The organism is Novosphingobium sp. NDB2Meth1 (assembly GCF_900117425.1).
Taxonomy (GTDB): domain Bacteria; phylum Pseudomonadota; class Alphaproteobacteria; order Sphingomonadales; family Sphingomonadaceae; genus Novosphingobium.
The window spans coordinates 112427-216832 of sequence record NZ_FPEH01000011.1 but is presented as its reverse complement, the minus strand read 5'-3'; the positions used below and the strand labels follow the sequence as shown (position 1 = coordinate 216832).

The 104406-nt window shown below is 65.0% G+C and carries 138 protein-coding genes and 1 tRNA gene (2 of these 139 only partly in view); 61 read left to right on the top strand and 78 right to left on the bottom strand.

Going from position 1 to position 104406, the window contains the following annotated elements:
* The 3 genes from hemN to NDB2M1_RS01360 form a co-directional block, all read left to right on the top strand.
* Positions 1-1332, top strand: partial view of an oxygen-independent coproporphyrinogen III oxidase gene (gene hemN / locus NDB2M1_RS01370; RefSeq protein WP_072378921.1) — the 3' portion only. Its footprint begins 12 nt before the window's first position; the window shows 1332 of its 1344 coding nt (coding positions 13-1344); the start codon falls outside the window, past its left edge; its stop codon occupies positions 1330-1332.
* A 244-nt stretch (positions 1333-1576) separates the two neighbouring features.
* Positions 1577-2203: a bifunctional 4-hydroxy-2-oxoglutarate aldolase/2-dehydro-3-deoxy-phosphogluconate aldolase gene (eda, locus tag NDB2M1_RS01365; RefSeq protein WP_072378919.1), complete on the top strand. Its 627-nt coding sequence runs from the start codon at positions 1577-1579 to the stop codon at positions 2201-2203.
* A gap of 66 nt (positions 2204-2269) precedes the next feature.
* Positions 2270-5062: a phosphoenolpyruvate carboxylase gene (locus tag NDB2M1_RS01360; RefSeq protein ID WP_072378917.1), complete on the top strand. Its 2793-nt coding sequence runs from the start codon at positions 2270-2272 to the stop codon at positions 5060-5062.
* A gap of 9 nt (positions 5063-5071) precedes the next feature.
* On the opposite strand, the gene NDB2M1_RS01355 is transcribed toward NDB2M1_RS01360, so the two are convergent.
* The 7 genes from NDB2M1_RS01355 to pdeM all read right to left on the bottom strand — a co-directional run bounded on the left by NDB2M1_RS01355 (position 5072) and on the right by pdeM (position 10383).
* Positions 5072-5407, bottom strand: coding sequence for a hypothetical protein (locus NDB2M1_RS01355; protein WP_054122100.1), 336 nt, complete (start codon positions 5405-5407; stop codon positions 5072-5074).
* 35 nt (positions 5408-5442) lie between these two features.
* On the bottom strand, positions 5443-5736 hold the full coding sequence (locus tag NDB2M1_RS01350; protein ID WP_072379993.1) for a helix-turn-helix domain-containing protein: 294 nt from the start codon (positions 5734-5736) through the stop codon (positions 5443-5445).
* An 11-nt stretch (positions 5737-5747) separates the two neighbouring features.
* A complete protein-coding gene (locus tag NDB2M1_RS01345) occupies positions 5748-6092 on the bottom strand; it encodes a type II toxin-antitoxin system RelE/ParE family toxin (protein ID WP_072378915.1) in 345 nt (114 codons plus the stop codon).
* Positions 6093-6153: 61 nt separating this feature from the next.
* On the bottom strand, positions 6154-7254 hold the full coding sequence (locus NDB2M1_RS01340; protein ID WP_072378913.1) for a potassium channel family protein: 1101 nt from the start codon (positions 7252-7254) through the stop codon (positions 6154-6156).
* 7 nt (positions 7255-7261) lie between these two features.
* Positions 7262-8680, bottom strand: a complete 1419-nt coding sequence (locus NDB2M1_RS01335) for an SLC13 family permease (protein WP_072378911.1) — start codon at positions 8678-8680, stop codon at positions 7262-7264.
* 357 nt (positions 8681-9037) lie between these two features.
* Entirely contained in the window at positions 9038-9559 is a 522-nt protein-coding gene (gene infC, locus NDB2M1_RS01330; protein ID WP_054122104.1) for a translation initiation factor IF-3, read from the bottom strand.
* A gap of 128 nt (positions 9560-9687) precedes the next feature.
* Positions 9688-10383 carry a ligase-associated DNA damage response endonuclease PdeM gene (pdeM, locus tag NDB2M1_RS01325; RefSeq protein ID WP_072378909.1) on the bottom strand — a complete coding sequence of 232 codons (696 nt, stop codon included), beginning with the start codon at positions 10381-10383 and terminating at the stop codon, positions 9688-9690.
* A 60-nt stretch (positions 10384-10443) separates the two neighbouring features.
* Here pdeM and hemF point away from each other — a divergent pair, with 60 nt between their 5' ends.
* Complete coding sequence (hemF, locus tag NDB2M1_RS01320) at positions 10444-11328, top strand: oxygen-dependent coproporphyrinogen oxidase (protein ID WP_072378907.1); 885 nt, start codon at positions 10444-10446, stop codon at positions 11326-11328.
* Positions 11329-11336: 8 nt separating this feature from the next.
* Here the strand turns inward: hemF and NDB2M1_RS01315 are convergent, their stop codons facing one another.
* Positions 11337-12533 carry a glycosyltransferase family 87 protein gene (locus NDB2M1_RS01315; protein ID WP_072378905.1) on the bottom strand — a complete coding sequence of 399 codons (1197 nt, stop codon included), beginning with the start codon at positions 12531-12533 and terminating at the stop codon, positions 11337-11339.
* A 114-nt stretch (positions 12534-12647) separates the two neighbouring features.
* On the opposite strand from NDB2M1_RS01315, the gene NDB2M1_RS01310 reads away from it, so the two are divergent.
* Together NDB2M1_RS01310 and NDB2M1_RS01305 are read left to right on the top strand one after the other, a co-directional pair.
* On the top strand, positions 12648-14738 hold the full coding sequence (locus NDB2M1_RS01310; protein WP_072378903.1) for a RelA/SpoT family protein: 2091 nt from the start codon (positions 12648-12650) through the stop codon (positions 14736-14738).
* Positions 14735-15142 carry an ester cyclase gene (locus tag NDB2M1_RS01305; RefSeq protein ID WP_072378901.1) on the top strand — a complete coding sequence of 136 codons (408 nt, stop codon included), beginning with the start codon at positions 14735-14737 and terminating at the stop codon, positions 15140-15142. The genes NDB2M1_RS01310 and NDB2M1_RS01305 overlap by 4 nt, the downstream gene beginning before the upstream one ends.
* 31 nt (positions 15143-15173) lie before the next feature.
* On the opposite strand, the gene NDB2M1_RS01300 is transcribed toward NDB2M1_RS01305, so the two are convergent.
* The 3 genes from NDB2M1_RS01300 to NDB2M1_RS01290 all read right to left on the bottom strand — a co-directional run bounded on the left by NDB2M1_RS01300 (position 15174) and on the right by NDB2M1_RS01290 (position 19684).
* Positions 15174-16922, bottom strand: coding sequence for an amidohydrolase (locus NDB2M1_RS01300; protein WP_083554584.1), 1749 nt, complete (start codon positions 16920-16922; stop codon positions 15174-15176).
* A 140-nt stretch (positions 16923-17062) separates the two neighbouring features.
* On the bottom strand, positions 17063-18421 hold the full coding sequence (locus NDB2M1_RS01295; RefSeq protein WP_072378899.1) for an aromatic ring-hydroxylating oxygenase subunit alpha: 1359 nt from the start codon (positions 18419-18421) through the stop codon (positions 17063-17065).
* 132 nt (positions 18422-18553) lie between these two features.
* Positions 18554-19684 carry an RcnB family protein gene (locus NDB2M1_RS01290; RefSeq protein ID WP_143146585.1) on the bottom strand — a complete coding sequence of 377 codons (1131 nt, stop codon included), beginning with the start codon at positions 19682-19684 and terminating at the stop codon, positions 18554-18556.
* Between the two features lie 137 nt (positions 19685-19821).
* Here NDB2M1_RS01290 and NDB2M1_RS01285 point away from each other — a divergent pair, with 137 nt between their 5' ends.
* Entirely contained in the window at positions 19822-20412 is a 591-nt protein-coding gene (locus NDB2M1_RS01285; protein WP_072378897.1) for a PNPOx family protein, read from the top strand.
* 9 nt (positions 20413-20421) lie between these two features.
* Here NDB2M1_RS01285 and ettA read toward each other — a convergent pair whose 3' ends face one another.
* Entirely contained in the window at positions 20422-22095 is a 1674-nt protein-coding gene (gene ettA, locus NDB2M1_RS01280; RefSeq protein ID WP_072378895.1) for an energy-dependent translational throttle protein EttA, read from the bottom strand.
* A 171-nt stretch (positions 22096-22266) separates the two neighbouring features.
* On the opposite strand from ettA, the gene NDB2M1_RS01275 reads away from it, so the two are divergent.
* Positions 22267-23598 carry a M28 family peptidase gene (locus NDB2M1_RS01275; RefSeq protein WP_072379987.1) on the top strand — a complete coding sequence of 444 codons (1332 nt, stop codon included), beginning with the start codon at positions 22267-22269 and terminating at the stop codon, positions 23596-23598.
* Between the two features lie 3 nt (positions 23599-23601).
* Here NDB2M1_RS01275 and NDB2M1_RS01270 read toward each other — a convergent pair whose 3' ends face one another.
* Positions 23602-24393: a dienelactone hydrolase family protein gene (locus tag NDB2M1_RS01270; RefSeq protein WP_072378893.1), complete on the bottom strand. Its 792-nt coding sequence runs from the start codon at positions 24391-24393 to the stop codon at positions 23602-23604.
* A gap of 79 nt (positions 24394-24472) precedes the next feature.
* Positions 24473-25723, bottom strand: coding sequence for an acetyl-CoA C-acetyltransferase (locus tag NDB2M1_RS01265; protein ID WP_072378891.1), 1251 nt, complete (start codon positions 25721-25723; stop codon positions 24473-24475).
* A gap of 141 nt (positions 25724-25864) precedes the next feature.
* On the opposite strand from NDB2M1_RS01265, the gene NDB2M1_RS01260 reads away from it, so the two are divergent.
* The 3 genes from NDB2M1_RS01260 (at position 25865) to NDB2M1_RS01250 (ending at position 28965) form a co-directional block, all read left to right on the top strand.
* Positions 25865-26887 (top strand): hypothetical protein, encoded by a 1023-nt coding sequence (locus tag NDB2M1_RS01260; protein WP_072378889.1) that lies wholly within the window; start codon positions 25865-25867, stop codon positions 26885-26887.
* A gap of 32 nt (positions 26888-26919) precedes the next feature.
* Positions 26920-28119 carry a M20 metallopeptidase family protein gene (locus NDB2M1_RS01255; protein ID WP_072378887.1) on the top strand — a complete coding sequence of 400 codons (1200 nt, stop codon included), beginning with the start codon at positions 26920-26922 and terminating at the stop codon, positions 28117-28119.
* A 63-nt stretch (positions 28120-28182) separates the two neighbouring features.
* Positions 28183-28965: a tyrosine-protein phosphatase gene (locus NDB2M1_RS01250; RefSeq protein ID WP_072378885.1), complete on the top strand. Its 783-nt coding sequence runs from the start codon at positions 28183-28185 to the stop codon at positions 28963-28965.
* A gap of 512 nt (positions 28966-29477) precedes the next feature.
* Here the strand turns inward: NDB2M1_RS01250 and NDB2M1_RS01240 are convergent.
* Together NDB2M1_RS01240 and NDB2M1_RS01235 are read right to left on the bottom strand one after the other, a co-directional pair.
* A complete protein-coding gene (locus tag NDB2M1_RS01240) occupies positions 29478-30989 on the bottom strand; it encodes a DUF1963 domain-containing protein (protein ID WP_072378881.1) in 1512 nt (503 codons plus the stop codon).
* Positions 30990-31105: 116 nt separating this feature from the next.
* Positions 31106-32329 carry an NADP-dependent isocitrate dehydrogenase gene (locus NDB2M1_RS01235; RefSeq protein WP_072378879.1) on the bottom strand — a complete coding sequence of 408 codons (1224 nt, stop codon included), beginning with the start codon at positions 32327-32329 and terminating at the stop codon, positions 31106-31108.
* A gap of 194 nt (positions 32330-32523) precedes the next feature.
* Here NDB2M1_RS01235 and NDB2M1_RS01230 point away from each other — a divergent pair, with 194 nt between their 5' ends.
* A complete protein-coding gene (locus NDB2M1_RS01230; RefSeq protein ID WP_054122122.1) occupies positions 32524-33291 on the top strand; it encodes a crotonase/enoyl-CoA hydratase family protein in 768 nt (255 codons plus the stop codon).
* 458 nt (positions 33292-33749) lie between these two features.
* Here the strand turns inward: NDB2M1_RS01230 and NDB2M1_RS21905 are convergent, their stop codons facing one another.
* Genes NDB2M1_RS21905 through NDB2M1_RS01215 form a run of 3 tightly spaced genes read right to left on the bottom strand, consistent with a single transcriptional unit; the run spans position 33750 to position 35457 of the window.
* Positions 33750-34226: a hypothetical protein gene (locus NDB2M1_RS21905; protein WP_143146584.1), complete on the bottom strand. Its 477-nt coding sequence runs from the start codon at positions 34224-34226 to the stop codon at positions 33750-33752.
* Positions 34226-34720, bottom strand: a complete 495-nt coding sequence (locus tag NDB2M1_RS01220) for a hypothetical protein (RefSeq protein WP_072378875.1) — start codon at positions 34718-34720, stop codon at positions 34226-34228. Before NDB2M1_RS01220 ends, NDB2M1_RS21905 begins: the two co-directional genes overlap by 1 nt.
* The gene (locus NDB2M1_RS01215; protein ID WP_253185736.1) at positions 34711-35457 is read right to left on the bottom strand and encodes a TIGR04255 family protein; all 747 of its coding nucleotides are present in this window, start codon (positions 35455-35457) and stop codon (positions 34711-34713) included. Before NDB2M1_RS01215 ends, NDB2M1_RS01220 begins: the two co-directional genes overlap by 10 nt.
* Before the next feature lie 134 nt (positions 35458-35591).
* Between NDB2M1_RS01215 and NDB2M1_RS01210 the strand changes: the two genes are divergently transcribed.
* A complete protein-coding gene (locus tag NDB2M1_RS01210; RefSeq protein ID WP_072378871.1) occupies positions 35592-35792 on the top strand; it encodes a hypothetical protein in 201 nt (66 codons plus the stop codon).
* Positions 35793-36161: 369 nt separating this feature from the next.
* Here the strand turns inward: NDB2M1_RS01210 and NDB2M1_RS01200 are convergent, their stop codons facing one another.
* The 18 genes from NDB2M1_RS01200 to NDB2M1_RS01115 form a co-directional block, all read right to left on the bottom strand.
* Positions 36162-36359: a hypothetical protein gene (locus tag NDB2M1_RS01200; protein ID WP_072378867.1), complete on the bottom strand. Its 198-nt coding sequence runs from the start codon at positions 36357-36359 to the stop codon at positions 36162-36164.
* A 146-nt stretch (positions 36360-36505) separates the two neighbouring features.
* A complete protein-coding gene (locus NDB2M1_RS01195; protein WP_072378865.1) occupies positions 36506-37039 on the bottom strand; it encodes a hypothetical protein in 534 nt (177 codons plus the stop codon).
* On the bottom strand, positions 37036-37638 hold the full coding sequence (locus tag NDB2M1_RS01190; protein WP_216233920.1) for a lysozyme: 603 nt from the start codon (positions 37636-37638) through the stop codon (positions 37036-37038). The genes NDB2M1_RS01195 and NDB2M1_RS01190 overlap by 4 nt, the downstream gene beginning before the upstream one ends.
* Positions 37632-37988, bottom strand: coding sequence for a ubiquitination-like system serine protease family protein (locus NDB2M1_RS01185; protein ID WP_072378863.1), 357 nt, complete (start codon positions 37986-37988; stop codon positions 37632-37634). The genes NDB2M1_RS01190 and NDB2M1_RS01185 overlap by 7 nt, the downstream gene beginning before the upstream one ends.
* A complete protein-coding gene (locus NDB2M1_RS01180) occupies positions 37985-38251 on the bottom strand; it encodes a DUF7940 domain-containing protein (RefSeq protein ID WP_072378861.1) in 267 nt (88 codons plus the stop codon). The genes NDB2M1_RS01185 and NDB2M1_RS01180 overlap by 4 nt, the downstream gene beginning before the upstream one ends.
* A gap of 11 nt (positions 38252-38262) precedes the next feature.
* Positions 38263-38586 carry a hypothetical protein gene (locus tag NDB2M1_RS01175; RefSeq protein ID WP_143146583.1) on the bottom strand — a complete coding sequence of 108 codons (324 nt, stop codon included), beginning with the start codon at positions 38584-38586 and terminating at the stop codon, positions 38263-38265.
* A 23-nt stretch (positions 38587-38609) separates the two neighbouring features.
* Positions 38610-39371: a LamG domain-containing protein gene (locus NDB2M1_RS01170; protein WP_143146582.1), complete on the bottom strand. Its 762-nt coding sequence runs from the start codon at positions 39369-39371 to the stop codon at positions 38610-38612.
* A gap of 4 nt (positions 39372-39375) precedes the next feature.
* Positions 39376-41724 carry a hypothetical protein gene (locus tag NDB2M1_RS01165; RefSeq protein ID WP_072378855.1) on the bottom strand — a complete coding sequence of 783 codons (2349 nt, stop codon included), beginning with the start codon at positions 41722-41724 and terminating at the stop codon, positions 39376-39378.
* A gap of 75 nt (positions 41725-41799) precedes the next feature.
* The gene (locus NDB2M1_RS01160; protein WP_143146581.1) at positions 41800-42189 is read right to left on the bottom strand and encodes a hypothetical protein; all 390 of its coding nucleotides are present in this window, start codon (positions 42187-42189) and stop codon (positions 41800-41802) included.
* A 10-nt stretch (positions 42190-42199) separates the two neighbouring features.
* Entirely contained in the window at positions 42200-43414 is a 1215-nt protein-coding gene (locus NDB2M1_RS01155) for a hypothetical protein (RefSeq protein ID WP_072378850.1), read from the bottom strand.
* 14 nt (positions 43415-43428) lie between these two features.
* The gene (locus NDB2M1_RS01150; RefSeq protein ID WP_072378848.1) at positions 43429-44094 is read right to left on the bottom strand and encodes a DUF2612 domain-containing protein; all 666 of its coding nucleotides are present in this window, start codon (positions 44092-44094) and stop codon (positions 43429-43431) included.
* The gene (locus NDB2M1_RS01145; protein WP_072378846.1) at positions 44094-45275 is read right to left on the bottom strand and encodes a baseplate J/gp47 family protein; all 1182 of its coding nucleotides are present in this window, start codon (positions 45273-45275) and stop codon (positions 44094-44096) included. Before NDB2M1_RS01145 ends, NDB2M1_RS01150 begins: the two co-directional genes overlap by 1 nt.
* Positions 45276-45289: 14 nt before the next feature.
* Positions 45290-45751, bottom strand: a complete 462-nt coding sequence (locus NDB2M1_RS01140; RefSeq protein WP_072378844.1) for a contractile injection system sheath initiator — start codon at positions 45749-45751, stop codon at positions 45290-45292.
* Complete coding sequence (locus tag NDB2M1_RS01135) at positions 45748-46353, bottom strand: Gp138 family membrane-puncturing spike protein (protein ID WP_072378842.1); 606 nt, start codon at positions 46351-46353, stop codon at positions 45748-45750. The genes NDB2M1_RS01140 and NDB2M1_RS01135 overlap by 4 nt, the downstream gene beginning before the upstream one ends.
* Positions 46353-47267, bottom strand: coding sequence for a phage protein (locus NDB2M1_RS01130; RefSeq protein ID WP_072378840.1), 915 nt, complete (start codon positions 47265-47267; stop codon positions 46353-46355). The genes NDB2M1_RS01135 and NDB2M1_RS01130 overlap by 1 nt, the downstream gene beginning before the upstream one ends.
* A gap of 2 nt (positions 47268-47269) precedes the next feature.
* Positions 47270-47581, bottom strand: coding sequence for a phage baseplate plug family protein (locus tag NDB2M1_RS01125; protein WP_072378838.1), 312 nt, complete (start codon positions 47579-47581; stop codon positions 47270-47272).
* Between the two features lie 7 nt (positions 47582-47588).
* The gene (locus tag NDB2M1_RS01120) at positions 47589-48410 is read right to left on the bottom strand and encodes a phage baseplate protein (RefSeq protein WP_072378834.1); all 822 of its coding nucleotides are present in this window, start codon (positions 48408-48410) and stop codon (positions 47589-47591) included.
* Positions 48407-50032 carry a hypothetical protein gene (locus NDB2M1_RS01115; RefSeq protein WP_072378832.1) on the bottom strand — a complete coding sequence of 542 codons (1626 nt, stop codon included), beginning with the start codon at positions 50030-50032 and terminating at the stop codon, positions 48407-48409. Before NDB2M1_RS01115 ends, NDB2M1_RS01120 begins: the two co-directional genes overlap by 4 nt.
* A 134-nt stretch (positions 50033-50166) precedes the next feature.
* Between NDB2M1_RS01115 and NDB2M1_RS01110 the strand changes: the two genes are divergently transcribed.
* Both NDB2M1_RS01110 and NDB2M1_RS21900 read left to right on the top strand, forming a co-directional pair.
* The gene (locus tag NDB2M1_RS01110; RefSeq protein ID WP_143146580.1) at positions 50167-50721 is read left to right on the top strand and encodes a hypothetical protein; all 555 of its coding nucleotides are present in this window, start codon (positions 50167-50169) and stop codon (positions 50719-50721) included.
* On the top strand, positions 50715-51224 hold the full coding sequence (locus tag NDB2M1_RS21900) for a hypothetical protein (protein WP_171955293.1): 510 nt from the start codon (positions 50715-50717) through the stop codon (positions 51222-51224). Before NDB2M1_RS01110 ends, NDB2M1_RS21900 begins: the two co-directional genes overlap by 7 nt.
* 1 nt (position 51225) lies before the next feature.
* Here the strand turns inward: NDB2M1_RS21900 and NDB2M1_RS22510 are convergent, their stop codons facing one another.
* The 12 genes from NDB2M1_RS22510 to NDB2M1_RS01055 form a co-directional block, all read right to left on the bottom strand.
* Positions 51226-51372 (bottom strand): DUF6889 family protein, encoded by a 147-nt coding sequence (locus NDB2M1_RS22510; RefSeq protein WP_171955285.1) that lies wholly within the window; start codon positions 51370-51372, stop codon positions 51226-51228.
* 41 nt (positions 51373-51413) lie between these two features.
* A complete protein-coding gene (locus NDB2M1_RS01105; protein ID WP_072378828.1) occupies positions 51414-51809 on the bottom strand; it encodes a phage tail assembly chaperone in 396 nt (131 codons plus the stop codon).
* Positions 51809-52276, bottom strand: a complete 468-nt coding sequence (locus NDB2M1_RS01100) for a phage structural protein (RefSeq protein WP_072378826.1) — start codon at positions 52274-52276, stop codon at positions 51809-51811. Before NDB2M1_RS01100 ends, NDB2M1_RS01105 begins: the two co-directional genes overlap by 1 nt.
* A 12-nt stretch (positions 52277-52288) precedes the next feature.
* Positions 52289-53773: a DUF3383 domain-containing protein gene (locus NDB2M1_RS01095; RefSeq protein ID WP_072378824.1), complete on the bottom strand. Its 1485-nt coding sequence runs from the start codon at positions 53771-53773 to the stop codon at positions 52289-52291.
* An 18-nt stretch (positions 53774-53791) separates the two neighbouring features.
* A complete protein-coding gene (locus tag NDB2M1_RS01090; protein WP_072378822.1) occupies positions 53792-54379 on the bottom strand; it encodes a phage neck terminator protein in 588 nt (195 codons plus the stop codon).
* The gene (locus tag NDB2M1_RS01085) at positions 54376-54837 is read right to left on the bottom strand and encodes a hypothetical protein (protein WP_072378820.1); all 462 of its coding nucleotides are present in this window, start codon (positions 54835-54837) and stop codon (positions 54376-54378) included. Before NDB2M1_RS01085 ends, NDB2M1_RS01090 begins: the two co-directional genes overlap by 4 nt.
* Positions 54834-55352 (bottom strand): hypothetical protein, encoded by a 519-nt coding sequence (locus NDB2M1_RS01080; protein WP_072378818.1) that lies wholly within the window; start codon positions 55350-55352, stop codon positions 54834-54836. The genes NDB2M1_RS01085 and NDB2M1_RS01080 overlap by 4 nt, the downstream gene beginning before the upstream one ends.
* Positions 55349-55738 carry a DUF4054 domain-containing protein gene (locus NDB2M1_RS01075; protein WP_072378816.1) on the bottom strand — a complete coding sequence of 130 codons (390 nt, stop codon included), beginning with the start codon at positions 55736-55738 and terminating at the stop codon, positions 55349-55351. Before NDB2M1_RS01075 ends, NDB2M1_RS01080 begins: the two co-directional genes overlap by 4 nt.
* A 72-nt stretch (positions 55739-55810) precedes the next feature.
* Positions 55811-56938, bottom strand: a complete 1128-nt coding sequence (locus tag NDB2M1_RS01070) for a DUF2184 domain-containing protein (protein WP_216233919.1) — start codon at positions 56936-56938, stop codon at positions 55811-55813.
* A 61-nt stretch (positions 56939-56999) separates the two neighbouring features.
* Positions 57000-57500, bottom strand: coding sequence for a gp53 minor capsid family protein (locus tag NDB2M1_RS01065; RefSeq protein WP_072378814.1), 501 nt, complete (start codon positions 57498-57500; stop codon positions 57000-57002).
* A 40-nt stretch (positions 57501-57540) separates the two neighbouring features.
* Entirely contained in the window at positions 57541-58839 is a 1299-nt protein-coding gene (locus tag NDB2M1_RS01060) for a DUF2213 domain-containing protein (RefSeq protein WP_072378812.1), read from the bottom strand.
* Positions 58840-58841: 2 nt separating this feature from the next.
* The gene (locus NDB2M1_RS01055; RefSeq protein ID WP_072378810.1) at positions 58842-59426 is read right to left on the bottom strand and encodes a hypothetical protein; all 585 of its coding nucleotides are present in this window, start codon (positions 59424-59426) and stop codon (positions 58842-58844) included.
* A 17-nt stretch (positions 59427-59443) separates the two neighbouring features.
* Between NDB2M1_RS01055 and NDB2M1_RS01050 the strand changes: the two genes are divergently transcribed.
* On the top strand, positions 59444-59668 hold the full coding sequence (locus NDB2M1_RS01050) for a hypothetical protein (protein WP_072378808.1): 225 nt from the start codon (positions 59444-59446) through the stop codon (positions 59666-59668).
* Here the strand turns inward: NDB2M1_RS01050 and NDB2M1_RS01045 are convergent.
* The 21 genes from NDB2M1_RS01045 to NDB2M1_RS21895 form a co-directional block, all read right to left on the bottom strand.
* Positions 59665-59892: a hypothetical protein gene (locus tag NDB2M1_RS01045; RefSeq protein ID WP_072378806.1), complete on the bottom strand. Its 228-nt coding sequence runs from the start codon at positions 59890-59892 to the stop codon at positions 59665-59667. The genes NDB2M1_RS01050 and NDB2M1_RS01045 overlap by 4 nt on opposite strands.
* A gap of 11 nt (positions 59893-59903) precedes the next feature.
* Entirely contained in the window at positions 59904-60311 is a 408-nt protein-coding gene (locus NDB2M1_RS01040) for an NUDIX hydrolase (RefSeq protein WP_072378804.1), read from the bottom strand.
* A gap of 7 nt (positions 60312-60318) precedes the next feature.
* Positions 60319-61047, bottom strand: a complete 729-nt coding sequence (locus NDB2M1_RS01035) for a phage head morphogenesis protein (protein ID WP_072378802.1) — start codon at positions 61045-61047, stop codon at positions 60319-60321.
* Complete coding sequence (locus NDB2M1_RS01030) at positions 60971-62461, bottom strand: DUF1073 domain-containing protein (RefSeq protein ID WP_143146578.1); 1491 nt, start codon at positions 62459-62461, stop codon at positions 60971-60973. Before NDB2M1_RS01030 ends, NDB2M1_RS01035 begins: the two co-directional genes overlap by 77 nt.
* Positions 62458-63942: a hypothetical protein gene (locus tag NDB2M1_RS01025; RefSeq protein WP_072378798.1), complete on the bottom strand. Its 1485-nt coding sequence runs from the start codon at positions 63940-63942 to the stop codon at positions 62458-62460. Before NDB2M1_RS01025 ends, NDB2M1_RS01030 begins: the two co-directional genes overlap by 4 nt.
* Positions 63920-64648 carry a terminase small subunit gene (locus tag NDB2M1_RS01020; protein WP_072379981.1) on the bottom strand — a complete coding sequence of 243 codons (729 nt, stop codon included), beginning with the start codon at positions 64646-64648 and terminating at the stop codon, positions 63920-63922. Before NDB2M1_RS01020 ends, NDB2M1_RS01025 begins: the two co-directional genes overlap by 23 nt.
* A gap of 233 nt (positions 64649-64881) precedes the next feature.
* Entirely contained in the window at positions 64882-65544 is a 663-nt protein-coding gene (locus NDB2M1_RS01015) for a hypothetical protein (protein WP_143146577.1), read from the bottom strand.
* Between the two features lie 78 nt (positions 65545-65622).
* Entirely contained in the window at positions 65623-65817 is a 195-nt protein-coding gene (locus tag NDB2M1_RS01010; protein WP_072378794.1) for a hypothetical protein, read from the bottom strand.
* Complete coding sequence (locus NDB2M1_RS01005) at positions 65814-66830, bottom strand: DUF1376 domain-containing protein (protein ID WP_072378792.1); 1017 nt, start codon at positions 66828-66830, stop codon at positions 65814-65816. The genes NDB2M1_RS01010 and NDB2M1_RS01005 overlap by 4 nt, the downstream gene beginning before the upstream one ends.
* On the bottom strand, positions 66827-68209 hold the full coding sequence (locus NDB2M1_RS01000; protein ID WP_072378790.1) for a replicative DNA helicase: 1383 nt from the start codon (positions 68207-68209) through the stop codon (positions 66827-66829). The genes NDB2M1_RS01005 and NDB2M1_RS01000 overlap by 4 nt, the downstream gene beginning before the upstream one ends.
* Before the next feature lie 26 nt (positions 68210-68235).
* Positions 68236-68412 carry a hypothetical protein gene (locus NDB2M1_RS22505; protein ID WP_171955292.1) on the bottom strand — a complete coding sequence of 59 codons (177 nt, stop codon included), beginning with the start codon at positions 68410-68412 and terminating at the stop codon, positions 68236-68238.
* Positions 68409-68636, bottom strand: coding sequence for a hypothetical protein (locus NDB2M1_RS00995; RefSeq protein ID WP_072378788.1), 228 nt, complete (start codon positions 68634-68636; stop codon positions 68409-68411). Before NDB2M1_RS00995 ends, NDB2M1_RS22505 begins: the two co-directional genes overlap by 4 nt.
* Entirely contained in the window at positions 68633-69217 is a 585-nt protein-coding gene (locus NDB2M1_RS00990) for a hypothetical protein (protein WP_072378786.1), read from the bottom strand. The genes NDB2M1_RS00995 and NDB2M1_RS00990 overlap by 4 nt, the downstream gene beginning before the upstream one ends.
* A gap of 67 nt (positions 69218-69284) precedes the next feature.
* Positions 69285-69947 (bottom strand): hypothetical protein, encoded by a 663-nt coding sequence (locus tag NDB2M1_RS00985; RefSeq protein ID WP_072378784.1) that lies wholly within the window; start codon positions 69945-69947, stop codon positions 69285-69287.
* On the bottom strand, positions 69944-70102 hold the full coding sequence (locus NDB2M1_RS22500) for a hypothetical protein (protein WP_171955291.1): 159 nt from the start codon (positions 70100-70102) through the stop codon (positions 69944-69946). Before NDB2M1_RS22500 ends, NDB2M1_RS00985 begins: the two co-directional genes overlap by 4 nt.
* Positions 70099-70803, bottom strand: a complete 705-nt coding sequence (locus tag NDB2M1_RS00980) for a hypothetical protein (RefSeq protein WP_072378782.1) — start codon at positions 70801-70803, stop codon at positions 70099-70101. Before NDB2M1_RS00980 ends, NDB2M1_RS22500 begins: the two co-directional genes overlap by 4 nt.
* Complete coding sequence (locus NDB2M1_RS00975) at positions 70800-71087, bottom strand: hypothetical protein (RefSeq protein ID WP_072378780.1); 288 nt, start codon at positions 71085-71087, stop codon at positions 70800-70802. Before NDB2M1_RS00975 ends, NDB2M1_RS00980 begins: the two co-directional genes overlap by 4 nt.
* Positions 71084-71734 (bottom strand): hypothetical protein, encoded by a 651-nt coding sequence (locus NDB2M1_RS00970; protein WP_171955290.1) that lies wholly within the window; start codon positions 71732-71734, stop codon positions 71084-71086. Before NDB2M1_RS00970 ends, NDB2M1_RS00975 begins: the two co-directional genes overlap by 4 nt.
* Positions 71734-72078 carry a helix-turn-helix domain-containing protein gene (locus tag NDB2M1_RS00965; protein WP_072378776.1) on the bottom strand — a complete coding sequence of 115 codons (345 nt, stop codon included), beginning with the start codon at positions 72076-72078 and terminating at the stop codon, positions 71734-71736. Before NDB2M1_RS00965 ends, NDB2M1_RS00970 begins: the two co-directional genes overlap by 1 nt.
* A complete protein-coding gene (locus NDB2M1_RS00960; RefSeq protein ID WP_072378774.1) occupies positions 72075-72461 on the bottom strand; it encodes a hypothetical protein in 387 nt (128 codons plus the stop codon). The genes NDB2M1_RS00965 and NDB2M1_RS00960 overlap by 4 nt, the downstream gene beginning before the upstream one ends.
* A 52-nt stretch (positions 72462-72513) precedes the next feature.
* Positions 72514-72717, bottom strand: coding sequence for a hypothetical protein (locus tag NDB2M1_RS21895; RefSeq protein ID WP_143146576.1), 204 nt, complete (start codon positions 72715-72717; stop codon positions 72514-72516).
* An 82-nt stretch (positions 72718-72799) separates the two neighbouring features.
* Here NDB2M1_RS21895 and NDB2M1_RS21890 point away from each other — a divergent pair, with 82 nt between their 5' ends.
* Positions 72800-73348 carry a hypothetical protein gene (locus NDB2M1_RS21890; RefSeq protein ID WP_143146575.1) on the top strand — a complete coding sequence of 183 codons (549 nt, stop codon included), beginning with the start codon at positions 72800-72802 and terminating at the stop codon, positions 73346-73348.
* Positions 73349-73427: 79 nt separating this feature from the next.
* Here the strand turns inward: NDB2M1_RS21890 and NDB2M1_RS00945 are convergent, their stop codons facing one another.
* Positions 73428-73631 carry a hypothetical protein gene (locus tag NDB2M1_RS00945; protein ID WP_072378768.1) on the bottom strand — a complete coding sequence of 68 codons (204 nt, stop codon included), beginning with the start codon at positions 73629-73631 and terminating at the stop codon, positions 73428-73430.
* A gap of 100 nt (positions 73632-73731) precedes the next feature.
* Between NDB2M1_RS00945 and NDB2M1_RS00940 the strand changes: the two genes are divergently transcribed.
* Positions 73732-74325 carry an XRE family transcriptional regulator gene (locus NDB2M1_RS00940; RefSeq protein WP_072379979.1) on the top strand — a complete coding sequence of 198 codons (594 nt, stop codon included), beginning with the start codon at positions 73732-73734 and terminating at the stop codon, positions 74323-74325.
* On the opposite strand, the gene NDB2M1_RS00935 is transcribed toward NDB2M1_RS00940, so the two are convergent.
* Positions 74322-74795 carry a hypothetical protein gene (locus tag NDB2M1_RS00935; protein ID WP_072378766.1) on the bottom strand — a complete coding sequence of 158 codons (474 nt, stop codon included), beginning with the start codon at positions 74793-74795 and terminating at the stop codon, positions 74322-74324. The two genes, NDB2M1_RS00940 and NDB2M1_RS00935, sit on opposite strands and share 4 nt — an antisense overlap.
* A gap of 91 nt (positions 74796-74886) precedes the next feature.
* On the opposite strand from NDB2M1_RS00935, the gene NDB2M1_RS00930 reads away from it, so the two are divergent.
* From NDB2M1_RS00930 to NDB2M1_RS00740, 40 genes are all read left to right on the top strand, one after another.
* Complete coding sequence (locus NDB2M1_RS00930) at positions 74887-75264, top strand: hypothetical protein (protein ID WP_072378764.1); 378 nt, start codon at positions 74887-74889, stop codon at positions 75262-75264.
* Entirely contained in the window at positions 75264-75464 is a 201-nt protein-coding gene (locus tag NDB2M1_RS00925) for a hypothetical protein (protein WP_072378762.1), read from the top strand. The genes NDB2M1_RS00930 and NDB2M1_RS00925 overlap by 1 nt, the downstream gene beginning before the upstream one ends.
* Positions 75464-75901, top strand: a complete 438-nt coding sequence (locus tag NDB2M1_RS00920; protein ID WP_143146574.1) for a hypothetical protein — start codon at positions 75464-75466, stop codon at positions 75899-75901. The genes NDB2M1_RS00925 and NDB2M1_RS00920 overlap by 1 nt, the downstream gene beginning before the upstream one ends.
* Complete coding sequence (locus NDB2M1_RS22495; protein WP_171955289.1) at positions 75898-76074, top strand: hypothetical protein; 177 nt, start codon at positions 75898-75900, stop codon at positions 76072-76074. Before NDB2M1_RS00920 ends, NDB2M1_RS22495 begins: the two co-directional genes overlap by 4 nt.
* The gene (locus NDB2M1_RS00915; RefSeq protein WP_072378758.1) at positions 76071-76316 is read left to right on the top strand and encodes a hypothetical protein; all 246 of its coding nucleotides are present in this window, start codon (positions 76071-76073) and stop codon (positions 76314-76316) included. The genes NDB2M1_RS22495 and NDB2M1_RS00915 overlap by 4 nt, the downstream gene beginning before the upstream one ends.
* Positions 76306-76704 carry a hypothetical protein gene (locus NDB2M1_RS00910; protein ID WP_072378756.1) on the top strand — a complete coding sequence of 133 codons (399 nt, stop codon included), beginning with the start codon at positions 76306-76308 and terminating at the stop codon, positions 76702-76704. The genes NDB2M1_RS00915 and NDB2M1_RS00910 overlap by 11 nt, the downstream gene beginning before the upstream one ends.
* 17 nt (positions 76705-76721) lie before the next feature.
* A complete protein-coding gene (locus tag NDB2M1_RS00905) occupies positions 76722-77531 on the top strand; it encodes a hypothetical protein (protein ID WP_072378753.1) in 810 nt (269 codons plus the stop codon).
* A gap of 42 nt (positions 77532-77573) precedes the next feature.
* A complete protein-coding gene (locus tag NDB2M1_RS00900; protein WP_072378751.1) occupies positions 77574-77849 on the top strand; it encodes a hypothetical protein in 276 nt (91 codons plus the stop codon).
* Between the two features lie 30 nt (positions 77850-77879).
* On the top strand, positions 77880-78887 hold the full coding sequence (locus NDB2M1_RS00895) for a RecT family recombinase (RefSeq protein ID WP_171955288.1): 1008 nt from the start codon (positions 77880-77882) through the stop codon (positions 78885-78887).
* A gap of 3 nt (positions 78888-78890) precedes the next feature.
* The gene (locus tag NDB2M1_RS00890; protein WP_072378746.1) at positions 78891-79184 is read left to right on the top strand and encodes an acyl carrier protein; all 294 of its coding nucleotides are present in this window, start codon (positions 78891-78893) and stop codon (positions 79182-79184) included.
* The gene (locus NDB2M1_RS22840) at positions 79181-79390 is read left to right on the top strand and encodes a hypothetical protein (protein WP_072378745.1); all 210 of its coding nucleotides are present in this window, start codon (positions 79181-79183) and stop codon (positions 79388-79390) included. The genes NDB2M1_RS00890 and NDB2M1_RS22840 overlap by 4 nt, the downstream gene beginning before the upstream one ends.
* Entirely contained in the window at positions 79387-79920 is a 534-nt protein-coding gene (locus NDB2M1_RS00875) for a zinc-finger-containing protein (RefSeq protein ID WP_216233918.1), read from the top strand. Before NDB2M1_RS22840 ends, NDB2M1_RS00875 begins: the two co-directional genes overlap by 4 nt.
* A 60-nt stretch (positions 79921-79980) precedes the next feature.
* Complete coding sequence (locus NDB2M1_RS00870; protein WP_072378741.1) at positions 79981-80211, top strand: hypothetical protein; 231 nt, start codon at positions 79981-79983, stop codon at positions 80209-80211.
* A complete protein-coding gene (locus tag NDB2M1_RS00865; protein ID WP_072378739.1) occupies positions 80208-80708 on the top strand; it encodes a hypothetical protein in 501 nt (166 codons plus the stop codon). The genes NDB2M1_RS00870 and NDB2M1_RS00865 overlap by 4 nt, the downstream gene beginning before the upstream one ends.
* Positions 80709-80710: 2 nt before the next feature.
* Entirely contained in the window at positions 80711-81076 is a 366-nt protein-coding gene (locus tag NDB2M1_RS00860; protein ID WP_072378738.1) for a hypothetical protein, read from the top strand.
* Positions 81076-82431 carry a DUF4942 domain-containing protein gene (locus tag NDB2M1_RS00855; RefSeq protein WP_072378737.1) on the top strand — a complete coding sequence of 452 codons (1356 nt, stop codon included), beginning with the start codon at positions 81076-81078 and terminating at the stop codon, positions 82429-82431. The genes NDB2M1_RS00860 and NDB2M1_RS00855 overlap by 1 nt, the downstream gene beginning before the upstream one ends.
* Complete coding sequence (locus NDB2M1_RS00850) at positions 82428-83852, top strand: PRTRC system ParB family protein (RefSeq protein WP_072378736.1); 1425 nt, start codon at positions 82428-82430, stop codon at positions 83850-83852. The genes NDB2M1_RS00855 and NDB2M1_RS00850 overlap by 4 nt, the downstream gene beginning before the upstream one ends.
* Entirely contained in the window at positions 83849-84307 is a 459-nt protein-coding gene (locus tag NDB2M1_RS00845) for a hypothetical protein (protein ID WP_072378735.1), read from the top strand. The genes NDB2M1_RS00850 and NDB2M1_RS00845 overlap by 4 nt, the downstream gene beginning before the upstream one ends.
* A complete protein-coding gene (locus NDB2M1_RS00840) occupies positions 84304-84516 on the top strand; it encodes a hypothetical protein (protein ID WP_072378734.1) in 213 nt (70 codons plus the stop codon). The genes NDB2M1_RS00845 and NDB2M1_RS00840 overlap by 4 nt, the downstream gene beginning before the upstream one ends.
* Complete coding sequence (locus NDB2M1_RS00835; protein WP_072378724.1) at positions 84516-84935, top strand: PRTRC system protein E; 420 nt, start codon at positions 84516-84518, stop codon at positions 84933-84935. The genes NDB2M1_RS00840 and NDB2M1_RS00835 overlap by 1 nt, the downstream gene beginning before the upstream one ends.
* Before the next feature lie 16 nt (positions 84936-84951).
* Positions 84952-85161 (top strand): PRTRC system protein C, encoded by a 210-nt coding sequence (locus tag NDB2M1_RS00830; protein ID WP_072378722.1) that lies wholly within the window; start codon positions 84952-84954, stop codon positions 85159-85161.
* On the top strand, positions 85158-85358 hold the full coding sequence (locus tag NDB2M1_RS21665) for a hypothetical protein (RefSeq protein WP_083554578.1): 201 nt from the start codon (positions 85158-85160) through the stop codon (positions 85356-85358). The genes NDB2M1_RS00830 and NDB2M1_RS21665 overlap by 4 nt, the downstream gene beginning before the upstream one ends.
* A gap of 34 nt (positions 85359-85392) precedes the next feature.
* On the top strand, positions 85393-86325 hold the full coding sequence (locus NDB2M1_RS00825; protein ID WP_143146573.1) for a hypothetical protein: 933 nt from the start codon (positions 85393-85395) through the stop codon (positions 86323-86325).
* The gene (locus tag NDB2M1_RS00820) at positions 86322-87131 is read left to right on the top strand and encodes a PRTRC system protein B (RefSeq protein ID WP_072378720.1); all 810 of its coding nucleotides are present in this window, start codon (positions 86322-86324) and stop codon (positions 87129-87131) included. The genes NDB2M1_RS00825 and NDB2M1_RS00820 overlap by 4 nt, the downstream gene beginning before the upstream one ends.
* A complete protein-coding gene (locus NDB2M1_RS00815) occupies positions 87131-87715 on the top strand; it encodes a hypothetical protein (RefSeq protein WP_143146572.1) in 585 nt (194 codons plus the stop codon). The genes NDB2M1_RS00820 and NDB2M1_RS00815 overlap by 1 nt, the downstream gene beginning before the upstream one ends.
* Positions 87712-88368, top strand: a complete 657-nt coding sequence (locus tag NDB2M1_RS00810) for a PRTRC system protein A (protein ID WP_371328177.1) — start codon at positions 87712-87714, stop codon at positions 88366-88368. Before NDB2M1_RS00815 ends, NDB2M1_RS00810 begins: the two co-directional genes overlap by 4 nt.
* Positions 88358-89158, top strand: a complete 801-nt coding sequence (locus NDB2M1_RS00805; RefSeq protein WP_072378717.1) for a PRTRC system ThiF family protein — start codon at positions 88358-88360, stop codon at positions 89156-89158. The genes NDB2M1_RS00810 and NDB2M1_RS00805 overlap by 11 nt, the downstream gene beginning before the upstream one ends.
* On the top strand, positions 89155-89376 hold the full coding sequence (locus tag NDB2M1_RS00800; protein ID WP_072378715.1) for a DUF3310 domain-containing protein: 222 nt from the start codon (positions 89155-89157) through the stop codon (positions 89374-89376). Before NDB2M1_RS00805 ends, NDB2M1_RS00800 begins: the two co-directional genes overlap by 4 nt.
* Positions 89363-90049 (top strand): FAD-dependent thymidylate synthase, encoded by a 687-nt coding sequence (gene thyX / locus NDB2M1_RS00795; RefSeq protein ID WP_072378712.1) that lies wholly within the window; start codon positions 89363-89365, stop codon positions 90047-90049. The genes NDB2M1_RS00800 and thyX overlap by 14 nt, the downstream gene beginning before the upstream one ends.
* A complete protein-coding gene (locus NDB2M1_RS00790; RefSeq protein WP_143146571.1) occupies positions 90042-90494 on the top strand; it encodes a hypothetical protein in 453 nt (150 codons plus the stop codon). Before thyX ends, NDB2M1_RS00790 begins: the two co-directional genes overlap by 8 nt.
* 2 nt (positions 90495-90496) lie before the next feature.
* A complete protein-coding gene (locus NDB2M1_RS00785; protein WP_072378708.1) occupies positions 90497-91648 on the top strand; it encodes a DUF5131 family protein in 1152 nt (383 codons plus the stop codon).
* Complete coding sequence (locus tag NDB2M1_RS00780) at positions 91645-91893, top strand: hypothetical protein (RefSeq protein ID WP_072378706.1); 249 nt, start codon at positions 91645-91647, stop codon at positions 91891-91893. The genes NDB2M1_RS00785 and NDB2M1_RS00780 overlap by 4 nt, the downstream gene beginning before the upstream one ends.
* Complete coding sequence (locus NDB2M1_RS00775; RefSeq protein WP_072378704.1) at positions 91886-92245, top strand: hypothetical protein; 360 nt, start codon at positions 91886-91888, stop codon at positions 92243-92245. The genes NDB2M1_RS00780 and NDB2M1_RS00775 overlap by 8 nt, the downstream gene beginning before the upstream one ends.
* On the top strand, positions 92242-92880 hold the full coding sequence (locus NDB2M1_RS00770) for a hypothetical protein (RefSeq protein WP_072378702.1): 639 nt from the start codon (positions 92242-92244) through the stop codon (positions 92878-92880). Before NDB2M1_RS00775 ends, NDB2M1_RS00770 begins: the two co-directional genes overlap by 4 nt.
* The gene (locus NDB2M1_RS00765; RefSeq protein WP_216233917.1) at positions 92877-93272 is read left to right on the top strand and encodes a DUF4326 domain-containing protein; all 396 of its coding nucleotides are present in this window, start codon (positions 92877-92879) and stop codon (positions 93270-93272) included. Before NDB2M1_RS00770 ends, NDB2M1_RS00765 begins: the two co-directional genes overlap by 4 nt.
* Positions 93269-93763, top strand: coding sequence for a hypothetical protein (locus NDB2M1_RS00760; RefSeq protein WP_072378700.1), 495 nt, complete (start codon positions 93269-93271; stop codon positions 93761-93763). The genes NDB2M1_RS00765 and NDB2M1_RS00760 overlap by 4 nt, the downstream gene beginning before the upstream one ends.
* Positions 93756-94007 (top strand): hypothetical protein, encoded by a 252-nt coding sequence (locus NDB2M1_RS00755; RefSeq protein ID WP_072378698.1) that lies wholly within the window; start codon positions 93756-93758, stop codon positions 94005-94007. Before NDB2M1_RS00760 ends, NDB2M1_RS00755 begins: the two co-directional genes overlap by 8 nt.
* On the top strand, positions 94004-94183 hold the full coding sequence (locus tag NDB2M1_RS00750) for a hypothetical protein (protein WP_072378696.1): 180 nt from the start codon (positions 94004-94006) through the stop codon (positions 94181-94183). Before NDB2M1_RS00755 ends, NDB2M1_RS00750 begins: the two co-directional genes overlap by 4 nt.
* Positions 94180-94644, top strand: coding sequence for a hypothetical protein (locus tag NDB2M1_RS00745; RefSeq protein WP_083554576.1), 465 nt, complete (start codon positions 94180-94182; stop codon positions 94642-94644). Before NDB2M1_RS00750 ends, NDB2M1_RS00745 begins: the two co-directional genes overlap by 4 nt.
* Before the next feature lie 163 nt (positions 94645-94807).
* A complete protein-coding gene (locus NDB2M1_RS00740; protein WP_072378692.1) occupies positions 94808-96127 on the top strand; it encodes a site-specific integrase in 1320 nt (439 codons plus the stop codon).
* A gap of 38 nt (positions 96128-96165) precedes the next feature.
* On the opposite strand, the gene NDB2M1_RS00735 is transcribed toward NDB2M1_RS00740, so the two are convergent.
* Together NDB2M1_RS00735 and cpdR are read right to left on the bottom strand one after the other, a co-directional pair.
* A tRNA-Val gene (locus NDB2M1_RS00735) sits at positions 96166-96240 on the bottom strand.
* Positions 96241-96342: 102 nt separating this feature from the next.
* Positions 96343-96723, bottom strand: coding sequence for a cell cycle two-component system response regulator CpdR (gene cpdR, locus NDB2M1_RS00730; protein ID WP_054122123.1), 381 nt, complete (start codon positions 96721-96723; stop codon positions 96343-96345).
* Between the two features lie 241 nt (positions 96724-96964).
* Here cpdR and NDB2M1_RS00725 point away from each other — a divergent pair, with 241 nt between their 5' ends.
* The gene (locus NDB2M1_RS00725; RefSeq protein WP_371328176.1) at positions 96965-97960 is read left to right on the top strand and encodes an N-formylglutamate amidohydrolase; all 996 of its coding nucleotides are present in this window, start codon (positions 96965-96967) and stop codon (positions 97958-97960) included.
* Between the two features lie 216 nt (positions 97961-98176).
* Here NDB2M1_RS00725 and NDB2M1_RS00720 read toward each other — a convergent pair whose 3' ends face one another.
* Together NDB2M1_RS00720 and NDB2M1_RS00715 are read right to left on the bottom strand one after the other, a co-directional pair.
* Positions 98177-98947: a SapC family protein gene (locus NDB2M1_RS00720; protein ID WP_072378690.1), complete on the bottom strand. Its 771-nt coding sequence runs from the start codon at positions 98945-98947 to the stop codon at positions 98177-98179.
* Positions 98948-99086: 139 nt separating this feature from the next.
* Positions 99087-100520: an FAD-binding oxidoreductase gene (locus NDB2M1_RS00715; RefSeq protein WP_072378688.1), complete on the bottom strand. Its 1434-nt coding sequence runs from the start codon at positions 100518-100520 to the stop codon at positions 99087-99089.
* A gap of 181 nt (positions 100521-100701) precedes the next feature.
* Here NDB2M1_RS00715 and NDB2M1_RS00710 point away from each other — a divergent pair, with 181 nt between their 5' ends.
* Together NDB2M1_RS00710 and NDB2M1_RS00705 are read left to right on the top strand one after the other, a co-directional pair.
* A complete protein-coding gene (locus tag NDB2M1_RS00710) occupies positions 100702-101346 on the top strand; it encodes a hypothetical protein (RefSeq protein ID WP_072378686.1) in 645 nt (214 codons plus the stop codon).
* 145 nt (positions 101347-101491) lie between these two features.
* Positions 101492-102910: a DEAD/DEAH box helicase gene (locus NDB2M1_RS00705; protein ID WP_072378684.1), complete on the top strand. Its 1419-nt coding sequence runs from the start codon at positions 101492-101494 to the stop codon at positions 102908-102910.
* 273 nt (positions 102911-103183) lie between these two features.
* Here the strand turns inward: NDB2M1_RS00705 and NDB2M1_RS00700 are convergent, their stop codons facing one another.
* Both NDB2M1_RS00700 and NDB2M1_RS00695 read right to left on the bottom strand, forming a co-directional pair.
* Entirely contained in the window at positions 103184-103519 is a 336-nt protein-coding gene (locus NDB2M1_RS00700) for a hypothetical protein (RefSeq protein ID WP_072378682.1), read from the bottom strand.
* An 11-nt stretch (positions 103520-103530) separates the two neighbouring features.
* Positions 103531-104406: the 3' end of an ATP-dependent helicase gene (locus tag NDB2M1_RS00695; protein ID WP_072378680.1), read on the bottom strand. 1413 nt of this gene lie beyond the right edge of the window; 876 of the gene's 2289 nt are visible here — the last part of the coding sequence; the start codon falls outside the window, past its right edge — the gene reads right to left on this strand; its stop codon occupies positions 103531-103533.

The window sequence follows — 104406 nt, the reverse complement described above, 5'->3', positions numbered from 1 at the left end:
TCCACACCTGAGCAATTTGCCGACTGGACCTACTACCCGGAGCTGCTCGCCCGGCCGGTGCCGCGCTATACCAGCTATCCGACCGCGGCAGAGTTCGTCGAGGAAAGCTTCGAGCTGCGCCAGCGCATTTCGCTGACGAGCCTGACCGGCCCGGTCTCGATCTATCTGCACATTCCCTATTGCGAGGAAATCTGCTGGTACTGCGGCTGCAACACCGGCGCCGCCAACAAGCGCCACCGCCTGACCGCCTACCTCGAAGCCCTCCACCGCGAGATCGCGCTGGTGGCGGACATGCTCGACCCGTCCGTCCATATCGAGCACATCGCCTTCGGCGGCGGCAGCCCCAATGCCGTTCCGCCCACCGAGTTCGTCCGCCTGATCGACGCGCTCGTGCTCGCATTCCGCTTCGTGCGTCCGGCGCTTTCGGTCGAGCTCGATCCGCGTACCCTCACGCGCGATTGGCTCACCGCGATCCGCGGCATCGGCGTCACCCGCGTCAGCCTCGGCGTGCAGACGCTGAACCCCGCAGTGCAGGCCGCCATCGGCCGTGTGCAGCCGATCGAGATGATCGAAACGGCCGTTTCCGGGCTGCGCGCCGCGGGTGTCGGCTCGATCAACTTCGACCTCATGTACGGCTTGCCGCACCAGAACGATGCGGTGCTCGCCGAAACTCTCGCGCAGAGCGTCGCGATGGGCCCCAATCGCATCGCGCTGTTCGGCTATGCCCACGTGCCGCACATGATCCCGCGCCAGCGCCGGATCGATGGCTCGGACCTGCCCGACCAGCGCGGGCGTTTCCGGATGGCGGCGATGGGCGCGCGGCAGCTGATCGATGCGGGCTATCACGCGGTGGGCTTCGATCACTTCGCACTGCCCGGCGATCCGCTGGCCCGCGCGGCGCTCAGCGGCACGCTGCGGCGCAATTTCCAGGGCTTTACCGAAGACCCGGCCTCCACCCTGATCGGCCTCGGCGCCTCTGCCATCAGCGAGCTGCCCGGCCTGATGGTGCAGAACGAGAAGAACCCGGGCCGCTACCGCATGCTGATCGGCGCGGACCAGCTTGCCGGGCGTCGCGGCATCGAGACCGGCCCCGAGAACGAACGCCGCGCCGCGTTGATCGAGGCGCTGCTCTGCAAAGGCGCCGCGAAGATCGACAGCGACTTGCTGAACGCCGCACGGCCCCGCCTTGAGCCCTTCGCCGCCGTCGGCCTTGTTTCGCTCGAACGCGGCTGGCTACGGCTGGAAGCAGGCGCCGCGCCCTATGCGCGGGCGATTGCATCGGTGTTCGATGCCTATCGTACCGAGGAGCGCAGCTTCAGTTCGGCAATTTGAGGCGGCGTCCTGCGCCTTAACCATTTGCCGCTCCCGCTCACCCTGAGCTTGTCGAAGGGTGCTGGCGCAACCGCTGTGCGGGATGCTTCGACAAGCTCAGCATGAGCGGGGCAGAGGCAGGGCCGTGGACATCCCGGACCAGCGCAAACCCAAGAATAGCTATGCACCCAACCATTTGCAGGCTGCATGCCGCGCCCCTGCGCGTTAGGTCAGGGCGCGTATCAAACAGCCCCAGCGAGTTCCCATGAAGCCTATCGAAACCATCATGCGCACGGCCCCGGTCATTCCGGTGCTGGTGATCGAGGACGTGGCGCATGCCGTGCCTGTGGCACGCGCGCTGGTGGCGGGCGGCCTGCGTGTGCTCGAAGTCACGCTGCGCACTCCGGTCGCGCTCGACGTGATCCGCGCGATGCGTTCGGTCGAAGGCGCGATTGTCGGCGCGGGGACGGTGACTGATCCCGCCACGCTCAAGGCCTCGATCGATGCGGGCGCCGAATTCATCGTCTCGCCCGGCCTCACCGAACGGCTCGGCGCGGCGGCAGTCTCATCCGGCATTCCCTACCTTCCCGGTGTCGCCAATGCGGGCGACATCATGCGTGGGCTCGATCTCGGCCTCACGCATTTCAAGTTCTTCCCGGCGGTTACCTCGGGCGGTCTCCCCGCGCTCAAGGCGCTTGCCGCACCGTTCCATCAGTGCCAGTTTTGCCCGACGGGGGGGATCACGCTGGAATCTGCGCCGGAATGGCTGGGCTTCGGCCCGGTGCTTTGCGTCGGCGGCTCCTGGGTGGTGGGCAAAGGTGCGCCCGATGTCACCGCAATCGAGGCGGCAGCGCGCGCGGCGGCAGCGCTGTCAGACACGCCGGGACTGTAACCGGCACGCGGCTCGCGGGCGAACCTGCCTGCGGGACCAACCACTTTGGCTGGAGGAGCGGCGCGCATGGATACGGTCGATACGCTGAGGAATCGTCTGCAGGAACTCCACGCGCGGACGGCGGAAACCCCGCTGTTCAACCCGGTGTTCCAGTTGAGCCATGATCTTTCCCGGCGGCTTGAAAGCGGTGCGCTTGATCTTGCGGCGATGGAAAGCCTCGTCGCGGCGCTCGAATGCGAAGGTCTGCAGGCACGCGCCGCCAAGCTGCGGGGGCTGATCGCGCCGACCGATCCGGCCGAGAACCTCGCCCGCCTGTCCGCGCTGCTCAACGAGGAAGACGGCTTCTCCGAGTTCCGCAAGCGCTGGGAGCGGCCGCTGCTCCACGCCGTGTTCACCGCCCACCCGACCTTCCTGCTGAGCCCCGCCGAATCCGATGCCGTCGCCGAAGCCGCGCTGGCCGAGGATCCGATGGCGGCGACCGTCTGCCAGGTCCCCGGCACCGGTCCCAAGGTGACGCTCGACTACGAACATGCCGAGGCACTTGCGGCCATCGAACGCGGCGGCGCAGCGCGTGACCGGATCAATGCCGCGCTGCTGCGGCACGCCCGCGCGCGCTGGCCGGGGCGCTGGCTCGATTTCCGCCCGCTGCCGTTCCGCTTCGCCAGCTGGGTCGGCTATGACATGGACGGGCGTACCGACATCTCGTGGTCGACGTCGGTCGCCTATCGCCTGCAGGAAAAGGCACGGCGGCTCGAAGGCTATGCCGCGCAGCTGGCGGCGGTGGTGCCGGATCACACGCTGCTTGCCACGCTCAACGGCGCTGCAGCCCATGCAGCGGAGATGGCCGCGCTGTTCACCGGCCTCGGTGCCGAACCGGAAGCGCTGGCGGCGGCGGCCAATGCGCTGACGGCGGAGCATCCGGACAAGCTGCTTTCGCTCGCCCTGATCATTGCCGCGCTGGAGGCCGAAGCCAAGGCGGCAGACGGCGATGCGGCCATCGCGCTCGCGGTGCTGGCGGGCGCGATGCGCGCGGACGGGCTCGGCATGGGCTGGATCCACTTCCGCGTGAATGCCTCGCAGCTTCTGAACGCGCTCAGGCGGCGTATCGATCCCGATGGCACGCTGGACCTCGCCAGCAAGAGCGCGCTGTCGAAGCTGCGCGAACTGCTCGCCGAAGTGAAGCCGCTGCGCGCCAATTTCGCCGCGCTGGCCATCGAGACCTCGACTGCGATGCGCCAGTTCCTCGTGATGGCGCAGATCCTCCACCACGTGGACGCCGATGCGCCGATCCGCATGCTGATCGCCGAATGCGAACAGCCGCAGACGGTGCTGGCCGCGCTCTATTTCGCACGGCTGCTGGGGATCGAAGGCAAGGTCGATGTCTCGCCGCTGTTCGAGACCGAGGCGGCGCTGGAGCACGGCGGACGCTTCCTCGAAGCGCTGCTGGCCGAGGAGTCCTACCGCGACTACGTGCGCCTGCGCGGGCGGCTCTCGATCCAGACAGGTTTTTCCGATGCCGGGCGCTTCATGGGCCAGATCCCCGCAGCGCTGGCCATCGAGCGCCTGCAGGGCCGGCTTGCCGCAGCCATGAAGGCGGCGGGGCTGACCGACGTCGCCGCGCTCGTTTTCAACACCCACGGCGAAAGCATGGGCCGCGGCGCGCATCCGTCGAGCTTCGAGGACCGCCTGACCTGGCCGCTCAGCCGCTGGGCGCGCGGACGCTTCGCCAAGGCCGAAATCGTGCTGGAGCCCGAGGCGAGCTTCCAGGGCGGCGACGGTTACCTGTTCTTCCGCAGCGACGAACTCGCGCTCGCCACACTCACCCGCATCATCGAGGCCGAGGAAGCCTTGCGCGGCGAGGCGGAACCCGATCCGTTCTACGACCGCACCGACCTCAGCCTCGATTTCTACCGCGCGATCCGCCGCGTGCAACGCGAGCAGCTGGAAAGCGTGACCTACGCGCGCGCCGTCACCGCGTTCGGGCTCGGCATGCTGAAGACCACTGGCAGCCGCGTTTCGCGCCGCCAGTCGGACATCGCCAGCGACCGCACGATGAGCCTCAGGCAGATCCGCGCGATCCCGCACAATGCGATCCTGCAGCAGATCGGCTATCCGGTGAACGTGATCGCCGGCGCGGGCATCGCGGCGGGCGAGGAGACCGAAGCGGTGGCCGAACTGCTCGGCCGCTCGGCGCGCGGGCGCCAGCTGGTGCGGCTGCTGCGCGCGGCCAACGGCCTTGCCTCGATCAAGACGGTGGCCTGCTTCGGCGAGCTGTTCAACTCGGCCTACTGGGCGAGCCGCCCCTATCGCGGCACCGAGACCGCGCTGGAAGACCCGTGCCTATCGCTGGCCGAATACCTCACCAAGGACGACCGCGCCGGGGTCTTCCGGCGCCTCGCTTCACGCCTGCGGGTCGACTGGATGAAGCTCCACCGCCTGCTCGGCATGGTGCCGCAGGGCGAGGGGCTAGATGGCGGACGCAACCGTTCGCAGGACGAGCAGCGCCGCACTATCGCGCTGCTGCAATCGCTGCGGCTGGCGCTGCTGATGCACATGTTCCTGCGTGCCGTGCAGGTCCCCCCGTTCTCGCGCTCCAACGACGTGAGCCGCGAGGATGTGCTCGAGATGCTGCTCTCGCTGCGGGTCGATGAAGCACTCGCCCAGCTGCGCCGGGCCTATCCGGTGGTCGAGCCCGAGATCGAGGACTTCCCGGTCAACGAACCCACCGACTACCCGGACAACCGCGCCGAAGGCTACGGCGCGATCCGCACGCGCTTCATCGATCCCATCGAGCGGGCGCATGCGCTGAATTTGCGCATTTCAGCGGCGATTGCGAACCATTTCGGAGCGCATGGGTGAGGGCGTTAATCAGCGATGGCTGGCGAACAGATCACGCTGCGCTTGATTGATCGAACGTTCGTCCCAATCGATCTCGCGCTTTGATGTGGGGATGTGTTCGCGTCGGTCGTCATTGTCGTAGAATAGCGTGCCGTGGATTCCCAGCGCGTCTCGCTTCAGAATCGGGCGGTTCCAAATTGGTTCGAGTACAAGATTTGCTGACTGTTCTCCGAGCCGTTCGGCTAAATCTTCGATCAATTCAATGTCCTGGCCATCCGGGAAGATGGTAGCAAACTCCTCTGCAGTCGCCTGAAACACACTGAAAGTGGCGTTGACCGCGCCATCGATGATCTGAATGTTTTTCATGGAGTGCCTTCGGTCGTCAAACGCACGCGTCCCATTCACCCCGCCAGCAACGCTGCCCGCGCCGCCTCCGGCAACACGGCGATAACGCTGAGATAGGCGCTGGCGGTGGCATCCGGCTGGCGGCGACCTTGTTCCCAGCCCTTCAGGGTCGCCAGCGGAATCCGGTAGGCGCTGGCAAAGGCCTGTTGCGACAGCCCCAGTTGCTCGCGGATTGCGCGGACATCAGGCACCTCGATCGTGTGGATGCGCGCCACCGCGCCCTTGCCTTGGGCATGCGCGGCGGCCTCGTCCATCGCCGCGATCAGGTCTTGTCCGAATGTTGTTGCCATTGCTTGCTCCTTCACGTGTCTGCCGCGCCCTTGATGATGGCGGCAAAGCCCGCCACGGCTTTCTTCTCGTCCGCGCTCAGGTCGCTTGCCTGTGCCTTGGCGTAGGCCAGCAGCAGATAGAGCGGGCAATCCTGACGGTAGTAGAAATAGATCACCCGCGCGCCGCCGCGCTTGCCAACACCTGCCTTGCCCCAGCGCAGCTTTCGAACCCCGCCGGCTCCCGGAATGACGTCGCCATCTTCCGGATTATGGGCGAGATGATTGATCAGCGCCGCCAGTTCTTCCTCGCTCCAGATCCTTGCCGCCGCCCGCGCAAAGCTCTGGGTCTCGGCAATGGTGATCGGGCGGGTCAGCATTGCGCGATATATACGTCAATGACGCCTAACAAGCAAGGGCGTGGCCGCCGAGTCCGCGTTCTCACCCCAGATACGTCCGACCCTGCTTCACCGGCTTGGCGGGCATGCCAAAGATCGCGCCCGCGCTTAGCCGGGTGCCGCGCACCACCAGCACCAGCGTATCGCCCGCCTCGATGTTCACGTCCTCGCCGGGGTGCTGGATCGATTGGCCGTTCTGGCGGTCGATTTGGACGATGAAGAAGGCGCCCGCGCCGCGCCGTTCCGCCTCGCCCACTGTGGCGCCGGTCAGCGCGCCCTTGTCGACGGCGGTGACGACTTCGACGTCGAGGCCGAGATCGTGCAAGAAGCGGCGCGCATCCGCCATGTGTTCGGCGTCCTGGATGCGGCTGTCGGTGGCGGGGTAGAGGATCAGTTCGACGATGCGCTCGGCGCCGATGTGGGTGGGGAGCACCACCTTGTCGGCCCCCGCATGGAACAGCTTGCGCTCGGTGGTCGGCGCCTCGCCGCGCGCGATGATCTGGACGGCGGGGTTGAGGCTGCGCGCCGAGAGCGTGATGAACACGTTGGCGGCATCGTCCGGCAGCACCGAGGCGAGGACGCGGGCGTGCATGATCCCGGCGGCGCGCAGGGTTTCCTCCTGCGTCGCTTCGCCGACCATGACCAGCCAGCCGAGGGCGCGGGCCTCTTCCGCCTTGTCGGCGCTGCGCTCGATGATGATGAACGGATGGCGCGCGTCGGTCAGCGCCTTGGCGAGCTGGAGGCCGATGCGGCCCATGCCGCAGATGATGACGTGGTGCTTGAGACGGTCGATCTCGGTCTGCATCTTGTTTACCCCAAGCAACTGGCGGAACTGGAACAGCGTGAACACCTGCACGAGCGCGGAGGTCAGCACGATCATGCCGGTGCAGCCGAGCACGATCGTGGCCGTGGTCCACAGCCGCAGGAAATGCGTGTCGATCGGGCGCACTTCGCCATAGCCGACCGAGAAGATGGTGAGCAGCACCATGTAGGCGGCATCGTCTGCCGGCCAGCCATTGGCGATGTAGCCCAGCGTCGCGATGGCGAAGACGACCGCGACGTAGATCAGCGTGCCGGTCAGCAGGCGGAGCGGCGAACCGAGCACCCGGCCTGCGTTCCGGGACAGGCTGGTGAGTTCGTCCATCCGGGCCTCAACCGCCGCCGATGCGCAGGAGTGCAGCCATGCCCCAGACGGTGCCGACGATCAGAAACACGCCGGCCAGGTCGAGCAGAAACCCGGCCCGCAGCACGCGGGGCATGGCGATGTGGCCGGTGCCCCAGGCGAGCGCGTTTGGGCCGGTCCCAGCGGGGAGCATGAACCCCCAGCTGGCCGCGAGTGCGGCGGGCAGCGCAAGCAGGATCGGATCGGCCCCCAGCGCGCCGCACAGCGCGGCGACGACGGGCATGATCCCGCTGGCGGCTGCAATATTGCTGGCAAACTCGGTGACGAGAATGACGAACGAGACGAGCACCAGCGCGACAATCGGCAGCGGCACCGTGCGCAAGGGCAACATCGCGGTGGCGAGCCAGTCGCTGAGGCCAGAAGCGTCCATCCCCATGGCGAGACTGAGGCCGCCGCCGAACATCAGGATGACGTCCCAAGGCATGCGGTTGGCCTCCTTCCATGTCAGCATCGCGCGCCCCGTCCCGTCGGGCAAGACGAAGAGGACAAGGCCCGCGATGGCGGCGATGGTGCCGTCGGTCAGCCCGCCCTTGGGGAACAGGCTTTCAGTGAGGGGCAGGGTGACCCAGGCCAGCACGGTGAGAAGGAAGAGGGGGACGAGCCGGCGTTCGGGCACGGTCCAGTGGACGGAGTGCTCGATGGCATCGCGGGCGGCGGCGGGATCGAACGAGCCGGGACCGATGCGGTGGACGCGGGCGATGATGAGCGCGGCGAGGGGAATGCCGATGAGCACGACGGGCAAGCCGAAGGCGGACCATTCGAGGAAGCTGATCTTCACGCCGAGGGTGCGGTCGAGCAGTGCGGCGGCGATGGCATTGGTAGGGGTGCCGACGATGGTGCCATAACCGCCGAGTGTGGCGGCGAAAGCGACGCCCATCGGCAGCGCGCCGGCCATGCCGTCGGTCTCGCCGTCCTCGACCCCGCCGGAGGTGAGGATGGCGAGCGCCATCGGCATCATGATCAGCGCGGTCGACGTGTTCGAGATGAACATCGAGATCGCGGCGGTGCTGGCCATGACGGCGAGCAGCAGCCGCACAGGGCTGGTCCCGGCGCGGGCCAGCATGGCCAGCGCGAGGCGGCGGTGCAGGCCGGTCCGCTCGATGGCGAGCGCGAGGAAAGCGCCGCCGACGAAGAGGAACATGATCGGCGAGTAGTAGGCTGCGGCGGTCTTGTTCGCGTCGGTCACCCCGGTGAGGGGAAGGACGATGAAGGGGAGGAGGGCGGTGGCCGAAAGCGGCATCGCCTCGGTCATCCACCAGACGGCCATCCACCACACGAGCCCGGCGGTGTGCCACGCGTTGGGCGGCATTGCGGCGGGCGCGGCGATGAGCAGAGTCGCGAGAAGGCCGAGCGGACCGGCGACGAGGGCGATGCGCTGCGCGTTCATGTGGTGGAACGGGCGCAAGTTGACACAGTTGACACTGTCCTGAGGATTAATTGCATTCGATCAGTACGGGTGTTTTGATCGGCTGGGCCGATTATTCTGCAGAACGCTGTGATGAACTCGCCCATAAACCCAGATGTGCCCCGCCGGTGTGCCCGCGGGGACATGCATAGGGCATGGAAGGCGGGGTAGGAAAATGGTTTTGCGCGGAAATTGGGTCGGGGCCGATACAGGGCTTCACGCGCCAGACCGCTCGTCACCCAGGGGCGAGCCCGGGTGACGAAGGTTCATGTCGGAGATTACCTGCAGTTCCCCTCTCGCGAGCCCGCTCCCCTCAAGGGGAGAGGGCTGAGGGGCGCCTTACTTGGGTGCCAGCACCATCAGCATCTGGCGGCCTTCCATGCGGGGGAAGGCTTCGACCTTGGCCACTTCGGCGACGTCGTCTTGCACCTTGCGCAGGAGGTTCATGCCGAGCTGCTGGTGCGAGAGTTCGCGGCCACGGAAGCGCAAGGTGATCTTGACCTTGTCGCCTTCGCCGATGAACTTGATCACGTTGCGCATCTTGGTGTCGTAATCGTGGTCATCGATGTTCGGACGCATCTTGATCTCCTTGATCTCCTGCGTCTTCTGGCTCTTGCGGGCGAGGTTGGCCTTCTTCTGCGCTTCGTAGCGGAACTTGCCCACATCGAGGAACTTGCAGACCGGCGGATCGGCGTTGGGGGAGACCTCGACAAGGTCGAGCCCGACTTCGTTGGCCTGCTCGATCGCTTCGCGGGTATACATGACGCCCAGATTTTCGCCGTTCTCATCGATCACGCGCACCTTGGGCACGGCGATGAGGTGGTTGTAGCGGGGGCCGGTCTTGACAGGGGGCGCCATCATGCGCCGGGGTGGGGGGGCTATAGTGCTTGCTCCTGATGTTTCAAATGCGGGGGAGGACTGCTGAATCCGGCCCCCGCGCGCTCATATCACAATGCGGCGGCAGATAAAGCGGGAAGGTTGGTTTGAGGTTAAGCGGTTTCAATCCCGCGCCAGAGGGGGAAGCGGGCGAGCTTTCCTGCGGCGGGCACGAGGGCGTCGATCGCGCGGGCCGGCTGGAGGGCGCCGAGGATGGCAGGGTCCGCCGCGTCCATGCCGCCCGTCAGCGCGCCGAATGCGGGCAGGATCAGGCGGCGCTCGCTGGCGACGGCGCAGGGGCGGGCAACGCTGCGGCCACGCGCGGTGACGCGCAGTTTGGGGTGATAATGGCCCGAAAGCTCGGCTCCGGTCTCGCCGGGGCGGGCTTCATGGCGCAGCGCGATGCCGCGCACTGCGAGTTCGGCGACACCTTCAGTTTTGACGCTGATGTCCTTGGTGTCGTGGTTGCCGGTGATCCAAACCCAGTCCACCGCGCGCATCAGCGCATCGAGCATGCCCGCGGCGTGGGGTTCAAGGCGGCTGGGGCCATGGCTGTCGTGGAAATTGTCACCGAGGCAGAATACGCGGCGGGCGCCGGTTTCCCGCAAGGCATCCGCGACTCGGGAAAGCGTTTCGCGGCTGTCGTAGGGTGGGAGCATCTGGCCGCGCGAGGCGTACCAGCTGGCCTTTTCGAGGTGGAGATCGGCCACCAGCAGGGCGCGCTCCTCTGCCCAGTAGAGCGCGCGCGACGGAGCGAGTGCGAACTCCTGTCCGGCGAATGCAAAAGAGGCGAACGAAACGGGAACCATGCACGGGCCTTGCCGGATTGCGTTTGGCTTGGCAAGACTTGCCCCATGAGCACTGCACAAATGGCCGGAGAGGCTGTCGCCAAAACGGATTGGAGCGCGGAGACCGCCCGCGCCCGGACCTGGTTCGAAAGCCTGCGGGACCGGATCTGCGCGGAGTTCGAGGCGATCGAGCGCGAGGCGGGCAGCGACGCCAGCTTCACTTACACGCCGTGGAAGCGCGAGCACCATGGCGAGCCGGTTCCCGACGGCGGCGGCGGCGTGCAGGGCCTGATGAAGGGCAAGGTGTTCGAGAAAGTCGGCGTCAACGTCTCGACCGTCGGCGGCACGTTCAGCGCGGATTTTGCCAAGACGATGAACGGCGCGGACCCGGACAACCCGGCGTTCACCGCGACGGGGATCAGCCTGGTGGCGCACATGGCGAACCCGCATGTGCCCGCTGTCCACATGAACACGCGCTTCCTGACGACGCGCAAGGCCTGGTTCGGCGGCGGCGGCGATCTCAATCCGCCTATCCCTTACGACGAGGACACGGCGGACTTCCACGCCAGCTACAAGGCGGCGTGCGACAAGCATGATCCGGCGTACTACCCCAAGTTCAAGGCCTGGGCGGACGACTACTTCTACATCCCGCACCGAAAGGTGCACCGCGGCGTCGGCGGGATCTTCTACGATCACCTCGAATGCGCCGACGATGCGGCGTTCGAGGCGAACTTCGCATTTACCCGCGATGTGGGCGATGCCTTCCTCAACGTCTATCCGGCGCTGGTTCGGCGCCGCATGGGGATGGACTTCACCCGTGAGGACAAGCTCAAGCAGCTGACCTGGCGCGGGCGCTATGCCGAGTTCAATCTGGTCTATGACCGGGGTACGCTGTTCGGGCTGAAGACGGGCGGCAATATCGACGCGATCCTGATGAGTCTGCCGCCCGAGGCGAACTGGGAGTAGCTTCAGGTTCAGGTGGCTTTGGCCACCTTCTGCGGCGCCCAGGTCGTCCAGACAAGGCCGACGAGGATCGCGGCGGGGATCGGCATGAGGTTGAGCCCCAGTGGCAGCGCGGCGGCTCGGGTGGCGAGGGGGGCGAGCCAGATCAGCACCAGCAGCGTCTTCTCCCAGGGCCGCCAGCCCTCGCGGTGGCCCATGCCGATGAGGAACGCCATTGGCATGATCAGAAACGGCAAGTCGTAGCTGAACAGGTAGGGTGAGGCGAGCGCGGTGGCGGCGAGAAGCATGGCGCCGGCGGCTTCGACCGAGGGGGCACGGCGCCAGTAGAGGCAGGCGAGCGCGCCGGTTATGGCCGTGATGACGGCCTGCCCATAGAGTGCCACTGTGCTGCCGAAGAGGACGCGCAGGGCGGCATAGGGCGTGCACATGCGCAGGAAGAACTCGGCGCTGGGCTGGTTCATCAGGTACTGGCTGACTTCGAAGCTCTGCGGATAGGCGCGCCAGGTCTCCAGCCCGAACACGGCGAGCGAGGCGAGGCATAGCGCGAAGGCCGAGGCAGCGGCAGCGGCGATGGCCGTCCATTTGCGCCCGGCGGCGAGCCAGAAGGGGACCAGCAGCGCGAGATGCGGCTTGATCACGAGGAGGCCGAACAGCGCGCCGGAGAGCGCCTGCGAGCGGCGCAGCGTGAGCACGGCGGCGATCAGCAATGCGCCGGTGATGAAGCCGTTCTGCGCATGGCTGGCGGCGAGGTAGGCGCCGGGGAAGGCGAGCACGACGAGCGCTCCGGCAGCGCCTGCACCGGGCAACGCGCGGCGAGCGACGAGAAACCACAGGGCCCATCCGGCGAGCGCCCAGACGATCCACGCCACGGCATAGGGCATCAATCCCAAGGGCGCGGCAAGGAACAGAAACGGCGGCGGATTGACATAGGCGACCATCTGCCCGGTGCCCGCCGCCATTTGCGCGGCGTGTTCGGCCACGAGATCATAGACGCGCGGAGCAGGGCCGGAGAGCAGCAGGCGCCCGGTGCCCCAGAAGGCGAGGAAATCGCTGCCAACAGTGCCGGTCGCCTCGCGGAACACCTTCACCATCATCGGAATATAGGCGACGAGGATCATGGCGGCATAGACCCGCACGCGTCCGGCATCGAGCCACGAGAGCGTGCGCAGGTTGGCCTTCAGCCTTATGCCGAGATCTTGGTCGCTCATTGGTCCCCACCGTGCCGCCCCGGTCTCGCTATGGCAACATAGGCATGAAAGATTTGCGCATCGGCGGCATTTTCCCTTGTCGGAAGCGCCGGGCAGAGGCCATCTTAGTCAGACATGCTGCGTCAGTACGAACTTGTCGAACGCGTGCTCGCCTATGATCCCGATGCGGACGAGGCGATGCTGAACCGCGCCTATGTCTATACCGTGCAGAAACACGGTACGCAGAAGCGCGCCTCGGGCGACCCGTACTTCTCGCACCCCGTCGAGGTGGCGGGCCTGATGACCGAGCTGAAGCTCGATCAGGAGACGATCGTGACGGCGCTGCTCCACGATACGGTGGAGGACACGCTCGCCACGGTCGAGGAAGTCGAGCGCCTGTTCGGCCCCGAAGTCGCGCGGCTGGTCGATGGCGTCACCAAGCTCTCGAAGATCGAGACGATGAGCGACAAGGAGCGCGCGGCGGAGAACCTGCGCAAGTTCCTGCTCGCTATGAGCGAAGACTTGCGCGTGCTGCTGGTGAAGCTGGCCGACCGGCTGCACAACATGCGCACGCTGCACTACATCAAGAGCGAGGAAAAGCGCCGCCGCATCGCGCGCGAGACAATGGATATCTACGCGCCCTTGGCCGAGCGCGTGGGCATGTACGAATACATGCGCGAGATGCAGCTGCTGGCCTTTGAACAGCTGGAGCCCGAGGCCTATGCCACGATCACCGGGCGGCTGGGGGCGATCAAGAGCGAAGAGGGCGGGCAGGTCGGCTCGATCGCGCTCTCGATCAAGCAGGCGCTGGCCGAAGCGGGGCTGAAGGTCGAGGTTTCGGGACGCGAGAAGCACCCGTTCTCGATCTGGCGCAAGATGGCCGAGCGCCATGTGAGCTTCGAGCAGATCACCGACATCATGGCCTTCCGCGTGCTGACGACAAGCGAGGCGGACTGCTACACCGCCTTGGGCGTGCTGCACCGGACGTGGCAGATGATCCCCGGGCGGTTCAAGGACTATATCTCGACGCCGAAGATGAACGGCTACAAGAGCCTGCACACATCGCTGATCTATAACAACGCGATGCGTGTCGAAGTTCAGATCAAGACGCACGAGATGCACCGGATCAACGAGTTCGGCCTGGCTGCGCACTGGGCCTACAAGCAGGGCGCACTGCCGGACGGGCAAGTCGGCTGGGTGCGCGATCTGGTCGAGATTCTGGAAGCGAGCAGCGACGCGGACGAGCTGCTCGAGAATACCAAGATGGCGATCTATCAGGACCGCATCTTCGCCTTCACCCCCAAGGGCGCGCTCTATCAGCTGCCCAAGGGCGCGACGCCGATCGACTTTGCCTTTGCCGTCCACACCAATCTCGGCGCGCAGGCGGTTGGCGCGAAGATCAACGGGCGGCACGTGCCGCTGCGCACGCCGCTGAACAACGGCGATGTGGTGGAGATCATCAAGAGCCGCAGCAGCGAGCCGCAGCTTTCGTGGCTGGCCTTCGTGGTGACGGGCAAGGCGCGCGCCGCGATCCGCCGTGCGGTGCGCCAGAAGGAACGCGCCGAAATCGCCGAAATCGGGCGCAAGCTCTATGACGAGATCGCCGAGCGGCTGCCGAGCAAGATCGGCAAGAAGGCGCTGAACGATGCGATCAAGCGGCTGAAATTCAGCAACGAGGAAGAGCTGATGGTTGCCATCGGCAGCGCCAAGATCGACGACCGGCAAGTGATGGAAGCGTTGGTGCCGGGAAGCGCGGCGAACCTGCCCGCGAGCGAGGAATGGCCCCGCCAGCAGCGCGCGATTGCGGTGCGCGGGCTGACGCCGGGCATGGCGTTCAAGCTGGCGGACTGCTGCCACCCGGTGCCGGGCGACCGCATCGTCGGACTGAGGCGCATGGGCAAGGGCGTGGAAGTCCACGCGATCGATTGCATGAGCCTGGCAAGCGGCGTGGATGCCGACTGGATCGACCTTTCGTGGGATGCGCGCACCGATGGCGCGGTGGGGCGGATCCGGGCGGAGCTGTATAATCGGCCGGGGACGCTGGCGGAAATGGCGGGCGTGTTTGCCAAGAACCATGCCAATGTGGTCAATCTGGAAATGACCCAGCGCGAGAACCCGTTCCATACCTATGAAGTCGATCTGGAAGTGCGCGATCTGGCGCACCTGACGCGCATCGTCAGCGCGCTGCGGGCCAGCGACGCTGTGGCGCAGGCGGATCGGATTTGACTCCTACGCAGCTGATCGAGCGGTTCTACCACGAAGTGTGGAACCGCGCGGACGAGGCGCTGGCGCATGAAATCCTTGCGCCGGACTTCCGGTTCCGCGGCTCGCTGGGGCCGGAGAAGCGCAGGGTGGATGGCTTTGTCGACTACATGCGCGCGGTCCATGCGGCGCTGGGCGGCTATACCTGCACCATTCTGGAGATCATCGAGCAGGGCGAGCGCGCGGCGGTGCGGCTGCGGTTTGCGGGGGTGCATCGGGGGCCGTTTTTCGGCGTGGAGGCGACCGGGCGCGAGATCAGCTGGGCGGGCGCGGCGTTCTTCGGCTTTGCCGAGGGGCGGATCGAAGAGCTGTGGGTGCTGGGCGATGTGGACGCAGTGAAAGCGCAATTGGGGGCGGCGGGCGCTTGAGAAACTGCGCGGGACGCCAGTCAGGGCCCGGTCAATGCTTGGTGGCCTCGTAGACGACGGCACCGCCGAGAACGGTAAGTTCGACACGAGCCTCATGGATCGCGAGCACTGGGACGGCATAGGGATCACGGTCAAGAACGACGAAGTCGGCGAGCTTCCCGGATGTGAGCGTTCCGCGCTCGCCGGCCTCTCCCTGCAACCGGGCCCCGTTGACGGTGTATGCGGCGATCGCTTCGGCCAGCGTCAGCGACTCCGCTGCATTGAGGGGGAGGTCTTCCTTCCCCTCTGGATCGCGACCGCCCGCGTAGCGACGCGTGACGGCGGTCTCGAGGCCCTCGACGGGACTTACGCCCGTCACGGGCCAGTCCGACCCCCAGACGAGGAGCGCGTGATTTTCCAGCAGTTGCCGCGTCGGAAACAGTTTCCCTACCCGCGCCATACCGAACAGGCGCGGCGCGAACACTCGCTCCCAGGGATCCTGCCGGCTCCAGAGCGGCGACATGTTCGCCGCGACCCGAAGCGAGCGGAAGCGAGGGAGGTCTGCTGCGGCGACGAGGTTGACGTGCGCGATTGTATGCATCGGCCCGTGATCACCGTTGGCATGGCGCGCAGCCGCAACCGCATCAAGCGCGGCGCGGACGGCCCCATCGCCCTGCGCATGGAAATGCACCCGAAAACCCAAACGGTCGAGGCGGGTGACGATGCGGTTCAGGCGCTGCTGCGCGATGAAGATCTCGCCGCGGCCATATTGCAGTCCATCCGCGTAGGGCTCGAGCAGCGCGACAGTGTGCGATCCGTATGCTCCGTCTAGAAAGACCTTCACGCAGTCGGCCTTTGTCCGCCGGCCTGAAAAGGCGCGCCGTTCAGCTATGAATCGGCGAATTTGCGGCTCGTCCGGGTCTTCGGCGCGATGCGCGAGACACATATGAACCCGCATCGGGAGGCGGCTGGACGCATCGAGCGCCTTGTACGCAGCCGCGATTTCCGGTCTCGTCATTGCATCTTCCAGCGCGGTGATGCCTTGCGCATTCATCGTGTTGAGGGCCGCCGTCAGTGTGCGTTGATAGTCTTCGGCAGTCGGCGGCGCGATGACGCGCTCCACCAGTTCCATCGCCGCGGATTCCTGAAGGGCTCCGGACGGCTCGCCGTCGGCGTCGTGTTCTATTCGCCCGTTCGATGGGTCCGGGGTTTCGCGGCCGATATTGGCGGCGGCAAGGGCGCGGCTGTTCGCCCAGCCCTCGTGACCGGAGTTGTTGGTGAGATAGGCCGGGCGGTCGGGCACAACGGCATCGAGTTCGCGCCGGTTCGGCTGCCCGCTTGGCAGGAAGGCAACCTCGTCCCAGCCGTCCCCCTGGATCCAGGGCAGCGCCGGATGCGCGGCCGCGAAACTGCGGATACGTTCGAGAATCTCGTCACGGCGCGTGAGCCCATGCAGATCGACCAAGCGCTGAGGGTCAGGGATATCCGCAGGGTGCACGTGCGAGTCCTGAAATCCCGGTAGCACCGCCCGGCCGTCGAGCTCGACAACTCGGGTCTTGGGGCCGATCAGCGCGCGAGCGCCGGCCGTCGTGCCGACATACGCGATGCGTTCTCCTGTGACGGCGATTGCTTCGGCGGTCGTTTGCTGCGGATCGCCCGTGTGTACGACGCCGTCGATGAGGACAAGGTCGGCCCAAGGGGCGGCGGCACCGGCGGCGGCCGGGGAAGCCGCCTCCGCGAGCTGCCCTGTGCCGGAAAGCAAGAGCGCAACCGCCGTCGCGATGACGAAATACTGGCGCATGGTCTCCCCCCCTGCTCAGCCGCACAACATGCGTCGGCCTGCATATCCTTCCACGGACAAGGCGGCAATTCGAACGCGGTGACGGTGGTTAAGCACGATGGACGCGCCGAGGAGAGCTGCTGAGCTCGCCGTCCGCTCCGTCACTCCCCCGCCAGCGCGGCATCCAGCGCATCATGGAAGTGCTGCACCCGCGCTTCCTCGTCGCTCAGCCAGACCGCCTCGAACCCGCTTGAGGCCATACCCTGCTGGACGCGGGCGAGGAGGGAGATGTCCTCGTCGATGGTCACGGTCATCGTCTTGCGGCCGGCGATGATGTCCTCGTGGGTGAAGCTGTCGCGCTGCGGGCGCTGGTAATCCGCGGGGCGGGGGCCGTTTAGGCGGAAGTGGGTGCCGGCTTCGACGCCGTCCTCGCCCTTGGCCTTGGCGACATCCTGCTCGGTGCCGTGGAACTGGACCAGCGTGATCATGTCGAAGTGGCTCTTGCCCGGATCGGTGGCATCGGGACGTGAGCGCATCAGCCAGGCGCTTTCGGGGGTGATCGAGAGGATCACGTTGGGGAAGAGGTTGAACTGCCAGACGTCGCTCAGCTGGGCGTCGGAGAACGCGCTGTAGTCGATGCCGCGCGCCTCGGCGACCTTGCGCTTGGCGCGTTGCAGCGCGGGGCGGATGGCGGGGACGCGGCCCTTGAAGTCCGCCGGATCGAGGCCGAAGGCTTGCAGTTGCATGGCGAGAAGATCGGTCGGCGCTTCGGGTACGGGGAAGCCGGAATCGGTGGTGCCACCTTCGACATAGACGGCGGTGTGGCCATGATCGAACAATTCGAATGGCGCCGCGGCGCATTCGAACATGCGGCGGTGCAAGGGGTGGATGAAGGGGACGTGGTAGAGTTCGGCAAAATTGTCGAGGATCGCCTTCCAGTTGCAGGTGTGCGAAACGGTCTGGTCATTGCTGACGGTCATCGCCTCCAACCGGTAGGGCGCGATGAGCTCTGCAATCGGTGCGAGGAACTCGGCGATGGTGGGGCCGGCGGGGACGAGGCGGACGAAGACCATGCCGAGGGCTTCCTCCACCTCGACCGGCTTCAGCGCGAGATCGCGCTTGGGAATGCCGTTGGAGAAGCGCGCGGCGCCCGGGACGCCCTGAAGTTCGCCATCAAGCCCGTAAGCCCAGGCATGATAGGGGCAGACGACTTTGCGCAAGGTGCCGAGCGGTTCGGTGACAAGGCGCGTGCCGCGGTGCGTGCAGGCGTTGTGCATGGCGCGCAAGCCGCCGTCGGCGCCGCGCGCGATCAGTATGCTTTCGGCGCCGATCTCGAAGGTGAAGTACTGCCCCGGCGCGGCGACATCGGCGGCCATGCCGGCAACGAGCCATGTCCGCGCCCAGAGGTGGTCTCGCTCCCGCTCCATCCATTCGCGCGAGACGTAGCGATCCTTGGTGAAATTGGTGATCGGGATCGGCGCCGTATCGGGGGCATGGGGCTGCGGGCTGGCTTTGGGCATGGTTTGCTCCCGGCACGGCGCGGTGATGGAGCGAACTATGGACGCAATCCCGGCGGACAGAACTAATCATTCTCCTAGGCCGCGCGAGGAAGGCAGGCCGGGCGAGCGCTCAATGCCCGCCCGGCCGCCGGTTCACCAGAAGATGTCGTAGATGGCGTCGACGACTTCGCCGGTGTAGATATCCACCAGCAGCGCGTCGTCATAGTAGCGGACCCAGCGGTAGGGGCCCCAGGCATCGGGGAGGCGATAGGCCCAGGGATCGGCGATCCAGTAGCGCTCGTCGTAGAACGGGGCGCCGATGGTGACGCCGATGGCGAAGCGGCTGTAGGAATAGCCCCGCCACGGCGCGGAATAGAAGCCGAGGCTGAACGTGCTGCGGTGGCGGTTGCGCCAGCCGTACCAGTCGTAGCGGTTGTCTCGCCGCCAGCCGTCGCGGTCCCAGCGGCGCCAGTTGTTGTTGTAACCCCAGGCATTTCCGCGCCAGCCGTTGTTGTAGCCCCAGCGGCGGTCGTCCCCGCGCCAGCCGTTGTTGTAGCCCCAGCGGCGGTCGTCGCGGCCCTGCCAGCCATTGTTGCCGCGCCAGCCGTTGTTGCCCGCCCAGCGGTTGTCACGGCCTTGCCAGTTGTTGTTGTTCCGATCGCGCTGCCAGTCGCGCTGGCCATCGCGATCCCGATCCCGATCACGCTGCCAATCGCGCTGGTCGCCCCGCTGGTCGCCGCGGCCTTCGGCCCAGCGGTTGTCGCGGTTGGCCTGCGGATTTCGGGCGGGATCGACGTAGGTGGGGTTGCGGCCCTGCCACGTCGGCGCGCTGCCCGGCGTCGCCTGCGGGGCGCCGTTGTTGTTCCAGCCGGGGCGGCCGCCAAATGGGGGCTGGCCATTGGCATAGGCGCCATTGCCGCGATCACCGCGCTCGCGGTCTCCGCCGCCATTGCCGCTACCCTGCCATGCGGGTCGACCTTGCCAGCCGCCATCACGCTGCGGCTGCGGCGCGGGGCCGCTGCCTTGCGAGAACGTGGGGCGGCCCGACCAGCTTGGCTGCTGCGGGGCGGGTGCAGGGGCGGGTGCAGGGGCGGGAGCGCGGTTCTGCCAGGCGGGCGCCTGCATCGGCGCGGCGCGTTCCTGCCGCTCCATCCGGCCGGCGCCGCGCTCGCCGCGATCCTGGCGTTCCTGCGCGAAGGCGGCATCCGGCAGCAGCATCGCGGTGCCCAGCACGAGGGCGAGAAGGGCGGAAGTGCTGCTCTTCAAAACGGACTTGGCGGCCATGGTCCCGGCTCCCGTTGGCTGAGTCGCGATCGATCCAGCTCTTGTCATGATCGTGTAAGTATCCGAGTCGCGCTGTCGCGGGAATGAACCAAGTGGATGGCCTGCCATTCAGGTTGGCGGGTCCGGGAGAAACGGATTTGGAATGGACGCTCGATGACGTTCTTGCCGATGCAGCCCGGCGATTGGCCGCTGCTGCGCGTGACCGCAAGCAGGCGATGCATACGCCAGTGGTGGGCACGGCGGACGGCGATCTGCGCATGATGGTGCTGCGCGAGGCCAGCGCCGATCTCGCGTGCTTGCGGTTTCACACCGATCTGCGCAGCCCCAAGGTGGCCCTGATCGGGGAGGGTGCGCCGGTGAGCGTGCTGGCTTACGATCCCGACGCCCGCGTGCAGCTGCGCATGCGCGGGGTGGGGCGAATCGAGCATGCCGGATTCGTGGTCGATGCGGCGTGGAGCAGGACAGCGCCTTCCAGCCGCCGCTGCTATCTGGCCGAAACCGGACCCGGCGGCATGCTCGAAGCGGCGGGCTCCGCGATCCCGGAGGCGCTTTCCCGTCGCAGCCCGACCGTCGACGAAACGCTGCCCGGTCGCAGCAACTTTGCGGTGCTGCTGATCGAAGTGCGCAGCCTCGATTGGCTCAGGCTGGACAACGGAGGCGGGACCCGCGCCCGATTTACGCGCCCGGATGCCTCCAGCCCATGGTCCGGCGGATGGATTGCGCCGTGAGCTGAAGCCTCAGCGCGTCAGCTTCTTGTAGGCGAGGCGCGTCGGCCGGTCCGCCGCATCGCCCAGACGGCGGCGCTTGTCTTCCTCATAGGCTTCGAAGTTGCCTTCGAACCATTCGACGTGGCTGTTGCCCTCGAAGGCGAGGATGTGCGTGGCGAGGCGGTCGAGGAAGAAGCGGTCGTGGCTGATGACCACGGCGCAGCCCGCGAAGTTCTCGATCGCGTCTTCCAGCGCACGCAGCGTTTCGACGTCGAGGTCGTTGGTCGGCTCGTCGAGCAGGAGGACGTTGCCGCCGGCCTTGAGCATCTTGGCCATGTGCACGCGGTTGCGTTCACCGCCCGAGAGCTTGCCGACGTTCTTCTGCTGGTCCTGACCCTTGAAGTTGAACGCGCCCACGTAGGCGCGCGTCGACATGTCCTGCTTGTTGACCTTCATGTAATCGAGCCCGTCGGAGATTTCCTCCCAGACGTTCTTCGACGGATCGAGGTGGTCGCGGCTCTGGTCGACGTAGCCGAGGTGGACCGTCTGGCCGATCTCGATCGTGCCGCTGTCGGGCTGCTCCTGTCCGGTGATGAGCTTGAACAGCGTGGATTTGCCGGCGCCGTTCGGCCCGATCACGCCGACGATGCCGCCGGGGGGGAGCATGAACGAGAGGTTCTCGAACAGGAGCTTGTCGCCATAGGCCTTGGAGATGTTCTTGGCCTCGATCACCTTGCCGCCGAGGCGTTCGGGCACCTGGATGACGATCTGGGCTTTGCCGATGGGGCGGTTCTCGGCGGATTCGACGAGCTGGTCGAACGCCTTGATACGCGCCTTGGACTTGGTCTGGCGGCCCTTCGGCCCCTGCCGGATCCACTCGAGTTCCTGCGCGATGGCCTTCTGGCGGCCTTCGTCTTCGCGCGCTTCCTGCTCGAGCCGCTTGGCCTTCTTCTCGAGGTAGGTCGAGTAGTTGCCCTCGTAGGGGAAGTACTTGCCGCGATCGAGTTCGAGGATCCAGCCGACGACGTTGTCGAGGAAGTAGCGGTCGTGGGTGATCATCAGCACCGCGCCCGCATAGTCCTTGAGATGGTTTTCCAACCAGTTGACGCTTTCGGCATCGAGGTGGTTGGTCGGCTCGTCCAGCAGCAGGATCGAGGGCTTCTGGATCAGCAGGCGGGTGAGCGCGACGCGGCGCTTTTCGCCGCCCGAGAGGCTGTTCACCGGCCAGTCGCCCGGCGGGCAGCGCAGGGCTTCCATCGCGATTTCGAGTTGGTTGTCGAGCGTCCAGCCGTCGACCGCGTCGATCTTGTCCTGCAGTTCGGCCATTTCGGCGCCGAGCGCGTCGAAGTCGGCGTCTTCCTCGGCCATTTCCATGCCGATGGCGTTGAAGCGGTCGACCATGTCGGCGATCTCGCGCGCGCCGTCCTTGACGTTCTCGAGCACCGTCTTGGTCTCGTCGAGCTGGGGTTCCTGCTCGAGGTAGCCGACGGTGATGTTCTCGCCCGGCCAGGCTTCGCCGGTGTAGTCCTTGTCGATGCCGGCCATGATCTTGATCAGCGTCGACTTGCCCGCACCGTTGGGGCCGACGATGCCGATCTTGGCTCCCTGGTAGAACTGCAGGTTGATGTCCTTCAGCACGGGCTTGGGCGCGCCGGGGAAGGTCTTGGTCATGTTCTTCATGACGTAGGCGTACTGGGCGGCCATCGCAGGGTCCTTGATCTCGAAAAAGTATGGAGTTGCGGCGCGCTCTACAGGGGCGCGGGGCGGCGGGCAAGCGGGGTGAGCGGGCATGCCGCGGAGCTATCGAAATCGGGTGGCGTTTCTGTTTGGCGGCGGGCATTGCAGGCGCATGGCGGCCTGTCGGGAGATGTGATGATGGCGACTTTTCGAAAGCTGGCGCTGCTGGCGGCGCTCTTTCCCGGTGCGGCGATGGCGGCACCTCCAGCGGACGACACGGCATGGGACTTCATCGCCGGGCTCACCAGCGAAGTCGGCCAGCGCCTCGCCGGGAGCGAGGCCGAAGCGCGTGGGCGGGCTTGGGCGGCAGACAAGCTCAAGGCCATGGGCTTCCGCAATGTGGCCATCGAACCCGCAACGACGCGCGCCTATGTTCGCGGGACCGATGCGGCGCGGCTGACCGTGCCGGTGCCGCAGAGGCTGGCGGTGAGCGCGCTGGGTTTCAGCGGAACGACGCCGGATGCGGGGATCGAGGCCGAGGTGGTCTATTTCGCCTCACTCGATGCGCTGCAGGCGGCGCCTGCGGGATCGCTGACAGGCAAGATCGTGTTCCTCGATCATGCGATGAGGGCGGCGCAGGACGGCAGCGGCTATGGGCCCTATGGACAGGCGCGGCGGGCGGGGCCGGCCGTGGCCTCGACCAAGGGTGCGGCGGCCATCGTGATCCGCTCGATCGGGACGGACAGCCACCGCAATCCGCACACCGGGGTGACCAACTGGCCAGCGGGTGTGACGCCGATCCCTGCGGCAGCGATGTCGAACCCGGATGCAGACATGCTGGTGCGGCTGATCGGCAAGGGCAAAGCGCTGCGCATGGCGCTGACCCTCACCGGGCGGACAGCAGAGAGTTTGCCTACCGGCAACGTGATCGGCGACCTGCCGGGGCGCAATCCGGCTTTGCCGCCGATCCTCGTCGGCTGCCATCTCGACAGCTGGGATCTGGGCACCGGCGCGCTGGATGACGGCGCGGGCTGTGCGATTGTGACGGCAGCCGCCCTGAAGGCGCAAAGCGCAGGGCCGACCTTGCGCACGATCCGCGTGCTGCTGGCGGGCGCGGAGGAAATCGGCGCGGCGGGCGGCGCGGCGTATGCCAAGGCGCATCCGGAGCGGCATGCGCTCGCGATGGAAAGCGATTCTGGCTCTGACCGCATCTGGCGGGTCGAGATGAAGTTTGCGCCTTCGAACGCCGCGCTGGCGGACAAGGTGGCTGCCTCGCTGGCGCCGCTGGGGATCGTGCGCGGCAAGGGCGAAGTCGAGGGCGGGGCGGATGTCGGCCCGGTGATCAAGGCTCAGAAGCTGGCAGTGATCGACCTGACGCAGGACATGACGCACTACTTCGACATTCACCACACGCCCGACGACACGCTCGACAAGATCGACCGCGCCGCACTGACGCAGAATGTCGATGCCTGGGCGGCGGTGCTGGGCGTGGTCGCGAATGCGGCGGAGGAGATCGCGCCGGCGGACTAGGGGTCAGTCGGCCGTGCGCTGCTTGAAGAAGGCGATGACGTCTTCCTCGACCTGCTTGGTCTTGCTCCCCGGTTCGTCGATCAGGTGCCAGGTGAGCACGGAATGCGGTGCGATGGGCGCAGCGGGATTGGCTTCGGCGTCGGTGAGGTCGATCGTCTCGCAGCGATCGCCAAAGGTTGCGCGCAGCATGGCGAAGCGGGCATCGGGGACGAGCTTGTCACTGGTGAAGCGCAGCGCCTTCATCGAGAGGTCCTCCTCCGCAAAGCGGCGCTTGGCGCAGGCGATTTCCTCCGCGCTCGCATCGATGCGCCCGGCACCCTTCTTGCCCAGTGGCAAGGACGGCTGCGACAGGACGGGAGCGACGACCGCCGGCTCGGTCATCATGGCGAGCGCGAAGCCGCCTGTCAGGCACATGCCGACCGCGCCCACGCCGCGCCCGCCGCAATCGGCATGCGCCTTGCGGGCCAGAGCGCGGAGCCAATCGACGATGGGGCTGGATTTGCCGTTTGCCCAGACGTTGAATTCGCGGCGCACACAGATCGTCCAGAGCATCTGGCCGAGCGCATAGGCCTGTGACGGCATGCGGCCATCCTCGCCGAAAAGGCTCGGGCAATAAACGGTCATCCCCTGCGCCGCGACGCGGTCGGCAAAGCGCAGCACTTGCGGGTGGAGATTGGGGATCTCGTGCATAACGATGACGGCAGGGCCGCTGCCCTTGCGCCACACGCGGCGGGTGTAGGGGCCATCGGTGAAATCGAAGGCTTCGTAGCCGGCGAAGGCTTCGGGACTTTTCATGTGTGGCTCCCCCCGGATACGACAAGACCCGGAGGGTGATGGCACCATCCGGGTCTTCCAAGCGATTTTCAGTTGCGGATCAAATGCGTTCGATGATGATCGCCGGGGCCATGCCGCCGGCCGCGCACATCGTGACAAGGCCGTAGCGACCGCCCGAACGCTCGAGTTCATCGAGCGCGGTGCCGATGAGGATCGAGCCGGTCGCGCCGATGGGGTGGCCGAGCGCCATCGCGCCGCCGTTGATGTTCACCTTTTCGCGGTCGAGATCGAGATCGCGGATGAATTTTTCGGCGACGACGGCGAAAGCCTCGTTGATTTCCCAGACGTCGATGTCGTCCTTGGTGAGGCCGGCCTTGGCGAGGACCTTCTTGGCCGCGGGGACGGGCGCATTGAGCATCAGCGTCGGGTCATCGCCCTGGTTGGCATAGGCGACGATGCGCGCGCGGGGCTTCAGCCCGTGCTTTTCGGCGTAGGCGGGCGAGGTGATGAGCAGCGCGGCGGCGCCATCGACGACGCCCGACGAGTTGCCAGCGTGATGGACGGGCTTGATGTCCACGTCCGGATAACGGCGGTTGATCTGCTTGCGGAAGGTCACGCCGCCGCCGAGGTCGAAGTCCATCATCCCGGCGAACGCGGGCTTGAGGCTGGCAAGGCCTTCGGCGGTTGTTTCGGGGCGGGGAAATTCCTCGTGGTCGAGCGCGACGGTGCCGTCCTCGTTGTAGACCGGCACGACCGACTTGGCGAAGCGGCCTTCCCGAATCGCGCGGTCGGCGCGCTGCTGGCTGACGAGGGCGAGCGCATCGAGCGCTTCGCGGTCGATGCCTTCGATGGTGGCGATGGCGTCGCCGCAAATGCCCTGGTGCGACTGCGGGTGCATCTCGTCGAGCGCCTTGTTGCCCGAGCCCATCAGGCGCGGCGGGAAGCCGGCATTCGCCATCGCGGCGGCGTTGGCGGCGGTGAAGCTCATCATTTCGGTGCCGCCGGCGATGACGCAGTCTTCCATGCCCGACATGACGCTGGCCGCGGCAAGGTTCACCGAAGTGATGCCGCCGCCGCAGAACCGATCAAGCGTGGTGCCGCTGGCGCTGATGTTGAAGCCCGCGGCGAGCGCGGCCATGCGGCCAAGATCGCCGCCCTGCTTGTCGACCTGGCTGGAGGTCGACCAGATGATGTCGTCGACGGTGCCGGTGTCGAGGTTGTTGCGCTCGGCAATCGCCTTCATGACGGTGGCGGCGAGATGCTGCGGGTGCAGGTGCGACAGCGCGCCCTTGCCGGGCTTGCCGATCCCGCGCGGGGTGCGGACGGCGTCGATGATATAGGCTTCGGCCATGACAGACTCTCCCAAATGCGTTAATCGAGCGATTAAACCGGGGTGGGCCGATGTGCAAGGGGGATCGGTGCTGTAACCCATCGCGCCGTCGCACCGTAAAGCACGATGCGCAAGCCCGCGCCGGTCTTGAGAAGGCGCCCCATGGTCCGACGCCGAACTGTGCTGGGAAGCCTCGCCGGCCTGGTCGCGCTGGGTGCGCGCGGATATGCCGAGACTGGCAGCAAACCCTATGAAGACAGTCCCGACGACTTGTACGAGGCGGTGCCGCATCATCCGGCTGTCCTGCTGGAGGCGGGCGAGCGGCGCGTGCGGGTTGTCTTTGCCGAAGGCGCGCCGGGGCTGGACCGCGCGCTCGTGCTCGATTGGGTGCGCCGGGGCATCGCGGCGACCACGGCCTATTACGGCGTGTTCCCGATGGCCGAATACACGCTGTTCCTGATCGCCGAGCCGGGCGCCCGCGTCGGCCATGCGACGACTTGGGGCTACAACGGCTCGATCACGCGCCAGCATGTCGGCGTCGCCACCACCAAGGCCACCTTCGACGACGACTGGATCCTCGTGCACGAAATGGTGCACTGTGCGTTTCCCGATCTGCCGCGCCGGGCGCTGTGGCTGCAGGAAGGCAATGCGACATGGGTCGAGCCTGTGGCCCGGGTCCGCGCAGGGCAATTGCCGGCGAGCGAGATCTGGCGGCAGGCGATCGATGGGCTGCCGCGCGGCAAGGCAGCGGCGGACGATGGCGGGATGGACGGCACCTTGGAGCATGGGCGGCTCTACTGGGGCGGCGCGGCGTTCTGGCTCGAAGCCGAGATCGCGATTTTCGAGGCGACCGGGGGCCGCAAGACGCTGCGTGATGCGCTGATCGCGATCAACCGCGCGAGCGGGGGCAATGTGGCGGACTGGTCGCCCGAACAGACCATGCAGGCGGGCGATGCCGCCATTGGCCAGCCGGTGCTGGCGCGGCTCTATACGCGCTGGGCGAGAACGCCGGTGGTAGTCGACGAGGCGCGCCTGTTCGCGCGGCTGGGGGTGCGCCGGACCGAGGGGCGCGGCGTCGCCTATGATGCCGCAGCGCCGCTTGCCGCACTGACGCGGCGGATAGACGCAGGTGGATGGGGGGGGGCGGATAGGGCCACCTCGACAAGTGCCCCGGTGCGATCCTAGACTGCATCTGCTTTTCGCCGAAGGAGCCCCCGATGCTGCATCCCGATCTTCTCGAACAGGCGCGAAGCCTTGAGCCGCAGATCACGGCGCTCAGGCGCGCGATCCATGCCGAGCCGGAACTGGGGCTGCACACGCCGTTGACGCGGGACAAGGTCCGCGCAGCGCTGGCGCATTTGCCGCTGACGTGGCGGGAAGGGCCTTCGACGACGGGGCTGGTCGCGACGCTGAAGTGCGGTGGCGGAAATGGGCGGCGTGTGCTGCTGCGCGGGGATATGGACGCGCTGGAAATGCCCGAAGAGACGGGGCTCGAGTTCGCCTCGCAGTTTGCGGGCCGCATGCATGCTTGCGGGCACGATGCGCATACGGCGATGCTGGCGGGGGCGGCGGAGCTGCTCTGCGCGCGGCGCGAACACCTTGCGGGCGAAGTGCAGTTCATGTTCCAGCCGGGCGAGGAAGGACACCACGGCGCGCGGTTCATGATCGAGGACGGGTTGCTGGAGCCCAAGGCGGACGCGGCCTTTGCGCTCCACATCATGCCCAACAGCCCGCACGGCATGATCGCCGGGCGCGCCGGGCCGCTGCTCGCATCGGCGGACCGCTTCGAGATCACCGTGAAGGGCGACGGCGGCCACGCCTCGATGCCGCACGACACGCTCGATCCGATCCCCGTCGCCTGCGAGATCGTGAGCGCCATTCAGGCGATGGTGACGCGCAAGTTCTCGGTTGCCGATCCGGTCGTTGCGACGGTGGCGAAGATCGAGGCAGGGACGGCTTACAACGTGATCCCGGACAGCGCGCATCTGCTGGGTACGATCCGCACGCTGTCTCCTGCCAGCCGCGCGAAGCTGCACGAAGCGCTGCCCAAGCTCGCCGAGCATATTGCCGCCGCTCATGGGCTGACGGCGCAGACTGCGATCATTCCGGGCTTTCCGGTGACGATCTGCGATGCGCGCGCGGTCGATCTGGGCGCGAAAGTGGCGGAGGAGATCGGCGGGGAGGGCCGTTTCCACCGGCTGGCGCATCCGATCATGGGCGCGGAGGACTTCTCCTATGTGCTCGAGCAGACGCCGGGGGCGATGTTCTTTCTCGGCGTCGCGCCTGAAGGGGCGGACTGGAAAAGCTGCTGCTCGATCCATTCGACGCGGATGATGCTGGATGAAAGCGTGATGCCGCTGGGCTCGGCGATGCTGGCGGGGTGTGCCGAGCGGTTCCTCGCGGAAGGCTTTGCGTGAGGTGCAATCCTGTCGTCTTGATCAGGTGGCATTGGCGCGGCTGATCTGACAAAGGCTGTACCCATGCAAAACCGCGTTCTGCCGCTCTCCGGCATTCACAACTTTCGCGACTATGGTGGCTACCGCGCGCGCGGCGGCACGCTGCGCACCGGGCATTTGTGGCGGTCTGGCCATCACTTCGGGGCGACGCTTCAGGATCTGGACGAGGTCCACCGCATTGGCATCGCGCGGGTGATCGATCTGCGGGGGGACAGCGAGCGCGCGCTGTTCCCCTGCCTGCGCCACCAAGAGTGGGCGGGGCAGGTGGTGTTCCACCCCGGCGAAACGGCGGGCGATCACGGCAAGGCCGTGCACGACGAGGCGGCGGCTGGCGTGCGCACGGTGGACGATGCGCGGGCCGCGATGGTGAAGCTTTACGACAAGCTGCCGTTCCGCCCGGTGCTGGTGGGCACGTTCCGGCTCTATCTGCAGACGCTCGCCGAGGACCATGGGCCGAGCCTGCTGCACTGCTTTGCCGGCAAGGACCGCACCGGCGTGGGCGCCGCGATTGTCCACCGCCTGCTGGGGGTGCATGCCGATGACGTGATGGCGGACTACCTCCTCACCAACACGGCCGGCAATTCCGAGGCGCGGATCGCGGCGGCGGCGGCGAACATCCGCGAGAGCTTCGGACGTTCGATGACCGATGATGCGCTGCGCATGATCATGTCGGTGCAGCCGGAGTTTCTCGATCAGGCCTTCGCCGCGATGGAGCGCGAGCACGGCACGTTCGAGGCTTATGCCGAGGCGGTGCTGGGCGCGGATGCGGCGCTGGTGGCGCGGCTGGAGGAACGGCTGGTGGTGTGAGGGGCGTGCGCAGGTTGCGGATCAGGTCGCCGCTTTTCGGTGGGAAGTGGGCGTTCCTCACTCTTCGCAAATGGCACCGCCCGCCGTCACCTTACCGCCCTCAATCGTCACAAAGCATCCGGGACTATATCTCTCCGCCGTGCACAGGCCCTTTGCTGCCTGCCCCGCTAATGGGCGCGGGGTTTCGTGCGGACCATCGACACTCAAGCGACACTGCCCCAAACAATCCGCCTTCCCGCTACAGGTCTTGCCAGCGTCCGAATAGTGGAGCTGGCAAATGGGATAGCCGAAGGCGCTGAGGCTCTCGTAGCCGTGCTGAGCAATGCACATCTGACGCTCCGACAAGCTCAAATGCTTAGGCGGGTTGCTGCTACAGCTTGCGGTGGCCAGTCCCAACAGGGGGCTCAGCATCAAGGCGCCGCGGAAAAAGATGCTGGACATCCTCGGACAGTCTCACAGCAGTTCGATGTCCGCAACTGGGCGAAACCTGTCATACAGCCCCATGAGTTCTCTCACTGCGCCCGCGTCATCACCACGTTCTCAAACCGCCGGTCCGCCAGATCCGCCGCAGTGATCCACCATTGCAGTGCGTTGCCTCCGAAGTGATGGCCCAGCGCGGGGTTGTCCGGCAGTTCGAGCAGTAGCAGGTGCGTGCCGGCAAGGTCCGCGTGGCCGCTGGCGGGCGCGAGCAGGCGCGCGGGCGGCGGGGCGATCACGCCTTCGGGGGTGCGGCGGGCGAGGGCGTGGCGCCAGGCGACGCGGGCCGTTACTTCTTCGGGGAACTTGGCGGCTTCTTCAGGCGAGGCGTGGAGTGTGGTCTCGATGGCGGCTTCGACGGCGGCGGGCATCACGTGCTCGGCGAGCGCGCGGTGGGTCGAGAGCCAGTCCCAGAAGGCCTTGCGCACCGGCGGGGCGAGCGGGGTGAGCGCGGGGTTGTTCAGCGCGTGATCGAACCAGGCCTGCGCTTCCTCGCGCACGGCCTTGATCTGGGCGGCGCGTTCCTCGGTCTCGAGGCCGGGGTAGGGATCATCGAGCACAGTGCGTGCGGCGCGGTCCACCTCGCGCACGAGCGCGGCGCAGACGATCTGGACGGTGATCCAGTCCTGCGGATAGCCGTACCAGAGCGGTTCAAAGCCTTGTCCGTCAGCGCCATGGAAATCCGCTGGTGTCAGGCCGGGTGCGAGTTCGTCCACGCCTTGCGCGGCGAGCAGGGCGCGCGCGGTATCCGCATTGTGCGGCCAGCCCGGCGTCTCGGTTTCCGGCAGCGCGATCAGCCGCGGCGCGATGGGCCAGCGCGGAAGGAGCTGCGTGCCGTGCTCGGGCGTCAGCGCCCAAGGCCAGACCAGCGCGGCCTCGTCGCCATAGGCCATCGCCAGCGTCGGCGGCACTTCGAGCGCGTGCCACGGCGTGCCGGCATAGCCTTGCGCATGGAGCACGCGGAACGCTTCGCCCGGGCCCCAGTCGAGATCGAGGAACAGCGCGAGCGCGCCTTCGGTGGGCAGCAGGCCAAGGCCCGCCTCATCGGGCACTTCGGAAAGATCGAGCTGGAGCAGGAAGTGGAGCGGTTTACCCGTGGCCGGACCCACCGGCCATTCCGCCGCGCCGGGGAGCACCGGGGTGCCGCCCAGCCAGCTGCGACCCTCGGGCGCGCGGTGCGGCGGGAAGTGCTGGCGCAGGACAAGGGCCTGCTGCCGTGCGGCTGCGAGCGGGGTGGGCAATGACGGAGTCGGTGCTTCCGGTTCAGGCTCGGCCGGTTCGGGTTCCGGCTCGAAGGGTTCGGGCTCGGGCCGCGCATTGGCCGCTTCGGCTTCGGCCAGCGATGCGGCGGAGATCAGGCGGCTGCGACCGGTCTTGAGCGGGAGCGGTTCGGGCTCGGGTTCCGGCTCGGCTGCATCCTTGCGGCGCTTCGCCTTCTTCGGCTTCGGCTCTTGCAGCGCGCGCTGGCGCAGCCAGTAAACCAGCAGCCCGATGAGTCCCAGCGCGCTGGTCAGGAAGATGGCAGAGATTGCGACTAAGGCCAGCACGCGTTCACCTGTTTGGTGTTACGCTGCTGTATTCTGCCCAAATCTGCAAGAAATGGTTAAATTTGGCTGAAACGGGGCGGGAGATTATCCCGCCCCAGACATATCAGCCTGCCAGCTCAGCCCTCGGCGGCCATCGCCGCTTCGAGGTTTTCGACGATGGCTTCGAAGAACTTTTCGGTCGTCATCCACGGCTGGTTGGGGCCGATCAGGATGGCGAGGTCCTTGGTCATCTTGCCGCTCTCGACGGTCTCGATGCAGACGCGCTCGAGCGTTTCGGCGAACTTCACGACTTCGGGCGTCTCGTCGAACTTGCCGCGGTAGATGAGGCCGCGCGTCCACGCGAAGATCGAGGCGATCGGGTTCGTCGAGGTCTGCTTGCCCTGCTGGTGCTGGCGGTAGTGACGCGTCACGGTGCCGTGCGCGGCCTCGGCCTCGATCGTCTTGCCATCGGGCGACATCAGCACCGAGGTCATCAGGCCGAGCGAGCCGAAGCCCTGCGCGACGGTATCGGACTGCACGTCGCCATCGTAGTTCTTGCAGGCCCAGACGAACTTGCCCGACCACTTGAGCGCCGAGGCGACCATGTCGTCGATCAGGCGGTGCTGGTATTCGATGCCGGCGGCCTTGAACTTCTCGGCGAAGCCTTCGGTGTCGAACACGTCCTGGAACAGATCCTTGAAGCGGCCGTCATAGGCCTTGAGGATGGTGTTCTTGGTGGAGAGATAGACCGGCCAGCCGAGCGCGAGGCCATAGTTGAACGAGGCGCGCGCGAAATCGCGGATCGAATCGTCGAGGTTGTACATCGCCATGGCGACGCCCGCGCTCGGGAAGTCGAACACGTCGAGATCGATCTTCTGGCCGTCATCGCCATCCCACACGAGGCGCAGCTTGCCGGGGCCGGGGATGAGGGTGTCGGTCGCCTTGTACTGGTCGCCGAACGCGTGGCGGCCGACGACGATGGGATCGGTCCAGCCCGGCACGAGCCGCGGCACGTTCTGGATCACGATGGGTTCGCGGAACACCACGCCGCCAAGGATGTTGCGGATCGTGCCGTTGGGCGACTTCCACATCTTCTTGAGGCCGAATTCCTCGACGCGCTGCTCGTCCGGCGTGATCGTGGCGCACTTCACGCCGACGCCATATTCCTTGATCGCGTTGGCAGAATCGATGGTGATCTGGTCGTTCGTCTCGTCGCGCTTCTCGACCGAGAGATCGTAGTACTTCAGATCGATATCGAGGTAGGGAAGGATCAGACGTTCGCGGATCCACTGCCAGATGATCCGCGTCATTTCGTCGCCGTCTAGCTCGACGACAGGATTCTTCACCTTGATCTTTGCCATGGTTTGCGTGCCTTCCCCGGGGAGAGTCCAAAAAATTTGCCGTTCCTTAGCAGGCAGTTCCGTGCGCGCAAGCGGCCCGGTTACACCAAAGGGCATGGGGCATGGCATTTCGGGCGCATTCAGTCTGGACAGGAGCCGGGGGCGGGTTCTAGACATTTAACCAAGCGATTAAGCGCTACCCGAGGAGAGATGTCGTGAGCGAAGCCCCCGAAGTCCTGACCGAAGTGGACGGCAACGTCCTGATCGTCACCATCAACCGGCCTGAAGCCAAGAACGCGATGACCAAGGCCGCGGCCGAAGGAATCGCCGCGGCGATGGACCGATTCGACGCCGAGACCGACCTGCGCTGCGCGATCCTGACCGGCGCGGGCGGCACGTTCTGCTCAGGGATGGACCTCAAGGGCTTCCTGCGCGGCGAGCGGCCGAGCGTGCCCGGCCGCGGCTTCGGCGCGCTGTCGCAGTGGACGCCGAAGAAGCCGATTATCGCGGCGGTCGACGGCTATGCGCTGGCGGGCGGCATGGAACTGGCGCTCTCGTGCGATCTGATCGTGGCGAACAAGGCCGCCAAGTTCGGCATTCCCGAAGCCAAGCGCGGGCTTGCAGCGGCCGCCGGCGGCCTGATCAAGCTGCCCCGGCAGATCCCCCCGCGCATCGCGATGGAACTCGCGCTGACGGGCGATTTCATGGATGCCGACCGCGCCTATGCGCTGGGTTTCGTCAACGAACTGACCGATGGGCCTTCGCTCGAGGCCGCCAAGGCGCTCGCCGCGCGCGTTGCCGCAAACGGCCCGCTCGCGCTGATTGCCTCGAAGGCGATCATCCGCGATTCGCACGAGTGGACCGAAGCCGAGATGTGGGACAAGCAGGAAGCCTATGTCGCGCCGGTATTCACCTCGTCCGACGCGCGCGAAGGCAGCCTCGCGTTTGCCGAGAAGCGCAAGCCCAACTGGCAGGGGAAGTAAGGACTCCCGGCTGTCGCCGGACCGGTGTGAAAGCCGGTCCGGTGACAGGCCTTCAAGGCAACAAAAAACCCCGCCGGAGCGGGGTTTTTCATGCGATGGTGGGCGTAGCAAGGATTGAACTTGCGACCCCTACGATGTCAACGCAATGCGTGTGGGGCAAAACGGCTGATTTCTGCCATTTGTGGATTTCGTATAGCCAGAACAGGCCAAGAACAAAAGCCGTTTCTGCGCGAGTTTCACGCAAAACGCACGCAAGAGGAACGCCCGAAAATCGGCCGATCTGAATGGAAAAACGCTGCAGTGTCTCGACCCTGCCGCTGACTTGCTGATCAGCAACCAGATGATGCGGGACAAGCAGCAGGAAGCCGGGCGGCGCGAGGAGCTCAAGGCCGAGATCACGCGTCTGGCGCCGCCGGCGACGGCCGATGCATGGGGCAGACCCCCGCGACGGTCCGGGTTTACTTCGGCGGGTATTGATCGATCGGTACTCGTCGGATGGTCGTCGCCGAACTTGCAAGGCTGCGACTGGCCGAGTTCGTAATTGGACCGATGATTTCGCCATGCCATGGGTTAGCCTCTCGCGCGGCCCCGATGAGGTCGGGTTCAAGAGGTTTGGGCGTCCAAGCTGCGCCGCTGGCGAACTCTCTGGCCGATTTCGCAGATATGGCGATCAGCGCATACGTGTTTGGCATCACGCCAAAGCGGTGATCAGGCGGAAGCCCATCCTGAAGTAGAAGGCATTCTAAGTCGACTGATGCACCGACATCACCAGACTTCAGTTTGAATGCTTGATCAGATACCTTGAAACCGTTGATTTCGCAGCGCACGATTTGCACCGGGGTTCTGCAATGTCGAAGCAATCGGGAATCGTCGACGATCGCAGGATCATCGGTCCGGTTCGTCCCGTGATAATCTTGCGCAACGACCGCCAGCATTATGTCATGGCGTGAAAGATTGCAGCGCGCAGAAGGTCAAGCGCTGCCAACCCTGTGCGCTCAATTTCGCGGTCAGAACCAGCAGGACGCATCCACGCGCTTACATCGGCACCTTCTTCCAGAAGCAGTCCAAAGGAACCGCTGCGCAAGTGCCATTCCGCTTGGATGGACCCATCAGCTCCAGGCACAATCGAGCCTGCAGGAGCAGTTTCTGGCACAATGCTGTCAAGATACCGAGTGAGCATGTTGAGGCGGTCGATAGAGACGGCCGACGCCCCATAGCCGTCCCAGTCATCTGACAACAGACAGAGCTGTCTTGCGCCAGCATTGACCCAAGGAAGCTTGCTTGGCATCTGCTGCTTCCCTTCCTGCTGGTGATGCTGGATCTGCACGCCCGCAGTCGAGAACCCTGCCGCCGCCGGGCTCATCAACGCGAACGTCGTGAACGCAAGATGGGTGGTTGCTGACGCTATACTCAGACCCATCACATCCACGCTTTCATTGCCTTCGGGATTATCACCTCGGAAAACCGAACGCCTATATAATCATGGGCAACTTGTAGGAAAGAGTTAACTTCGTCCCAGTTTGAGCAAATTCCTGCCGCAATGAACTGCAAGCGGATGACGCTTCGTGGCTCTACTTCAGGGCCTTCGGTCACGACACCCATTTCTGCACGAATTTTCAACATTGGGCCCTGTGGCGGCGGCGTTGACGTTATCCCCTCAACCCACATGTTGGTCCATCCAAACATGGCGCTTGACGAAGGATCGTTTGGGTTAAACCACGATAACAAATTGGAAAGCCGTAGCGTTCCGGTGTCCGGATCCGGGACCATTGGAAGAATGTCATCGTAGAAAAGTTCCACCGCAACCGGATCCGGAACCGCCCATCCGCGATCTGTATGCCAGTCGGCCAGGCACCTCACGTACTTTTCAAAGGATGCTTTGAGCGTATCGAAGCCGGGATAGTTAGTGGGAGTGCCCGGCGTGGAACGTCGACGCCAGTTGTACCCGACCATATTATCCTGAAGTTGGAAAGCGAGTGTTTCATCAGCCGATTTGAGAAACCATCGATCGACGAACGGCTCAATAGACAGGGGAGGAAGCCCCCGCAGCTGAAGGATTTCTGGTCCGTCAGACGGAATGGCACGTTCAAAGCCAGGAAGCTCAGAACGGACTTGGTCATGAAAGTCTTTGAGGTTGTATCCGGCAGCCTGCTGCTTGCCTGCCAAAGACACGCTGATCCCAACCTCATTTGCGGGGGGCAATTTCAGCTTCAGCGGTCGTCTCCCATTTATGTAACGAACGCTTAAATGGGGATGCACTTGCGAGGCAATGATTCCTTTTTCCCTTCTAGGAAACGTCGATGACCAACTCCCTTCACGATCGCCTGCAGGGCCTGTTCGACCGCGTGAAGGACTTTCCCGAGGCCGGGCGCTGCGAGCATGGCACGCACCTCAAGCCGGATGCCTTCGCGGCGTTTTTCGACATGCGGCAGTTGATCGAGCGGGAGGTACTGCCGGCCCTGCACCGGTATGAAAGTCAGACTGATATCAGAGGAGCTTAGAATGCAATTCATAATCTATGGGATAGACGCCAACGGCGGCCGACATGAGTTAGCTCGAACCCGGTTTGCTGCCACTGCACGAGACTTGAAGGCCGCTAAGGCGGAATGTTGGGCGCAAATCGAGGTGGTGGGGTCTGAGGGGGAAGTCAGCGAACACGAATTGGACCGCCTCGCGGACATCGAGTACCGCTATCCCTAGGTGTCAGCGCCGGCAGTGGCTCAAGGACCGGCGGGGCCAGCGCGCCGTCTCAGGCGACGCGCTGGCCCCTAAGCGCAGCGGCCCGTCAACCTCTGCGCCTGTACCCAGCCTGCTTTGTGCCACCCCGCGCCGCCATCCCAAGAAATTGGGATAGACAGGTTGAAAGCCGCTTATGGCTGGAAATCCATCCACATCACCAATGCGGCAATCAGCAAGGGGCCGCTAGCTGCGTACCCGATACGCGACAGACGCTCTCCGATGGAGGAGGCGGGGTCGGGCTGGAGAGCATTCACAGCGATCATTGACAGGGCAGTCCATCCGACCGAGCCAACCATCGCTGCGAACCAGACAATGACCAGAAAGCTCATGGATCATTCCTCAATAGCTGGCCGATCTCAGTAAGAAGTAACGATCAGCCGCTATCGAGCCGTCGCCCACATCATCGCGCTGACGATCGCGCCGATCAGGCCGCCGGCGATCACCGCGTCGCGGATCGCGCCGAGGATCTTGCGCATCATGGCGCGTCGGCCGGCACCGCCAGCCCCTCTATGATCCAGCCTTGCGCGATGGCACGCATTTCGGCTGCTCTGGCAGCGGCGTCGACGAGCTGGCCGTCCTCGGCGCGGGGACGACAAACCAGATCGGCAGGCTCAGCGGATCCGTGAAGGCCTTGGGCAGCCGGATCGGTTCCGGGCAGATCGGCACCGCCGGTGCTACTGCGATCCGGCGCGGGCCGCACGCGGTGAGCATCAGCAGCAGCGCGCACAGCGCGAAAATAGGCAGGCGATTGCGCATCGGACTTCTCCGCGATGGCCTGCGACACGACTGCAGGCGCGTGGTTGGTGGCGATCTGTGCGGTGGTGGCCTGCTTGCTCGCCGTCTTCACATCAGCGCGGAAGGCGTGACAGGCTGCGAGCTCGGCGCGCTGGTGCCAGATAAACAGCGCGAGAACCGCGATCAGCGCCTCGCGCCCGTAGCTGGCAAGGAAGGGCTTGATTCGGTGCCACCACAGATCGCCGAAGAACAGGCGGACGGCGAACCAGGTCATGCCGCGTCCTTCAGGCAAAGTGCGCGCTCGCGCTGGCGCCGAGCGGTAAGGCCCTTCACAGGGCGCAGGACGCCGTTCACGCGCGCCTTGTCCCACGGCAGGAAGGCATCGCAAGCCGCGCGGATCTTGCCCGCGTCGACCAGCTTGCGGGCCGTGGAGCCGCACCAGGCACCGACGCCGATGTTGTAGGCCATGGAGATTGCCGCGGCGCGCACGTTGTCGCGGCGGGGCTTGTCGAGCGCGAGGCCGGGCGTGCAGCGCATGACGCCGGCAGCGTGCTCCACAAGCGCCTGCTCGAGCATCGCGCCGCATTGCACCTCGGTATAGCGCTGACCCATGCGGATGCCCTTGGTGAGGCCGTCGCAGGCCGTGGGGATGCCGGCGATGTCGCGGTAGGCGGCGAGGTACTGCGGGCCGCTGACATGGCGCACCGTGGCGCTGCCATCGTCGGCAAAGCTTACCGTCACTGTCCGGCCGCTTTCCTCGTGCGGGGTGGTGACAAACAGGCTGGCGGCGGTGGCGAGCCCGACAAGCGCGGCGAGGGTGCCTGCCTTCTTGGGCGTGACGCGGCGAGGCTGGGGCGCGGAATCCTTCAGCACGATACGAACTCCCCATTGGTCAGGAACCCATGCCAGTGCTCGCCGATGCGAGCGCCGGACTGGTCCATTTGGTAGATCAGGATCGAGGGGGTGAGTGTGATGCCGTCGCGCTCGCCGTTCCAATGCCAGCGCGGCCGGTTGCTCTCATGCGTGTCGAAGCCGACGCTGAACATGGAACCGCAGCCGCATGGGCAGCCGAACAGGATGCCGGCGGGCAGCTTCTCTGCATCGCCGTAGCGCGTGTAGAAGTGCCAGTGCCCCGGCTCGACGCGGGCTTCTCCGTCGTCGAAGTCCTCGACATAGACGGCCTTGGCGCTGCCGCGCTGGTTGACGGGTGCGACGGTCGTCACTGCCCGTCACCCCTGCGCACGATTCCCGGCTGCGACTTGGTCCGCGAGTAGATCGCGGCAACCGCCACCAGCAGGCCGATCAGAGGCCGCACCGAGTCCGGCAGCGCCTTGATGACCTGCGCGTACTGATCGGGGAATTCAGCCTGCAAACCGCTGATGAAGCCTGCGAAGACAGCAAGCCGGATCGAGGCGAACTGCCACCAGTGCTTCGCCCACACGAAAGCGGCCACCGCCGCGAGGCGAAGGCGGGTCAGGATATCCATGTCTGCTTCCTTCAGTTGTCGGGGTGTTCGGGAGGATCGGCCGGGAAGGCTCTCTTCAGCACGGTTTTCGCATCGTGCAGCGCCGGATGGTCAGGGTGGCTCCCCTCGACAATCGGGATCAGGGCCATGACCACTTGCGCAATGGCCATGGCGCGGTTGTCCGCCTGGGTGACGCGCGCCTCGAGGTCGCGAATCCGCTTGTCCTGCCGCGCGCCGGCGAGGCCGAGGAGCCAGCGGAAGAAGGCGAATGCCGCTACGAGCACGGCAACGAAGCTGCCAACGATTTCGTGACTTTCGAGTGCGACCAAATGACCAAGCGGATTTTCAGTTGCCATGCTTTGAATTCCTAACCGATAGGTCAGATCGCGAAGGCGTATCCCTGCGCCGCCAAAAACGCCTTGATCGTCGCGTAGATCGTATCGATCTCGCCGGCCGTCATGACCCGGTTGTAAAACGCCTCGGTGCAAATGCTGATGCCACCCGCCGCGCTGGTGTTCGGCGTCCGCCTGCCAAGCAGGAACTGCTTGCTGGAAGTCGCCACACTCGCCGGTGAAGGGGTGGCCGTCGCTGTCAGCATCGCCGAAGCCGAGTTTCGGCGATAGGATTTGACCTGCGTGGCACTGAAGGAAACGGCGTAGAATTCCCAGAGGTTGAGAGCGCCAGTGATCTGGGGATTTGCGCTGCCAGTCGGGCCATCGGCGTCGTACATGTGCGGGCTGAAAGTTCCGCTGCTGGAGAGCCAAGCCCGAAAGCCCGCAAGGTCGCTGATATGCTCTGCCGAAAACAGTGTGCCGTCCGTGCCGTTGGCCTTCGCTACGCCGCAGAACGTCCATTCATTTGGCGTGCCCGCTGCAACCAGTTCGGTGTCCGTAAACGGCGTCGTATAGTAGTTGTTGGCATCGGGCGTAGCAAAGCCTGCCCCAAGGGTCGGCGCACCTGTCTGGGTGCGCTTTCGTCCGTGGAAGCTGTAGTCGTGATGCGCGCTGTCGGCATTCTTCTGCCCGTTGCCGAACATGTACGCGGCATAGAGCGAATTGCCGCCGATATTGGGCCAGCTCTGCCCATAGAAGAGCGCGCCTGCAGGTGCCGTCACTCCCTTGAGTGTCTGAATGAGAGCCATGAAGTTATCCTACGGTGATGCGGTGGATGGGTGCCCAGTTGAAGAGCGGCTTGTTGATCCCGGAGGGATCGAAGACGGCGGCGTCGCTGTCACGAAGGCACCCGCGAGAGCCGGTGACCCGGCCCGCAGAGACGCCGGTAGCGCCGCCCTTGTGTGCGTAGTCCACCCGGATCACGCCTGCCGGGATGTCTGAGCTGGCAGTCAACAGCACCGTTCGCCCGCCAAGGCCGATGATCGAAACGGCCGACAACGGGACTTCGGTTGCTCCGGAATAGAGGTTGAACCCCCTCTGGCCCGGGTCGCTGACATTCGCGGTGTCCAGCACCAGACGGCCAACCGGCACGTCATACTCGACGGCAACAGTCCGCGGCCCATCCTGCCAGGCGCGCAGCGGATTGATCCACTTGTGCCTTACACCGCGCGCGGCTCGCTGCAGCGCTCGGCCACACATGGCTGCAGCCCACTTGACTTCGGTCGCGTTGAGCAGGTGCGAGCCGATCGAGTTGGCGCCATAGTTGTACTGGTACATGGGGCCCGCGAGGATGTAGTTCGGGTCCGAGTTGCACATGGCCAGCACCTGCCGTGCGATGGCCGGATCGGTGATCCCGTAGTATTCGTGGCTGGCCACTTGGGTCATGATGACCCGGACCTTGGTTTTGCGGCCGAACTTGGTCTGGCAATAGGTCTCGAAAGGCAGTCGAATTCCCGTCTCGATCTGGGAATACCACAAGGCCGGAGACGTGTTGCCAACCGTGTCGGCCTCGCCCTGGCAATAGACGATATGGACGACATCGGGCACCTTGCCGCCGGCGCGCGCCAACGTGTCGATCGCGTCGATCATGTATTGCAAGCGCGGGAAATAGGCGCCGCCGCTGGAAAGCTCGGCTGCGCTCTTGCCGCCTTCTGCCGGGACCGAAAGGATCAGGTTTACGCCATCAGCGGTGAAGGCATAGCCTGCTTCACTGGCGAAAAACTGCGAGAAGCTTTCACCGACGCCGCGACCAGCGCTTTCCACCCCTGCCTCAACCGCGTTCGTCAGCGACGCCAGATTGGCCGAGTTCGAGTAGTCCAGTCCGGACATGCCGCCGTTGAACATCAGCAGACCTCCGCCCGAAAACGCGCTCGTGCTGATGGCGGTCGTATCGAAACCGCGGAAGACCGACTGGCCGTAGATCGCAGCCGCAAGATAGTTCCCTGCGGGCATGTAGGGCGTCACATCGGCGGTGCTTGGGGCCTTTGCCTTCCATTTGCCGGTGGCGGCATCAAACGAAAGCGTGTCGCCATCAACCGGCGCGGCTGCACTGACGTCCGGAATTGCTCCCAAAGTCAGGATAGGCTTGCCCGAGCTGGCCCAATAGGAACCGGTACTGTCAGCAATGAACGCGTCGATCAGGAAGCCTGCGCTGTCGACAAGTGCGTAGGCGAAGGCATCGGTCTCGATCGTAGAGTGGCTGATCAGGTCAAGCAGATAAGTCTGGTTGGGCGATTGGCGCAGGAAGTCGTTGCCGAGCAGCTCGATCAGGAAGCCATCCTTGTCGACCTGCGCCATCGCGAAGGCATCAGTCTGGATCTCGGAAATGATGCTGGTCACCGAGGTTATGGCGGCGTCGACACCTGCCTTCAGATATTCGGAGTACTGGACGCCCGCCATCAGGTAGGGACTGAGCGACCCGGCACTGTTGATCCAGCCGATGCGCTGAGCGCCATCGGTGGACGGCGACATGAAGAGCCGGTTGACCGGGATAGTTCCCACAACCGCCACAGGCGTTGTCGCGCCGGTCAGGCCGGGGATCGTCGGCATGACAAGCGTCGGCGCTGTGTTGCTGGTCGAGATGCCTGGTGTATCGATACGGGGGACGGCCTTGCCATCCGAGCCGACGAACACCGACCACGTGAACCCGTCAAAGCCACCGGTGGTGCCGCCGACGTAGGTCCCGGGCGTGCCGCCCGAGCCACCGCCGCCGGTGATCTGGAGGACCTCATAGGGCAGTGCCGAGGGATAGGTCTTCAGGAACGATGCGCGCGAGCCGAGATCGGAAATCGAGATGGAGGTGGCGTCAAGCGCTGCCTTGACCGTCCCGCTACCGTAGCCGATCGCAGTAGCGCCGGTGCTCGACATGAGCATATTGAAGAATGCCTGAACCGAGCCGCCGCCAGCCGCACCGATGATACCGGCGCCATTCGTACCCATCAGTTTTGCGAGAAACTGCTCTACCGTATCGCCGGTGGACAGGCCGACCAGCGAACCGCCCTGTCCGGATGCAGTGGCAGCCAGCGAGGCGATCGGAACGTAGTTCGCGAGCGCGGCGTTGAGGTCGGCGGCAGTAAGCACCTTGCCGGGGGTAAAGGTCATGTCTGGCGCATCCTGGCAAAGAAAAACCCCGCCGAAGCGGGGTTCTGGAACTGGGTAGGGTCAGGCGGCGGCTGATCAGCCCCAATCGGGCTGAGGTGTCTCAGGCCATTTCGGCGACTTTACCGGGTTGCGAAAAATTGCGCGCAACGCTGCTCGATAGTCCGTGAATGCAGATGCGTTCTTCAGCGCGCCCGCGACATCGGCAGCCTGCGTGTAGTCCGTCGCTGCGAGCAAGCTCCGCGCCGTTTCCTTGCACCGCGTGATCAGTTCGGCGTCGGAGGGCAAAGGAGGATCGGCGAGCACAGGCATGCCATCCTTGCCAGCCAGGATCTGCTGACCAGTGGCCTGTCCGGCCATGAGATCCTCATATGCGTTGTCGTCGATCTCGACAGCATCATCCGGGATGAAGCCAGCATTGGCATCCAAGGTGTAGAACCCGCGCGTCGATGGAGAGAAATACCGCATTTGGGGAGCCTCAGTAGCCGATGGAGAAGAGGGTGCAGGTCGCCGAAGAGGCCAACGTGCTGCGCACCGTCGCGCCGCTTGCCGTGGTGCCGGAGACGAAGACGGAGACGTCGTTCGAGGCATCATCGCCGTTGATCCAGGCCACCGACGCGTTGTTGAACGCGCTGGGATAGCTGAACGACTGGGTCGTCGTGGTCGTCACGGTGATTGTCTGCCATTGGATCTTGAAGCCGTTGGACCACTGGATGTAGCCCGCCGAGGCAGAGAACGAAGAAGCAGTGATAACCGGCGCGGCGGACGTCTGAAGCTGGAAGTTCGTGCCGTCGTAGATCATGCTGTAGATGCGGCCCGCGACCAGCTGGCCGGCAACCAGCACGGCGCCATTGAATTGCACGGTCTTCGCGCCAAGCCCGTTGACGTTGATCGTCGTCGCACCGGTGTTCGTGGCGTTCATCAGGACCTCGACCACGAGGCCGACCGAATACGCAGCTGGTGCAGGGGTCAACGTAACCGTGATGGCATTGGCACTGCCGCTGTCGGCTGCGTAGTTGTAGCCGCCAGACTGCACCGCTCTGGCAACACCCTGTGCGGTCGCAGCCTTCGCGGTATCGGTGCCGGCCGCCACATCACTATTGGCGGCCAGCAACACGATGCCGGCTTGGGACGTGCTCGCTGGAACGTCGACACCTACGCTCAGCAATTCCCACTGCGTGCCGTCGTACATCAGCAGGTAGATCTGGCCCGCGACCATCTGGCCCGCTTTGACCGCGTTGCCCTCGGAAAGGACGGCCTTCACACCAAGGCCCGCATAGTTGAAGGTCACCGCGCCGGTGTTCGTGTTGGCGATCTGGATTGCGACCTGCATGCCTGCCGCAAGCGCGGTTGGCGCCGGCGAACTGGTGCCGATCAGCGTGTTGACCGAACCGGTGTCGGCAATGAAGTTGCCGCCTGATGCCGCGGCTCGCACCGCCAGCGCGAGGTTGGCGACGAAGGCGCTGAGGTTGCCGTCATCGGGAATGTTGGTGTTCAGCGCGTTCGCCATCCACGTTGCGACGCCGGCGGCAACGAAGCTCGCTTGCCGGAACACCTTGTTGAACTTGGCAGAAGACGCAATGCCCGAGGAGAAGCCGTTGCTGAGGGCAGAGTCGGCCGCATAGACCGATTGCGAAACGACGTTTGCGCCTGCCCCCGTGGCAAAGGGCAGGAAATCCGTGCTTGCGGGCATGAGTTACTCCGATGTCAGGTGAACTGGCCGAAGGCACCGAAATCGAGGCCGTCGACGTACTCGGTTTCGATATCGAGGCCGAAGAAGGGTGCGGCGGGAATGGTCGGAATGACGTAGGACGCTTCCACGCCAGCCGGCCGCAGATCCAGGACCCCAGCCGCGAACAGTTGAGTGAACACCGGATCGACCAGCGCACCATGCAGCGCGAGGACCATGGTCATGTCGCCATTGTCCTGGATCAGGATCTGATAACCCTGCGGCCCGAGCAGCGTCTGCCATGCGGTGTAGGCGCCGGAGATCGAGCCATCCCAATGGTTGGCGACGATCGTGGCCTTGAGAAGCGTCAGGTAGACGTCATCCGGAAGAGCGATGAGACCGGTCAAGGGCTCGCCGGGACTCCAAATGACCCCCTGCTCAAACCCAAGCCCGCTGATGTCGAAGCTGAAATAGACCCCGTCCAGCGCACTTGAGACGAACCGGCTTGCGCCGATCCACTCGCCGAGGATGTCCAGTTGCTGCCCCTGCGCAAGGTCCAGATCGAATGCCGCGTTCAGACCGTTCAAGGTCGCAAGCGTATCGGCAATCGGCTGCACCGATGCCGCGACCGTTGCCATGAAATTCGGCTTGTCGGCATGCTTTGAGGTGATCAGCCCGGTGTAGGGCGTGACGTCGCCCGCCATCAGATCAGCGCCAGACTGATGTCCGCCAGCGCCTGCTGCGGGGCCTGGTTGAACGCCATCGGAAGGTCAGCCGCCGCCGGTGAGTCGGGGTAGACCGCCATGGTGAGCGCTGTCAGGTTGAAGGTGGTCGGAGCGCCGCTGCCTTGGATCGCAGCAGCAATCACTTGCGTGAGGAACACGCTTTCACCGACTGCCAGCGAGTTGATGTAGGCGTTGATCGCCGCGATGATGTTGTTGCCGGTCTGCACAGTGTAGCCTGCAAGCGGCTTCAGCGTGACGTTGACCACGATGCGGCGGTAAGTCGGCCGGTCGAAGCGGACCGTCGACGGTATGCCGAACTCGTCGGTCACGGTCTGGATCACGCTGCCGTAGGTCGCGACGCCGATCTTGCCGTTCGCAATCGCCGTCGCGATCGCCGTGGTATCGCCTCCTTCGACCACCAGCCAGATCGTGTTGGCCGGCACGCCTTCGCTATCGGTCGTCCCCGTGTCGTTCTCATGCGCTTCTGCCCGCGAGACGCCGGGAAGATTGCGGACAGCAGCGAGGATGGCTGAAAGCGGCGTACGGGCCGGCAGGTTGGTCGACCGGGCCTGACGCTGGCGCAGGGTCGCGTCCTTCTCAACCGGCGCGCCCGGCGAGGCGGCGGACGTGTTTGTCGCAGAAATCCAGCCGCGCGTCGGGTTGAGGATTTTCGTGATTGTCCCGATAGCTGCGGAAATGGCCCCAAGCTGCGCAGCAGTCGCTGTGACGGTGATCGAGCTGCTTTCCGGAATGGTGACTGTGGTCGGCAGGTTCCAGACGTTGCCGCTGCTATCCTGCACCTGTCCATTCGTGATGACGGTCCCTGCCGTGCCGGTGATCAGAACCTGCGCAGTGGAGTTCGACGGCGTCTCGCGGCGAAGGCCATTGATCTTCACGACGGAGGACAGGCCGACGCCTTGTGCGGTGCTGGGCGAAAAGCTGTTGTAGACCGCGATCGCCCCGGCATTCACATCGGCAATTGCCTGCGCGATGGCCGCAATCCACTGACCGTCTTGCGTATCGGGAGTGAGGACAGCATCGGCGCCGTAGATCTGCTGATAGGTCGCCTGAAGCGACAGCAGGGTATCGTCGAAAGAGGGCGCAGTGATCCCGGCCGGGCCCACCTGGGCGCCCAGCGTTGGAAGCGGATAGGTTGTCACGTCTGCGGTAGCCCTTATCCGAGAACCGATTCATCGAGCACGAAAGTGAAGTCGAGCAACGCGAGGGACGGTGAGGTGCCGACCGGGAACCCGGTAACGGGTGCAACCGGCTGCAGCCCCCGGCCAAATGCCGCGCTAAGTACGAGCGACTGTGCGCTGTATGCTGTCAGTACCGTCGCGTTCACCGCCAGCGCGCGATTGGTCAGGTCGCTGGAATAGGCGGTGATTTGCGTGACCCCCGGCGTGCCGAGAATGACGCGGCGGATCTCGGCGTCGTACCCCGCCTTGGGCTGACGGCCGAGTATCTTGCCGCCCCAATCGGTGCCCTCAGTCGTGTCGAGGAACCACTCACCCTTGATCAGGCCAAGCCGGGTATTGATGCACTGCGCGACCGCCGCTGCAGAATTGATGAGGAAGTTGGCGGCGCTGAGGCCGAAAGTCATGTCGCCGTTGGCGTCGAGCGCGCGAACTCTCATTGCGGGCCTCCGCTGATTCCTGATCCGGCTTGGACGTCGCTGTGCTTGTGCTCGTCGAAGTGGATGCCGTTGATGTAGACGCCGCCCGGCGCCACCATGTTGATGCGCTGCGCCTGCGGATCGAGCTCGAGAATTGTAGCGCCGTCGGTGCTGCGCAGCTGTGCCTTGCTGGTCGAGACGCCGGCCGGCACACGCGGCTGCGACCAGATGCCGGGGATGACGAAGCCATCCGACAAGTCGTGCATGCGGTAGACCATTGGGGGCTGGATGCCGCCATTCTGCCACCAGGCATCGATGCAGCGCGAGGCAAAGATGATGAGGCATTCGTCGTCCGCTGCAATCGGCATGGTCAGCGTGACGCCGCCGCCAGAGGGAAACTGCACGGGACAGTCGACCAGAAGCGGCAGGTTCACGTTCGTCGCCTTGCCGGTCTTCGGATCGGACAGCGTGCCTTGGATCGAGGGCTGGACTTCGCAGGTCATCGCGGCGGGATCAAAGGACTGGATAATGCCGGGCAGGGCGGTGTACATTTGCGCTTGTCGCTCGCGCGTTGCCATCGCGATAGCTGTTGTCGGGTCGCCGAGGCGTTGCCGCTGGTCCATCAGAACAGGTACCTTTGGAAGATGCCGCTCAGGCCGCGCGTGGTCGGATCAAGCGAAAGGCAAATGATGTCGCTGTACCAATCGGCGCCTCGTGTGTTGCCGAAGTGCTCGATCACGTACATTCGATATAGTCCGTCGGCGTCAGGGCGCGGCAAGTTCGTGTTCTGCACTTGCTGCTGATAAGCGGTCGTGAACGTAGCTGCCTGAACCGATGCATTGTCCAGCTTGATGGTGTCTCCGAGGGTCAGGTTCGGGTTTAACAAGCACCGCACTCGGATGCCGTCTTGCGTCTGCTCTGGCCAGCCGATCATGCCGGTTGCGCCGTTGATCACTGTCGCCTCGCCTGCCCTCGGGCTGTCTACCGCCACAAGATCAATGCCGTCGTTCGAGTAGAACCAAATCGCACCCATCTTCGTTGCCGCATCGGTCAGAGCGCGCCGAGCCATTCCATATTGAACTGTGCCGCGCGGAAGCTGCGGCGGGGTTGTGGTGGTGTAGACGTTGAGCTTGCGGCCCATGGCGGCAGCGGCGGCCTTCGCCACGTCAAGCACGGTTGCCCCCCTGGCGAGCGTTACGCTGATGGGCTGCTGATGCGAAGAATAACCTTCAGCTGCAATAAGATCGACGTAGGAGTCGACGGCGTTTTCACGCCCCGCCTTGGCTTGGATGATCTCCCCGCTGAATATGACGCCGTAGGCGCCCCTCTGATACCCAGCGCTAAGCTCGACGCGCGTGTACTCCCGGATGCGCTGAAATGTCTGATCCGAGAGGTTGTAGACCCTGATCGATGCAGTTTGTGGAACGCCAACTTCCGCCTGCTTGATCCGGAACGAGAAGTGCAGGGCTGAGACATCGATGGCGGTCGAACTGTCTCCGATGAGCAGTCCGGCCTTGCGGATGAACTGGTTGGCCATGGTCAGGCGGTCACGAAGACGAGATGGGTATCGGTACCTAGATCGGTGAACGTTGGCGCATCATCGCCGCCGGAACTGTTCATTACGAGCAGCGAACCGCCAATGCCCAGATAGGCGTACTGCCCAAGGAGGTCCGTTCCCGTGACGAGCGCGATGCCGCTCACGATCGGCGCGCCGGTGGCGTCGGCGATATCGAGGATCCACCCGCCTTGGGCATTGTTTCGCCACTGCACGGTCATCTGATACGCGATACCAAGCAGCTGGACCGAGAACGTCTGCGGCTCAGCGGTGAGGGGGATTTCGAAAGCTGCCACAAGCGCCTCAAGCGTACGTCGGGATGGGGCCGGAGTAGCTGACGGCCGACTTCACCCCTTTCTGTGTGACCCCGCCTGATGCTGCGGGATCAGCCCTTCTTGCTGTCGCTGGCATGGTCGTCTGAAACGTGTCCACGAGCAGAACCTCCTGAAGCTGCGCGGTGATCATCAGGATGTTTTCCGAGGACTGATCGGTTTGTGTCCGGATCGACCGGATCAGCATGTTGTCGTAAGCGCGCTTGCCGGTCTGGACTGAGATCAGCTCGGCGCTGCGTTGAAGCTGAATAAGCTTGTCGTAGAGATCGCGCAGTGGCTTGGCGCCGTCCTCGATGCCGGTCTGTTGGTCCTGTGTCGCGGCGATGGTGGCGACGATCCCCGCCAGTGCCTGAGAGGCTTCAGGGCTGAACTGGTCAATGACGGGCGCGATCTGACCATAAAGGTCATTGAGGTTCTGCGTGGACGACTGCGAGGTCAGCGCATTGCCCAGCGCGATGGTGTTGTAGGCGGTCGACAGCGTCCCCACGGCGTTCGGACCGCCGACAGCAGCGACTACCGGCAGGATCTGATTGTAGGCGTCCGTGAGCTTCTGGAAGTTGGACCTCGGCTTGGTGTCCGCTGTCGAGGGGTTTGCTTGTTCGTAGGCGCCAGCCGCCGACCAACCCGCCTCGATGGTGAGAAGCGCTGGCATTCTGAAAGCGTGGTCTGTGATTGGAGCCCCTCGCTCGACCGGGTGTGTCGTGATGGTCAGGTCGTCAACATGTTGCTCTCGAACCGTCACCTCGGCAATGAAGCCGCCGAAAACGCGGAGGATGCCGGTGTTCGAACTCACTGCACCGTCACTCCAAAGTTCGCTACCAGCCGCTGGTTGACCGAATCCTGTATCGACGCAATTTCATTTGCGATCGCCTTCGGGTCGTGGTTGCTCGCAATCGAGTAGTTGTTGGTTTGGTTGACGGTTGCCGATCGGCCGGAGCCGGTCACGCCAAGCCCGCGGAAACCTTCGTGCTGTGCCATCGCTGCGGCCACCCGCTGAAGGTCAGTCATCTGCAGCTGGTCGAACCTGCCGATGCCGGTCAGTTGCTCAACATGGGCGACATAGGCGCCGACGTTGTTCTCGCTCGGCGGCGCCCACTTTGAAATGATCTCAGCAATCGTGTCGCGACCGCGAGCCATGTAGCTCTTGAGAAGCCTTTCCATGGCGTTGAGGCCGCTGGCAACATCGTCGAAGATCGCGAAGCGCCCGTCACTGCCTGCATAACCAGGCTGACTACGGGCAAACGAGCCGTCCATGATGTTGCCCGGGTTGTTGTTTCGCTCCGCGCGCGTTCCGCCGCCACGACGCCGAGTACCACCGCTCCTGCGCGTGTTGTCGTTGGCGCTACCGCGCATCCAATCTGGCATGAGGTTATTGGGATCGCCGACCGGGTCCATACCCCGGTTCACAGGCTTGGCGATGGCCGAATAGTTTCCGGCGAGGCGGTCCTTCTTCTCTTGCTCGGTCTCGTTGTAGAACCAGAACAAGCCCGGAATGCCCCAGCCGTTCTCATAGCCCTGCTTGGCCGGTTCGCCCGGCTTGCTCGGCGATTTTGACAGCCAGCCCTCATACGCGACCGTCGCGGCACCGATGGCGGCAGCCGCTGCGATGAAGGGTGAGGACAATGCCGCTGCTGCGACAGCAATGGCCCCGAGCGCTGCGACCACCTCCGGCGTCGAAATCTTGGCGTGGTCGAGATTTTCCAGGAACTCGATGAACCGGCCAAGGAACTGGTTGATGGCTGGTAGCGCCTTGATCAGAAACACCTGCACAAGAAGCTCAAGTTCGGCCTTGAGTTCGCGAAGCTTCGTCTGCGCACTGTTTGCCCCCTCAGCTGTATCGTTGAGATCGACACCGAAGCGCCTTCCGAGGCGCGTAGCCATGCCTCGATACCACTTCTCAAACTCCCCGGTGTCACGCTTCATGGCCTGCAACGTCAGCGGGTCAACGCCGATGACGGTGGCGATGCTCTTGGCCTGCCAGTACGGCATGCGCTTGAAGGTTTCCGCCAAGTCCTGCAATGACTTCTCGGCGTTGCCGATGTGCTCGGGCAAGACGCCCCACTGCACGAGGAAATCTGTGGCGCCGGGCGACGAACGGGTGAACTCGGCGATGCTTTCGAGCGCGTTGGCGGCACCTTGCGACGAGCCGCCCAGCTGCGTCATCGCATACGAAAATGCCTTGATGTCGATGGCGGACGAGCCGAGCCGTTGGGTCTTCCAGTAGAGTTGGTCGAAGTCCGCCGCCATCTTGACGACGGATTCGGCAACAGCTTTTGCTGTGTCGTAGAGCGCTTCGCCGAGGGCCACCGCCTTCGCGGTGGCAAAGTCGATGCCATCAGTGAACGCTTTCTGGCCTTTCGGATCAACCTTGAAGCCGAGGCCGACCAGAAATTCCTTGATCACATTGTCGGCCATTGTGCTTTCCCAGAAATGGAATGGGCGGCCCAGTCGGATGTTCCGACTAGACCTGAGGTAATTCGCTGCCTCATCGAGGCTGGACTCTCCTCCGAAGCGAAGTAGCCTTCGTCCCAACAGAATCGGGGGGCGGTATGCGCAGACTTGTTGCTGTACTTCTCGCTTTGGCACCCGCCGCTGCGCTCGCTCAGTCCATGATACCTATCCGGCTTGTCGCCGGGGTGAATGTTGTCCGCGATGCGCTAGGTCCCGGCCAGCACGCGACGATCAACTTGGCGTGGCGTGAGAACGGCAACGCGTGGGGCTATGATATCTACTCTGTCTCAGTTCGTGGCTCCATTGCCACCATCGACGGGCGCGATGTGATCACAGATCAGCCACATGTTGGCGAAGATATGATCAAGTCGGTCCGCTTTGCCCGAGCGAGCTTCAAGGGAAGGCCAGCGATCATGTTGCTTCAAGCCGAGCGGCATATCGACGCGTCTACCTATGATCCGGCGCGGACGACGATCAGTGCTTACGTCCTTCAGCGCAACACAGGCGGCCTTGGAACAACCTATGAGTTTGTTCCGATCCGGCGATATCTGGCCAGACGCCTCTACTGCAATGCAGAAATGGCCTTGAAGATTGAAGAAGGCCTAGACCTTCCGAGATCATATTCAGGACCAATGACCAGCACCGGATGTTAGGCAGAATCGGGGCCAAAATGTCGTGCTTGCGCAACCTCGCGATCGTCGTCGCTGGCATCATCTTTGTCGGCGCTCTTGCAGACACATCGCTGAACTCAACATCTGATCGTACTGCGCCACTACCATCGGATGGCGTTAGCGACGTGTCGGCCTTTCCATCTCCCAGTCCAACACCTACTTCGGCCATCGTCGTCCCTGATCGAGAGCCGACTGAAAAAGAGCTTAGTAACATAAGAGACGCCAACACCGTGCGCCTCCATCTCAAAGCATTCAATCAGTGTACAGATCGGGCTATATTTCGTGGAGCGGAATACACCTTTGCGCTGTGTGCTCATATTGTTAAAGAAGCGGAGTTTTACTCCAATAGGGCTGGCCTCGGATACAATCCTACCGATGCCGACATAATGCAGGCGATAGAGCGAAAAATCTCTGAGCGGTACGGGGACGAAGTGCTTGGCGATGATGGTCAAAGTTCATCTGGTTTTGGAGTGACCGTCAAATAGCCTAACGCCGCCGCGCCGCTTCCTCCATCCGCCGCTGGTTCTCGTCCCGCACCGCCAAAGCGTCGTTCATCCGCGCGATATCGACGAGCCCGACCGTCCCATCGATCAGCGACTCATACTTGCAGCACCCTTCGAGCACCGGGCGCATCAACCAATCCTCCCCGTCCGGCATCGAGACCGGCTCGAAACTCAGCTCCCCGCCGGGAGCGAACCCGAGCGGAGGCCGGTAAAAAAATCGGAGAGGTTGCTCTGCAACGTGGCCCAAGTGAGGCGCAGCATATCCGGCATCGCAATGTCAGCGAACATCAGCTGGTTGTGGCGATAGACCGAAGCCCACCCGGCATCGCCTTCCTGCCGCCGCGTGCACCCGCTCAGGCACCGCGAGATGACGTATTCGCAATCGGCATCGGGCAACTCGCCGATCGCTTGCATCAGGATTGCGAGGACGTCACCACTCTCCGACCCGCTGCGGATCGCCGCCAGCACGCCGCCGAGGCGCCGCGTGATGTGGAACTGCGTCATCGCGTCAAGCTTGGCCAAGCGGTAGCTGTGGCCGTTCACTTCGATCTCATCTGCGCCGCTCATCAGATGCCCCCAATCACGGCCGCCGGCGAACCGGTGCCAAGGCGCTCTTCGACCTTGGTGGCGTCCCAGGTCCATTCGACCATCGCGCCCTCCTTGTCCCACGTCAGGTCAGGCGCCTTCTTGAAGGCGCAGCCGTAGCAGGTGACGTGATCACCGCGCGCGAAGTCGCGGATCGAAATCACGTTCTTGCCCCAGACGATCGAGCTCGCCTTGTCGGCGTTGTACATCGACATCAGCAGGGCGTTGATGGGCGAGGTCTTGAGCAGACGGACGGTCACGCTTCCGGAATTGTCGGCGTGAAGGCTGTTCATGCCGGTGCCGTCGGCGCCAACCGTCAGGGTGTTCTTGTCGCCGCGCATGGCCACCGAGATGCCACCCTCGGCCGTCCCGGCACCCGCACCAAGCTGGATGTTGCCGTTGGGGCCTGCGATGCCCGCGACGACGTTCTGGAAAGAGTACGATCCCATCGCTCGGGCTCCTTAGCGGTTGACGTTGAGGACGGCGTTCACGGTGTGCACCGCGCCCGCGAGCTTGACGGCCACCTGGATCGGCGGCGACTTTCGCGCGGCGCGGTCCGGCGCGCTCTGCGTCGAGATCGGCGGCGCGTAGATGTAATAGCCGGTCGAGAGCGTATCCCCGGTCTGCAGCTGTCCGAAGCCGCCTGCCTGCCAAACGCCCGGAGCGACAAGCCCATTCGTGATCGCCGCTTCCATGGACTGGTCGATGACGTTGACGATCTGGTGGATGCCCGCGTCGGTCTGCGCCACCTTCGGCTGCGTCGCGAGCAGGTTGAACAGGTTGGTCTGGATCCTGTTCTGCAGCCAGTCCAAGCCGAAGATTTCGTCGATGTAGGCCGTGCCGAAGCAGGTGCCATTTACCAGCACCGACGCGCCGTTCTGGAAATTGGCGAAGTAGCAATACCGCTTGGTGTCGAGCACCGATGCTGCGTCCTGGGATAGCGGTTCATAGGCAACGCCCGGTTCGACCTTCCATGCCACGGTTGGCATCGTGTTGGAGCCGTTGAACTGCGTCGTCAGAATTGAGCCGAAGATCGAGATCACGGCGTAGGGGTTGGTGGTCGAGTACTGACCGAAGGTCCGCTTGTAGCCGGCTGCGACCAGCTGCGAGCCGATATCGGTGTTCGACGAGCTGTTGATTGCGTTGGCGTCGGCGGTGGTCAGGCCGAAGATATGCGTGCTCGCCTCGATGAAGGCTGCGACCGCAAGGTAGTCAGAATTGCTCGGCATCGTCGACGCGGCAAACGTCAGACCGTACCAATAGGTCGGAAGCGCATCGAGCGCGGTGACCGCGGCCAGCGCGCTTTCAGCCGCGATACCAGCGACCGCATAGGCCCCGGCAGCAGAAGTGCCGCCGAGCAGGCCGGAGACATCCGTTCCGCTGGCAGGCGCCTGAAGCAAGGATACCGAGGAAGCAGTGCCGGTCGTTGTCGATACGATCTGGAACTGGCTGCCGGTCCAGACGCAGGTTGCCGCGAGCGAAGCGCCCGTCAGTGCGGTGGTGATCAGCGAAGCGACTTGCGAAAGGCTGGTCGCACTCGAAAGGTTGATGCCGGTCACGCTGGTCAGCGAGCCGCCATTGACCTGCACTTTGAACCCGCCGGACGTCACCGCAGTGAAGTTGGCGAGTGCCTGCTGTGCGGCGGTCAGGGGCGCGCCGTAGACCGCGCCCGAGGTAGCCGTGCGAGCCCAGCGGCCGATGTAAAGCTGCGTCGGCTGCGGGCTCTGGCCGAAGAACAATTGTGCCGCTGCGTATTCGGGTGCGCTGGTGCCAAAGTCGGCCGCGACGCCGGCGAGCGTGTTGTAGCTGCGAATGCGGGTCTGCGTGTCGATGACAGCAGAGTCGCCAAGCAGCAGCAGGGTTTCGATGTTCGCGTACTGCGCGCCCGCAGGCGTGAGGTTCACACTCGCGGTGATCAGCCGCGAGACGGGAAGTCCAGTGGTCATGTGTCAGCCTCCGGGAGGTCAGTGGGGCGGATTGTCGGTGTTCAGCGGAAGCTGATTGCCGGTGGTTTCAGTGATCGTGCCGACCACGGTCGCGACAGGCAGGATCGCGAAGGTGTCAGTGGTCTGGCGCTTGAACGTGAAGCTGACGTCGATCCGGTTGGACCAGCGGCTGTTGATCAGCTCCGGCGCGCGGACAGGCGCACCTACATCTTGCAGGACGATCCCGGCCGCGGTCAGCGCATCGCGGTTCTGCCCGATCTGCAGTCCGTTGCGCGCGGCTCGCGCGGCCTGTTGAGCCTTGGCGCCGTAGAAACTCACCATGACCTGCAGGACTTCGTGCTGGACAAGCTTGTAGGTTTCGTCTGCCTGCATGGCCTGATACGGAAAGTCGTCGTCGTCGATCGCGAGCACGCCGACGGCCGCCCAGGTGCCGTCAAACTGCGGCGGGGCGCCGGGCTCAGCCTTGAACCGGCGCACGACGAAGCGTGGCGCCAGCCCAGTCACCGCTGCGATGACGCCTCGGAAGAGATCGTCAAGCGCCTCGTCGTTGATCGGTGCGGTGTTGGTCGGCAGCAGATAGCCGCCGGTGCTGCTGTCATTGCTCACTGCGCCACCTGACCGCGGCTGACCTTGCGCGCCAGCGCCTCGACGAATCCTGCGCCGTAGGCTGTCCAGTCCTGCACCAGAAAGACCTGATACACGTCGCCCTGAAACACGACCGTATCGGCCTTGTACCGCTCCAGATCGCTAGGCTCTATGGCATTGCCGTACACGTCGGCGGCAACGGGCCCGATAATCGGCGGCGGTGTGTCCGAAATGAATTCGCCTTCGCGGTAGAGGCGAAAGGCAGTGTAGATCGTGATCAAATCCTCGGCTGTCGTCAGGTTTGCCTGACGCAGCATTTCGGGATTTGCACCAGACTGGATGGAACCGAGCGGGTTTGGGATGATCACCGTTAGCACGACAACTTCGCTGCCGTTGGTATCGTAGGTGATCCGGCGCCGCCAGATCGTCATCGGCTGAAAGAAGTCGTCGTCGCCGATGAGATCGTCCATGTCGATCATGTGATCACCTTCACGCCCTTGGCCGCGCGAACAGCGAAATCGATGTTGCGGCGGTACTGACCGGTATCGAGCAGCGGCGTCTCCCCATCGCGGCCCCGGCGCTTGCGCTGCTTGATCGTTCGCTCGGCGAGCGGCGGGTCGATGCCATCGGTGATCAGGTTCTTGACCGACGATGTGACCACAAATCCGACCTGCACATGGGCAGCGCGAACCCCATTCACGTTGCCAACCACAGCCTTGCCAACCGCCTCACGGTAGATTTTCTCAACCTTCGGCAGCGCGCTCTGCGTTCCCGGCACCAGATGCGGGCGCGCCGGGATGTTGGCCTCGGGGGCGCCGAATTCGTTGAGGTAGCCGATCTCGGCGTTGTTCAGATGCGGCGTCAGGTCTTCATCATCGGGGTCGCGGAAAGCATGCTCCGACGGGATACCGACCAGTACCCGGTCCTGGACCAGCGCCTTGAGCGCAGCTTTGACGGCGGCGGTATGGTCGAATGTGACTCTGACATTCTTCACAGCTGCAAGCCGCCAGCGCCGACTATCTGGGCCAGTTGCCAGAACTGTACCCCGTATGTCGTCGAGTTCCAGTCGCCGGCGCCTTCGAGCGTGACGGCCGAGGCGTCCTGGCTCTTTGAGAGCTTGTCGATCGACTTCGCCGTGGTCGGGCCTTCGATCGCGCCGACTGCGCCACCCTTTGCCGCCGCCTTGGCGTTGCGGCGCTGGACCGCCATGTTGTGGGCAATGAACAGCATCGAGCCGTGGTCAAGCAGATCGGCCCAGCGGTCCGCCGGAAGGCGAAGCAGCGCGATGCCCTGCCAGAAGGTGAAGCTAGCCTCTGGGTAGGCTGCTGCGTCCGAAAACTCCGGAAATGCAGCGGTAAAATCGCTGTAGCTGAAGCTCATCGGCGGACGTCCTGAAGAACAACGGGGGCGCCGCGCTGGACGCCCCCGCCTGTTTGCGAGTGACCGGCCCTATCAGCCGATGCCGTCGCGGTAGCCGATCGTTTCCGGATAGACCGTCTCCACGCGGCCGAGACGGCCGTAGTAGGGGACGTTGATCCAGATGCCCTGGTACTGGGGCTGCATCGCCTGCAGGGGCACCATCGGGTAGCGGACGTAGGGCTCGTAGCGAGTGTAGGCCGCCATGCGGTCGTAGGTCGCTGCCGCGCCGCCGGGGCCGTTGAGGTTGGCCTTGTCGAGCCACTTCACCGGGTAGATCTCGAGCTCGATGTTCTTCTGGGCAGTGAAGACGTTGTTCTGCTTCACATAGTCCATAATGCTGATGTTGCCGGCCTCGGAGACCTTGGTGGTCGCGATGTAGCCGAACGGATTCGGCGCGATCAGGACGTTCTTCGGCGGAGCCTTGTAGCCCGTGGCGGCCCACACCGACACGAGCAGCTCGTTGAAGTCCGCCGTGATCTCGTCTGGCGTCTTCGTGAGCCAAGGCAGCGAACCGGCGGCACCGGCGGCAACGTTGCCGGTGTTGATGACCAGTGCCGCATTGATGAGGCCGGTCGCGCTGATCGTCGGATCGCCGACATAGACCATCTGGTCCGTGTCCATCTGGTGCTTGAGGTTGAGGCCTGCCAGCATCTGGGTGTCGATCGGGCGCCCGAGCTGCTGCGCGCTGAGCAGTTCGGTGATGGTGTAGCTCACGGTCTCGGTCCAGAGTGTGAGCGGGTTCACCTTCTTCTCGATGTCGACGTTGATGCGCGGCAGGGTGGTCGATTCCTTGCCCGCCCAGCTGATGCCGCCCGACGAAGGACCACCGGTCGAGGCGAAGGTCGACGTGGTGTAGGACGAGGTTTCGTCGCCCATGGTCACATCGGTGCGCAGGTCGATGTCACGATCCCAGGTCATGTCGACCAGCGGCTCGTGGATCATCGGGTCGAGGCGTTCGAGCTCCCCGACGAGGAACGCACCGGCGCTGTCGATGGTGGCCTGGTCGAACGTCTGGAAGGCGTCGCGCAGGAAGCGCGTGGCCTTGCGGTTGTCGCCCCATGCGAGCGCGGCGGCGATAGCGGGTGCGGAAGCCGCTGCGATGAGCGCAATCTGCGGCACGATGATGGCGGGACCGCTCTCCCGCATACGGAGGGTATTCATAACGGTGATCTCCTTAGGAGAACGGCCCGGCCATCAGGACCGGTGCCTGAGGGGGTTGGGATCAGTACGGGATGCCGACCGCGAGCTCGACGTTGCCCGCCGCGTCGGCAGGACCCGTGAAGGTGAGCAGGGCAGGGGCAACCAGACCGGAGCTGGTCGTGTTGTCCTCGATGCCGCCGATCGCGAGCCCGCCGTTGACGGTGGTGCGAACATAGGCCTGCGCACCGCGCGCGGCAGTACCGTTGGCGAGGCGAGCGCCGAGGTAGCCGACGATCATGATGTCGATCAGACCCGAGGTCGGCGGAGTTCCCGCGCCGAGCGCCGAGGTCGGGCCGCTGGCATCCTGCGTCGGGTAAGGACGAACCGTATACCCGTAGATGACACCGGCAGCATCGCCGCTGGCAAGGGCGCGGACCTTGCCGCCGGACAGCTTGACGGGCTGGCCGTAGGCGGTGGGCGGGTTGTTCGAATCGATGACCTCCTGCGAGATCACCTGGCCTGCGAAGGAGCGGCTGACGGCGCCCAGAATGGCAGCGTTCATCCGCGTGGTAAATGCCGTCATGTCGGCTTCCTTTCGGTTGAGGTGGGGTTGGGCGGTTCGATCAGCGACCCGACGCCTTGGCGCGGCGGGCTGCGATCTTCTCCTGCATGAGAGCCGCGGTCATCGGCCCCTGCGGGATAGCGGTGACGCGCGGGCGCGTGTTGTGCGCCTTTGCGACGGCGGCGGCGGCATCGAACAGCACGCGGACCTGGGCGGGCTTCGAGGCGGCCAGATCGACACCGGCGAGGATCGCCTCGACCGGGGCCTTGCGAGCGCTATCGTTCAGCGCCCGGGTGAGGACATCGCGGCGCATGTCGGTGATCGCGCGGCGCTTGGGCTCGCCGTCCATTGTGCCGCTCTTGTAGCCGGGGAAGATGATTTCGGCTTTGGCAGCCGCGTCCATCACTTCCTTGCTGTCCGCCGGCTCGTCCTCTTCGGGGTCTTCATCGGTGACCTGGACGTTCGGCTCAGTCGTGCTGGCGGTCTGCGCGGCGGCCATTTCGTCGAACCGTGCGCCCATGCCAGCGATGGCATCCTCGAGAGCCTTGAAGCGCTCTTCGTAGGGGTTCTCGTCCGCCACGGCGGCTGCCGGCGCGACGGGCTCCGTCGGGGCGTTGTGGATGTGGACGTGGACGCCGCCCTCATCACCGTTGGGCTCTTCGCCCAGACCTTCAGGGGCGTCGGCAAGGGCGCTCTCGAAGGCGGTTTCATCATTGTCCCGGAAGGCGGCCCGAAGGCGGTCCATCAGGGACATCTTGCGACGCTTCGCCATATTAGTCTCCATGTCTTGGATGGCACATGAGGAGCCACCCCGACCGCGGTCGACGATGGCGAGGTGGTTGCCGAGGATGGCGGTCTGCCGTCCGAGGCCGGGTTTCACTTCTTCGAGTTCGGCATCGTAGCCGGGGCTGACTTCGCGCTTTTTCTTCGCGACGATCAGAGCAATGGTGGCCGCGTCCGTGATGAGCAGGTCGGCCATCAGGTATTCGGAATCGACGCCCTCGCCCCGGCGCGGGTTGAGCACCACCCCGATCTGATACTTGCGGGTGTCGGTCTCGCTGAGCAATGCCGGCGGGTGGTCGTTGGTGACTGGCTTGCCGTTGAAGCTGGCGATGGCATCGGGCGCGAAGAGCACATCGGCATCGCGCATGATGACGACCATCTGGCCGTTCGCAGCCGGGCGAACCTCGGGAACTTCATCCGGCCGATAGAGCATCGCGCCGGTGCGGGCGATGCGTACGTCGGAGCAGAGCAGGTATCCCTCAGGCGTAAGCGCCTGCGTTCGCCCAAGCTGCTCCGGCGCATAGGTTGCCTGCGAGCCACGGTCCAGCACCATGGCCCGGTCATGGTGGACCGCCATGGTCAGGCGCTGACGGCGCCGAGCTGGGCCGACGTGATCGCGGTTGCGGCCTTGCAGAAGAACGTGGCGCGGCGCGCGTTGGTCAGCGTGACCGCTGCGCCTGCGCTGCCACCATCGATTGCGACGTTGGCAGCCGCCGGGAAGACCTTGATCGGGTTGGCGCCGTCATTGAACACGGTGACCGACTGGCCCGGGACGAGCGCAGGAAGCGACACAGCGTCACCAGAGTTCGCCGCCGTGGCGACAAAGTTCAATTTTGAGGTCAGTGCGGTCGCACCGGCAAGCGTTTGGGTCGTGCTGGCCGTGATGCCTGTCGTCACGCTTTGAGCATCGCCGACCGGCGAAAACCGAGGCGTCCAGGTCGGAGAAGCCTGCGTGCCGGTGTTCTGGTAGAGCACGCCTGCGGTGGTATCGAGCAGCAGATGGCCGGGTAGGGCGACACCGGCGCCGGTACCGTTGGTGCCGTTGGTCGGCGCGCCCGCGTTGGTCAGGGTGACCGTGGCGGAAAGGCCGTTGAGAAGGAAAGCGGTAGCGTCGAGCAGGGCGCGGCGGATCGCGCCCTTCCGCTTGTAGGCGGGAAGAGGCATGGGTATCGTCCTTTGCTATGAGGCATGCACCGGATGACATCGTCGATCAGTTGCGGGCGATTGCCGCACTGGACGGTGTCGAGCTTCCCGACCTTGCAGCCGAGGATCTCGTGGAGTTCGATGCCGCCGAATACATCGAGTACCTGTGGGGCTATCTGACCCGCATCAGGGACGGGGACGGCGACCCGGTTGAACTGGCGCGCGAGGCGCTCGATTTCAGGAAGTGGACGCTCGGCGGTTAGGCCGACGCGCCCTTGCCCGCGAAGACGCGGGGCTTCGGCGCTGCGCCGCCGTTCTTGATCAGCGCGATGTCCGCCTCGATGGCTTCAGCCGCGGCATTGTCCGCGTCCGCGAGAGCCTGGGCAGCTTCAGCTTCGGCGAGCAGCTTCTCGGATGTCTCGATGTGGCCGCGTGCGCTCTCGCGCTTGGAGGCGGCCGCTTCGGTCAGGATCTGGATCGAGTTCATGGTACTTCCTTTCAGACGGCGGCGACATGACCGAGCGTGGCGGCCACGCCGGGGTGCAGCGGTGATGGTGCCTGATCCGGCAGTGCCCAGACGGCTTCGGTGTGTTCGCCGTTGAGGCGGGGTTCGAACGGTTCGGCAAGATCTGCGCGGTAGGTGACGAATCCCGACCGGGTATCGATCAGGCGTAGCGGCCAATCGGCGCTGGTACCCGCTTCCTCGCGGGTTTCGCGGCGGGCCGCTTCAACCGGACTTTCGCCGTCTTCGATCGATCCGCCGGGCCAGCACCACGTCTCCGGGTAGGAGCTTGTCGCGGCGCTGCGCTTCAGGAACAGCATGCGGCCATCTGGCGCGACGCACATGATTCCTGCAGCTCGCACCACTTCGGCGCTGCTGTCGCGGAGATAGACGTGAACGTGCATGGTCGCCTCAGAACACGGGCTCGGGAAAGCAGCGGCAGTTCCAGATCGCGCCCGGCAGCGCATGGTGCCCGGGATCGCATTCGGGCGGCTCATCCCACCGGAACGTCTTGCCTTCGAGCGCCTTGTGGGTCACCCGGACATCGCTGTCGCGCGAGGTCCGCCAGATGAAATGGGTCGAACCGATGTCCTCGGCCCGGGCCCGCGTGAACTCCGTCGAGGTGCGAGAAACCTCGGTCCGCGCAATCAGGTTCGCGCGGCTCTTGGCAACGTCGCCCGACCGCATGATCTCGGCAGCGATATCCTTGGCCCGCGTGCCTTGCGTCAGGCCTTCGAGGGTCAGCTTGTGCACACGCTCGGCGGCTTCGCGCGGCAGGCTGGTGATCAGGCGGACCTGATCGGCCAGACGCTGCTGCGTCAGAGCTCCGACGTCGCTGGCGTTCAACTGCACCTGCATGATGCGCGACATTTCCGCCGATACCTCGCGCCAGGCGCGCCGGTCCCGCGTATCGATCTCCTCGACCATGCGGCGCCCGACGACACGCGCCCATGGCTCGATGATCTGGGCGTAGCGCTCAAGTGCCTGCCCAATGCGATCGGCAACTGCCGGGTCATCCGGAGTCCAGACCGTGGCGACAAGCTCGCCGATATGCGTAGCGATCTTACGCAGTTGGCTCGCGTACTGCCGCTCCACCTTCATCGTCCGCACCAGACGGCTCGACGCCCGGGCCCGATCCATCACCGGTGTCCGGCTGCAGGTCGGGATCAAGCTCGGTCGGGCGAGGGGGCGCAAGCTCTGCCTCCTTGATGTCTTCGTCGGTGATGTTCGAGAACACCCCGGTCTGTTCGGCCGACTGCTTCAGCTCTCGCATTGCGGCGGGGGCGGAGATGAGGCCCAGCTCCGACGCGGTCCCAACGGCTTCGACGATCGTCTTGGCCAACGTGCCCTTCTCGGTGTCGGACAGCTGCCAGAGCGGGTTGAATTCGGCGCGGAACCCGTCGGGTGGATTTCCGCCCACCGCCGAGCGGTACAGAATGGTCGAGAGCTTGTTGACCGGCTGCCGCAGGTCCTTTTGCTGCTTGGCGCGGATCGCGTCGTAGTAGTTGCGCAGATCGCTTTCGCCGGTGCTGTTCAGCCCCGCCGGCGACTGGCCGAAGAGACGGACCAGCGGGATCTGCGTCGCGCCGGACAGCTGCTGCCCGAAACCGAGAAGCAAGTCGTTGAGACCCGCAAACGAATAGGTGTGGGTCTCGAAATCATCGTCGGTATCGAGCAGCGTCAGGCCTTCGCTCGATTGGAACCGGCGGATTGCCTCGACGTGCTTCTCGACTGCCGTCTGCGCAGCCCCGCCGGCGGCCAGGATGTTTCGCAGCCCCTTGAGCTTGAGTGTCCGCAGGTACGCCTTGAAGATGAGCTGAGCCGAACCCTGCGTCGCGCTGTCGTAGGCCACAAGGCGGTCGTACATCCGCTCGACAACCGACATGCCCCAGCCAGCCTCGGCGAGCCGTTGGAAATACGGCAGCTTCACCCCTTCGACGCGGATCACCCGGGTGTGATGGATTCTCGTCGATTGGAACGCCGATGCCTGTGGCCCGACCAAATAGACCTCCGGCCTGCCGACCATCGTGCCTCCGCTTTGGAGCACGTCGGTGGTGACCGGAAGCAATTCCCAGCGACCAAGCGGCACGACGCCACGGAACTGGTCTTTGGCGATCGTTTCGACCCGCAGCTCGGTCGACATGTCCTGGCCATCAATGCAGATGACCCCGATCGCGCCGCCATAGAGGCGGGCCCACTGGATCGTTTCCTGCAGCGACTGCCAGATCTGCAGGTCGTCCTCAGCGGCGCGGATCAACTCGTTGGCATCCGGCGTGATCGTCGACCCGAAATCCACACCCTCGCGCGTCATGTCCTCCGCAACCGCATCGACCACGGCGCCGACCACCCAGGAGCCGCGGTACATCGCCTCAAGCGTGCGCGGCTGACGGGTCAGCAGGTTAGACAGCCCGTAGGTGTTGCTGTCGCTCATGTTCCCGGTGCCGACCCCAAGGCGGGCCTGCATATTCTGGAAACTGTCCTGCGTCGCCCGGTCCATCTGCGGCCGCGCCGCGGTGCTGCGGCCACGGGCACGGCGCTGTGATCGTCGGCTCATGCGTAGGCCTTGATGTAGGTGTTGAGGTCGAAGCCGTCGGGGGCGAAGGTGAGGCCGAGCGAATCCGCGATGTCCGGGGATCGCAGCCCGCGCTTCTTCATGTCGGCCTTGCCCTCGACCACGATGCGGCCGCTGCTGTCGATGCGGTACCGGGGCGAGGTCAACTCGCCCGCAAGGTCCTCGGCGATTTCCTTCGGCAAGGCGCCGAAGCTTGGCTCCTCGGTTGCTACCCACTGGGCGACTTCAAGCCAAAGGTAATCCCTGAGCTTGAACGCCTGCCCATCGACCGCGTCCCATTGCGTCCGTTCCGGCGCCGCCTCGGACACCATGACAGCCACAACGGGTTCGCCGAGCTCGATCAGTCGATCGGCGACGCCGGCGCCGAGGCCATTGGCATCGACGTAGATCTTGTCGGCTTCCCACTGCTCCCGGAAGAGCTTGGCCTGCCCGGCCGTGGTCATCGTGTCCTGCTTGGCGCGAATTTCGCACTTCTCGATCACGTTGCCGACGCGGAGGATGAACACCGTCCGGTCATCACCGAACCGGGCGACATCGACGCCAAGCCGCCGCTCCATGCCGGGCTTGGCCGGATCGTTGCGGCCGATCGCCGCCTCGGCATCCTCAAGCGCGATGAGGGTATCATCGTCCTGCTTGGGGAAATCGCCGTCGGCACGGACGCGGACAACGTTCGAACCTTCGCCGAACTTGCGGACCAGGCGCTGCCGGTAAGTCGGGTCCACCAGCGGGCTGTCGCCGCACTTGAAGTGCAGCGCCGTGAAGTCGGCCCGGTCCTGCTTGTGCGAGCGAGCAAAGTACCCGGTGTTCCGGGTCGGGTTGCCGACCATGAGCAGGCGGGCGCCATGCGATGACAGCGCGCCTTCGGCCACCTCGAAGATCTTGTCGTCGACGCCGCTCGCTTCTTCGACGACGAACATGATCTGGCCGTCGTCCGCGATCTCCTCGACCGTCGTACCGTCAGCGCTGATCCTGACGCCGCTGGCGTGAAAGCCCTGCAGCGCGTCGGGGTTCTCCTTACGCGCCGTCCGCGCGACCGCGAACCACTGGTCCGGAGAGCCTTTGTCCGCGATCCTGTCCTGGTTGATCGTGAACAGGTTGGAGAGCCAGAGCTCCGGCGGCAGTCCGTTCGCCCGGCTCATGGCGTCGGACTTGCGCGCCCACTTGCCCAGCTCCGACCAGAGCACGTCGCGCAGCTGGCTGGCGCTGGGGGCCGTGCAAGGGATCTTCGGGAAGTCGAAGCATTCGAGCATCCACCAGATCGCGGCAGAAACCGAACCTGACTTGCCCACACCGTGGCCAGCGCGGGCGCTGACCTTCGCGCCTTCGGGCTGGATCGCTGCGAGCAGCTCAGCCTGTTGGGTGGTCGGGTTCAGGCCAAGACGTTGCTTGGCGTAGAGGATGTTGTTCTGCCGCCAGATCCCGCGAAGCTGCTGATACTCATCAAGTTGAGCTTCGGTCAGCATCGCCCACGGCCTGCCTTGCAGCAGCCAGAAGTCCGGAGACACCGCCGGTGCTGTTGATTTCGACCGGGCCGCCGTCCTTGCCGGTCAGTTCGAGGCGATCCTTGAACATGCCGAGATGGCGGGCGACGTTGTCCCAAGCTTTCTGCGGGTCATGCATCAGCACCTCGAGGCCGTCGCGGCCTTGCTTGATGCCAGCGTAAAGCGCCTTACCCTTCGCGCTGAGGCGGCGCGTGTCGGCGAAGAACGGCTTCTCGACTCCGTCGCCGTCGCAGCGCGGGCAACGCGGGTCCGGCGCTGCGTGCGTGGTATACCCGTAGCCGCCTTCATCGGTCGGTGCCGCGCGCTTGTTCTGCGTCGCCTTGGTCTTGGCTTCCTCAAACTCGCCGATATCGCGCCACTGGTAGGCGTGACCATCGCCGTGGCAATAGCGGCAGGCGTGACGGCGGTACTGGACGAGCTCGTTGGGGTCGGCTGTGGCAAGGTCAAACCAGTGCTGCAGCACCATGTCCGCGGTGATCTCGGTCCGCTCTGAACGCTGCTCCATGGCCAGCTTGATGGCGGCCTGAACATCGGGCTTCTCGAGAAGCTCCACAGCGATCCGGCGCGCTGACTTCGCGCTGTAGCCGGCGCGGGTCGCGGCCTTGGCGCCGCAAAGGTCGATCAGGTACTCGTTGACGAACGCCTGCTGCTTGGGGGTGAGGGCCATGGGTTGAAACCTTTCCGCCGGCCGCCCGAAAAAATATTTTTGGGCCCACATCGGCGAGAGCGGCCACGCTCAGGATCGGTGGATAGGATCACCTCCCTTCGATGGGCGGAAATGCCGGATTTCCGCGCTTTGCATGGCCTGAAAACAACGAAGCCCGGACGCTGTTTCCAGCTCCGGGCATAGTTCGTGCGCCGGTATTTATGCGCCTTCCCACTCACGTTCGCAAGGGGAAATCACACCAGCACCCCGCAGCCCAGCATCGCGTAACGCTGGAGCACGTCCCGCTCGTCCACGTCGCGCCAGGTCCGCTCCCGGATATCGATCCATCGATCGAGCGCCGCGATGAGCCGATTGCGTGCCGTAGGCCAGCTGACCCGGAACACCCGGGCTGTCGCGAACAGGTCCCGATCGGACAGGACCATGTCGATCACCATGCGGCGAGGCATCGGCAGAAACCGGCGCCAATCCGAGTAGGCGCGCTCAAGCCGGACCATCGCCAAGCGCTCGACCAGAGCATCACGCGCCGATCCGGAGCTGTCGACGCGCGCCTCGAAGCTGGCACCGCGCACCGCGACGCTGCGCTCGATAAGCTCGGCCACCAGCGCGATCTCCAGCGCCGCCGCGTGCTGGTCGGCGGTGATCTGGCCGTTCTCGTGCATCCGGGCCATCGACGAGGCACTGCGCCGCCGCTTCGTCTTGGTCAGCTGGCCGCCCTCGTCCGGCACGAAAACGTCGTCGAATTCGCCATGCGCCTCGGCTTCCGGGGTGATGATCGGCTCGCCTGTTTCGCGCTCGAACTCGCTCATCGTGTCTATACGGGCCTGCCACTGGGCGTGGGTTTCATCCCGGCGCTTGACCCGAGGATCTCGTTTGCGGCCAATGTTTCGAGCTTGCATGGTGTCCCCTTGCTGGTGATCTGACCGCCGGTGCAACCGAGGCGGATTGGATGTTGAGTTTCGTTGAACGCACCCGGGCTATCGTCGGCGCCCGTAGAGCCGCTTGCCGATGGCCTCGATCCACATCGAATCCACCTTCGCCACGTCGTTCGGGAAGATGACCACGATCCCATGCTCGTCGTAGAGCTCCTGCGCGGCGCGGCGGGCGCCGGCGGGGTCCGGATCGCGCATCGACCTCGCGAACGGGGTCAGGCTGGTGCGAGTCAGGGTCATGCCTGTGCCCCCAGCTGACGGGCCTGCCAGCGCTGGAAATCCTCCGGCGGCATCAGGGCGCGGGCCTCGAATTCGGACATCTCGCGCGGCGGGTACCGGGCATCGAACAGGGCATCGGCCTGCCGCTGCTCCTCGGCGCGCTGGCTCGCCTCCTGCGCCAACCGGGTGAGGATGGACTGGATGTACCCCGCCGGCCGTTCGGGCTTGGCGACGAGGGCCCGCTCGAACGCTTGCCCAACGATCTCGGTGCCGTGGGATTTGATCCACCGGGCGATCTGGGGGCGTGCCGTCTCACCGAGGATCGTGACGCCGTTGGCCCACAGGATGCGGTTGGGGTCATCGTCCGGGGGAGGGTTGGACGCGGCTTGCGGAGGCTCTGGGGCAGGCCGGTCATCGGCTCGGAAATCGTCGGCGCCGCCGGTACCGCTAGGTACCGTATATTCTCCCTGTCCCTTTACTGTCCCTTGGGAAGCTGAAGGACTCCTTGAAGCATCCTTTATGGATTCCTTCGACGATCCCTTTTGGTTTTCGGAAGCATTCCCTTGAGCATTGCTTCCTCCATGCGTTTGGAGTCCTTCGCCCTGCGCAGGTTCATCTGAATTATCCTTGTTTCCCCAACGCTTGGCGTTCGCCTTCTTGCTGCGATCACGATAAAATTCCTTCTTTCGATAAGCCTCTGCAGCCTTCTCCGCGACGACAGGATGGTAAAAACGCCCATCGTTGCACTTGACCCACCCGTGCAGCGCCACAGTCCGAACTTTGCGCCAACTTTTCAAATCTCGACCAAATTCGGCGAGACGGGCCAATTCTACCTCGTCATCCGGGATGGACGCGGCAGGAACTTGATGGAACGATTTGAGCCACAACGTGATGCCAGCACGCCATTCCGCGTCAGACGCGACGGCATGAAAACGCGAGCCAAAGAGGCGCACGATGTCGATCGGCATGAACTGAAAATCGCGCAAGTCGCAGTCGGCCGGGGTGAGTGGTTCGGGTAATTCTGTCATGATCATCTCACGGCCTGGTAGGGAGCAAAGAACCGCCCGCGCGCGATGCCGGTCGTCCCGTTGCGGCGCTTGGCAAGAATAAATTCGATGACGCCGCGGATGCGCTCCATGCGGTCTTCCCAGCGGCTGTGGGCATCGGCATCGTTCTGCGGCTCGGTTTGGGCGAGGTAGTACTCCTCGCGCATCAGGAAGAGCACGGCGTCGGCATCCTGCTCGATCTGGCCGCTGTCGCGCAGGTCGGAGAGCTGGGGTCGCTTGTCCTGCCGCTGCTCGACGCTGCGGCTCAGCTGCGCCAGCGCCATGATGGTGACGTCCTGATCCTTGGCGATCGCCTTCAGGCGCTTCGAGACTTCGCTGGTCGCCTCGTAAGCGCTCTTCTGCTTGGTGTCGGGATGCAGCAGCTGCAGATAGTCGACGATGACGAGGTCAAGCCTGTGCCCCCGCGCGGCCATGCGGCGCTTGTGCCGGCGCACCAGCATGTCGAGGCGCCCGACCGGGAGGGTGCCGGTATCGACCACCGTGAGCGGGATGCGCGACAGCAGAGTGCCGGCTTCTGCCACGCGCTCGCGCTCCCAGTTGTTGAGGCGGCCGCGCTGAAGCACCGAATAGGGGATACGACAGTTCTCGTGATCGAACAGGCTGTCGGAGATCATCCGTCCAATCAGGTCTTCCTTCGACATCTCAAGGCTGACGAACAGCGTGCCGTGGCCGTGCGAGGCGGCACCGCGCGCATAGGTGCAGGCAAAGGCCGTCTTACCCATGCCGGGCCGCCCGGCGACAATTGTGAGGCTCTTGGGCCGGAGTTGGCCGAGCAGATCATCGACGTTCGGGATGACGCGGCAACTGACGCCGGACACATCGGCGTCAAGCTCGGCAAGCCATGCATCGACGCATTCGGCTGCATCCGCCTCGACGACATTGCTCTCAGCGCGGGCGGTGACGGCCGCATCGGCTAGGGTGCTGATTTCCGGCAAGCTGGTGCCGAGATCGGCGCAGGCCTCGACAGCATCGAGGAGGCCGCTGCGCATGCGGCGGCGGTCGGATAAGTCGGCAATCTGCCGTGAGAGATCGCGCACATCAGCCAGCATGGCCATGGGGTCGCCGGTAAGGCGAGCGAGGTAGGCAGGGCCGCCAAGCTGCTCGAGGTGGGGATCGCCGTCGAAATGGCTCTTGATCGCGACCGGAGAAGTGCCACGGCCAAGCGCGGCTTGACCCACGATGGTCTCAAAGAGACGCCCGTGGAGATCGATCGAGAAGTCCTCCGGCTTGACCAGGTCGGCGATGCGATCGATCAGCAGCGGATCCATCATCATCGCGCCGATCAGCGCCGCCTCTGCCTCGATGTTGGCAATTGCGGACGGCGTCGGTCCGGCAGGCGTCTGCATTCTGGAAATGGTGGCAATCCCCGCGTTCATGCGATCTTGTCCATAGCGACGTAGAATTCCTCGAAGCTGTCCTGACGCAGGATCAGCCAGAGGGGGTTATTCTTGAGCTTCGGGTTGAGAACCTCGGTGCGCAGCAGCGCGGCGTGAACTTCGAACGCGAGGGTTGCCCGTTGTTCATCGGTCAGCCGCTGCGGCGCGCTCATTGTGCGATCCTTTTCTGGTCGTGCGGCGTCTCTGTGGCGCACGTCAGGCGCCCGTTGCGCAGCCAGTGCACCAACCGTTTCCGCTCGCGCTGAATGACGTAGCCGCGCAGCAATCCCTTGTGCCGGTGCACGTCGAAGGTGCGCTCACCCTCGCGCGTCACCACAGCGTGGATGCGCTCCTCGTCAGGGCAGCACAGCGCCGGACCGTCGTCTTCATCCATCATCGGCGGCCGCCTCCGACGAGCATCGGCTGAAGCACCTCATCAGCACGCCACGGCGGAATGACGCCGCGCAGCCCGGCGCAGTAGTCGAGGATCCCGAGCGCGTCGGCCTCGTCGGTATTGCGCGGGTGGAACCCGAGATGACGGCAGCGCTCCATGGTCAGAGACTTGAGGCTGTCTGTGGCGCTCCTGCCCGCCGCCTTGGCTCGGCGCTTGGCGTCCGATGAGTTGATCCGACCGATGAACGAAGGCCGCCAGGACTCGAGGTTGATGCCTTGCACGATCCGCAGCTCCATAGCGTGACCGAAGCTCTCGGCATGGGCAGCGAGCCCGGAAAGGACACGCAGCGTATCAATGTTGGTCTTGCCCCGGAGCTTGTTCGGATCGAGCGGCTCCTCAAAGAAGAGCGCCTCGAAGCGCGATACCGCGCGCAGATCGAGCAGGTTCGCGTGAAGCTTGGCAAAGGTCTGCCCGCGCCCGGTGTATTCGGAGCCAAGTTCCCAGCTACCATAGCGCGGCGGGGTATCGTCCCCCATCCACACCGCCCAGCCCGTCGACCGCTTCGACAGGTCCAGCGCGATCATCGGAATTGCACTCACGTCGGCTCTCTCCGCGAGGGGAGGACGGCGCCGGGACGCCGCCCGCGCCCCTTCAGTTCAGTTGCAGGCTGGTGGGCTCGGCGTTCCCGGCAAGCGCGAGGTCATCGTCACCGCCCGTATGGGGCTTGAGCGTGGCCATGCGCGGCTTCTCGGCCTTGCCGCCGCTGGGGACGACATCGCCGCCGGCCTGGCCCGCCGCCAGCGTGAGCAGGTCGGTGGGCCGCTTGAAGTTCATCTCGGTCAGGCCCTGATGCAGCGCGGTCAGGAAGTGGTCGCGCTTGGCATCCTCACAGCCTTCGAGAAAGAACAGCAGATCGATGATCTTGCGCGGGAAATTGCACTCGTCCTTGATCCGCTTGTAGGGGTCGGAGAGATCGCCGCTCTTTTCCTGAATGAACGCCTTTCGAGGCGCGATTTCGTTGCGGTAGATCTTGATCGCTTCGGCAGCATTGGGGGCATTGTAGACGCCGCCATCGGCGGGCGCGCCGTCAGTCTCATTCTTCGGTTTGGCCACAACGGCCTCCTCTTCTTCGGTGGTGGAACGGATTGGCAGGAGTTCGAACGCCTCTGCCGGCGGCGGATTGCGCTGCTCGTCGGCCCACATCTGCGCCTCGCGCAGCGTCATGCCCGCGATCGCGGCGGCATCGGCGAGGGGCTTGAGCTCGATATGGAGGGCTCGGCGGAACATCCGCAGCTGCTGCGAGCCACCGATCACCGGCGCGGCTCCAGAACCGGAGACGGCTCGAGCCCCATCTGTTCGCGCATCAGGCGCGCCCGGGCTTTGTACCGCTCGCGCTGGTCGAGGCAGGCGAGCTCGGCGAGCGCGCGGCCCGCGTCGCTGGGCGTGGTGCGGCGGCGGAAGAGGTTCATGTCGATGCCTCCGGGTAGTCGCCGGAACGCTCGAGCTCCCGGCGACAGGGTTTGATCCAGCGGAAATGGGTGACGGTCTGCGCGCTCGGGCCGGTGAACCAGACCAACCAAGCGTAGCTGGTCGCAGTCGACGCCGTGCGGGGCTTCCCGGTCTTGGGATCGATATTGCCGGGGTCGGGATCGCCAGCGCGGACCAGTCGGCTTTTCAGCATGACGACGCGCTCGGTGAACTGCAGGACGTAGGCTGGCGGGTTCTTGGAGAACAGCCGCTCGTACCGCCCTTCGCTTTCGAGAAACGATGTCCTGACCAGCATCGCGACGCCGCGCGTGCTCAACTCGCAGGCGCGCTCGATGAACTGCTCTGCCAGCCGGAAGGGTGGATTCGCGACAGTCCAGTGCGTCTTCGACAGGTGCGCGGCGGGACCGAAAAGGTAGTCTCGGACCGGGTAGCCAACGCCGTAGTCGTGAATGTCGGAAGCGTAGACCGCGCCGAAGTACTCGAGCAGCGGCTTCGCCATGTGTCCAACATTCGCGGACGGTTCGCGCACACTGCAGTCGCTCAGGGTCTCGCACGGCGGCCCCTTGGTCAGGAACTGGCACAGTGCGCGCGTCGCGAACGGCGGCGTCCGAAAATCGTCCAGGCTGTCAGCGGGCTCGTTGCGCTGCTGCATGACGGCGGAAGAGCGGTTCTGCTCCTTCATTCGACCAGCCCCTCCCGGACCTGACCCGCGAGATCGTCGTAGGCGGTGGCGGACAGATCGAAGAGCGACATGACCTGTTCGCGGTCCACGCCCCTCGCGATGGCCTTGCGGGCGGCGGCATGGCGCTTCGTCTGCGCCGTGAACTTGCCGTCGCGCTGCGCCAGCATGGCGAGGATGCGGTCGCGCAGGGCATTACTGCCTTGCTGCATGGCGGTGCGGTGGGCGACATCGCCTGTCACCGGACCGCCGGCGCCGTCCCAGTGATTGGGGTGATGGCCCGTCATGCCAGCACCTCCAGCGCCTTGGCCACATCCGGATTGCGCTCGATGTAGAGCGGCAGATTGGCGATCAGGCACTTGATCGAACTGTGGTCGCGGCCGAGCCTGACGCCGATCTGGTTCAGGCTATGCCCGCGATTGCGCAGCGCCACGGCGATGACACAGCGCGCCTCGACAGCGTTCGCTTCGCGCGATCCGCCAAGCACGTCGGCGGCCTCTATTCGGAGCATGGGCCCGATCTTTGCCAGCATCAGCCGCACGGCATCGGTGGGCGTCGCGGTGCGCGGGCCTACCCGGTGGGCCCGGCAGCGACCGGTGGTGTTCTTGGATGTAAGCGGCGTGCTGCAGACCGCGCATTTCTTCATTTCAGCCCGGCGCGCCGCGTTGAAGCAGGTCAGGCACAGTCCCGACTTGTTCTTGCGCCCGTTAAGCCCGCTGCCGCACCCGGTGCAGTTACGGCCGTGCGAGGAGGGCTCCAGCGCGCCGCGCCGGGCATTGTCGTTGATGTGCGGCATCCCGATCGGCGGCAGCCCGCGCGCGACCAGGATGCTGTCGCGCAGCTTCGCCGATGCAAGCACCGCCTTGGTGTAGTCGCGGAAGTCGGCGTGACGGATCGCGGCGTTGTCGGCCGCTGCATAGGCGGGGCGGGGCATCATGCCGCCACCTGCCAGACGTAGCCGACGCCGCGCTGGGTGACGATCGGGCAGGGTACGTTGATTTCGGCGCAGGCCTCGCGTGCGCGGTGGATCTGCACAGCTAAGGTGTTCAGGTCCTCGCTTGCGCTCACGCGAGCAAGCAGGGCGTCGCCGCGCACCGCTCGGTTCGACACGGCCAGCGAATGCATGATGCGCGCCGGAGTGGCAGCCATGCGCAGCGGCCAGCCGTTGTAAGTGACCGTGGCCGCGCGCGGATCGATCCTGAAGCCGTCGCGCTCGACGATCTCATCCTCGCGGAAATTGTACCCGCAGCACGGGCAGAAGGCGGGCGCGCTGCTCACGACACCGCTCGCAGCCGCATCTGCTCGGTACCGGTGACGAAGGCATCGGCGGCGGCGATCAATTCCTTGACCACCGGCAGTGCATCGAGCTTGCCCTTGGGCCCCTTGGCTCGCGAGACGGCAGCCATCGCATCAGCAAGCAGCGGCAGCAGTTCGGGCGCGTCGTCGGCGCCGCGCTCCCACATGACGGTGTAGGGCCGCATGGCCTCCGGGCCGAACACCGCCCCCAGCCGTGCCATCGCCTCGTTGTCGAGCGTGCCCTGCTTGTTGCGGGCGCGCTGGATCGTGTTGGGATGGACGCCGATCGCGCCGGCGAGCTCGATGTCGGTCAGGTCGTGATCGCGCTGGATATCGCGGATCACGTTCGAGAGCGCGGTCCTCACACCATCCGTGGTGGGAAGGCTCCGAAATGGCAGCGATACTTGCGTAGGCCGGTCAGGCATCTGTTTCACCATGGAAAAGGGAAAGAAACCGGGACAGCACAGCACGCCAACGGGACTGGCGGGGGGGCGTGCTGTCCCGGCAAGGTGCCGCGCTCTGTTCCAGGGTGTGGTCGGCGCGGAATTCGGACACAGTGATGCTGTGGGGATAGGTCAGCGCATCGGCCCAGGAACCGGCGAGACTGACGTCATCAATCATGCGTGGACCCCTCCGGCGGCGCAGATTGACTCCGCGCCGCCTTCGGCCATCCTGTGGGAGCGACCCGACACAGGAGAACTATGTGCAGACCTCCGACTTCATCGCGGCGTCGGCAGTTCTGATTGCCGGAATGTCGGCTGCAATTTCTATTCCGCTCGCCCTGAAAGCAGAGCGTCGCAGCCGAATTGCCGACATTCCCGTAATCAATGTCATGACTGGAAACTCGGGCAGGCCGAACTGGCGACTGCTGACCTTCGAGATCGACAACAAGACGGCGGGGTCTTGGACGATCAACGAGATCGAGATGGAACGACGCCCCGAAACACGATGGGCGAGCGGCAATTGGATGATTGCTATGCAAGACGGTTGGAACATCGAAAGCGAAGCTATCCGTGGCAGCTTTCCAGTGAACCGGACTGTTCGCAGCGGAGACAAGGACACCTTCCATGTCTACCTCCGGCTTTCGGACCAGACGGCAGCGGTATCCGGCTCATCAAGGACGGGCTGGCCGTTGTTATTCCAGCCGATAATCCGGCGCTTCTCCCGGCGGGCCTTGCGCATCTCGTCGACGAAGCATGCGTGGTCGATGGAGCGCCATATCATCAGAGTGCCGATTGCGACCGACATCTGAAGCAAAGCGATTGCGCACGAAACGGCGAGAACCACAACGCTGGCTCCATCACAGGACGAGGTGACCATCGGCGCCACGATCACGCCGCCTCTTGGGGCGAGGTGGGGGAATTGAACTCCGTCATGAACCGCCGAACTCTCTCGACAGTGCTCATGCGGAGATCGCGGCCGGCGCGAAGCTGGCGGACGAAATGGCGGTCGTTCACGGCTTGCTCACCAAACTGCCATTCCGACAGTTGGTGCGCGTCCATGAACTCCTCGATCTGTTGAATGAGGTCAGGCATGGGTGCTGTTTGTATGTGGGAAATATCCCCCAGTCAACGACCACCGAGTGGGAAATTTCGAGTGTACCCCTATCCTTCGGAAATGTGGGATATTTCACCCATGTCCAAAGGGGTGAACATTCAAGCAATCCGGCAGCACATCGAAGCCGAGATGGAGCGGAAGGGTTTTAGTCGGCGATCGCTGTCATCAGCAGCTGGTCTCAGTCAGACGGCCGTGCGCGACGTGCTTGACCGCACCGAGAACCCGGGAATCGGTACATTGCACCGGATTGCCGAGGCTCTTCAGGTTCCCTTTGAGCAGATATCAGGAACAGACGGTGTTCCGCTGGTCGGGCATATTGGCGCCGGGGGATCGGTGGCATATTTCAGGGATGACGAAGAGTTTGAAATGGTGCCGCGGCCACCGCTTGCACCTGGTCCGCTCGTAGCGTTAGTCGTTCGCGGCGAATCCATGCTGCCCAAGTATGAAGCGGGCGACATTGTGTTCATTCGCCGCGATCATGACGGCGTCCTGCCTCAATACATTGGCCGGTATTGCGCAGTCCATCTCGCCGACAATGGAACGTACCTCAAGCAGCTCGCGCCGGGATCCGAGCCGGGAAAGTACACGCTCCGGTCCTTGAACGCTGCCGACATGGAAAACGTCGAGGTCGTCTGGGCCTCTCCGGTTCTCTACGTCAAGCCTCGCGACTAGCGCATGAGGTCGGGCATCGGGATAAACCCGCCCGCCTGTGCGCCGTCGTAAAGTTGGATCAACGGCATCGTCGCCAGCTCGCGGCAAGACATCGCGTAGGACTGCGCGGCAAGTTTCCGCGAGTAGACTTGTGCTGCGCTCTTTCGGCCAGCCGGCACCTGCCCATAGGCTTTCATCCAGTACCCGTTCTGCGTCAGCTGCGTGCGCGCCTGATTGATCGCGATATTCGCCCAAGCACTTGAACGCATACCGCAGCGCACGGCGTGCTGGGCGTTGTAGCGTACGACCTCAACCCAAAAGACGCCATTGGTGTAGACCTTGTCCGCCTTGGCCGGGCTCATCGTCTGAAGCGGAATGCCGGGCGCCGCGAGCGCCACGCCGGGCGCGGCCAGAATCATGATCAGCAGGCATTTCATCTCCTTACTTTGCCGCATCGTGATTTGCGCGAGGTAGTGTGAAATTTCCCACATTTGTGCTTGACCATGTGGGAAATATCCCCCATACATTCTCCAACAGCCGGTGAGCCGCAAGCGCAGACCCGGCCCAAGTTGGAGACGCCCGATGCACAGCTACCCCGGCACCGAAGTCTACACCGGCCCGCGCCGCGATCCCGTTGCCGCGCTCGGCCTCGCGCACACTGTCCGCCGCAACGCTGCATGGCCGCAATCGCCCGCCAACCACGTTGGCCCGTTCCGCCTGAACACCGAGCGCGCGGTCGAGCTCGCCGCCATGTCGCCCGGCAACCGCGATTTGGCGCTGCAGGACGCGTTCAACCTCTACCTGATCGAGCGTGACCGGCTCGAGGCTGGCGCGCTGATCTGGCGCCGCTGTGCCTCGACGCTGATCGCCCGCCGCTGGGATACGGAAGGCGCTGCGTTCATGGCGGAAGCCCGCGCCGAGTTCGAGCGCGCGCTGGCTGATGTGCGGGAGGCGGCGTGATGGCTGACCTTCTCCAGCAGGCCCGCGACATCGCGGCGGATCAGTACATCCGTTTGGAAATGAAGCGCCCGACGTCGTTTGCAACACTTACCGATTGGGCTGCGCACATTCCGGCCTATGAGGCAATGCTTCGCAACGGCGCCTTGGACAACGATCGCGAAGTCCAGACCGCGCTCGCCGCTCTCCGGAGTGTCCAGTGATGGCCTCCCGCACCGGACAGCTCGCCCGCGCCGTCGAAACCGCGCGCCCCCATGAATTCCGCCGCCTGCGCTTCAAGGCGTGGAAGCCCGGCGCTGGCAGCGAAGCGCACCCGCTCGATTGCGGCGATGCGAGCAGCATCGATCAGGCGCTCGCCAACGCCGCGCGCGGCTGCGCCCACAAGGATGGCATCGCGCTTCTGCAGACGGACGCCATCACCGGCGACCAGCTGCTGGTCACCGCCGTCGTGCGGCAGAGCAAGCCGATCTGGCGCAAGTGCCCCGAAACGCTCGTCGCCAAGCAGTTCCGCGACCTCTTTGCCGACCGCCAAATGACCATGAAAGTGCGCGGCTTCGATCCGGTCGAGCCGTGGCGCTGGGAGCCCGGCGCTGACGTCGTTGGTCAGCGCAGCGGCGCTATCGAGGGGATTGCATCGTGATCGACACCTACAAGCGCCTGCACCGCCAGGAACAGGAAGCGCGCGTCGCCGCCGGCCTGGAGCCGAGCCGCATGGGTCCGATGATGGGCCTCGCGATCGGCATCGGTGCGACCATCGGCGGTCTTGCAGTCATCACCGGTGTGCTGGCCGTCATCGGGTGGGTGATGTCATGAGCAGCACCCGCGCGTCCTACATCCTCATTCACCAGAGCCGCGCCGGGACCGCGTTCCCGCCGGTTCGCGGAGTCCCCAGCATGGAGGAATGGGCACAGCTCCGCGCCGCCCGCCAGCCATGGTGGAAGCGCCTGTTCTCGCTCCCCCGCGCAGCCTCGCCGATGTCCCCCGGTGCGCGCCCGTCCCACATCGAAGCCGTCGAGGCCGGTTTCGATAACGGGGTCTCGTCCGATGCGGAATGAGGCCACTCCTTATGCGGATCAGGCCGTGCGTCCCGTCGCTGTCGCAGGCGCTGTCGACGTCACCCGGCCTGCAGAGGGCTACTACCGCTTTCGTCTCCGGTCCGGTTCGGTCTTTGGCGGCGTGCGCATCTGGTACGGCGCGCCGTTGGATCCGGTGACGGGTGAGGAGCTCGACCGTTCCTGGCGCTGGCAGGCGCTGTTCAACGGCGAGCCGATTGATCTTGATCGCGTCTGGCCGACCTGCGCCGGCGATCCGATCACAGAGGATGAGTACCAGACCTATCGCGCCCGACAACAGTGGGCTGCGCAGAACGCGCCGCGCAGCGCCTACGCCGACCCCCGCAAGCGGATCGACCCGCTCTCCACCAACGACCCCCAACTTTTCTAGCCGAGGAGCCATTTGCCATGGGCATCACTACCGCACGCAAGCTCGATGACGAGGCTCCCGCCCCGGCGCCGCGCGATCACAACAAGCCGCCGCTCGAAGAACTGATCCCGCTCGAATTCCGTGAGCAACTGACCGCGGAGCATCCCGATTTTCTGGTGCTGGTCGACAATCGCTGCGGCGCCGGTGACCGGAACAGCGAGGCCTATCAGACCGGCGAAGCTGACCGCGCGAAGTGCGTCGATCAGGACACCTACGAGCGCTGCGGCAAGCTGGCGAAGAAGCTGCGCGCGATGGAACAGCACGTCGAGGCGACCCACACCGTTGTGAAGGCCCCGTACTTGCAGGGCGGCCGCTTGGTCGATGCCGAGAAGAACGCCCTGCTTGGCCGGATCAAGGCGGCGCGCGACCGGGTGCAGGCTCACATGGACAGCTTCCTTGAGGCCGAGCGCGAAAAGCAGCGGCAGGCGGAGCGGGAGCGGCAGGCAGAACTGCAGCGGCAGGAAGAGGAACGCCGGAAGGCTGCCGAACTGCTGCGCGAGAACGGCATCAGCGCCGACGTTCTCCCCGAGGCGCCGCCGCCGCCCCCGCTCGCCGCGCCTGCACCGCTGGCCGGTCCGGTCCGTACCGACGGCGCAACGATCTCGTCCGGGATCGAATGGCGCTCGCAGGTCACCGACTACGCCAAGGCTTTCAGGAAGGTGAAGGACGACGCTGCAGTGCGCGAGGCAATCGACAAGGCGATCCAGCGGTTCGTGAAGGCCACCAAGGGCCAGGTCGCGATCCCCGGGGTGACCATCACCGACCACGCGCGCGCCAGCGTTCGCTGACCCGCGCCGACGTCCAACCACCGATCAAGTCAGGAAACCGCCATGCAGTACGTCAAGTGCAAGTTCCGCCCGTCCGACACCAAGACCTACACCTATCAGTGGGACGGCGAGCCGCTCCAGAAGGGCGACGTCGTCAAGGTCGCTGATAATCGCGACCCGACCGCATGGAAGCGTGTGTGGGTCGAAGAGGTCACCACCGACGCACCGCCCTTCGCCTGCAAGCCGATCCTCGGGATCTACAACCCCGACGCCGAGCCGCCCGCAGCGCCCGCACCGGTCCCGGCCGAGGACCTGATTAACGGCCCGGCCGATTTCTGAACCCTCTCATTTCAATCGGAGAAAATGAACATGAACGCCCGTTCCCAAGCGATCCAGCGCGCTGATGCGCAGGTCGAAGAAAGCCGCTTGCGCGCGGTTGCTGCGCGCGAAACGCAGCGGCCCAAGCCGATGAGCGCACTGGAATCGCTCGCCGCTCGCCTCGCGCTTGATCCCCAGAAGCTGCAGGACACCTTGGCGAAGACCGCTTTCGCCAGCTGCACCAGCTACGAAGAATTCATGGTCTGCGTGATGGTGGCGAATGAGTACGAGCTCAATCCGCTGACCAAGGAGATCTACGCGTTCCCGAAGCGCGGTGGCGGCGTTGTGCCCATGGTGGCCTACGATGGCTGGATCAAGATCATGAACCGGCACCCGCAGTTCGATGGCATCGAATACGAGCACATCGAGGACGAGACGGGCGAGATCAAGGCAGTCGAGGGGATCATCTACCGGAAGGACCGCACCCGTCCGACCAAGAAGATGGTCTACCTCGACGAGTTCAAGATGAACACCGATCCGTGGAAGCAGAAGCCGCGCCACATGCTCGATGTGCGCTGCACCTGCCAGGCGGTGCGCCTTGCATTCGGGATCACGGCGGGGATCGAAGGTGTCGACGATGCCGACGGCGAAGTGCGGCAGACCACCACCCTCGTCATGCCCACGTTTGCCGGTGCGCTTGATCAGGGCGCCAGCGCTCAGATCATCGACCAGCACAACCCTGACACCGGCGAAGTGCTGCCGCGCGACCCGCAGACCGGCATGACGCAGGTCGACGAGGAAACCGCCCGCGCGCTCGACGCAGGCGAGGGCCGCGAGGATCGCCAGTACGGCGACCAGCACGACGGCACCGCAGACAACGCCGCCGGTGAGGGCCCAACGCTCAGCCAGGCCCTCGAATACCTGCAGGCCGCGCCGACGATCATCGACCTGAACAAGCGCTTCGACGAGGTGAAGGGCTACTTCGTGGACGACGCCTACGCGGCGGTCAGCGACGAGCGCGACGCCCGCGCCAAGGCGCTGCGCGGCGGGAAGGCCTGATCGATGGCCAGCACCGCACTCACCACCGCCGACCGGATCGCCGCCATGATCAAGGAGCACTTCGGTGCTGACCTTCGCGACTTTCCGGAGCCGATGAAGGTCAACCTGATCGCCGATCTCAAGCTCGACAGCCTCGACCTCGTCGAGCTCATCATGGCCATCGAGGAAGAGTTTGGCATCGAGATCAGCGACGACGAGGCCAATCCGTTTGTCAGCGACAACGGCGTCACAGCACCGCACGCGCTGTCCGAGCTTGTCGAGATGATCGACAGCAAGCTGGCGAAGGCTTCCGCATGAGCGCCGGCGCCATCAAGCCGACACCGACGCTGGAAGCTCCGGCCGACTTGATGGCGGCTGCCCGCGCCAATTGCGCCGCCCGGCTCAGGGCGCGGGACAGCGCTGCCGAGGCCGATGCGTTCACGCGCGGCGAGCGGGATCAGTCCTGGGCCATGCGCCACGAGGTCGCCAAGCTGCGGGCGGAGCAGGGGAGGGCGGGCGCGTGAGCAAGCCCTTGGCCTGCCCCGACTGCAGCCGGTCGTTCCGGACACAGGACAGCCTCAACCAGCACGCGACGGACGCGCATGGCGCTGCGCCTGTCTACGGCCCCCTCGACTGCAAGGTCTGCGGTCGGCGCTGCAAGAGCGCGCTGAACCTGAACAAGCACATGGCCAGCCACAACATCGCAAGCCGCCCAGTGGGCCGCCGCCCGTCGCTTGCCGAAATCGACCCGATCTGCATCGAATGCGGCGGCGTCGGCAAGCTGGTGACCGGCGAGGCGATCTATCCGCACCGCCCGGACCTCTACCACAAGAGCTTCTACCGCTGCGCTTGCGGCGCCTATTGCGGCTGCCATCCGAACACCGTCGTGCCGCTTGGCTTTCCGTGTGGTCCCGAGACCCGCCGCGCGCGGAACGCTGCACACGCCAATTTCGATCCGATCTGGAAGTCGGGCCGGATGTCCCGCGCGTCGGCTTACAAGTGGCTGTCCGACAGCCTCAAGATTGCGCCGGGTGACTGTGTCACATCGGCATGATGACCGCCGCGCAGGCGTGGCGTGTCGTCGAGCTTTGCCGGGCGCGGGAGGCCGCGTGATGTGCCGTACCTCCCAAACCCCGGCCACCTGCCGCCCGAATGCGAAATCCTCGACGCCGACGGCCACGTCATCGGTTTCCGCGCGGTCCATGTCCGTCTCTTCAACGGGTGGGACAGCCGCAAGGCCGGGACCAGCCCTTGGCCCTCTCGCGACGGACGTCCTCCAACGAATTGGAGCATCCGCCGCCCGACTCCGCACCCGTTCGACATCAAGGAATTCGACCCGCAATGACTGACATTCTCGATGAAATCCCCGACGGCTATGCGCCGAGCCTCAAGGACGCGGAATGGTTCATCATCCTTTCGCGCGGTGCGTTCGGCTTCCGCTACGGGCCCTATGCCGCCGAGAAGGCGGGCGAAATCCTGAAGCAGTGCACCGACGAGGGCATCCCCTGCTACCTGACCGCCAATTGCGGGACCGAGTTCGATTGGGACATCGCGCGTGACTTCGCGCGCGGCAATCCCGGCGACTGGCGGCTCATGGGCAGCGCGCCGAAGGACGGCACAGAGGTCATGGGCGACTGCTCTGACGTCGAAACCCGCATGGTTTGGTGGGAAAAACTCGAATGCTGGCGCGAGTTACTCCCGGACGGGAGTAGCGTCGGCAAGCCTGTGCACCCCCAGCGCTGGCGCCCGCTGACGGCAGCGGAGCGCCGCCCTGCGACGCCGCACCCGGACCACAACCCTTCCGATGAGTGGTGCACTTGTCCCGATTGTGTGGGGTTCTGAGCATGAACATCAACCACACCTCCGCCGACGCCCTGATCGCCGACGCGATCTGGTGGTTCAAGGGCTTCCGCGCCGCGCAGTCGGCTGATGCCAGCGATCCGACCGACGATCTCGGCAACAGCCTGCGGCGCGTCCGCGAATGGCTCAATCGCCTGCCGCTGGGCGTGTCGCGCCTCCTCGGTACCAGCGAGCGCACATTCGCCTGCGTGATTACCGAGCATGAGCTCGAGGTCATCATCGAAGGACTGATCTGCCACACCAAGGAGGATCGCGACGCTGCGCTCGAAAAGGCGCGCGAGATCCACAAGCAGTTCATCACCGAGTGCAAGGAAGCGACAGCGCGCACCTACGCCGAGGTGCCGTTCTGATGAACGCGATCGCGCTCCCCCTGACCGTGGCCGACATCGTCGCCGAGTACGAGGCGAAGGATGCTGCCATCGCTGGGGAGATCAAGGCGCTGGACGAGGCCTTCACGCGGCTCGACATGGCCGCGACGGTGCAGGGCACCTACGTCGAGCGTGTGGCCCAGCGGCCTTACCTCCATGTCGATACCCTGCGCCGGAACCTGCTCAAGTCGGGCTGGCGCGCGGTCTACCAGCGCCTGCAGATCGATGCGATTGCCAGCGCGAAGGATCGCAAGCTCTTCGAACAGGCGCTGGCGAACCCGCCGCCGCTTACGGTCGAGACGGCCAAGGCCACCTTCGGCGATTACCTGATCCGCCCGCGCTTCCACATCCTGCGCGGATTGGCCGAAGCGTTCTGCGCGCTCGATCCGGCCTACAAGTCGCACAGCCGGGTGCGCATCGGCGTGAAGGGCCTGCCCAAGCGCGTGGTGCTGAACCACTGGGGCGGCTTCTCCAGCACCTATGGCCGCGAACGGTTCGAGGACATGGCCAACGCGCTCGCCGCCTATCGCCGCCAGCCGCCCGTCGAGTGGTGCGAAATGCTCGACATCGACGACCAGCACAAGGCGGGCAGCGATGCCGTGATGAATGGCCGCGTGCTGAAGCGGTATCGCAACGCCGGTCAGGAGGAAGAGTACCACGCCCCGAACCGTGGCCTCACCATCCGCAAGTTCGGCAATGGCAACGCCCATGTCTATTTCGATCGGGACGCGCTGCATGCCGTCAACCGCGCGCTGGCCGAGTTCTACGGCGAAGTGCTGCCCGATGCCGAGCCGGAAGGCGTCAAGCCCAGCAAGGGCACGGCGGTAGCGAAGGACCTGCAGTTCTACTGGTCGCCGCCCGAAGTGATCGAGCGCGCGCTGGCTTTCGCGGGTATCCCTGATCTGCGCCGGTGGCGGCACAATCAGCCAGCGCCGATGAAGGTACTTGAGCCCAGCTGCGGCGATGGCCGTATTCTCGATCTGATCCGCGCCTACGGCCACAAGGGCCTTGGCATCGAGTACCACTCAGGCCGCGCGGGCGAGGCGAAGGCCAAGGGCCACAGCGTGCTCTGGGACAACTTCCTCGATTGCGAGCCGATGCCGTTCGAGGCGGTCGTGATGACCCCGCCGTTCTATGGCCGGCACTACCTGCACCACGTCCGCCACGCCCTGCGCTTCGTCCAGCCGGGCGGCGTCCTCGTGGCCATCCTCCCCGCCACCGCGCGCTACGATCACGGCGAGCTTCAGGGCGAATGGGAAGACCTGCCTGTCGCCAGCTTTGCCGAGGCCGGCACCAACGTCCCCACCACCATGCTCAAGATCAGGAAGCCCGCATGACCACTATCACCGAACAGCAGCGCAAGATTCCGCTGGCCGCCATCAAGCCGGGCGCCAACCCGCGCCGCTATTTCAATCCCGAACGTCACGCCGAACTGGTCGCCTCGATCCGCCGCAATGGTGTGCTTCAGCCGATCCTTGTCCGCCCAAATGAAGGGGCCGATGCGTTCAGCGGAGAGTCGTTCGAACTGGTCGCCGGCGGCCGCCGCTTCCGCGCGGCGGAGGAAGCCTTCGGCGCCGATGGGCTGATCCCCGCGATCATCCGCACCATGACCGATCAGGAAGCGCTCGAGGCGGCGATCGACGAGAATGACGTCCGCGAGGACGCCTCGGAAACCGAACAGGCCGATGCCGCGCTGCGTATCCTCGCCGCGTGCCAGGACGATCGCGCCGAGGCGGCGCGGCGTCTGGGCTGGTCGACCTTCAAGCTTGACCGCCGCCTCGCTCTTGCCGGTCTGTCCGATGCGGTGAAGTCCGCGCTGGACGAACGCCGGATCAAGGTCGGCCATGCCGAGCTGCTCGCCGCCGTGCCGGCCGATAAGCAGAACACGGCACTGCAGACGATCCTCACCTCTGGCATCGATGTCGCGAAAACGCGTGAGCTGCTCCAGCGCGTGACGCAGAACCTCGCCGCGGCGACCTTTGACAAGACCGAATGCGCCGGCTGCGGCTACAACTCCGCCCGCCAGCGCGCGCTGTTCGAGACGCATGTCGATGATGGGCACTGCACCAACGGCGCCTGTTTTGCGCTGAAGGTCGAAGCGGCGGAGAAGGACCGCGCGGCGGCAGAGCCAGTGATTGAACAAGACCCCGGGGATGCTGGGGGCGAAACGGGTTCGGCGGCTGTGTCGGGCGCTGTCAGCTCCAGCATGCCGGATAGTCCGCCTGCTCCACAGCCGGAGCAGGCGGGCGCCCCTGCCGCGCCCGCAAAGCCCGCTGCACCAGCCGCACCCGCCAAGCTCAAGGTCACCGCCGAAGGCCTCCGCACCAAGCTGAAGCCGACGCGCGAACAGGCTTGGCGCAAGGCCGTGGCCGCCGCGATCGCCGAGAGCGCCGATCACGTCCGGATCGCCGATTTTGCCGCAGAGTGTGTGGCCAGCGGCCTGCATGTCAGCTTCGATCAGGTCAGCGATTTGGCGCGCGATCTCGACGTTGATCTTCGCACCACATGGCGCGTCGACGGCGATTTCCTGCACCCGCTCGGCAAGGACGAGCTCAAGTTCATTGCCGAGGAATGCGGCCTGATTGCGCACTTGGGCACGAAGCGGTTCGCGAATGTGCTGGCGGGCAAGACGCACGAGATCATTGCCAGCATGCTCCACGCCACCGGCTTCGATTGGGCCGGGCGCATCCCCAGCTGCATGTCGCTCGATGGCAAGTACGGCGCGCCGCCAGCCGCCGAAGAAGGCGGCGAGGCATGACGAGCAACTATCTCGCCATCGCGCATGAGGCCCGGAAGCTCTCGCTCAAAGGCAAAAGCAACCCGGAAATCAAGGTCGCTCTGAAGTTCAGCTACAGCACCGATGTCGTTCGTGCGGTTGAATGCGCTCGCCTCGACGCTGGGTTTGATGAGCCGCGCTTATCCGACGATGAAACTGCTCTCATTCTGGCTGTAGCAAGGGCCGAGCGCAGCGCTGTCGCTAAGGGTGACGCGCGCGCACCTCAGCTGAAGTACTGCGCGGGTGGCTATTTTTGGCCACGGTCGCGTTCTGCGTATTTGGCCTACAAACGCCTTGGCTCTCACCGAAAGGGCGAAGACCTTCACCGCCCCGGGACCGGCCTTGGCCTGCTCCATCCTTATTCCGGCTACGTCCGCCTGACCCGCGCCGGGTGGGCTTTGGTCCACGCGATCGAAGCAAAGGGAGACGCAGCATGATCTGGCTGCTCATCCTCGCGTTCTGGTTCGGCGGCGCGGTCGCGACTGGCCCGCTTACCTACAAGGTCTGGGGCCAGGACTGCGACAACAAGCCGTGGCTGGTCGCCGCGATCGCCGGCGCGATCTGGCCTGCCCTCATTGGCGAAATCGTCATCGGCCTGATTTGGCCCGCCGCAACCTCCGCACCTTCCGAAGAGGACCCGTCCTGATGCTCATCACCAACCTGTTGCCGCTGCTCGCCCGCTATTCGCTCGGCTTCGATCTCGTCGCCGGGGCTGATGATGTCGTCACGCTCACCGTGATCCCGCGCAAGACCGAAGGCGCCAAGCAGGCGCTGGAACCCGGCGAGGCGCGCCCGATTTCGATCACCGGCACAGCGGCCGAGATCGACGAGCAGCTCGCGCTCGGCGCCGAGGGTGCCCTTGGCCAGATCTTCATCGCGCGCCGCGAACTGGCGGACCAGCTCGCCGAACAGCGCAAGGTCGCTGAGGAAGCCAAAGCCGCCGCAGCCAGCAAGGCCAAGCCCGCCGCGAAGGCAGCACCGGCGCCAACCCCGGCCAAGGCCGCACCGGCGCCCACGCCCGCGCCAGCCGCCCCGGCGGCAGACGAGCCGCTCTCTCTCTACTGATCGTCAGGAGCCACCGATGGAAGTCACCACACTCACCCGCGTCTACCGCTACGACGGCATCGACCTGCCGGTTCCGCCGCATCTCGCCGGCGATGCCGCCGCGCTGCGCGCCTATCACGCCACGCTCTACCCCGCGATCCTGAATGCCGAGGCGGTCGACCTCGGCGTGACCAATGGCGCGCTGGTGACTGAGTACCGCCGCGCCGTCGGCACCAAGGGCCGATGACCGGCGTCCCCCCGCCGCCCCGCAAAACCCTTCTGGAATGGATCGAAACCGATGATGGCGACACGTCCGGCGATGCCCGCCCCGTCTGCAGCGCTTCGCAGCAGGCCCTCCATGCGAACCTCGCCGGCGCGCCAGAAGGCAGCGGGCACGAACCCCTCACGCCGCCAGCCGGGCTGTTCCTCGCGCCGCTTGGGTGATCTGGCGGGCAGGGCGGTTGCGCTGTCGCCGGCGGTGCCTGCCGGGTTCGATGCGCCGCTCAGCCATCATCACAAGATCATCGGCCGTTGGGTGGCACAACAGGCCCCCACCGATCAGCTGTTTGGCCTGAGCGAGGCGCGCCGCTTCATCGAACAGCGCTTTCGGCAGGCCGTGCTCGATATCATCGGCGTCAACACCTTGGCCGATCTGCGCGTCTTCGTCCTTGCTGGCGATGGAGCCGGCCAGCCGCCCGCGCTCGCGATCATCTGCGACAGCGTCGGCCAGATCGACATGGGCTGGATCGAGCTCACCAATGTGCTGGCGAACACGCTCAAGGGCAGCGTTGCCCCGGTGGGCTGGCGCGCCGCCGCCTACGGGGCCTTGCACGATCTCGCCGCCGTCCTGCCGCTGTTCGGCTTCCATGAGATGATGGAAGAGCTGTCCGGCTACTACTGGGATGGCGAGACCGACGACGAAGGCGCTCGCCATGCGCTGGTGACGTTTCACGGCCAGGATCCGGATGACCTCACCCTGCCTTCGCACATCGAGGCGCGCCGCCCGGATTACATGCTGCCGGAGAATGCGGACCCGCTGAAGAAGCTGCCGCCCGCGCTCCGCAGCGCGATCAAGCGCGTGACAGCAGCCGCCGATGCGGTCCGCGCGGTCAAGGAACCGGGCAACGCCTGGCGGTTCGATGGTTACGAGATCCTTGGCTACATGCCTGAGTACGAAGACGCGGCGACGCTCCCAGCGCTCACGCTCGTGCCCTTCGATGTCTACGCGCAGGAGCTGGACGAAATCGCCCAGCACGGCATGGAATACGGGTTTCACAATGTCGCCGGCATCTGCCAGCTGACCGATGCCGCCACGCTTGATCAGTGGTTCGCATCGCTCCGCCTCGGCGCCGAACTGATCGCGGCCGCGCAAGAACTGATCGACCTCGATGTCTCGAAGGTGCGGCCATGAGCGGCGTCGCCGAACTGCGCTCGGCCAGCAACAAGGTCGAGTTCGAGAGCGCCGGCGGCGGTCTCACGCTGACCAATGCGATCCTGCTCTATGGCCCGGAAGGGGCAGGGCGCCCGATGACCGGCGCCGCCTTCGCCAGCCTGCACGGCATCGAGGAGCAGGACGGCAAGCCGGTGATCGCCGCCGGCGCCCCGCTCACCCGCGCGCATGTGCGCAAGTGGGCCTCGCTCCTCGGCAGCGCCGCACCGCCGGAAATCCTGCCCGAAAACGTGCTGGTCTCGCACCCTGACATGCTGGCTTGGTGGATCCCCGAACGCGTCCGCATGGCGCACTTCGCGATCAGCCGCCCGACCGCTGACCTGAAGGTGCTCGACCAGCGCACCACCGTCGCGGTGCCTTATCCGGCGCACCTGCTGATCGCCACGCGCCGCAGCCTCGGCGTCTTCGCGCTTGCGGTGAACAAGCGGCCCACCGCCGAAACCGTGGCCTATCACTCGCCGGTCCTGAACGTGTTTATCAACGGCTCGCTCTGCTGGGGCAACATCGCCAAGCCCAAGGCGCTCGGCATCGCAGCGATGGCGCAATTCGAAGCGGCGGTGTTCGACTCCTGGTCGACGCATCCCAACGCCGGGCAGGATCAGGCGATCACGGGGAAGGGCGGTCTGGTCCGCCTCTGGGACGATCTCGCCGCGCGCAAGGCCAGGACGTTCCCGGTTCGCCGCCTGAAGCCGTTCATGACGACAGTGCGCGGCAAGGCGAAGGGCCAGCCGCTGACGGTGGGCCAGCTGATCGCAGGAGGCGCATGATGCTGGAAACCCGAGAACCCGACGCCCTCCACGAACGCCTCCGCAAGGCGGTGGAGAAGAAGCAATCGTCCTACCTCTGGATCCCGGAGCATTCGATCACTTTCACGCCGCGCTTGCTGCCGGTGATCTGCGGCGATGGCCGCGCGCTGTTCACTTTGACGACGAACAATCAGCGGCCGGCATACTGGATCATCCGGGGCTGCAGCACATGGGGCTGTGGTTACGATCGCGAGGATTCGTCAGGGCCCGACTTTGCCGAGCTCAGCGATGATCTGATGTCGGAACTTGAGGACCACTTCGGGCGCGGTCGTTGCGGTTACTCCGGCAACAGCCTGTTCTATCCGCGCCGGGAACGCATCCAGTGGTGCCAGTGCGAGGAATGCGACGAGAAGCGCTGGAAAGCGCGGTGGCCGATGGTCGACGACGATGGCGGTTGCTTGTGGAGCCGCATGGACTGGCCGGAAGGGTTCCCAACCGTTCGGCACTGGCTGAGTTGGCGAGGCAACCTCTTGGACAATCAGCCGCGCTGGCCTGCTGATGTCGCGGTCCCGCTACGCGCGCTTGATGCGCAGGTGGCAGCATGATGCTCGCCGCCGATCCGACCGCCGCCGCCGTGCTCGAAACGTTCCCTTGCTATCCGGTGCCACCGGCAGGCCGCGCGCCCGCCATCGATGCGCTGCGCGAGGTCCGCGCCGGGCAGGGCTTCATCGTCGGCCGTGACGGCATGATGCTGATCCTGCGCCGGGCGTGGCTCGCGCTCGATTACCGCGTGACCGACGGGCCGGAGTGCTATGCGCCCTATGGATCAGTGGGCCCGGATGCGCTGAGCTTCCGGTGCGGCAACATCCCCGCCGTGCTGTTCACCCAGGTGCTTGAGCACTTTGCGGCGGCGATGCCCAATGAGGCGGCAGCCTTTATCCTCTGGCACGAACAGACGCGGACATTCCGCCTTGAGTTCCCGGAGATCGACGCCGCGACGCCCAGCCGCCTTGTCTACCGCCCGCCTATCCTGGCCGAAGGCTGGCATCTGGTTTGCGACATCCACAGCCACGGTGCGGGCCCGGCGTTCTTCAGCGCGACCGACGATGCCGACGACGCCTACAGCACCAAGATCGCGATCGTGGTCGGAAATTTCGCCACACCTGACAATCTGACCGTCAAGGCGCGCCTGTGCGCCGGGGGCATGTTCCTGACGCTGCCCGGCCTGCCGTTTGAGGAGGCCAGCGATGCAGCCTGAGAACCGTCATTACCTGCCCGCCAAGATGCAGGACCGCGCGCTGAGGGTGCTGCTCATCGGCTGCGGCGGTAACGGCGCGCAGATGCTCATGGGGCTGGCGTCGCTCGATACCGCCCTGCGCGAGATCTCGTCACGCTCGCTTGATGTGACGGTGGTCGACGACGACACCGTCAGCGAGGCGAACCTCGGCCGCCAGCCGTTCTATCGCTGCGACCTCGGCAATTCCAAGGCGCGCACGCTGGTCGAGCGGATCAACATCGCGCACGGGCTGAACTGGCGCGCCGTGCATGGCCGTGCACCCGAGGCCATAGGCGTCGGCGGGCATGATCTGGTGATCACCTGCGTTGATACCGCCACCGCCCGGCGCGCGATCGGCGCGGCGATGCAGCCGGACCCGCAGGATTACAATCACAATCCGCCCGCCTACTGGCTCGATCTCGGCAACCGCTCCACCGATGGCCAGCTCCTGATCGGCCAGCCGGCGCGCAAGTACGACAAGGAAGGCCTCGTCCGCCTGCCCACCGTGCTGGAATACTTCCCCGAGCTCGCGGACGAGACCGTCGTCGAGGACGATGCGCCCAGCTGCTCGGTCGCCGAAGCGCTGGAGCGCCAGAGCCTCTTCATCAACCGCGTCGTCGCCAGCCACGCCCTGGCACTGCTGTTCGAACTGCTCGGCCGCGGTTCGATCGGCCACGCCGGCGCCTTCATTAATCTCGCCAGCGGGCAGGCCGTGCCGATCCCGCTGCCCCCAATCTCGAACCCCACCGCGCAGGAGGCGCAAGCAGCATGAGTAACGTCGATCATCCGGCCCATTACGGCGGCGCAGACAACCCATACGAAGCCATCAAGGTGATCGAGGCATGGGGATTGGGCTTCAATCTGGGCAATGCCGCGAAGTACATCGCGCGATCTGACCGCAAAGGCGCGCCGATCGAGGATCTGGAAAAGGCACGCTGGTACCTCGACCGTGAGATCGAGAACAGGAGGTCGGCCAATGGACCGCGTTGATGTTCTCGATCACGGCTATGTGCGTCTCGTCGACCACATGGGTTCCGACCTGTCAATCGTACGCGCTGCCCGTGTCAGCTACGACGCCGCGTGGCGGGCCGGGGAAGACGATGGAAGCGACGCTCGTTTGATCCGATACTTGTGGCGGAACGCGCACACGACGCCGTTTGAGGCGGTGACGTTCACCTTCGAGGTTCACGCGCCGATCTTCGTATTTCGCCAATGGCATCGTCATCGGACGTGGAGTTTCAACGAACTCAGCGCGCGCTACCGCGAGTTGCCGGAGGAGTTCTACATTCCCGATCCGGGCCTGATCGGCGTGCAATCGACGTCGAGCAAGCAGGCGCGAGATATTGAGTCCAACGAGTTCCTGGCAAGCAGCCGCAAAATCGAGGTCGCTTTGCTCGATGCCGCGTGCCGTACCGCCTTCGAGACGTATCGACAGCTTCTCGAGTATGGCTGGCCGCGCGAACTCGCTCGATCGGTGCTGCCGGTGTCGACCTACTCGACCATGTTCGCGACTGTCGACCTGCTCAACCTGCTCAAGTTCCTGACGCTGCGCACTCACGAGCACGCCCAGCACGAGATCCGCGTCTATGCCGAGGCAATGCGCGAGCTGGCGCGCGGCGTTGCCCCGATAGCACTTTCTGCTTGGGAGAACGCCCGTGCCTGAAGCCACCCCCATCACCGCTATGGACCTGCCCGCTGGCGACTACGCCATCGTCGAGGTGCTCGGCCACCGCACACTGATTGGCCGGGTCGCCGAGATCGAGCGCTTCGGCACGAAGATGCTGCAGATCGAGCCGTTGTTCGGCGATGTCATGCTGGCCCCGGTGCTGGTGGGCGGCGGGAGCCTCTACCAGTTCACCCCCTGCTCTGCAGAGACGGCCTACGCGCGGCGGCCGACACGAACCTATCAGTTGCCGGGCAGCGTTGCTGCGACGATCCCGCCGCTGGCGCTTCCCAACAACAACGAACTGCCGTCGTTCCTGGTCGATACTGACTCCGATGAGGCGACGGGATGTTCTGACGACGCGCTACCGGGCACGGCTGACGACTGGCGTGGAACGGAAGTGCATCCCGACGGGTGCACGTGCCCAGATTGTGTGGGGTACTGACCATGACCGCCAGCAAGATCGAATGGACCGACCGGTCCGATTGGAACCCGATCCGGGGCTGCACTCGCATCTCGCCCGGTTGCGGCGGCCCCGGTGATCACGGCGGCTGCTATGCCGAGGCGATGGCCGCGCGGTTCTCCGATCCCGGCCAGTGGGGCCACGGCTTTGCCGAGCGCACCGCCAAGGGCGGGCGCTGGACCGGCGAGGTGGCGATCCAGTGTGACCGCATCGACCTGCCACTGCGCTGGCGCATACCGGCCAAGATTTTCGCAAGCAGCACCAGCGATTTCTTCCACGCCGCCTTGGAGATGGGCGACGTGGCGCAGTTGTTCGGCGTGATGATCGCGGCCCATCACCTGCGCGGCCATATCTTTCAGGTGCTGACCAAGCGGTCGGACATCATGCTGGCATGGCTGAATGAGCCCGAGTTCTGGGAAATTGCCAACGCGTCAGCAGAGGCGCACGTCATGGAGCGCGTCGATCCGCTCGATCGGCGCAGCGACGACGCCCGCGCCACGCTGGACGACTACGGCCCGAACAACCCGCCGCCCGGTATCTGGCTCGGCGTCAGCGTCGAGGATCAGCAGCGTGCGGATGAGCGGCGCGAGGACCTGCGCAACACCCCGGCATCGGTGAAGTTCGTCAGCTATGAGCCTGCGCTGGGTCCGGTCGACTGGGTAGGGTGGGGGTTCGTCGACCAGATCATCGGTGGTGGCGAAAGCGGCCCGAAGGCGCGGCCTGCGCACCCCAACTGGTTCCGCTACACCCGCGATTGGTGCGCATGGAACCGCGTCGAATACTTCCACAAGCAGAACGGCGAGTGGCTGCCGACCAGTAGCGTCGACATCTATTGCCACGGCCCGGAGCGCAACCAGAGGCAATATCCGAACGCCGAAGGACTATCGATGCTGGCGGATGGTCGCATCTGTTGTCGCGACTTTTCTGTGAAGGAACATGCACGACGGATTGCCGCGGGAGAAGCATGCAACAGTCGAGCGGTCGACGTAGACAAAGCCGCTCTGGACGATTTCTGGGCCACCCTCGATGGTCCGGGACCAGTCAATCCGCTTGGATATCAATGGCTCTATCGCGTCGGCAAGAAGGCCGCAGGCCGCCTTCTCGACGGCGTAGAGCACAACGGAATGCCCGCATGACCTGCGAGCGCGTCATCCTCCCCGGCGGCGGCGCGGCGATCGTCTGCACCACCAGCAAGCGCAAGCGCTGCGCCTGCGGCAAGCGCGCCACGCTCGAGTGCGATTGGAAGGTGCCCAGCCGCCGCAGCGGCACCTGTGACGCGCCGATCTGCGCAAGCTGCACCACATCGCCCGCACCCGAGAAAGACCTCTGCCCGGCCCACGCGGCCGCATACGAACAATGGAAGGAACAGCGCCGTGGCTGAATACGCATCCGATCAGGCGATGGACGACATCGAGGCCCTGCTCACCCTCGCCAACCGCTCCGGCGAATGGAACGCCAATCACGAGCCGATGCTCGACCGCTGGCGCGCAGCGCGCGGCGAGGCGGGCCTCACGCCGTGGCGCTGGTGGGCGAAGGCAGCTGACGATGAAGAATACGCCAACGAGCTCGCGACGCGCGAGGAAGCCATCGCTTGGGCGCGGCGGGAGTACCGGGGAGAGGCGATCACCATCGTGGAAGCGCGGTGCTTTGCCGACGAAATCACCGGGGACGAGATCTGCGAGTTCGCCGAGATGCGGAACCTGGAGCATTTTCCGCCGGAGGATGTGCTGTGAGCCATCTTGCTTCAGCCAACGCTGCGGCTGCCAGCCAGCACACCCGGCTGATCGTCGGCCCCACCATCCTGATGGGCGACGGGCTCTACTTCGATTTCGCGGAACCCAACGCGACCGGTATGACCGTCGAAGACTACGCATGGGGCTTGGTCAGCAACAATCGTTTCCGGGGTCAGACGCGACTGCGGAACAGCGATGGCACGAGCGGACCGCGCTGCCTCTACAACGTCTGCCAGCACGTTGTTTTGCTGGCCGACCAGATGTGGCGCGACGGCCATCCCCTAGAGGCCGTTTATCAGGGCCTGATGCACGAGAGCGATGAAGTGCCTTGGCCTGATTTCGCGGGCCCGGCTAAGCCCCTGATGCATCCGGAGACGCGCGCTCTGGTGAAGCGCAGCGGCGATGCGATTGACCAATGGTTCTGTGTCGGAACCGAGTTCAAGGATCTGGTCAAGCAATACGATATCCGGATGCTTGCGACGGAGAAGCGCGACCTGATGCCGCATGCGGCTGAGAAGTGGTGCTCCATGTCGGGTTATGAGCCTTTCCCCTTCGAGATCACGCCTTGGGATGCCGATTATTCGGTTGAGCGCTTCCTTGCGCTTTACGAGGCGGTCGGAGGGCCGAAGCTGTGATCACCAAAAGCGTACGCCCGATCCGCGTCCAGCTTTCCCGCAAGAAGGGCTGGAGGATGCCGCCGAACACGGTGAGCGTTGCGCGGCCTACCAAGTGGGGCGATCCGCACGACTGGCGCGACTGGCGGGAGCAGTGGCCGTTCGCCTTAGCTCACCCCTACGGATGCGAGATCGACCGCGATACTTGGTGCCGGAACATGGCAGTTGATGCTTTTGAGCAGGACATTCGCGACGGCGAGATCGTACTGCCGTTCGAAGAACTGCGCGGCAAGAATTTGGCCTGCTGGTGCAAGCTGGGCGGCCACAAGTCCTGTCATGCTGACATTCTGCTTGAATTGGCAAACCCGCATACCGCTGTGCACCACGGCAACGTCGACGAGGTGGCGGCATGACGAGCTACACCACCTGCATCAACTGCGCCGCCGACAAGCAGGCCTGCGAACGCCGGAACGCGGTTCGCGCTGCCATCAAGGGCGCACACATCACGTCGGTCAAGTTCCGGTGCACCGACCGGCAGTCAATGTTTCACCCCGGCCAGCGCGTGGGGATCACATGGACGGCGGGCAACGGCGACTATGAGCTCGACGAAACGTGGCCCGGCACCGTGATCAGGGAAAGCGGCACGCGCTTCCTGATCGCCATCGATGATGTGCCGAGCGACGAAGGAACCCCGGCGCGCAGCTACATCCGCAACGAGCGTCTGTTCGTGAAGGTGTCGCCATCGCGGCTGCAACTCCTGGACGAGCCGGATCGGCGCATCTGCAAGTTCTGCGAACGCGCTCCCGCTACAGGCGATGCGTGCATTGATCGCGACACTGACATTTGGTCGTTCAACAGCGGGTTTCCGCTTGGGTGCATGTTGAAGGAGGCTGCCGATGCGTAAGCCTCTCTCCATCCCCTGCATCATCGACGGCTGCCGTCGCTCCATCGGCCACGCAGCGGCGCTCAAGCGCTGGGGCTACGTGCCCAGCGAGTACATCTGTCAGGCGCACTGGTCGCGCTTGCCCAAGAGGCAGCGGCAGGTCTGGGCGCGCCACCAGAGACTCGAGCGCAAGTTCGGCGTCGCGCCGAAACCGGAGGCTTCGCGCCGGGTGTGGAGCGCGCTTTGCAGGAGGGCCGGGCTATGACCGAGCGCTTCATCGCCTGCGGCAAGGAAGTCCTGCGCGACGGCGAGCACTTCGCCGACATGCGCTCGCCCGGCGCGGCGACTGCTGCGGCGCTGCTGTTCAACCGCGGCGTCCTGATCTGCCAGAACGTGGACGAGGCCGAATTTGCGCTGGTGCGTGAGGAGTTGTGGGGATGAGCTTTGCCGAGAACACCACCGTCGCGGTCGAGCGGTCGATCTCCGAAATCGTCACCCTCGTGAAGCGCGCCGGGGCCAGCCAGATCGGCCAGATGGACGAAGAGGCCTTCTACGCGATCCAGTTCACGCTGGGTGACCGCATGATCCGCTTCCGGCTGCCGTGGCCGAAGCTGGACAGCGTGCCGACACACAACGGGCGCAATCAGGCGCTGACCCGGCAGCAGCGCCTGGACAAGCTCGAGCAGGTCAAGCGGTCGAAGGCGCGCGCGCTGTTGCTGGTGATCAAGGCCAAGCTCGAAAGCGTCGAGAGCGGCATAGAGACGCTGGAACAGGCGTTCCTTGCCAACGTCGTCCTGCATGGCGGTCAAACGGTCTATGACCGCATCGCAGAGCCGATTGCGCTTGAGTATCAGACGGGCAGGCCGACCGTCGCTGGATTGCTGGCGGGGCCAAGCGCATGAGCACGCCCCAGGATCTGGTCAACCTAGACCGCAAGGTAAGCCGCGCCCTCAGTGCGGGCCGGGGCATCAAGCTTTCGGCTGAGGAGTTGGAACTTCTCGCCGGGCTCGGCATGATCGAACAGCTCGCCGATTCGAAGGCGAAGGCATTGAAGGAACAGGCGCGGTGTCGGCAGTTAAGGGTGGTGTCTACCAGCGAGGGCCATTCTGGCTCGACTACGTCCGGGGCGCCGACGGCCAGCCCGCCAGCGATCGCTGGTACATCTGGTGGTACGACGCCGACGCAGGGCGCCAGCAACGGCGAAGCACGCGCACGTCAGATGTTCGGGTAGCTTGCGACAAGCTCGACGCGCATTACCTCGCCACACATCGGCCGACGCCAGCCGATCAGGCGGTCTACAGCGTTCACGATGCGCTGACCGACTACTACATCGAGCACGGCCAGAACCTGCCCAGCGCGGAACCGATCCGAGCCCGGTTCAAGCTGCTGACCCGGTTCCTCGAAATCGAGCGCGCCGCCGGGCGCGTACTGTCTCCCCTGCTGCCCGACCATGTCGACGACCAGCTGCTCGAGCGGTTCCGTGCTTGGGGAATTGCCGATCCCATCGTTGCCCGACGGAAGGACGCCGATGGCAACTGGGTAGACGGCAAGTCCCGCGCGCGCAGCGCTTCAACGGTCGAGGAATCGGTGATCCAGCTGAAGGCCGCGCTCAATCATGCCTTCAAGGCGCGCCGTGTTCGCTACGTGCCGCCGCTGCGCCACAAGACGCGCGACCAGGTGACGCCGGAGCGGTCCTATCGCCTCAGCCTCAATACGCTGAGCGAGCTGCTTGACTACAGCCTGCGCGGGGCAGGGAACTATGCCGGGCACAGCGATCGTCTTGTGCCGCTGCGGCGCTACCTGATCGGCGCGATCTGCACGCTCGGACGGCCGGACGCGGTGCTGGACATGAACGTCCTGCCCACGCGCGGCCAGTGGATGCCAGCCGAAGGCCTGTTTGCGCTGAACCCGGCGGATCGGCCGCAGACGCCCAAGCGCCGGCCCGTCATGCCGGTCGTGCCGCTCCTGCGCTCATGGCTCGAATCGACCGACGAGTGGTTCGTCTGCACTGAGCGCACACGCTTTGATGCCAAGCAGAAAATCGACGTCGTCGAGCAGCATGGCGTGTCCGGCATTCGCAGTGCCTGGGATGGGGCCTGCGAGCGGTTCAAGATCCCGGCAGGTTGGGGGCCGAAGCTGATCCGCCATTCGATGGCGACGATTCTTGCCAACCGCGGCGTCGATTTGATCCAGCTGGAGATCGCGCTCGGCCATCGCGTGCTCAGCAAGACATCTGGCAAGTATGCCATCTTCGGGCCGGACTATCTGAGCAGCGTCAAGGCCGGGATCGAGGACGTGATTGCGGACCTGACAAAGGCCGCAGGACCGGCACTTCACGCAAAAGTCACCCAAAAAACGGCGGACGTCGCTGTGCTGCGGGCATGAAAAAACCCCGCAAAAGCGAGGTTTTTCAAGGGCTTCGATGGTGGGCGTAGCAAGGATTGAACTTGCGACCCCTACGATGTCAACATAGTGCTCTACCACTGAGCTATACGCCCGCACCATCAAGCTTCCGCGGCGGCCAGCGCGGCGGGAGAGGCAGCCCATTAGCGCCGGGCGGCTGGGCTTGCAAGGGGGGTTTTTAGGCCTCCCGTATCTCTTCAGCGCAAGTTGCCCGTCATCGGCGAATCCGAGAAGACACGTTCCACTTCGAGCACGAGATCGCGCAAGTGGAAGGGCTTCGACAGCACGCGCGCGCTGGGCGCCTCCCGGTTGGCCTTGAGCGTGACGGCGGCAAAGCCGGTGATGAACATGACCTTGGTCGCCGGGCTGATCTCGGCGCAGCGCTGGGCAAGTTCGATGCCGTCCATTTCCGGCATGACGATGTCCGAGAGCAGCAGATCGAAATGCTGGCTTTCCAGCAGCGGCACGGCATCGGTGCCCCGATCGACCGACACCACTTCGTAACCGGCGTTTTCAAGGGCCCGGGCGAGATAGGTGCGCATTGCTTCTTCGTCTTCGGCGAGGAGGATTCGAATCATGGTCACCTTCAAAGTCTTGCCGGTTTGCCTGGTTATCGTGCCCGCGGGGCCGATGCAGACACTGCCCCTGGGGCGATGGCCTACACCTGGGCAGGTTAACATTCCGTCCAGACCGGGTGCTAGGGGACAAACGCAGTGGCAGCGCCATACTCGCTGAACAGTCCTGTGGCAGCTACTTATGCGTGCCTTGCGCCCCACGGAGCACTTTGACATGCGCGCCAAAGCCCGGCAGCTTTCGTCGATGGATCGACTCTTCCTGTCCGGGGGCGAATCGCCTGCGCGCGGCAGCACTGCGAGCTTCAGCGGCGGCATGACCCGCAGCGGCGGGCGTGTGCCCGGGCTGGAGGGGGCGGCTGCGTTCACCGTCTGGCAGCACGATCCCTCACCGGTGCCGGTGGTGATCGCGGTGCCGCATGCCGGGCGCAGCTATCCGTCCGAACTGATCTCCCGCATGCGCCAGCCGGCCTACAGTGCGCCGCGGCTGGAGGACCGGCTGGTCGATCTTGTCGGCAAGGCGGTGGCCGAGCGGACCGGGGCCGCGTTGCTGGTGGCCCATGCCCCGCGCGCGATGATCGATCTCAACCGCGCGAGCGACGATGTCGATTGGGACATGGTCGGCGGCGGCGCGCCTGATGCGAGTTCTGCACCCGCCAGCCCGTCATCCGGGCGCCGCGCGCGGAGCGGGCTGGGCCTCGTGCCGCGGCGGCTGCCTGGCCTTGGCGAGCTGTGGAAGTGGCCGATCGCGCCTGATGATCTCGCCGCGCGGATCGATGGGGTGCACGTGCCCTATCACGCGGCACTCGCGGCCTTGCTCGACAGCGTGCGGGCACGGTGGGGGGCGGCGCTGCTGATCGACCTTCATTCGATGCCGCCGCTGCCCGCACGGGCCGGCGAGCCTGCCGCAGAGTTCGTGCTGGGCGACCGGTTCGGTGCAGCCTGCGACGGCGCGCTGGTGGCCGAGGCCTTTGCCGCACTGGGTCAGGCGCGGCGGCTGACCGCGCACAACCGGCCCTATGCCGGCGGCTATGTGCTGGAACGGCACGCGCGGCGGAAGGATGGAATCCATTGTCTCCAGCTGGAAATCGACCGGCGGACCTACCTTGATCCGGCGATGGCGGAGCCGGGACCGGGACTCGCCGCGACCGTCGACGTGGTGACCGCTTTGGTCCAGCGCATGGCGATTGCCGTCGCAGACCTTGGCCGCGAGCGCGGCCGTTGGCGCGCGGCTGCCGAGTAAGCTCTTGAGATCATGAAAAAACCACCTGGAGCAGTGCTCCAGGTGGCCAAGGTTCAGGGAGGAGGTGCACCAAGTGCACCCGCCGCGCCGGGCCATGAGGGGAGCACCGTCGCGACTTACGGAAGATAGGTGGTGCCTCCCGCCAAGGCAAGGCCTTTTGGCGTCCGATCTGGCGGGAGTTTATGCCGACCCTATCTGATTGGTATTACGATGTTATCAGAACGCCGGAAGCGGCGGGGTCGGGCCGACGCCCTGCTCCACCTGCTTGCCGAAGATCACGCTCATCAGATCGAGCGAGAACACGTGCGCGTAGACCAGCGGCAGCAGGCCGCTCTGCGCCCAGCCGCGCAGGACATCGCCGCGCATATCGCGCAGCTTTTCCTGGTTCACCATCTGGAAGCCGCGGTAGACGAAGGGCTGCTCGACGCCGGTCTGCTGGATCGCGGCTTCGCCGTCCATGAGCAGGTCGTGCTTGGTCAGTTCCTCGACAAAGGCCTGCGTGCGCTGGCCGGCCTGTTCGAACTGCTCGCAGAACTGCAGCACGTTGCGGGTCGCTTCCGAGGGTTCTTCACCGGTGAACAGCGGCTCACCATCCTCGAAATCGCCGAGCAGATTCGTCGAAGCGTCGAAGCACAGCGACAGGTCGGTGGTGTCCGGCGTCAGCTTGGCAAGGAGGAAGGGGTAGCGGCGGGCATAGGCCGGAACGTAGGTGTTCGGGGCCACATTGCCCTCGGCGTCGACGAACACGTTGATGCCTTCGTTGAGGCCCATCAGCGCCAGCGGCACCGGGTTTTCGCCCGAGGCGAAGATGATCGGGAAGTGGCGTGCGGCCTGCGGGAATTCCTCGACCGTCAGCGGGATCGCATGCTGGCCGATCATCCAGGTCGCCTTGTCGGCGGCGCGCGCCTTCCAGTTCGCGTGATCGCGAAGATTCAGCGGCGCGAGATCGTTGTAAAACAAGGGCAGGGACTGCGGCGCGCTCGCCATGGTATTCTCTCCGTCAGACTGGTTGCCATGCACGCGCCAAAACCGGCGGGATTGCGGCGGGAGCGCGCCGTTTAGGGATTGTACCGGGGCTGCGCAAGGCCGGCTGCAACGCGGCTGTCACACAGCGGGAATTTTTTCGTCAGACCAGCTTGCCGGGATTGAGCAGGCCCTGCGGATCGAGCGCGGCCTTGATCTGGCGCAGCATGGACAGCGCAACCGGGTCACCCAGCCGGGCCAGTTCGTCGCGCTTCAACTGACCGATGCCGTGCTCGGCGGAGATCGAGCCGCCCCATTGGGTCACGAGATCGTGGACTTGCGCGCTGATCGCCTTGCCGTCGCCCTGCTGCCAGGCGGCCGGATCGACGCCTTGCGGCGCGAGGACGTGGAAGTGGATGTTGCCATCGCCGAGATGCCCGAAGCCGACCGCGCGAGTGCCGGGCCAGGCCGCTTCGAGCAGCGGGACGGCATGCTCGACGAATTGGGCCATCAGTTGCGTCGGCACGCTGATGTCATGCTGGACGGCAGGGCCCAGCGCCCGCTCGGCCGGGGCAATCGCATCGCGCAGCGCCCAGAACGCTTCGGCCTGGGCCTCGCTCGTGCTGATCGTGGCATCGGCGATGAGCCCGACTTCGAACGCCGAGGCGAGCATGGTTTCGGCGAGGTCAGGCAGGCGTTCGGCGGCGGCATCGCTTTCGGCGACCAGCTCGATCAGCGCATGCCACGGATGCGGCTCAGCCAGCGGCGCGCGTGCGCCCGGCAGATAATCGAGCACCGCGGCCAGCGAATGTTGCGGCATGACTTCGAACCCCTCGAGTGCAGGCCCGGCAATGCTCTCGGCATGCAGCAACAGCGCGCGCGCGTCGGACAGCGAGGCAAGGCCCGCCCACAGCACGGTGCGCCCGGCAATGCGGGGCTCCAGCCGCAAGGTGGCGGCGGTGATCACACCCATTGTGCCTTCCGAGCCGATCAGCACCTGCTTGAGATCGAAGCCGCGGTTGTCCTTCTTGAGCGGGGTGAGCGTATCGAGCACCGACCCGTCCGCCATGACCGCCTCGAGCCCCAGCACCATCGCGCGCATCGTGCCATGGCGCAGCACTTGCGTGCCGCCCGCGTTGGTCGAAATGAGGCCGCCGATCGTGGCCGAGCCCTTGCCGCCGAGGGTGAGGGCAAAGCGCAGGCCGGCTTCATCCGCGGCTTCATGGAGGGTCTGCAGGACAACGCCGGCGTCGGCGGTGACCATGCGGTTTTCGGCATCGAGGCGGCGGATCGTGTTCATCCGGCGCAGGCTGAGCAGGAGGGCGTGGCCCTCGCAATCGGGCGTGGCGCCACCTGACATGCCGCTGTTGCCCCCTTGCGGCACGATCGGCACGCGGTGCTTCGCGCAAAGTTTGATCAAATCGGACACTTCGGCGGTCGAGGCCGGCGAGGCCATCGCGAGCGCCCGGCCGGTGAACCGCCCGCGCCAGTCGGTCAGCCATGGCGCCATGAGATCGGGATCGGTGGTGAACCCGCGGGCCCCAAGCAGCTCGGCAGCTTCGGCGACAAAGGCGTTGTGATCAATTTCGGTCGACATGTCTCTGGCTACCCCCGGCAGGCCGCAGCGGGCAATTCATTTTTTCTGCCAGCCGAGTTAAGCGGGGGTTCAAGCAGAAGTGCTACCGAGAGATGACGATTCTCCGGGCGCATGGAATGCCCGAAAAAACCGTCAGGGCGGAAACACTGATTCGAGGGACCACGCTGCTTCTGCTGTCGCCATGACAACGTTATTCGGCCTCTTCGCGAGCTTCGCTCTGGTCCTGCCGGGCCTTCCGGCAGATGGCAGCGCATTTGCGCTGTTTGATGACGATGCCGCGGGCGAGGAGGATATCTGGACCGCGGCCACGCTGCCGCCGGATTCGCCGTTGCTCGTGGGGCCGCAGGGCGCCTTGCCCGGCGGGGCCGCCGTCAATCCGCTGGCGGGCGATGTGTGGGACCAGGTGCGTATCGAACAGCAGGTGATCATCCGCGTGACGCCGCGCGATGCCGGGCGCAATGCGGTTGCGCCGCAGATTCTGCCGCTGCAGCCGATGCAACCGATACTGCAGCCGACCCTGCCGCAAATGCGGCCCAATGCGCCGCGATTCCGGGAGCGCAAGACGGGCAAGTGCATGCCGGCCATGGGCATCGCCGCCGTGCAGCCGATCACCGACGGGCGGCTGATGTTCTACATGCGCGACCGCCGGATGATCGCGGCGGGCCTCGAGAAGGCCTGCAGCGCACGCGATTTCTACCTGGGTTTCTACATGTCGAAGACGAGCGACGGCCAGCTTTGCGTCGGCCGCGATGCGATCCATTCGCGTGCGGGGACGACCTGCAAGCTCAAGGACGTGCACGAATACGTTCCGGTCGACGGGAATTGAGCGCAAACCCTGCGCATCCGTAACCCATTTCCTTGACTTTTGCCCGCCTTTGCGCCTAGGCGCGAGGCCACGATGGCGCGCCACATGGCCACGCCTTCCGCGCGTCGGACAATCTTGCGCGCCCTTTTTCGGATCATCAGCCCACATGAAATTTGCCGATCTCGGCCTGTCTGACGAATTGCTGCAGTCGGTAACCGACGCCGGCTACGACACGCCGACTGCGATCCAGGCGCAGGCCATCCCCTCGGTGCTGATGATGCGCGACATCATCGGCATCGCGCAGACGGGGACGGGCAAGACGGCGAGCTTCGTGCTGCCGATGATCGATATCCTCGCGCATGGCCGCCGCCGCGCGCTGATGCCGCGCTCGCTGATCCTCGAGCCGACGCGCGAGCTTGCCGCGCAGGTGGCCGAGAACTTCGAGAAGTATGGCAAGAACCACGATCTCAAGATGGCGCTGCTGATCGGCGGCGTGCAGATGGGCGATCAGGTCAAGGCGCTGTCCGACGGCGTCGACGTGCTGATCGCCACCCCGGGCCGGCTGATGGACCTGTTCGAGCGGGGCAAGATCCTGCTGACGGGCTGCGAGCTGCTGGTGATCGACGAGGCGGACCGCATGCTCGACATGGGGTTCATCCCGGATATCGAGACGATCTGCTCGCGTCTGCCGACGACGCGCCAGACGCTGCTGTTCTCGGCGACGATGCCGCCGGTGATCAAGAAGCTGGCGGACAAGTTCCTCAGCAATCCCAAATACATCGAAGTGGCGCGGCCGGCCTCGAACAATTCGAACATCGCCCAGCACAAGATCCATGTTTCCACGCGCGGCAAGCGCGAGGCGCTACGCCACCTGCTGCGCACCGACAATGTCGGCACCGCGATCATCTTCGCCAACCGCAAGACGACGGTGCGCGAGCTGGCCAAGAGCTTGCAGCAGAGCGGTTTTTCGGCAGGTGAGATCCATGGCGACATGGACCAGAACGCGCGCAACGCCGAACTGCAGAAGTTCAAGGACGGGGTGATCTCGATCCTCGTGGCGTCCGACGTCGCCGCGCGCGGCCTCGACGTGAAGGGCGTGAGCCACGTTTTCAACTACGACACGCCGTGGCACCCGGACGACTACGTCCACCGCATCGGCCGCACGGGCCGCGCAGGCGCGACGGGACGAGCGTTTACCTTCGTGACGAGCGAGGATGCGGAAGCCATCGCCAACGTCGAGAAGCTGACGGGGATGAAGATCCCGGTGTTCACGCTGGAAGGCGGCGAGCCGGAAGCGGCAGCGCCTGCCGAGAAGCGCGAGCAGGCGCCGCGGGCCGAGCGCGCGCCGCGTGGTGAACGGGCACCGCGGCGGGAGCGTGCGCCCAAGGCGGCGGCGCCGGTGGACGAGATCGAGGTTTCGCCCGAATTGGCGGAGACACCGGCACGCGAAGCAGCCCCGGTGCGAGCACCCCGCGCAAGGCGGGATGAACCGCGTCCGCCCAAGGACGTGCTGACGGAGCTGCCCTCGCAGCCGGGCGAGTGGAACGGGCCGGTGCCGGGGTTCCTCAGCGTTTCGGCGCTTTAATCACTTCTCATTCACCCGTTCGTGTCGAGCGAAGTCGAGACATGATGTGCTGTGTGTGGTGTCTCGACTTCGCTCGACACGAACGGATGTTTGGTGATTGACGCAGGCTGATATCAGCAGTGATCGTCGGCCCGGACTTGATCCGGGCCTTGGCTTTTCTTCTTTCAGCGCCGTGCCGGAAGAACAGCCTAACCCCGTGTCAAGCACGGGGTGACGGAAGAAATATCAATATAGGTTCACTAGGATCAGAGCGTCTCGTGATCCAGAATCTTGTCAATCAACTGTTTGCTTGAAGGACACGACACGCTCTTGCTTGTCTAGAGTGAGGGTCAACCATGCATGGTCGATTGGGAGTAAGCTCCCGTCATTACCGAGAACATAGACCATGTCAGAACCAGCCCATTTGTCCGTTGGAGTCGGAGGGCCAAGCAAGGCGACAACTTCGGTTCGCGTCATCCCATAGAGCCGATGCTTACGAACGAGATCGGGCATGATGTTCGCACGTTCACGACCACTGAGATCGGCCTTTAGCCAGCGCTCTCGGTCAAACTCGGCACCCTTTGTGCAGCTGGCGACGAGAAGAAGTAGGATAAGGAACGACTTCTTCATCCGCTTTCCCCTCAAGCCGCCTTCACAAAGCTATCGATCACCCGCTTCCGATCGCCGGTCTCGAAATCGATCTCCAGCTTGTTGCCTTCCTGCGCGGCGACCGTGCCGTAGCCGAACTTGTCGTGGAACACGCGGGTGCCCACGGAAATGTCGGTGCGGGGTTTCGCGGCGAAGCTCGCGGCGGAGCGGCTGGGTTCGGCGATGCGTTTGGGGGTGGGGTCGTAAGTGGTCGCCGCAGCGCGCTGCCAGCCGGGACCGCGGGTGAGGTTGCGCGCGGGGTTGGCGCTGGCGACATGCGCGAACGGATCCGAGTGTTCGGACCACTGCGCGCGCCAGAGCGAGGCGCCGCCGGAGAGGGTGGTTTCCTCCTCGATATGGTCGGCCGGCAGCTCGCCGACGAAGCGGCTGGGGATCGAGCTGGTCCACTGGCCGTAGATGCGGCGGTTGGCGGCGTGGAGGATCGTGCAGCGGCGGCGCGCGCGGGTGATCGCGACATAGGCGAGGCGACGTTCCTCCTCGAGGCTGGCGAGGCCGCCTTCGTCGAGCGCGCGCTGCGAGGGGAAGACGCCTTCTTCCCAGCCGGGGAGGAACACGTTGTCGAACTCCAGCCCCTTGGCGGCGTGGATGGTCATCACCGTCACCTTCTCGGTATCCGCCGCCGCGTCGTTGTCCATGACGAGGCTGACGTGTTCGAGGAAGTCGCCGAGCGTCTCGTATTCCTCCATCGCGCGGGCCAATTCGACGAGGTTTTCGAGGCGGCCCGAGGCTTCGGTACTCTTTTCGGCCTGCAGCGCGGCGGTGTAGCCGCTCTCGTCGAGTACGGTGCGCAGGAGTTCGGCGGGGGTGAGCGTGGCGATCCCGTCGCGCCAGCGCAGGAAATCGCGCAT

Coding starts and splice junctions, on each gene's coding strand:
- NDB2M1_RS00945 (WP_072378768.1), bottom strand. CDS start 73,631: ATGCCTGACCTCATTCAACAGATCGAGGAGTTCATGGACGCGCACCAA.
- NDB2M1_RS01210 (WP_072378871.1), top strand. CDS start 35,592: ATGACCAACTCCCTTCACGATCGCCTGCAGGGCCTGTTCGACCGCGTG.
- NDB2M1_RS01355 (WP_054122100.1), bottom strand. CDS start 5,407: ATGAAAAACATTCAGATCATCGATGGCGCGGTCAACGCCACTTTCAGT.
- NDB2M1_RS00755 (WP_072378698.1), top strand. CDS start 93,756: ATGCGTAAGCCTCTCTCCATCCCCTGCATCATCGACGGCTGCCGTCGC.
- NDB2M1_RS00820 (WP_072378720.1), top strand. CDS start 86,322: ATGAGCGGCGTCGCCGAACTGCGCTCGGCCAGCAACAAGGTCGAGTTC.
- NDB2M1_RS00715 (WP_072378688.1), bottom strand. CDS start 100,520: ATGTCGACCGAAATTGATCACAACGCCTTTGTCGCCGAAGCTGCCGAG.
- NDB2M1_RS01005 (WP_072378792.1), bottom strand. CDS start 66,830: ATGATCATGACAGAATTACCCGAACCACTCACCCCGGCCGACTGCGAC.
- NDB2M1_RS01055 (WP_072378810.1), bottom strand. CDS start 59,426: ATGCCTCTTCCCGCCTACAAGCGGAAGGGCGCGATCCGCCGCGCCCTG.
- NDB2M1_RS22840 (WP_072378745.1), top strand. CDS start 79,181: ATGAGCGCCGGCGCCATCAAGCCGACACCGACGCTGGAAGCTCCGGCC.
- NDB2M1_RS00835 (WP_072378724.1), top strand. CDS start 84,516: ATGCTCATCACCAACCTGTTGCCGCTGCTCGCCCGCTATTCGCTCGGC.
- NDB2M1_RS01045 (WP_072378806.1), bottom strand. CDS start 59,892: ATGAACTCGATCCAGATCCTGACCGAAGCGGCCGCCTCCAAGCGCGAG.
- NDB2M1_RS00865 (WP_072378739.1), top strand. CDS start 80,208: ATGACTGACATTCTCGATGAAATCCCCGACGGCTATGCGCCGAGCCTC.
- NDB2M1_RS01030 (WP_143146578.1), bottom strand. CDS start 62,461: ATGAGCCGACGATCACAGCGCCGTGCCCGTGGCCGCAGCACCGCGGCG.
- NDB2M1_RS01275 (WP_072379987.1), top strand. CDS start 22,267: ATGGCGACTTTTCGAAAGCTGGCGCTGCTGGCGGCGCTCTTTCCCGGT.
- NDB2M1_RS21905 (WP_143146584.1), bottom strand. CDS start 34,226: ATGCTGGCGGTCGTTGCGCAAGATTATCACGGGACGAACCGGACCGAT.
- hemF (WP_072378907.1), top strand. CDS start 10,444: ATGGCCGGAGAGGCTGTCGCCAAAACGGATTGGAGCGCGGAGACCGCC.
- NDB2M1_RS01160 (WP_143146581.1), bottom strand. CDS start 42,189: ATGCGGTATTTCTCTCCATCGACGCGCGGGTTCTACACCTTGGATGCC.
- NDB2M1_RS01255 (WP_072378887.1), top strand. CDS start 26,920: ATGCTGCATCCCGATCTTCTCGAACAGGCGCGAAGCCTTGAGCCGCAG.
- NDB2M1_RS00855 (WP_072378737.1), top strand. CDS start 81,076: ATGAACGCGATCGCGCTCCCCCTGACCGTGGCCGACATCGTCGCCGAG.
- NDB2M1_RS01360 (WP_072378917.1), top strand. CDS start 2,270: ATGGATACGGTCGATACGCTGAGGAATCGTCTGCAGGAACTCCACGCG.
- NDB2M1_RS00720 (WP_072378690.1), bottom strand. CDS start 98,947: ATGGCGAGCGCGCCGCAGTCCCTGCCCTTGTTTTACAACGATCTCGCG.
- NDB2M1_RS00900 (WP_072378751.1), top strand. CDS start 77,574: ATGCAGTACGTCAAGTGCAAGTTCCGCCCGTCCGACACCAAGACCTAC.
- NDB2M1_RS01110 (WP_143146580.1), top strand. CDS start 50,167: ATGCGCAGACTTGTTGCTGTACTTCTCGCTTTGGCACCCGCCGCTGCG.
- NDB2M1_RS01200 (WP_072378867.1), bottom strand. CDS start 36,359: ATGAGCTTTCTGGTCATTGTCTGGTTCGCAGCGATGGTTGGCTCGGTC.
- NDB2M1_RS01345 (WP_072378915.1), bottom strand. CDS start 6,092: ATGCTGACCCGCCCGATCACCATTGCCGAGACCCAGAGCTTTGCGCGG.
- NDB2M1_RS01105 (WP_072378828.1), bottom strand. CDS start 51,809: ATGAGCGGCGCAGATGAGATCGAAGTGAACGGCCACAGCTACCGCTTG.
- NDB2M1_RS00840 (WP_072378734.1), top strand. CDS start 84,304: ATGATCTGGCTGCTCATCCTCGCGTTCTGGTTCGGCGGCGCGGTCGCG.
- NDB2M1_RS01315 (WP_072378905.1), bottom strand. CDS start 12,533: ATGAGCGACCAAGATCTCGGCATAAGGCTGAAGGCCAACCTGCGCACG.
- NDB2M1_RS00810 (WP_371328177.1), top strand. CDS start 87,712: ATGATGCTCGCCGCCGATCCGACCGCCGCCGCCGTGCTCGAAACGTTC.
- NDB2M1_RS00785 (WP_072378708.1), top strand. CDS start 90,497: ATGACCGCCAGCAAGATCGAATGGACCGACCGGTCCGATTGGAACCCG.
- NDB2M1_RS22500 (WP_171955291.1), bottom strand. CDS start 70,102: ATGAACCTCTTCCGCCGCCGCACCACGCCCAGCGACGCGGGCCGCGCG.
- NDB2M1_RS01035 (WP_072378802.1), bottom strand. CDS start 61,047: ATGGATCGGGCCCGGGCGTCGAGCCGTCTGGTGCGGACGATGAAGGTG.
- NDB2M1_RS01065 (WP_072378814.1), bottom strand. CDS start 57,500: ATGACGGCATTTACCACGCGGATGAACGCTGCCATTCTGGGCGCCGTC.
- NDB2M1_RS01150 (WP_072378848.1), bottom strand. CDS start 44,094: ATGGCGGGCGACGTCACGCCCTACACCGGGCTGATCACCTCAAAGCAT.
- NDB2M1_RS01010 (WP_072378794.1), bottom strand. CDS start 65,817: ATGACCCTGACTCGCACCAGCCTGACCCCGTTCGCGAGGTCGATGCGC.
- NDB2M1_RS01235 (WP_072378879.1), bottom strand. CDS start 32,329: ATGGCAAAGATCAAGGTGAAGAATCCTGTCGTCGAGCTAGACGGCGAC.
- NDB2M1_RS00915 (WP_072378758.1), top strand. CDS start 76,071: ATGAGCAGCACCCGCGCGTCCTACATCCTCATTCACCAGAGCCGCGCC.
- pdeM (WP_072378909.1), bottom strand. CDS start 10,383: ATGGTTCCCGTTTCGTTCGCCTCTTTTGCATTCGCCGGACAGGAGTTC.
- NDB2M1_RS00890 (WP_072378746.1), top strand. CDS start 78,891: ATGGCCAGCACCGCACTCACCACCGCCGACCGGATCGCCGCCATGATC.
- NDB2M1_RS01270 (WP_072378893.1), bottom strand. CDS start 24,393: ATGAAAAGTCCCGAAGCCTTCGCCGGCTACGAAGCCTTCGATTTCACC.
- NDB2M1_RS00750 (WP_072378696.1), top strand. CDS start 94,004: ATGACCGAGCGCTTCATCGCCTGCGGCAAGGAAGTCCTGCGCGACGGC.
- NDB2M1_RS00845 (WP_072378735.1), top strand. CDS start 83,849: ATGACGAGCAACTATCTCGCCATCGCGCATGAGGCCCGGAAGCTCTCG.
- NDB2M1_RS01020 (WP_072379981.1), bottom strand. CDS start 64,648: ATGGCCCTCACCCCCAAGCAGCAGGCGTTCGTCAACGAGTACCTGATC.
- NDB2M1_RS01135 (WP_072378842.1), bottom strand. CDS start 46,353: ATGGACCAGCGGCAACGCCTCGGCGACCCGACAACAGCTATCGCGATG.
- NDB2M1_RS01155 (WP_072378850.1), bottom strand. CDS start 43,414: ATGCCCGCAAGCACGGATTTCCTGCCCTTTGCCACGGGGGCAGGCGCA.
- infC (WP_054122104.1), bottom strand. CDS start 9,559: ATGATGGCGCCCCCTGTCAAGACCGGCCCCCGCTACAACCACCTCATC.
- NDB2M1_RS01115 (WP_072378832.1), bottom strand. CDS start 50,032: ATGGCCGACAATGTGATCAAGGAATTTCTGGTCGGCCTCGGCTTCAAG.
- NDB2M1_RS00980 (WP_072378782.1), bottom strand. CDS start 70,803: ATGAAGGAGCAGAACCGCTCTTCCGCCGTCATGCAGCAGCGCAACGAG.
- NDB2M1_RS00815 (WP_143146572.1), top strand. CDS start 87,131: ATGCTGGAAACCCGAGAACCCGACGCCCTCCACGAACGCCTCCGCAAG.
- NDB2M1_RS01180 (WP_072378861.1), bottom strand. CDS start 38,251: ATGGATATCCTGACCCGCCTTCGCCTCGCGGCGGTGGCCGCTTTCGTG.
- NDB2M1_RS01025 (WP_072378798.1), bottom strand. CDS start 63,942: ATGCTGACCGAAGCTCAACTTGATGAGTATCAGCAGCTTCGCGGGATC.
- NDB2M1_RS00850 (WP_072378736.1), top strand. CDS start 82,428: ATGACCACTATCACCGAACAGCAGCGCAAGATTCCGCTGGCCGCCATC.
- NDB2M1_RS01350 (WP_072379993.1), bottom strand. CDS start 5,736: ATGGCAACAACATTCGGACAAGACCTGATCGCGGCGATGGACGAGGCC.
- NDB2M1_RS01340 (WP_072378913.1), bottom strand. CDS start 7,254: ATGGACGAACTCACCAGCCTGTCCCGGAACGCAGGCCGGGTGCTCGGT.
- NDB2M1_RS21665 (WP_083554578.1), top strand. CDS start 85,158: ATGACCGGCGTCCCCCCGCCGCCCCGCAAAACCCTTCTGGAATGGATC.
- NDB2M1_RS00990 (WP_072378786.1), bottom strand. CDS start 69,217: ATGATCGCGCTGGACCTGTCGAAGCGGTCGACGGGCTGGGCGGTGTGG.
- NDB2M1_RS00995 (WP_072378788.1), bottom strand. CDS start 68,636: ATGATGGATGAAGACGACGGTCCGGCGCTGTGCTGCCCTGACGAGGAG.
- NDB2M1_RS01175 (WP_143146583.1), bottom strand. CDS start 38,586: ATGGCAACTGAAAATCCGCTTGGTCATTTGGTCGCACTCGAAAGTCAC.
- NDB2M1_RS01310 (WP_072378903.1), top strand. CDS start 12,648: ATGCTGCGTCAGTACGAACTTGTCGAACGCGTGCTCGCCTATGATCCC.
- eda (WP_072378919.1), top strand. CDS start 1,577: ATGAAGCCTATCGAAACCATCATGCGCACGGCCCCGGTCATTCCGGTG.
- NDB2M1_RS00930 (WP_072378764.1), top strand. CDS start 74,887: ATGCACAGCTACCCCGGCACCGAAGTCTACACCGGCCCGCGCCGCGAT.
- NDB2M1_RS00935 (WP_072378766.1), bottom strand. CDS start 74,795: ATGTGGGAAATTTCACACTACCTCGCGCAAATCACGATGCGGCAAAGT.
- NDB2M1_RS21900 (WP_171955293.1), top strand. CDS start 50,715: ATGTTAGGCAGAATCGGGGCCAAAATGTCGTGCTTGCGCAACCTCGCG.
- NDB2M1_RS00910 (WP_072378756.1), top strand. CDS start 76,306: ATGCGGAATGAGGCCACTCCTTATGCGGATCAGGCCGTGCGTCCCGTC.
- NDB2M1_RS01100 (WP_072378826.1), bottom strand. CDS start 52,276: ATGGGATCGTACTCTTTCCAGAACGTCGTCGCGGGCATCGCAGGCCCC.
- NDB2M1_RS01295 (WP_072378899.1), bottom strand. CDS start 18,421: ATGCCCAAAGCCAGCCCGCAGCCCCATGCCCCCGATACGGCGCCGATC.
- NDB2M1_RS01060 (WP_072378812.1), bottom strand. CDS start 58,839: ATGGCGGTCCACCATGACCGGGCCATGGTGCTGGACCGTGGCTCGCAG.
- NDB2M1_RS21895 (WP_143146576.1), bottom strand. CDS start 72,717: ATGATTGATGACGTCAGTCTCGCCGGTTCCTGGGCCGATGCGCTGACC.
- NDB2M1_RS01075 (WP_072378816.1), bottom strand. CDS start 55,738: ATGAGCTTCAGCTACAGCGATTTTACCGCTGCATTTCCGGAGTTTTCG.
- NDB2M1_RS22505 (WP_171955292.1), bottom strand. CDS start 68,412: ATGAGCGCGCCGCAGCGGCTGACCGATGAACAACGGGCAACCCTCGCG.
- NDB2M1_RS00705 (WP_072378684.1), top strand. CDS start 101,492: ATGAAATTTGCCGATCTCGGCCTGTCTGACGAATTGCTGCAGTCGGTA.
- NDB2M1_RS00710 (WP_072378686.1), top strand. CDS start 100,702: ATGACAACGTTATTCGGCCTCTTCGCGAGCTTCGCTCTGGTCCTGCCG.
- NDB2M1_RS00860 (WP_072378738.1), top strand. CDS start 80,711: ATGAACATCAACCACACCTCCGCCGACGCCCTGATCGCCGACGCGATC.
- NDB2M1_RS00905 (WP_072378753.1), top strand. CDS start 76,722: ATGGGCATCACTACCGCACGCAAGCTCGATGACGAGGCTCCCGCCCCG.
- NDB2M1_RS01165 (WP_072378855.1), bottom strand. CDS start 41,724: ATGACCTTTACCCCCGGCAAGGTGCTTACTGCCGCCGACCTCAACGCC.
- NDB2M1_RS01050 (WP_072378808.1), top strand. CDS start 59,444: ATGAGGCATGCACCGGATGACATCGTCGATCAGTTGCGGGCGATTGCC.
- NDB2M1_RS00760 (WP_072378700.1), top strand. CDS start 93,269: ATGACGAGCTACACCACCTGCATCAACTGCGCCGCCGACAAGCAGGCC.
- NDB2M1_RS01170 (WP_143146582.1), bottom strand. CDS start 39,371: ATGGCTCTCATTCAGACACTCAAGGGAGTGACGGCACCTGCAGGCGCG.
- NDB2M1_RS01300 (WP_083554584.1), bottom strand. CDS start 16,922: ATGCGCCAGTATTTCGTCATCGCGACGGCGGTTGCGCTCTTGCTTTCC.
- NDB2M1_RS00830 (WP_072378722.1), top strand. CDS start 84,952: ATGGAAGTCACCACACTCACCCGCGTCTACCGCTACGACGGCATCGAC.
- NDB2M1_RS01040 (WP_072378804.1), bottom strand. CDS start 60,311: ATGCACGTTCACGTCTATCTCCGCGACAGCAGCGCCGAAGTGGTGCGA.
- NDB2M1_RS01265 (WP_072378891.1), bottom strand. CDS start 25,723: ATGGCCGAAGCCTATATCATCGACGCCGTCCGCACCCCGCGCGGGATC.
- NDB2M1_RS00745 (WP_083554576.1), top strand. CDS start 94,180: ATGAGCTTTGCCGAGAACACCACCGTCGCGGTCGAGCGGTCGATCTCC.
- NDB2M1_RS01130 (WP_072378840.1), bottom strand. CDS start 47,267: ATGGCCAACCAGTTCATCCGCAAGGCCGGACTGCTCATCGGAGACAGT.
- ettA (WP_072378895.1), bottom strand. CDS start 22,095: ATGGCCGCCCAGTACGCCTACGTCATGAAGAACATGACCAAGACCTTC.
- NDB2M1_RS00780 (WP_072378706.1), top strand. CDS start 91,645: ATGACCTGCGAGCGCGTCATCCTCCCCGGCGGCGGCGCGGCGATCGTC.
- NDB2M1_RS01015 (WP_143146577.1), bottom strand. CDS start 65,544: ATGCAAGCTCGAAACATTGGCCGCAAACGAGATCCTCGGGTCAAGCGC.
- NDB2M1_RS00970 (WP_171955290.1), bottom strand. CDS start 71,734: ATGCCCCGCCCCGCCTATGCAGCGGCCGACAACGCCGCGATCCGTCAC.
- NDB2M1_RS01195 (WP_072378865.1), bottom strand. CDS start 37,039: ATGACCTGGTTCGCCGTCCGCCTGTTCTTCGGCGATCTGTGGTGGCAC.
- NDB2M1_RS00940 (WP_072379979.1), top strand. CDS start 73,732: ATGTCCAAAGGGGTGAACATTCAAGCAATCCGGCAGCACATCGAAGCC.
- NDB2M1_RS00805 (WP_072378717.1), top strand. CDS start 88,358: ATGCAGCCTGAGAACCGTCATTACCTGCCCGCCAAGATGCAGGACCGC.
- NDB2M1_RS00975 (WP_072378780.1), bottom strand. CDS start 71,087: ATGACGGGCCATCACCCCAATCACTGGGACGGCGCCGGCGGTCCGGTG.
- NDB2M1_RS01000 (WP_072378790.1), bottom strand. CDS start 68,209: ATGCAGACGCCTGCCGGACCGACGCCGTCCGCAATTGCCAACATCGAG.
- NDB2M1_RS00700 (WP_072378682.1), bottom strand. CDS start 103,519: ATGAAGAAGTCGTTCCTTATCCTACTTCTTCTCGTCGCCAGCTGCACA.
- NDB2M1_RS01290 (WP_143146585.1), bottom strand. CDS start 19,684: ATGGCCGCCAAGTCCGTTTTGAAGAGCAGCACTTCCGCCCTTCTCGCC.
- NDB2M1_RS01140 (WP_072378844.1), bottom strand. CDS start 45,751: ATGAGAGTTCGCGCGCTCGACGCCAACGGCGACATGACTTTCGGCCTC.
- NDB2M1_RS01335 (WP_072378911.1), bottom strand. CDS start 8,680: ATGAACGCGCAGCGCATCGCCCTCGTCGCCGGTCCGCTCGGCCTTCTC.
- thyX (WP_072378712.1), top strand. CDS start 89,363: ATGGACCGCGTTGATGTTCTCGATCACGGCTATGTGCGTCTCGTCGAC.
- NDB2M1_RS00895 (WP_171955288.1), top strand. CDS start 77,880: ATGAACGCCCGTTCCCAAGCGATCCAGCGCGCTGATGCGCAGGTCGAA.
- NDB2M1_RS01070 (WP_216233919.1), bottom strand. CDS start 56,938: ATGAATACCCTCCGTATGCGGGAGAGCGGTCCCGCCATCATCGTGCCG.
- NDB2M1_RS00920 (WP_143146574.1), top strand. CDS start 75,464: ATGGCCTCCCGCACCGGACAGCTCGCCCGCGCCGTCGAAACCGCGCGC.
- NDB2M1_RS00725 (WP_371328176.1), top strand. CDS start 96,965: ATGGATCGACTCTTCCTGTCCGGGGGCGAATCGCCTGCGCGCGGCAGC.
- NDB2M1_RS00925 (WP_072378762.1), top strand. CDS start 75,264: ATGGCTGACCTTCTCCAGCAGGCCCGCGACATCGCGGCGGATCAGTAC.
- NDB2M1_RS01250 (WP_072378885.1), top strand. CDS start 28,183: ATGCAAAACCGCGTTCTGCCGCTCTCCGGCATTCACAACTTTCGCGAC.
- NDB2M1_RS01260 (WP_072378889.1), top strand. CDS start 25,865: ATGGTCCGACGCCGAACTGTGCTGGGAAGCCTCGCCGGCCTGGTCGCG.
- NDB2M1_RS00800 (WP_072378715.1), top strand. CDS start 89,155: ATGAGTAACGTCGATCATCCGGCCCATTACGGCGGCGCAGACAACCCA.
- NDB2M1_RS22510 (WP_171955285.1), bottom strand. CDS start 51,372: ATGCGCCCGGTGCTCGAAGGGTGCTGCAAGTATGAGTCGCTGATCGAT.
- NDB2M1_RS01095 (WP_072378824.1), bottom strand. CDS start 53,773: ATGACCACTGGACTTCCCGTCTCGCGGCTGATCACCGCGAGTGTGAAC.
- NDB2M1_RS01085 (WP_072378820.1), bottom strand. CDS start 54,837: ATGATCGACATGGACGATCTCATCGGCGACGACGACTTCTTTCAGCCG.
- cpdR (WP_054122123.1), bottom strand. CDS start 96,723: ATGATTCGAATCCTCCTCGCCGAAGACGAAGAAGCAATGCGCACCTAT.